This window comes from Rhodoferax sp., assembly GCF_034519335.1.
Classification (GTDB): Bacteria; Pseudomonadota; Gammaproteobacteria; order Burkholderiales; family Burkholderiaceae_C; genus Allorhodoferax.
The window spans coordinates 1-89,070 of sequence record NZ_JAXHOL010000020.1; the positions used below are offsets into that span (position 1 = coordinate 1).

General features: G+C 62.6%; 89 protein-coding genes and 1 pseudogene. 61 read left to right on the forward strand and 29 right to left on the reverse strand.

Annotated elements, in window-relative coordinates:
- The 24 genes and pseudogenes from U5O12_RS08190 to U5O12_RS08305 form a co-directional block, all read left to right on the forward strand.
- Positions 1-613 (forward strand): hypothetical protein (locus U5O12_RS08190; protein WP_322578156.1); only part of this gene is annotated, 613 nt, incomplete at its 5' end.
- A 214-nt stretch (positions 614-827) separates the two neighbouring features.
- Positions 828-2,654, forward strand: a complete 1,827-nt coding sequence (locus tag U5O12_RS08195; protein WP_322578157.1) for a hypothetical protein — start codon at positions 828-830, stop codon at positions 2,652-2,654.
- A 4-nt stretch (positions 2,655-2,658) separates the two neighbouring features.
- Entirely contained in the window at positions 2,659-2,892 is a 234-nt protein-coding gene (locus tag U5O12_RS08200) for a hypothetical protein (protein ID WP_322578158.1), read from the forward strand.
- Complete coding sequence (locus tag U5O12_RS08205) at positions 2,864-3,253, forward strand: hypothetical protein (protein WP_322578159.1); 390 nt, start codon at positions 2,864-2,866, stop codon at positions 3,251-3,253. The genes U5O12_RS08200 and U5O12_RS08205 overlap by 29 nt, the downstream gene beginning before the upstream one ends.
- A gap of 6 nt (positions 3,254-3,259) precedes the next feature.
- The gene (locus U5O12_RS08210) at positions 3,260-3,823 is read left to right on the forward strand and encodes a hypothetical protein (protein ID WP_322578160.1); all 564 of its coding nucleotides are present in this window, start codon (positions 3,260-3,262) and stop codon (positions 3,821-3,823) included.
- Positions 3,814-3,999: a hypothetical protein gene (locus tag U5O12_RS08215; RefSeq protein WP_322578161.1), complete on the forward strand. Its 186-nt coding sequence runs from the start codon at positions 3,814-3,816 to the stop codon at positions 3,997-3,999. Before U5O12_RS08210 ends, U5O12_RS08215 begins: the two co-directional genes overlap by 10 nt.
- 5 nt (positions 4,000-4,004) lie before the next feature.
- Positions 4,005-4,448: a portal protein gene (locus tag U5O12_RS08220; protein WP_322578162.1), complete on the forward strand. Its 444-nt coding sequence runs from the start codon at positions 4,005-4,007 to the stop codon at positions 4,446-4,448.
- The gene (locus U5O12_RS08225) at positions 4,388-5,671 is read left to right on the forward strand and encodes a portal protein (RefSeq protein WP_322578163.1); all 1,284 of its coding nucleotides are present in this window, start codon (positions 4,388-4,390) and stop codon (positions 5,669-5,671) included. Before U5O12_RS08220 ends, U5O12_RS08225 begins: the two co-directional genes overlap by 61 nt.
- A 234-nt stretch (positions 5,672-5,905) precedes the next feature.
- Positions 5,906-6,229, forward strand: coding sequence for a hypothetical protein (locus U5O12_RS08230; RefSeq protein WP_322578164.1), 324 nt, complete (start codon positions 5,906-5,908; stop codon positions 6,227-6,229).
- Complete coding sequence (locus U5O12_RS08235; RefSeq protein WP_322578165.1) at positions 6,216-7,187, forward strand: hypothetical protein; 972 nt, start codon at positions 6,216-6,218, stop codon at positions 7,185-7,187. Before U5O12_RS08230 ends, U5O12_RS08235 begins: the two co-directional genes overlap by 14 nt.
- A 281-nt stretch (positions 7,188-7,468) precedes the next feature.
- Positions 7,469-8,401 (forward strand): phage capsid protein, encoded by a 933-nt coding sequence (locus U5O12_RS08240; RefSeq protein ID WP_322578166.1) that lies wholly within the window; start codon positions 7,469-7,471, stop codon positions 8,399-8,401.
- A 71-nt stretch (positions 8,402-8,472) separates the two neighbouring features.
- The gene (locus U5O12_RS08245) at positions 8,473-8,919 is read left to right on the forward strand and encodes a hypothetical protein (RefSeq protein ID WP_322578167.1); all 447 of its coding nucleotides are present in this window, start codon (positions 8,473-8,475) and stop codon (positions 8,917-8,919) included.
- Positions 8,920-9,047: 128 nt separating this feature from the next.
- On the forward strand, positions 9,048-9,596 hold the full coding sequence (locus U5O12_RS08250; protein ID WP_322578168.1) for a hypothetical protein: 549 nt from the start codon (positions 9,048-9,050) through the stop codon (positions 9,594-9,596).
- A 12-nt stretch (positions 9,597-9,608) separates the two neighbouring features.
- Positions 9,609-10,013, forward strand: a complete 405-nt coding sequence (locus U5O12_RS08255; protein ID WP_322578169.1) for a hypothetical protein — start codon at positions 9,609-9,611, stop codon at positions 10,011-10,013.
- A 1,792-nt stretch (positions 10,014-11,805) separates the two neighbouring features.
- Positions 11,806-12,135, forward strand: a complete 330-nt coding sequence (locus U5O12_RS08260) for a hypothetical protein (protein ID WP_322578170.1) — start codon at positions 11,806-11,808, stop codon at positions 12,133-12,135.
- Positions 12,095-12,436 carry a hypothetical protein gene (locus tag U5O12_RS08265; RefSeq protein WP_322578171.1) on the forward strand — a complete coding sequence of 114 codons (342 nt, stop codon included), beginning with the start codon at positions 12,095-12,097 and terminating at the stop codon, positions 12,434-12,436. Before U5O12_RS08260 ends, U5O12_RS08265 begins: the two co-directional genes overlap by 41 nt.
- 154 nt (positions 12,437-12,590) lie before the next feature.
- Positions 12,591-13,496 (forward strand): hypothetical protein, encoded by a 906-nt coding sequence (locus tag U5O12_RS08270; protein WP_322578172.1) that lies wholly within the window; start codon positions 12,591-12,593, stop codon positions 13,494-13,496.
- Complete coding sequence (locus U5O12_RS08275) at positions 13,493-15,709, forward strand: hypothetical protein (protein ID WP_322578173.1); 2,217 nt, start codon at positions 13,493-13,495, stop codon at positions 15,707-15,709. The genes U5O12_RS08270 and U5O12_RS08275 overlap by 4 nt, the downstream gene beginning before the upstream one ends.
- Positions 15,709-16,251, forward strand: coding sequence for a hypothetical protein (locus U5O12_RS08280; protein ID WP_322578174.1), 543 nt, complete (start codon positions 15,709-15,711; stop codon positions 16,249-16,251). Before U5O12_RS08275 ends, U5O12_RS08280 begins: the two co-directional genes overlap by 1 nt.
- The gene (locus U5O12_RS08285; RefSeq protein WP_322578175.1) at positions 16,251-16,781 is read left to right on the forward strand and encodes a hypothetical protein; all 531 of its coding nucleotides are present in this window, start codon (positions 16,251-16,253) and stop codon (positions 16,779-16,781) included. The genes U5O12_RS08280 and U5O12_RS08285 overlap by 1 nt, the downstream gene beginning before the upstream one ends.
- 135 nt (positions 16,782-16,916) lie before the next feature.
- Positions 16,917-17,792 (forward strand): hypothetical protein, encoded by an 876-nt coding sequence (locus U5O12_RS08290; protein ID WP_322578176.1) that lies wholly within the window; start codon positions 16,917-16,919, stop codon positions 17,790-17,792.
- A 426-nt stretch (positions 17,793-18,218) separates the two neighbouring features.
- Positions 18,219-18,341 (forward strand): hypothetical protein, encoded by a 123-nt coding sequence (locus tag U5O12_RS08295; RefSeq protein ID WP_322578177.1) that lies wholly within the window; start codon positions 18,219-18,221, stop codon positions 18,339-18,341.
- Positions 18,342-19,253: 912 nt separating this feature from the next.
- Positions 19,254-19,691 carry a hypothetical protein gene (locus U5O12_RS08300; RefSeq protein WP_322578178.1) on the forward strand — a complete coding sequence of 146 codons (438 nt, stop codon included), beginning with the start codon at positions 19,254-19,256 and terminating at the stop codon, positions 19,689-19,691.
- Between the two features lie 486 nt (positions 19,692-20,177).
- Positions 20,178-20,618: pseudogene (locus U5O12_RS08305) on the forward strand (hypothetical protein); the annotation flags it as partial.
- A 671-nt stretch (positions 20,619-21,289) separates the two neighbouring features.
- Here U5O12_RS08305 and U5O12_RS08310 read toward each other — a convergent pair.
- The gene (locus tag U5O12_RS08310) at positions 21,290-22,504 is read right to left on the reverse strand and encodes a bifunctional transcriptional activator/DNA repair enzyme AdaA (protein ID WP_416221466.1); all 1,215 of its coding nucleotides are present in this window, start codon (positions 22,502-22,504) and stop codon (positions 21,290-21,292) included.
- Positions 22,505-22,609: 105 nt separating this feature from the next.
- On the opposite strand from U5O12_RS08310, the gene U5O12_RS08315 reads away from it, so the two are divergent.
- The 3 genes from U5O12_RS08315 to U5O12_RS08325 are packed head-to-tail and all read left to right on the forward strand — an operon-like array spanning position 22,610 to position 26,372.
- A complete protein-coding gene (locus tag U5O12_RS08315; protein WP_322578179.1) occupies positions 22,610-23,986 on the forward strand; it encodes a phosphomannomutase/phosphoglucomutase in 1,377 nt (458 codons plus the stop codon).
- Positions 23,983-25,056 (forward strand): lipopolysaccharide heptosyltransferase I, encoded by a 1,074-nt coding sequence (gene waaC, locus U5O12_RS08320; RefSeq protein WP_322578180.1) that lies wholly within the window; start codon positions 23,983-23,985, stop codon positions 25,054-25,056. Before U5O12_RS08315 ends, waaC begins: the two co-directional genes overlap by 4 nt.
- The gene (locus U5O12_RS08325; protein ID WP_322578181.1) at positions 25,053-26,372 is read left to right on the forward strand and encodes a 3-deoxy-D-manno-octulosonic acid transferase; all 1,320 of its coding nucleotides are present in this window, start codon (positions 25,053-25,055) and stop codon (positions 26,370-26,372) included. Before waaC ends, U5O12_RS08325 begins: the two co-directional genes overlap by 4 nt.
- A 39-nt stretch (positions 26,373-26,411) precedes the next feature.
- Here the strand turns inward: U5O12_RS08325 and U5O12_RS08330 are convergent, their stop codons facing one another.
- From U5O12_RS08330 to U5O12_RS08355, 6 genes are read right to left on the reverse strand one after another with little or no spacing between them, the layout of a single operon-like run.
- Positions 26,412-27,746, reverse strand: coding sequence for a TolC family outer membrane protein (locus tag U5O12_RS08330; protein WP_322578182.1), 1,335 nt, complete (start codon positions 27,744-27,746; stop codon positions 26,412-26,414).
- A 54-nt stretch (positions 27,747-27,800) separates the two neighbouring features.
- Positions 27,801-28,142: a rhodanese-like domain-containing protein gene (locus U5O12_RS08335; protein WP_322578183.1), complete on the reverse strand. Its 342-nt coding sequence runs from the start codon at positions 28,140-28,142 to the stop codon at positions 27,801-27,803.
- A gap of 17 nt (positions 28,143-28,159) precedes the next feature.
- Positions 28,160-28,813: a protein-L-isoaspartate O-methyltransferase gene (locus U5O12_RS08340; protein ID WP_322578184.1), complete on the reverse strand. Its 654-nt coding sequence runs from the start codon at positions 28,811-28,813 to the stop codon at positions 28,160-28,162.
- 43 nt (positions 28,814-28,856) lie between these two features.
- A complete protein-coding gene (locus U5O12_RS08345; protein WP_322578185.1) occupies positions 28,857-32,111 on the reverse strand; it encodes an efflux RND transporter permease subunit in 3,255 nt (1,084 codons plus the stop codon).
- On the reverse strand, positions 32,111-33,250 hold the full coding sequence (locus tag U5O12_RS08350) for an efflux RND transporter periplasmic adaptor subunit (protein ID WP_322578186.1): 1,140 nt from the start codon (positions 33,248-33,250) through the stop codon (positions 32,111-32,113). Before U5O12_RS08350 ends, U5O12_RS08345 begins: the two co-directional genes overlap by 1 nt.
- A 6-nt stretch (positions 33,251-33,256) precedes the next feature.
- Positions 33,257-33,940 (reverse strand): TetR/AcrR family transcriptional regulator, encoded by a 684-nt coding sequence (locus tag U5O12_RS08355; protein WP_322578187.1) that lies wholly within the window; start codon positions 33,938-33,940, stop codon positions 33,257-33,259.
- Between the two features lie 126 nt (positions 33,941-34,066).
- On the opposite strand from U5O12_RS08355, the gene msrA reads away from it, so the two are divergent.
- Positions 34,067-34,606 carry a peptide-methionine (S)-S-oxide reductase MsrA gene (gene msrA / locus U5O12_RS08360; protein ID WP_322578188.1) on the forward strand — a complete coding sequence of 180 codons (540 nt, stop codon included), beginning with the start codon at positions 34,067-34,069 and terminating at the stop codon, positions 34,604-34,606.
- Positions 34,607-34,623: 17 nt separating this feature from the next.
- Here the strand turns inward: msrA and U5O12_RS08365 are convergent, their stop codons facing one another.
- The 9 genes from U5O12_RS08365 to U5O12_RS08405 form a co-directional block, all read right to left on the reverse strand.
- Complete coding sequence (locus tag U5O12_RS08365) at positions 34,624-34,806, reverse strand: hypothetical protein (protein ID WP_322578189.1); 183 nt, start codon at positions 34,804-34,806, stop codon at positions 34,624-34,626.
- A 95-nt stretch (positions 34,807-34,901) separates the two neighbouring features.
- A complete protein-coding gene (locus tag U5O12_RS08370) occupies positions 34,902-36,335 on the reverse strand; it encodes an ABC transporter ATP-binding protein (RefSeq protein WP_322578190.1) in 1,434 nt (477 codons plus the stop codon).
- Entirely contained in the window at positions 36,332-37,159 is an 828-nt protein-coding gene (locus U5O12_RS08375) for an ABC transporter permease (RefSeq protein WP_322578191.1), read from the reverse strand. The genes U5O12_RS08370 and U5O12_RS08375 overlap by 4 nt, the downstream gene beginning before the upstream one ends.
- On the reverse strand, positions 37,156-38,136 hold the full coding sequence (locus tag U5O12_RS08380; protein ID WP_322578192.1) for an ABC transporter permease: 981 nt from the start codon (positions 38,134-38,136) through the stop codon (positions 37,156-37,158). The genes U5O12_RS08375 and U5O12_RS08380 overlap by 4 nt, the downstream gene beginning before the upstream one ends.
- Positions 38,137-38,138: 2 nt before the next feature.
- Entirely contained in the window at positions 38,139-39,695 is a 1,557-nt protein-coding gene (locus tag U5O12_RS08385) for an ABC transporter substrate-binding protein (protein ID WP_322578193.1), read from the reverse strand.
- Between the two features lie 82 nt (positions 39,696-39,777).
- Positions 39,778-40,719, reverse strand: a complete 942-nt coding sequence (locus U5O12_RS08390; protein WP_322578194.1) for a metal ABC transporter substrate-binding protein — start codon at positions 40,717-40,719, stop codon at positions 39,778-39,780.
- A gap of 35 nt (positions 40,720-40,754) precedes the next feature.
- Positions 40,755-41,645 carry a metal ABC transporter permease gene (locus U5O12_RS08395; RefSeq protein WP_322578195.1) on the reverse strand — a complete coding sequence of 297 codons (891 nt, stop codon included), beginning with the start codon at positions 41,643-41,645 and terminating at the stop codon, positions 40,755-40,757.
- Positions 41,646-41,653: 8 nt separating this feature from the next.
- On the reverse strand, positions 41,654-42,472 hold the full coding sequence (locus tag U5O12_RS08400; protein WP_322578196.1) for a metal ABC transporter ATP-binding protein: 819 nt from the start codon (positions 42,470-42,472) through the stop codon (positions 41,654-41,656).
- Positions 42,469-42,609, reverse strand: a complete 141-nt coding sequence (locus tag U5O12_RS08405; protein ID WP_322578197.1) for a hypothetical protein — start codon at positions 42,607-42,609, stop codon at positions 42,469-42,471. Before U5O12_RS08405 ends, U5O12_RS08400 begins: the two co-directional genes overlap by 4 nt.
- A 99-nt stretch (positions 42,610-42,708) precedes the next feature.
- Between U5O12_RS08405 and U5O12_RS08410 the strand changes: the two genes are divergently transcribed.
- From U5O12_RS08410 to U5O12_RS08435, 6 genes are all read left to right on the forward strand, one after another.
- Positions 42,709-43,236: a Fur family transcriptional regulator gene (locus tag U5O12_RS08410; protein ID WP_322578198.1), complete on the forward strand. Its 528-nt coding sequence runs from the start codon at positions 42,709-42,711 to the stop codon at positions 43,234-43,236.
- Positions 43,233-43,919 (forward strand): ABC transporter ATP-binding protein, encoded by a 687-nt coding sequence (locus U5O12_RS08415; protein ID WP_322578199.1) that lies wholly within the window; start codon positions 43,233-43,235, stop codon positions 43,917-43,919. The genes U5O12_RS08410 and U5O12_RS08415 overlap by 4 nt, the downstream gene beginning before the upstream one ends.
- Before the next feature lie 4 nt (positions 43,920-43,923).
- Positions 43,924-45,126, forward strand: a complete 1,203-nt coding sequence (locus U5O12_RS08420) for an ABC transporter permease (RefSeq protein ID WP_322578200.1) — start codon at positions 43,924-43,926, stop codon at positions 45,124-45,126.
- Positions 45,127-45,145: 19 nt separating this feature from the next.
- The gene (locus U5O12_RS08425; protein ID WP_322578201.1) at positions 45,146-45,388 is read left to right on the forward strand and encodes a hypothetical protein; all 243 of its coding nucleotides are present in this window, start codon (positions 45,146-45,148) and stop codon (positions 45,386-45,388) included.
- A gap of 66 nt (positions 45,389-45,454) precedes the next feature.
- Entirely contained in the window at positions 45,455-45,973 is a 519-nt protein-coding gene (locus tag U5O12_RS08430; RefSeq protein ID WP_322578202.1) for a DUF3299 domain-containing protein, read from the forward strand.
- A gap of 21 nt (positions 45,974-45,994) precedes the next feature.
- Positions 45,995-46,945 carry an AEC family transporter gene (locus U5O12_RS08435; RefSeq protein ID WP_322578241.1) on the forward strand — a complete coding sequence of 317 codons (951 nt, stop codon included), beginning with the start codon at positions 45,995-45,997 and terminating at the stop codon, positions 46,943-46,945.
- 455 nt (positions 46,946-47,400) lie between these two features.
- On the opposite strand, the gene pdxH is transcribed toward U5O12_RS08435, so the two are convergent.
- The gene (gene pdxH / locus U5O12_RS08440) at positions 47,401-48,039 is read right to left on the reverse strand and encodes a pyridoxamine 5'-phosphate oxidase (protein ID WP_322578203.1); all 639 of its coding nucleotides are present in this window, start codon (positions 48,037-48,039) and stop codon (positions 47,401-47,403) included.
- Positions 48,040-48,100: 61 nt separating this feature from the next.
- On the opposite strand from pdxH, the gene U5O12_RS08445 reads away from it, so the two are divergent.
- From U5O12_RS08445 to U5O12_RS08470, 6 genes are all read left to right on the forward strand, one after another.
- Positions 48,101-48,673 (forward strand): nucleotidyltransferase family protein, encoded by a 573-nt coding sequence (locus tag U5O12_RS08445; RefSeq protein ID WP_322578204.1) that lies wholly within the window; start codon positions 48,101-48,103, stop codon positions 48,671-48,673.
- Between the two features lie 86 nt (positions 48,674-48,759).
- On the forward strand, positions 48,760-50,628 hold the full coding sequence (edd, locus tag U5O12_RS08450; RefSeq protein WP_322578205.1) for a phosphogluconate dehydratase: 1,869 nt from the start codon (positions 48,760-48,762) through the stop codon (positions 50,626-50,628).
- A gap of 32 nt (positions 50,629-50,660) precedes the next feature.
- Positions 50,661-51,302, forward strand: coding sequence for a bifunctional 4-hydroxy-2-oxoglutarate aldolase/2-dehydro-3-deoxy-phosphogluconate aldolase (gene eda, locus U5O12_RS08455; RefSeq protein WP_322578206.1), 642 nt, complete (start codon positions 50,661-50,663; stop codon positions 51,300-51,302).
- A 235-nt stretch (positions 51,303-51,537) separates the two neighbouring features.
- On the forward strand, positions 51,538-51,963 hold the full coding sequence (locus tag U5O12_RS08460) for a hypothetical protein (protein ID WP_322578207.1): 426 nt from the start codon (positions 51,538-51,540) through the stop codon (positions 51,961-51,963).
- 103 nt (positions 51,964-52,066) lie between these two features.
- Positions 52,067-52,717, forward strand: a complete 651-nt coding sequence (locus U5O12_RS08465) for a dihydrofolate reductase family protein (protein ID WP_322578208.1) — start codon at positions 52,067-52,069, stop codon at positions 52,715-52,717.
- Positions 52,718-52,792: 75 nt separating this feature from the next.
- Complete coding sequence (locus U5O12_RS08470) at positions 52,793-53,227, forward strand: SRPBCC domain-containing protein (protein WP_322578209.1); 435 nt, start codon at positions 52,793-52,795, stop codon at positions 53,225-53,227.
- Between the two features lie 12 nt (positions 53,228-53,239).
- On the opposite strand, the gene U5O12_RS08475 is transcribed toward U5O12_RS08470, so the two are convergent.
- On the reverse strand, positions 53,240-53,866 hold the full coding sequence (locus tag U5O12_RS08475; RefSeq protein ID WP_322578210.1) for a LysE family translocator: 627 nt from the start codon (positions 53,864-53,866) through the stop codon (positions 53,240-53,242).
- 86 nt (positions 53,867-53,952) lie between these two features.
- On the opposite strand from U5O12_RS08475, the gene U5O12_RS08480 reads away from it, so the two are divergent.
- The 3 genes from U5O12_RS08480 (at position 53,953) to U5O12_RS08490 (ending at position 58,317) form a co-directional block, all read left to right on the forward strand.
- A complete protein-coding gene (locus U5O12_RS08480) occupies positions 53,953-54,915 on the forward strand; it encodes a YafY family protein (protein ID WP_322578211.1) in 963 nt (320 codons plus the stop codon).
- Between the two features lie 212 nt (positions 54,916-55,127).
- On the forward strand, positions 55,128-55,811 hold the full coding sequence (locus U5O12_RS08485) for a hypothetical protein (protein WP_322578212.1): 684 nt from the start codon (positions 55,128-55,130) through the stop codon (positions 55,809-55,811).
- 16 nt (positions 55,812-55,827) lie between these two features.
- Positions 55,828-58,317 carry a hypothetical protein gene (locus tag U5O12_RS08490; protein ID WP_322578213.1) on the forward strand — a complete coding sequence of 830 codons (2,490 nt, stop codon included), beginning with the start codon at positions 55,828-55,830 and terminating at the stop codon, positions 58,315-58,317.
- A 122-nt stretch (positions 58,318-58,439) separates the two neighbouring features.
- Here the strand turns inward: U5O12_RS08490 and gloA are convergent, their stop codons facing one another.
- Positions 58,440-58,853, reverse strand: a complete 414-nt coding sequence (gene gloA, locus U5O12_RS08495) for a lactoylglutathione lyase (protein WP_322578214.1) — start codon at positions 58,851-58,853, stop codon at positions 58,440-58,442.
- A gap of 26 nt (positions 58,854-58,879) precedes the next feature.
- Positions 58,880-59,434: a PaaI family thioesterase gene (locus tag U5O12_RS08500; RefSeq protein ID WP_322578215.1), complete on the reverse strand. Its 555-nt coding sequence runs from the start codon at positions 59,432-59,434 to the stop codon at positions 58,880-58,882.
- Positions 59,435-59,504: 70 nt separating this feature from the next.
- Between U5O12_RS08500 and U5O12_RS08505 the strand changes: the two genes are divergently transcribed.
- The 3 genes from U5O12_RS08505 (at position 59,505) to U5O12_RS08515 (ending at position 61,649) form a co-directional block, all read left to right on the forward strand.
- Positions 59,505-59,987, forward strand: coding sequence for a MarR family winged helix-turn-helix transcriptional regulator (locus tag U5O12_RS08505; RefSeq protein WP_322578216.1), 483 nt, complete (start codon positions 59,505-59,507; stop codon positions 59,985-59,987).
- Positions 59,977-61,206 carry an MFS transporter gene (locus tag U5O12_RS08510; RefSeq protein WP_416221467.1) on the forward strand — a complete coding sequence of 410 codons (1,230 nt, stop codon included), beginning with the start codon at positions 59,977-59,979 and terminating at the stop codon, positions 61,204-61,206. Before U5O12_RS08505 ends, U5O12_RS08510 begins: the two co-directional genes overlap by 11 nt.
- 62 nt (positions 61,207-61,268) lie before the next feature.
- On the forward strand, positions 61,269-61,649 hold the full coding sequence (locus tag U5O12_RS08515; RefSeq protein WP_322578218.1) for a hypothetical protein: 381 nt from the start codon (positions 61,269-61,271) through the stop codon (positions 61,647-61,649).
- Positions 61,650-61,655: 6 nt separating this feature from the next.
- On the opposite strand, the gene U5O12_RS08520 is transcribed toward U5O12_RS08515, so the two are convergent.
- A complete protein-coding gene (locus tag U5O12_RS08520; protein WP_322578242.1) occupies positions 61,656-62,342 on the reverse strand; it encodes a nucleoside-diphosphate sugar epimerase in 687 nt (228 codons plus the stop codon).
- Positions 62,239-63,999, reverse strand: a complete 1,761-nt coding sequence (locus tag U5O12_RS08525; protein ID WP_322578219.1) for a DEAD/DEAH box helicase — start codon at positions 63,997-63,999, stop codon at positions 62,239-62,241. Before U5O12_RS08525 ends, U5O12_RS08520 begins: the two co-directional genes overlap by 104 nt.
- A gap of 294 nt (positions 64,000-64,293) precedes the next feature.
- Here U5O12_RS08525 and U5O12_RS08530 point away from each other — a divergent pair, with 294 nt between their 5' ends.
- From U5O12_RS08530 to U5O12_RS08540, 3 genes are all read left to right on the forward strand, one after another.
- Positions 64,294-66,519, forward strand: coding sequence for a DUF1631 family protein (locus U5O12_RS08530; protein ID WP_322578220.1), 2,226 nt, complete (start codon positions 64,294-64,296; stop codon positions 66,517-66,519).
- 75 nt (positions 66,520-66,594) lie between these two features.
- Positions 66,595-68,256, forward strand: coding sequence for an energy-dependent translational throttle protein EttA (gene ettA / locus U5O12_RS08535; RefSeq protein WP_322578221.1), 1,662 nt, complete (start codon positions 66,595-66,597; stop codon positions 68,254-68,256).
- Between the two features lie 37 nt (positions 68,257-68,293).
- Positions 68,294-70,642: a DUF1631 family protein gene (locus tag U5O12_RS08540; protein WP_322578222.1), complete on the forward strand. Its 2,349-nt coding sequence runs from the start codon at positions 68,294-68,296 to the stop codon at positions 70,640-70,642.
- Here the strand turns inward: U5O12_RS08540 and U5O12_RS08545 are convergent.
- Entirely contained in the window at positions 70,632-71,981 is a 1,350-nt protein-coding gene (locus U5O12_RS08545) for a TAXI family TRAP transporter solute-binding subunit (protein ID WP_322578223.1), read from the reverse strand. The genes U5O12_RS08540 and U5O12_RS08545 overlap by 11 nt on opposite strands.
- A gap of 9 nt (positions 71,982-71,990) precedes the next feature.
- Positions 71,991-72,509: a flavin reductase family protein gene (locus tag U5O12_RS08550; RefSeq protein ID WP_322578224.1), complete on the reverse strand. Its 519-nt coding sequence runs from the start codon at positions 72,507-72,509 to the stop codon at positions 71,991-71,993.
- Positions 72,510-72,728: 219 nt separating this feature from the next.
- On the opposite strand from U5O12_RS08550, the gene U5O12_RS08555 reads away from it, so the two are divergent.
- From U5O12_RS08555 to U5O12_RS08565, 3 genes are read left to right on the forward strand one after another with little or no spacing between them, the layout of a single operon-like run.
- Positions 72,729-73,436 (forward strand): M14 family murein peptide amidase A, encoded by a 708-nt coding sequence (locus U5O12_RS08555; protein ID WP_322578225.1) that lies wholly within the window; start codon positions 72,729-72,731, stop codon positions 73,434-73,436.
- An 8-nt stretch (positions 73,437-73,444) separates the two neighbouring features.
- Positions 73,445-73,699 carry an NAD(P)-binding protein gene (locus tag U5O12_RS08560; RefSeq protein ID WP_322578226.1) on the forward strand — a complete coding sequence of 85 codons (255 nt, stop codon included), beginning with the start codon at positions 73,445-73,447 and terminating at the stop codon, positions 73,697-73,699.
- Positions 73,645-74,898: an NAD(P)/FAD-dependent oxidoreductase gene (locus U5O12_RS08565; RefSeq protein WP_322578227.1), complete on the forward strand. Its 1,254-nt coding sequence runs from the start codon at positions 73,645-73,647 to the stop codon at positions 74,896-74,898. The genes U5O12_RS08560 and U5O12_RS08565 overlap by 55 nt, the downstream gene beginning before the upstream one ends.
- A 3-nt stretch (positions 74,899-74,901) precedes the next feature.
- Here the strand turns inward: U5O12_RS08565 and U5O12_RS08570 are convergent, their stop codons facing one another.
- From U5O12_RS08570 to U5O12_RS08590, 5 genes are all read right to left on the reverse strand, one after another.
- Positions 74,902-75,183 carry a hypothetical protein gene (locus tag U5O12_RS08570; protein ID WP_322578228.1) on the reverse strand — a complete coding sequence of 94 codons (282 nt, stop codon included), beginning with the start codon at positions 75,181-75,183 and terminating at the stop codon, positions 74,902-74,904.
- 6 nt (positions 75,184-75,189) lie between these two features.
- Positions 75,190-75,933, reverse strand: a complete 744-nt coding sequence (locus tag U5O12_RS08575) for an amino acid ABC transporter ATP-binding protein (protein ID WP_322578229.1) — start codon at positions 75,931-75,933, stop codon at positions 75,190-75,192.
- 9 nt (positions 75,934-75,942) lie between these two features.
- Positions 75,943-77,046, reverse strand: a complete 1,104-nt coding sequence (locus tag U5O12_RS08580) for an amino acid ABC transporter permease (RefSeq protein WP_322578230.1) — start codon at positions 77,044-77,046, stop codon at positions 75,943-75,945.
- A gap of 9 nt (positions 77,047-77,055) precedes the next feature.
- A complete protein-coding gene (locus U5O12_RS08585) occupies positions 77,056-78,231 on the reverse strand; it encodes an ABC transporter permease subunit (protein ID WP_322578231.1) in 1,176 nt (391 codons plus the stop codon).
- Positions 78,232-78,347: 116 nt separating this feature from the next.
- Positions 78,348-79,382 (reverse strand): amino acid ABC transporter substrate-binding protein, encoded by a 1,035-nt coding sequence (locus U5O12_RS08590; RefSeq protein ID WP_094475815.1) that lies wholly within the window; start codon positions 79,380-79,382, stop codon positions 78,348-78,350.
- A 298-nt stretch (positions 79,383-79,680) separates the two neighbouring features.
- Here U5O12_RS08590 and U5O12_RS08595 point away from each other — a divergent pair, with 298 nt between their 5' ends.
- From U5O12_RS08595 to U5O12_RS08635, 9 genes are all read left to right on the forward strand, one after another.
- On the forward strand, positions 79,681-80,544 hold the full coding sequence (locus U5O12_RS08595) for an ion transporter (RefSeq protein WP_322578232.1): 864 nt from the start codon (positions 79,681-79,683) through the stop codon (positions 80,542-80,544).
- 24 nt (positions 80,545-80,568) lie between these two features.
- Positions 80,569-81,612 carry a methionine synthase gene (locus U5O12_RS08600; protein WP_322578233.1) on the forward strand — a complete coding sequence of 348 codons (1,044 nt, stop codon included), beginning with the start codon at positions 80,569-80,571 and terminating at the stop codon, positions 81,610-81,612.
- A complete protein-coding gene (locus U5O12_RS08605) occupies positions 81,609-82,811 on the forward strand; it encodes a serine hydrolase domain-containing protein (protein ID WP_322578234.1) in 1,203 nt (400 codons plus the stop codon). The genes U5O12_RS08600 and U5O12_RS08605 overlap by 4 nt, the downstream gene beginning before the upstream one ends.
- A gap of 150 nt (positions 82,812-82,961) precedes the next feature.
- Complete coding sequence (locus U5O12_RS08610) at positions 82,962-84,548, forward strand: class I SAM-dependent DNA methyltransferase (protein WP_322578235.1); 1,587 nt, start codon at positions 82,962-82,964, stop codon at positions 84,546-84,548.
- Between the two features lie 8 nt (positions 84,549-84,556).
- Complete coding sequence (locus U5O12_RS08615; protein WP_322578236.1) at positions 84,557-85,492, forward strand: restriction endonuclease subunit S; 936 nt, start codon at positions 84,557-84,559, stop codon at positions 85,490-85,492.
- 61 nt (positions 85,493-85,553) lie between these two features.
- A protein-coding gene (locus U5O12_RS08620) for an IS3 family transposase (RefSeq protein WP_322578237.1) occupies positions 85,554-86,758 on the forward strand; the annotation gives its coding sequence in 2 pieces (ribosomal slippage) (positions 85,554-85,809 and positions 85,809-86,758; 1,206 coding nt in all).
- Between the two features lie 57 nt (positions 86,759-86,815).
- Positions 86,816-87,073, forward strand: a complete 258-nt coding sequence (locus U5O12_RS08625) for a hypothetical protein (protein ID WP_322578238.1) — start codon at positions 86,816-86,818, stop codon at positions 87,071-87,073.
- A gap of 275 nt (positions 87,074-87,348) precedes the next feature.
- Positions 87,349-88,197 carry an ImmA/IrrE family metallo-endopeptidase gene (locus tag U5O12_RS08630; RefSeq protein WP_322578239.1) on the forward strand — a complete coding sequence of 283 codons (849 nt, stop codon included), beginning with the start codon at positions 87,349-87,351 and terminating at the stop codon, positions 88,195-88,197.
- A gap of 27 nt (positions 88,198-88,224) precedes the next feature.
- Positions 88,225-88,776, forward strand: a complete 552-nt coding sequence (locus U5O12_RS08635) for a hypothetical protein (protein WP_322578240.1) — start codon at positions 88,225-88,227, stop codon at positions 88,774-88,776.
- Positions 88,777-89,070: the final 294 nt, after the last annotated feature.

An 89,070-nucleotide genomic window follows, 5' to 3' on the forward strand; every position in this document is an offset into this window, starting at 1 on the left:
ATGCTGGCTGGACCGGCGTCCGGGCGGCTGGCCATGGCTGGCGTTGCTGGCCGAGCCTGCTTTGCCAGAGGCGGCGGGCGGGACGCGGGCTGTGCGCGGCGAAGGGCGCAAGGCCAGCCAGCTGCGCAAGTTCATCGCGGCCAAGGGGTTTCGCCAGCCCGAAGAGGTCATCGCGGAAATGGCGGGCCTCGATCGGCGCGATGCCCTGTTCGAGGGCGCATGGGCCGACACCGAGCGTGCCCTGGTGGCGGCGCAGGACGGGGCTACGGCCTACAAGGGCGCGCCGGTGGCCCCGTCGATGCGTGATCGGCTGGAAACCTTCAAGTTCTTCTACAGCATGCGCCTGCGCGCCGCCGAGGCGCTGCTGCCCTACGGTCTGGGCAAGGTCACGCCGGACGTGGCGCAGGCGGCAGCGGTGCAGATCGTCATGCCGGGCGGTCAGGGCGTGCAGCAGGCAAGCCCCAAGGGTCCGGATCAGGCGCGCGATGTGACGCCAAGCGCGCGTCGGATGGCCCCGCCACCGATGCCATGGCAAACCCAAGCAAATCAAGGGCTTAGCGATGGCGATGCCGCGCCGATTGCCGCCGACATTCGGACGGATGACGCAACATGATGATTTCATTGAACAATCACACCCCAAAACACCAGATGCAAAATCTAGGGCGCGTTCGGACGCCAGCCGCCACCGGCCCCGCGACCCCACCCCCCCTGTTTGCCCTGACAGGCCGATCCGCCCCGTTTGACCCACCGGGGGGGGCCCGCGCCCCACACTCTCTCCCTGGCTGTGTGAGGCCTGTTCACATTTCGGCCCAGACCGAGGTTGGCACATGACCGCGAAAATTTCAGCGCGCCAATGGGGTTGGGGGGGGCTGTGCCTGTCATCGCCTGAATTGGGGCGGGGCGCGTCGGGTGCCGTGGGTGCGGGGGATGACCCGCTGGCAGGCGTGATGGACATGGGGGCAGTGGACGCTGTCCGCAGTCTGCGCGGCAATTTCGCAGAAGGCAATATGCCATCGGTGGCCGATTTCGCCTTTCCGGGCCCGGTGGCCGAGGCCTATTTTTGGGACGACAGTTTTGTCGTTGGTATTCAGGGCCCTGTTGGCAGCGGCAAAACCACCACCAAAATGAAGCGCAAGCTGCGGCGCGCGATTATGATGCCACAATCTTACATTGATGAAGAGCGGCATTACAAAGTTTTATTTGTCCGCGAAAACTATCGCCAACTGTGGTCATCGGTTATCCCGTCATACCTGGAAACCTACCCGCGCAATCTGGGCGACTGGGTGGGTGGCCGAGGTGCGCCGGTGCAGCATACCATCAGATTTGAAGATGTTGAAAACGGCGGTTTTATAAACTGGACCGCCGAATTCATGGCCTTTGGCGACAACGTGGCTAATTCCATGCGCGGCACGCAGGTGACCGACCTGGACATCAGCGAGGCCGACACCAACCCCGTCGATACGCTGACCTTTGGTGCGGGCCGGATCATGCGTTACCCCGGACGGCAGCACTTTCAAACTTATCACCCGCGCTTTCTGTCCTATGGCCAGATCGATTGCGATTTCAACGCGCCCGATGAGGACAATTGGACGTTCAAGGTGTTTCATGATGCCGCCGGCCGCGCCGAGTTGCAGGAAACGCTGACCCGCACCCGCAATATGGGCCTTGCCGATCAGCACATGACCCCGGAAGAAATCGCCACCATGCCTCCGGTCAGTGTGAATTTCTACCGCCAGCCGGGTTATGGCGAGCCGGGCGTGGAAAACCTGCAGAACCTGCTGCCGGGCTTCTATGAACAGCAGATCGCCATCAACAAACTGTCAGGCAAGTCCGATGTGACCTCGCGAATGGTCTATAACCGGACCACGTATCTGCGGGCGGGTGATCCGGTGTTCGTGCGTGAATTCAATGCGCGCATCCACGTGGCGGCCGAGACGATTGCGCTGGAACCGGGTGTGCCCTTGCGCCTTGGGTTTGACCAGGGCTTCAAGGGCGCCGCGGTCATCGCGCAATTCGTGCCCCCGTTCCACTGGCGTTTTCTGGCCGAGCTGCATTTCCCCAATGAGCGCCTGATGGCCGTGACATTCGGACAGCGGCTGGCCGATCTGCTGGCCAGCACCCGGTTTGCCAATGCCCGGATCGAGGCCGCCTGGGGCGATATGGCGGGCGAGGCAGGTGCATCGGCGGGCGCAGATGAAAACGCGACCTGGAACAGGCTGGTGGGCCAGACCATCGGCGTGCGGGTGCGCCCGCAGCGCATCGGCACCAACCGGTTGCAGCCACGGCTTGAGGCGGTGCGCGCGGGCCTCGAATTCATGCACGCAGGCCAGCCGGGGCTGATCATCGACCCTGCATGCAAGTTCCTGCGCCGGGGTTTCGAGGCGCGGTATGTCTGGACGGATGAAATCGACAGCAGCGGCGACAAGCGCAAGGTGCCGGACAAGCGCCTGACCGAGGCCAACGTGATGGATGCGCTGCAATACCTGATGCTGTCCGAGGGCCTGCCATCGGGCCTGTCAAAATTCAGCTTTCCCGGCCTGCCGCGCAATGACGGCCGGGCCGATCAGAACGACGGGCGGCCCATGCGGGGCGGCCAGATGCCTGCCGGTGGGCTGATCACCGGTTACGACGTGATGAACCCCTATGGAGATTGAGATCATGAGCAAGGCCAAACCAGACGCCACGCCGGACGTGGATGAAGCGACGGCAGCACAGGCTGAGGCGGATGCCCCAGCTGAGGCGGATGCCCCAGCTGAGGCGGATGCCCCGCGGCGGATGCCCCAGCTGACGGCGGATGCCCCAGCGGCGGCGGATGCCCAAGCGGCGGCAGCACAGGCTGAGGCGGATGCCCCAGCGGCGGCGGATGCCCCAGCGGCGGCGGCAGCAGGCTGAGGCGGATGCCCCAGCGGCGGCGGATGCCCAAGCGGCGGCAGCACAGGCTGAGGCGGATGCCCCAGCGGCGGCGGATGCCCCAGCGGCGGCGGATGCCCAAGCGGCGGCAGATGCAGAACCGGTTGAGCGTGAAAAGCTGACCATGCTGGCCGGGCTGATCGCTGATCTGAACGTCACTGGCCACCGCCCGGCGCTGATTTCAGAATTGCAGGACAGCCATGGGCTGCAGCTGTATGCCGACGCGGCCACCGGCCTGTTTGTGGCCGATATGGCGGGGATCAAGATCGATCCGGCGGAAAGTCATGAGGTTGCGCTGGCCAACTGGGCCAATGCCGCCCGCCGCCTGTGCCATGAGGTTTGATCTGGCATGATCACGCTGCGCCCCTATGAGGACTATGCCGCATGGGCCGTCTTTCGCGCCCTCGATGTCCATGACCACATGGAAGCCGAGGCCGTGCGGGGCGCATCTGCAACGTCGCTTGCGCTGTTCGCCGATTGGCGGGTGGCCCAAGCCCACGGCCTTCTGTCGGTGGTTGCCCATGCCGGGCCTGCCCAGCGGCCCTTTGCGGTGGTGACCATGGGCCACACTGGCCAGAAGGGCGTGGCCGAGGCTGCCATGCTGGCCTGTGATCATGCGCGCCACGCCTGCGCGCTGGCCCGGCTGGCCATCATCATGCGGCGCGGCCTGCCCCGGTATGCGACCGACAGCGGGATCACCCGCATCGAGGCGCGCAGCTGGGCCGCACATCCGACCGCGGCGCGTCTGCTGACCGCCATCGGATTTACCCATGAATGCGACATGCCCGGCTTTGGGCGTGCCGGAGAGGCAATGTTTCGCCAGTTTGCCTGGAATGCCCCCGCCCCTACTGCCCACCCCACCCCCATCGCGGCTGCACACGCGACCCAACCCGGAGAAAGCCCATGTGCGTGAGAAAACCCAAAGCCCCGCGTCCCGTGCAGGTCGCGGCCTATGACAACCAGGAGGCCCTTGCGCAGGGCGACATCGAGGCCACCCTTCGCCGCCGCCGCCGGGGTGTCGCCGCCAACATCCTGACCGGTGCCACCGGCATTCCCAGCACCCCAACCATGGGGGGGCCGGCCCAATGACCGTGATGACATCGATGGACGCGCATGACACCCGCGCAGAGCAAGATCAGCGCCGCTGGGACGAGCTGAAAACCGACCGGGCCGAGCATGAACAGATGTGGGAAAACATCGCCCGCCTGTTTCGCCCGCAGCGGGGCGGGTTTGGTCTGTCAAACCCTGCTGACCGCCGCCATGAAAAGCCGCTGTCATCGGCCCCGATCCACGCGCAGAACAACTTTGCAGCGGGTCTGTATGACACATTGAGCAACCCGGCCAACCAATGGGGCGGGCTGGAAACCAACGACCCCGATGACCAGCAAAACCACGAGCACAAGCTGTGGCTGGATGACACCGCATCCCGCATTCTGGCCAGTTTCGCAGCCGTCAGTCAGGCACGTTTTACACATCAGTGCAGCAGATTTATGCCGATGTGGCCGCGTTCGGAAATGCCGCCCAGTATGACGAGGTGATCACCGCCGAACGCCGCATCCTGGATGTAACCGTGTCCCTGTCGGAAATCGTTTATGACATCGACGGTCATGGCCGGGTGTGCGACGTGGTGCGGCGGTTCATGCTGACGCCCCAGCAGGCGGTCGACATGTTCCAGGGCGCGTCATCGCTGCCGCCCAAGCTGGTGGACATGGCCGAAAAACAGGACCGCACCAAGTATGCGTTCTTTCACCGTGTCGGCAAAAACAGCATGTACAGCAAAGGCAAGCTTGGCCCGGCCGGAAAGGCGTGGTTTTCGCGCTATAGCTGCGAAATCGACTGCACCCTGATCCGGGTCAGCGGTTACGACGACATGCCGTTCTATGCCCCCCGCTGGGATGTGGATACCGGGCACATTTATGGCACCGGGCCTGCGTTCAACGCGCTGGCATCGGCCCGCGTGCACAACCGGATGACTGATGCCACGATCCGGGCGGCACAGCGCGCGGCCGACCCCACCATCCTTGCCCCCGACAAAGGCGACTGGCCGCTGAACGGGCTGATCCAGCCCGGCAAGGTGGTTTATGGCGCGATCAACCCGATGAACGGGCAGACCATGCTGCGCCCGCTGGATGTGACGGGCGGGTTCAACCTGACCTTGCAGGAACGCCAGAACGTGATGGAGGAAATCCGCGATGCGTTTCATTACAGCCTGATGTCACTGTCGGGCCGCACCGGCATGACCGCCACCGAAGTGATGGCCATCACCGAAGAACGCCAGCGCCTGTGGGCCCCGCATCAGGGCCGCCTGCAGGAGGAATATCTGGCGCCCAAGTTTGCCCGGCGGTTTCAGCTGCTGTTCAAGGCAGGCCAGTTGCGCCCGCCGCCCCCCGGCCTTGCGGGCAAGGAATTGCGGGTGACCTACCGATCGGCCGCCGCCGCCGCACAGCGTTCGACCGAGGGCAACGTGGCCCTGCGCATCTTGCAGGACATCGCGCCACTGGCCCAGATGTCACCCGAGGCGGCACAGCGGCTGGCCGACAGGCTTGATCCCGACGGCACGCTGGAAGTGCTGATGGACGCCCGCGGCGCACCGGCCCGGATGATGCGGTCGCGCGAAGATGCCGATGCGCGCGCGCAGGCGCGGGCCGAGGCGCAACAGCAGATACAGCAGATGCAGGCAATGCAGCAAGGTGCCGGTGTGATCAAGGATATGGCCGGGGCCGAGGCGGCGCTGGCCGGTGCGCAGGGAGGTGTGGCGTGAGCAAGGTTCGAACAACTGGCGCGGTTTTTGCTTGCCGAAGAAGCTGGGTTGCTGCAAAATCCAGACCAAAAGCGACTCCGCCGTGCCGGTGTTATGTTGAGTGGCGGCTTTCCACGGCTGGAAGCGGGTGTTTACGCAGCTTAAAAGCCTGCAAGGAAGCACATTGGAACTTTCCGTGAAAGCAATGGGTGATGCCCAGCGCCAGTCTGTTACTTGATGGATCGTCGCGGCATCATGATCTGGCACCCCCTGACTATCCTGCAGGCGATCTTCCCATCCGAGGCCCGGCGCGAGCTGGCGCGGGTGGCGGATCGTTGGCGCAAGGCTGCCAATACCACCCCGGCGCTGGCCGAAGATCTGATCCGGCTGGGCGAGGTGATCGCCCCGCAGCCCGCCCGCCTGAACGAGGGCTATCCGACGCCCGCCCTGCCTGATGCCATCCAGCTGGCCTATGCCGCCGGGCGGCGTGACATGGCGCTGCAACTGCTGGCCCTGATGAACCTGACCGCATCCCAAACCCATGCCCTGATGAAGGAACAAAGCTATGACGATGAGTGATATCCTGCGCGCCCGCCGCACCTTTGCTGCCGAAGTGGAAGGCGCGCCAGCGGCCGCACCTGCTGCCGAAGCTGCGCCCGTCGCGCCAGCGCCTGCGCCTGCTGCCCCGGCAGGCGATGCGCCTGCTGGCCCGAAGTGGTGGGAAACCGATACCTATGATGCGCCAAAGCGCGGCTATCTGACGGCCAAGGGGCTAACTCTTGATGATCCGCTGGCCACTATCCCGAAGCTGATTGATATTGCCGCCAATGCCGAAAAGCGCATCGGCAAAGGGCTTGACACGATCATCGACCGCCCGACCAAGGATCAGCCCTATGCCGAATGGGTCGCCGCCAACCGCGCCGCACTTGGCCTGCCCACAGACGAAAAGGGCTATACCGTCACCCCGCCGGAAAACTGGCCCAAGGACATGCCCTGGGATACCGGGCTGGAGGCCAGCGCCAAGGCCATTGCCGTCAAATACGGGATCCCGCCGGCTGCGCTGCAGGAACTGACCAACCTGCAGGCCGCCAGCGCGATGGCCATCAACGGCGAGGTGCAGGCGGCCCAAAGCAAGGCCAGCACCGAGCTGATGGCCGATCTGCAAAAGGACTGGGGGCTGCAGACCGACGCCAAAATCACGCTGGCCAAGCAGGCAGCACAAATGGTGGCCGAAAAGGCGGGCCTCGATATGACCGCGCTAGGCAACCTGTCCGAGGTGCTGATGGACAAGATCGGCGATGCCAACACCTTGCGGTTCATGGCGGCCATCGGTGGCATGATGTCGGATGATCCGGCCGTGGGGCTGGGAAAGCCGGGGTCCATGACCATGACCCCCGCCGAGGCGCGCCAGCAACTGGCCAGCATGCGCGCGCCGGAGGGCGAGTATTACAAGGCGACCGCCACCAACGACCGCGCCGCCATTGCACGCCTGCAACCAAGGCTGGATCACCTGACCCGCATTGCCGCTGGCGGCTGACCCACAGCCAAAACCACCTGTCAAGTGAAAAAATATGCCCTCCACCCCGTGTGGCGGGCATATTTTGTGCCTGACCCCCGGTTGACAGGCAAGGGAAGGTGTGTGCTTTCTGACCACTGACGGACAACCCGGTGCAGATCGGGTCCAGATGACAGCAGGAAAGCACTGCCGCCAAGACGGGCGCATGGCCGCGACGGCCAGACCGTCAGGACGGGTCCGCAAGGGCAACCCTTCCGAAAACGCACAAGCAATCGTGATTTTTCAGGAAAGGGAGAGGGCCAATGCCCTATGTCCAGAACGTCGAACAACTTAACAAAACGAACTATGCTGACAACGTCATCATGGTCGCGCAACAGATGAAAGACCCGCTGATTGGCGCGGTCACTGTCGTGCCCGTCAGTGGTGAAGCAGTGCGGGTGGCCGATCTGATCAACGCCAAAAGATATGGCCGTCAGTCGCTGCGCAGCCGTGTGAACGGCGAAAACCCGACTACCGCCACCGCCCGCTGGCTGGTAATGCCCGAGGAAGAGATTTTTTCGGCGCAATACATCGACAAAGCCGACAAGTGGAAAATGGCAAACGATCCCACGTCGAATTTCATGAAGGCCGATGTCGCGGCCGTGACGCGCGGTTACACCGATACGGTTATGGGGCTGCAGGAAACCGACACCGGCACCTATGAGGTTGCCTATGGTGGCCTTCTGGGTATCGCCCGTGAAGGCAAGTCACCCGGCGTGGGCACGCCGCTGCCTGCCGGTCAAATCCTTGCTGCTGCTGGCCTTGGCCTGACCCTCGACAAGCTGCGCACTGCCCGCAAGATGATGAAAATCGCCAACTTTGGCATCGATCAGGTCATGGACCCGCTGTATGGCGCGATCACCCCGGAACAAGAAGATAACCTGCTCGGCATCGCCGCGGCATCCGGTGCAAACCTGAACACGTTCGAGATCGAGCAGCTGAAGGAAGGCAAGCCGACGCGCCTGCTGGGCATCACCTGGATCGTGACCAACCGTCTGCCGAAAGCGGCCAATATCCGCACCTGCGTGTTGTGGTCCAAGGCCAACATCATCGTTGGCGAATGGGAACCGATAAACGGGCAGATGTGGCCTGACCCCCATGTCAACAACCTGCCCTATATCAAGACCTGCACCACGATCGATGCCGTGCGCGCACAGGACAAGGGTGTTGTCGCCATCCTGTGCCAGGAGCCCTGATCCCTGATCCTGCTGGTGCCACTGTCATAGTGGCCCCGGTTTTCCCCAACCATCATTGAGAGGAACAGGACATGCCTGTTGTCAACGTCAACTCTGATATCGCCGGCCCGAACACGGGCGTCGATCCGGCCAAACAGCGCGGTCGCCCCTTTGCCGCCACAGGTAGTGTGGCCAATGGCGCCACCGACAGCATCGGGTCGAAATATCTGATCTGCAGGGTGCCATCCGAGGCTATTCTGGACACGCGCACCTTTTTCAAGGTCGATACCTGGGGGTTCGCCAACATCCGCATCGGCACGTTCACCGATCCGGCCGCATTGGTCAGCCAGACCAGGGCGCTGGAAGCCGTCGCAACCCCCGTGGATGTCGGTGATGCCAAACACGGCATGCCGTTCTGGCAGGCCTGCGGCATGGCGGCCGATCCGGGCGGCGAAATCGCCGTCTACATGCACGGTCTTGTGGCAGACGCCACCGCCGCTGGCACCTGCCGGTTCGAAGTCCACTACCGCCACCGCTGACGCGCGCCGCGTTGCAAAGACAACAGCCGGGGCGGCGATACGCCCCGGCGTCCTTAGCGCCCCCAAGGTGACCGCCCATGCCATCCGTGATTTCAGCATCGACCGTGGTGGCACAGGCGTGGCGGTTCATGGAACTGTCCCCGATCAGCAGCTTTGACGATGACACCGAACAGGCCCGGTCCGCCGCCGAGCAATACCCGAATGCCCTAGCCCAGTGCCTTGCCCTGTCGGACTGGTCATTCGCATCGCAACTGGCGATGCTGCCTGCCGCCGCCTTGCCCGTAAACAACGTCACAGACCCCGACCTGCCCTATTTCTTTCAGGCCCCGTCCGACATGATCCGCATGCGCGAAGTAGGGGATGCCTGCACCGTCTGGCGGCTGGACCGTGACGGGCTGCGCACCGATAGCCCCGGGCCGATCCGCATCCGGTACACCGCAACCGTGACAAACGAGGCTATCCTGCCCGCCAGTTTCCAGACCGCCGTGGCGCTGAAGCTTGCGCTGCTTCTGGGCCCGCGCTGGCTGGGCACGCAGTCCAAGCTGGCGGACCTGTCCCGTCGGTTCGAGATGGAAATCGCCACCGCCAAAAAGAACGACGCCCGCAGCGCCAGTGCGGTCCGCTATGACGCCGGTGCCGGCGCGGGCGGCGACTGGTCAAACCACAGCACCTGGTAGGAACCTTGCCCCATGGCCAACGCAATTTACCCGAAATGGAAAGAGGCGATCATGCAGGCCGCCGCCAACAGCAGTCTTGGCGGCACGGTCAAAGCGGCGCTGGTCGATACTGGCACCTACACCTACAGCGCGGCGCATGAATTTCAGTCGTCATTGACGGGTGTCATTGGCACGCCGCAGACGCTGGCCAGCAAGACCTATGTGAATGGCACATTTGATGCCGCTGATGTCACAGTGCCAGCCGTCACCGGGTCCACCGCCGAGGCCATCGTGATCTACATCGATACCGGCACGCCCGCCACATCGCGCCTTGTCCTGTATCTGGATACCAGCGTGACCGGCCTGCCCGTGACGCCAAACGGCGGTGATATCAACATTGCCTGGAACGCCTCCGGCATCTTCCGGCTAGGGGCCTGATCTGTGGCCATTCAGGAAAAAACCCTGACTTTCGCCTTTGACATGCTGCCCACGCTGGCAGATGCGACGGTTGGGAACCCTGACCCAAAGGAACGACGATTTAAGTTCCCGAGGGCCAGCCGACCTTTTTGTCAGTCTTCGCGAGAGGTCGGCTTTTCAGGATCAGGTCACGGCCACAGGTGGCACGATTCAAGAGCATCGCGTCGGCCTGCGTCTGGGCGCGGCGGCGGCGGCGCCTGTCTGGATCATGTCGAGTGTAGACGTTCGCCATCGGCATGCCGCCGAAAACCTGCCGGGAGGTGATCGGCCCAGTCGATTTAACGGCGCGGAGCAGCGCCAACTGGACCGGGGCGAAGCATGACGTGCGATGGGGAGCGATGCGTTGACCAGACCACGGGCACGACGCGCTGGGCATAGTAGGCCAGAGCCATGATCCTGACCGTGACCTACACCCGCGACGACACCGCAGCAGCAACGCACGAGGCCGAGAACGGCCAAGATCGAACTGCAAGTCTGGTCCGCATCCGCTGCCCACAACCCGCCACCTGCTTGCCACCGATCAAATTCCGCAAACTGAGCTGGCGCGGGCGAGGCATGTTCCCCGAAAATGGCGTGGTCATCCGTGACTGGTTTTGGATGATCGAGGGCAATGAGAAGTGTGGCGGGGGGAAGTCGCCGACAGCGATACATGGCAGTCATCATGTAAGAGGGACGCGGCGAGCACCTTCACGACACGCAGGAAGCGGCGCTGGCGCACGGACGAGGTTCTGTCGGTTTATCTGAAAGCCTGCGTACGTGCCGGACCCGCGACGACTTACCTTAACCTGCAACTGTGGTCCAGTCACAGCGGCCGTTTCCAACCACGTCGTGGTGACGCTGTATGTGACCTATGAGTTCACCCTTTCGGACGCACGCGACCGCGGGTAACATTCCGTGCTGTTGCCTTTGAAATCGTGTCGCCCATGGGGCGCTGCCAACATAACTGCCAAAGCCAGCCGGATGGGGCGCGCCGCGCGGCTTATCTGCTGCAAGAACCCGGCACGATTGAATTGAAACTGTCGTCGGTGCGGCTGAACTGGTTTTCTAACGCCAGCGTCAGCGCGTTGAACCTGCGGGGTGGGCGCGCAGGCATATCGGACCCTATGCGCTGATCGCTGGTGTAGTTGGCGGCATGTTTTCGGTGCAGCAGAGGTTTGACGCCGCATCAAGAAACCCAGGCGCAGGGGGGTTGCGTTGGCGCGGGGCCGCATTGCGCTTGTGGTGGACGCGCATATACCACCCGCTTACAGCCTACGAAATAACTACCGTCGGCGGACCTATACTGCTGAACTACAGAAGTGACGTTCCCGCGCGCGGGGGTCGGCGCGGCGGCGCCACACGGTATTAAAACATACGCGGCCGTGGGACGCCCTTGCGCTGGTTACGTTGTCGAAACCCCGGTTTTGGCTTTTACGATCACGCCCGCAAACTACTGGCTGAGCGCAGCCGGGTTCTGCCTGACATCGTGGCAAACGATTGGTGCAAACGCCGTGAACTTTGCCATGCCTTTGCTGGCCGGGGAGGGGGCAGGTGCAGGGTATGCCGCTATCTATTACCCGATGCTTATCTTTGCGATTCGCCGAACTGGGATGCAGGTCAACTATGGACGGATGCCCGGGACGTATTCAAGCGGTGTCCTCAGGACGCGGACACCAGGCGGAGCCAAACCATTGTTAGGCAGCGCGTGTTTATCGGCTCTATTCGCCGGGAGCCGCACGATCCGGAATCTATGCGGCGGTCACGCTGCACAGCTATGACGTGGAGTGTGGCGGGGAACTTCACACTGAACAACGCAGCGCTGCCGACCGACCTAGAGCTGGTTCTTGCCTCAACTGGCGAGGTGATGCGGCGAGAAACCAAGGCGGCGGGCGTCGTCTCTTTCAATTTCACCGTCTATGACAGCACCGAACACTATTATGTGTCTGGCTATCAGGTTGGCACCCATGTCGGGCGATCTGCCGCCGGGGCTTGCCGCATGGGTTTCGATTTCGGGCTTCGCAATCCGGCCGGTGGGTTTGGTGTTTGCCCTTTCGTCGGGCGGTGTGGCGCAAACGATAACCCCGTCCCTGTTCACGGCTGCTGACGGGTTCTTTGCGCCGACCGTGACGCCCGCAGCCCGTGACGCTGGCCCTTCCGCGTGTTCACCCGCTGACGGGTTCTTTGCGCCGACCGTGACGCCCGCAGCCGTGACGCTGGCCCCGCCGCTGTTCACCGCTGCTGACGGGTTCTTTGCGCCGACCGTGACGCCCGCAGCCGTGACGCTGGCCCCGCCGCTGTTCACCGCTGCTGACGGGTTCTTTGCGCCGACCGTGACGCCCAGCAGCCGTGACGCGGTGGCCCCCCCGCCGGGAGCGCCGGCGGCGGGTTCTACGAGCCAACCGTGACGCCCGGCAGCCGTGACGCTGGCCCCGCCGCTTTATTCACCGCTGCTGACGGGTTCACACGCCGACCGTGACGCCCGCGGCCGTGACGCTGGCCCCGCCGCTGTTGACGGCTGCGCGAGCGGGTTCTTTGCGCCAACACGTTGACGCCACGGCCGTGACGCTGGCCCACCGCTGTTCACGGCTGCTGACGGGTCTTTGCGCCGACCGTGACGCAGCCCGCCGGCGCCCCTCAAAACTCGCCGTTGCCGCTGTTTACCGCCGCCGACGGGTTTCCTTTGCCCCCGACAGTCACAACCACCGCAGTTGCACGTTGGCCCCGCCGCTGTTGACGGCGGCCGACGGGTTCTTTGCCCCGAACGTGATTATCTTGCCCATCGTCCCCGCCGTTCCCGGCATCGACTGGGCCCCGCCGCTGGACCTTGCGACATCTGCCGTCATCGGTCAGGCCCTGCGGTTCATGCGCCTGCCCCCGGTCGCCCGGTTCGACCCTGCCGCCGAAGTGCTGACAGCACTTGCCGAAGCGCATGGCCGCGCAATGGATGAATGCCTTGAGGCCGCCGATTGGTCTTTTGCATCGGTGCTGGCATCGCTGCCCGGTGCCGCGCTGCCGCCGGGCGATATTGCCGATGACAGCATGCCGCACGGATACCAACTGCCCGGCGATCTGATCCAGCTGCGTCAGGTGATCCCGGCCAACGCTGTCTGGCGCATTGACCAAGGCCTGATGCGCGCGGATCAACCCGGCCCGATGGCCATCCGCTACACCGCCCGTGTCACCCTTGAGGCTGTTCTGCCCGCGCAATTCCAGCTTGCCGTGTCGCTGACCATCGCGGCCATGCTGGGCGCCCGCTGGGCCGGGGGCGTGGTTTCGGGCGATGACATGGCAGGGCAGGCGCATGAGGCGCTGAAACTGGCAATGCGCAATGATGCCCGGTCTGCCGCCCCGACGCGTGGCCTTGACACCGGGCGCGGCATGGACGCCGGGCACGATGCAGGCGGCGATCTGGGCTACGGTGATGCCGATGGCAACCCCGACTGGGGCTGGGCGGCCGTGGCATGACGCGCACATCCCCCCCACAAGTAGCGTTTTCCAGCGGCGAAATTGATCCGCTGCTGTATCGCCGGTTTGATTACGCCCGGTTTCAGACAGGGCTGGCCAAATGCAAGGGCTTTCTGCCGCTCGCCCAGGGCGCATTTACCCGCGCGCCCGGCACCTTGTACAAGGGCCGCACCCATGGCGATGGCGCTGGCATCCTTGTGCCGTTCACATTTGCGGTCAACGACGCCGTCACCCTCGAATTCACCGATCTGCGGATGCGTGTCTGGCGTTATGGCGCGCTCGTCATGGCCGGCGTGCTGCCGTATGAGCTGGTCACGCCTTACCCCGCCAGCGCCTTGCAAAGCCTGCAATGGGTGCAGTCTGCCGATGTGATCTATCTGACCGACGGCATACACCCGGTGCAGAAACTGTCGCGCTTTGCGCTGGACAACTGGACCATTGAAGATCTGTCACTGACCACCGGGCCATTCCGGGTGCAGAACCTGGACAACACCCTGACCGTGCAGGCCAGCGGTGAAACTGGCAGCATCACCCTGACAGCCAGCGCCGCCCTGTTCGCCGCGAACCATGTCGGCAGCCTGATGTTGTTGACGCCCACCGACAACACCACCGTGCCCCTGTGGACCAGCAACGAGCCTATTGCGGTGAACGCCCTGCGCCGCTTTGGCCGCAATGTGTATCGCCTGTCTGTCGGCACCAATGCCGGCGAAAACCCACCCATCCACGAGGAAGGCAAAACCCGCGTTGACAACAGCACGGAATGGGAATTCCTGACCGACGACACGGGCGTGGTGCAAATCGCCGCCTTCACCAGCGCCACGTCAGTCACGGCCACCGTGATCAAACGCCTGCCAAAAGGCGTGGTGGATAGCCCTACCTACCGTTGGTCCGAGGGCGCCTGGAATGCGCGCTATGGATACCCGGTCGCGGTCGAGGTTTATGATCAACGCCTGTGTCTGGCGGCGACCCTGACAGAACCCCGCACCGTGTGGTTTTCCACCGTAGGTGATTTTGCCGATTTCACCCCCGGTGTTGATGCCGACAGCGCATTTGCCTATTCCATCGCGGGCGATGCCACCGTGAACCGCATCCTGAACCTGAAACGCGGGCGCACCGGCCTGCATATCCTTGCCCTGGGCGAAGAATACAGCACGCGGTCCGAAAGCCGCGCGCAGGTAATTGGCCCCACCACAACCGTGTTCAGCACCAACAGCAGCTACGGGTCACACACCGCCCGCCCCATTGCACCGGATGGCAACCCGGTGTTCATCAGCCGTGACCGTCGCCGGGTCGTGATGATGAACTACAGCTTTGAGGCCGATGCCAACCGTCCCGTCATCCTGTCGCGCGCCAGCCAGCATCTGGGCAATGACGGGTTTGAACAGATCGTCTGGCAGTCATCGCCCGAACCGATGGCCTGGCTGCGCCTGACCTCGGGCGATCTGGCCGCCATGTCTTATGATGCGGCCGAGGAAATTCTGGGCTGGGCCACGGTGCCCGTCGCAGGTGGCGTGGTCGAAAGCCTTGCCATCACGCCCAATGCCACCGGCACCGAGGACGAGCTGACCCTGATCGTGCGCCGCACTGTTGATGGTGCAACCGTGCGCATGGTGGAAACGATGGCGTCGATCTACGGTGTGCTGAACGGCGGGCAATCTGTCAGTTCCGCCTGCCATCTTTATGCCAGCGCCGATCTGACCTTTGATCCGCCGCAAGCCATCCTGCCCGTGCCTCACCTGACAGGTGAGGCTGTGCAAGTCTGGACCGATGTTGGCGAATTCGGCCCTGTCACGGTGGATGATGATGGCAATGTCACCCTGCCCTTCGCCTGCGGCCATGCCTTTGTCGGGCTGTTTGACGCCACGCATTACGTCGAAACGCTGGATATTCAGGCCGCCGCTGCCGATGGCAACACCATGGGCCGCCCAAAACGTCTGCACGCCAAATTCGGCGTTGCCATGCACCGCACGGCGCAAGGATATATTCAGGTAGTCGAGCGTGATTTCGGCAACCGCGAACGGCTGGGCGACAGGCGCACGCTGGTGCAGCGGTCGGTGGCCGCGACCCTTGCCGATCAACCCGCATCCGGCGTGGCGCAGATCCCCGAACCATCAGGCTTTGCCGGAGAGCTGGCCTTGCGGTTCTACCCCTACAGCGGCGCACCGATGACGGTAACCGCAATCGTTCCCATTGTGCAGGAGGCTGGCCGCTAATGTGTTTTCCCGCAATCGCCGCTGCCGTCGGGCTGGGTGGTGCCACCGCAGCCGGGGCCACCGCCGCCGCCGGTGTCGCCAGCGCATCAACGCTATCCACCCTTGCGACCCTCGCCACCATCGGCGGCACGGTCATTCAGGGGATCAGCGGTCTGAACGCTGCCAACCAGACCCGTGCCGAAATCGCCGCGCAAGCCGAAACCGAACGGCAGTTGACCGCCACGCAGGATGCCCGCCAGCGCGCACAGACCATGCGCGTGATCCGGCAGCAATCGGCGGAACTGGCCGCGCGCGGCGTGTCGCTGGATAGCCCCACAGCCATTGCTCTGGGCCAGACTGCCGCCCAGGAACTGGCGTTTGACAGCCAGTCGATCCGCGCGGGCGGGGTGGCACGGCAACAGGAATTTTCATCGCAAGACCGGCTTGCGCGCGCCAACGGGGCCAACAGCATCTTGCGCGGCACGTTTGGCGCGGCGGGTCAGTTGCTGACGGCCGCCCCTGATCTGTGGCCCGGCTTTCTGCGGCAAGGGGGCGCTGCCTGATGCCGCTGACTGTTCCCCAAGGATCGACCATCGCAGGCCGCGCGGCCAATCTGACCCCGGCCCCTGTGTCCGAATTCGGCGATACCATCGCCGCCGTCGGCACTGCCGTCGCGCAGAAATACACCGCCATTCAGGCCCAGCAGCAAGAAGTGCAGACGCAACGCACGCGGCTGGACGCCACGCGCGAATTCGGCCAGGCGCGCCAGCAGTTTGACCAGATCACCGATCCCGCCCGGATCGAAGCCGAGTGGCCGGTGTTCGTGCAGGACATGACGGATCGTTATGTGAACGCCAAAGGCCCGGACGGCCAGCCCCTGTATACGCCCGAACAGCAGGCAGAGCTTGGCCTGACGTTTCAGGAACTCGGTGACCGCCACGGCCTTGCCCTTGGCCAGCGCGCCATTGATCTGACGCAATCGCAGCAGAATGCCGCCTGCGACCGAGGCGCGCACCGCAATCACCACCGAAGCCGCCACCGCAGACCCCGACACGCTGCAGGCTTTTCTGGAATTCGGCGACGAGGCGATTGACCGCCGTCTTGCCAGCGGCCTGATCATGCCCGCCGATGCGCCTAAGCAGAAAAAAAAGCCGCCCTGCGCCAAGAGGTCTACAACGCCCGCGCCATCCAGATCGCCGACAGTGACCCCGCCGGGTTTCTTGCCCAGTTGGACAGCGGCGAATTCAACGACCTTGGCCCTGAACGCGTCGCAAGCCTGCGCGTATCCACCCAAGCCGAACTTGACCGTCGCGCCGCCGCCGAGGTCAAGGCGGTGGAGGCCGCCACCACTGAACAGAACCGTGCCATTGGCGCGCGGCTGACGACGTTGACGACGCTGTTTGGCAAGGATGGCGTCACCGTAGCCGACCGCGATTTTCTTGACGATCCCGCCGTGCAGGCGCACCCGGACTATGCGGCCGCCGTGGCCGCGCGCGATCTGGCCGATGAAACCCCCGGCATCCGGCAGATGACGCCCGCACAACTGGACGCAGCCATCGCCGCCGAACGGGCTGCGCCGAAGTCCGAGACGTACCAGACCGAACGGCTGGAAGTGCTGACCACCTGGCGCGATGCCGCCGCCAAAGGCTGGACGACTGAACCCGTGGTTCAGGCGCGCACCGCTGGCCTGCCCGTGCCTGAAATTGACGTGGCCGACACCGCCAATCTGGCCACCGGCCTTGCCCAGCGGATGACCTATGCCACCGTCCTGCAGCGTGACGGATACATCACCGATCCGCGCGGGGCCGTGCTGGACGAGGCCGAACGCACCGCGCTGCGCGCTGTCACAGCGCCCGAGGCCGATGTTGCCCCCAAGATCGAACTGGCCCGCGCCATCGTGCAGGGCACACAAGGCAACCCCGAATTCCTGAACCGGATCATCGCGCGGTGGTTTCCGGTGTTCGCCGAGGCCACGCGCCTGATGACGGAAACCGGCCAGACTGGCGTCATCGAGGCGATGCTGCGCGGCCAGCGTAGTTCATTACTGGCCACGGGCAGCCGCAGGCGGCGAATAAGCAATGCGGACCAGATCGCAAAACCTTGATGAAATGACGGCGCGGTGTTTATGATGATGATTCGCAATCGAAGGCGCGCGATTTGAGTGCCACCGAAGCCCTGTATGCGGACGGTTCGCGCGCACAGATTGCGGCGGGTGCTGATACAAGCGTGTCATTTTCTGAGATGATTCAGGTATCCTGCGGCGATGCTTATAGCGCGCAGCTACTTCAACGGTGATCGGCGCAACGCCCGGTCTCGAACGGCGATCTTACCATCGGGGCGTGCAACTGCTTTCGTGACGCGATGGCGCCGGGGCCGTCTAGCTATGTTCTACTATCATCGGACGAGACGGCAGAATGGAAAACTTTGAAGATCAGCCGCCGGGCTGACCTCGTTTAATTCGACTACGGCGGGTTCGTCAAGGTCGATCCATTCCCTGGCGAGACGCCCGCGCCCAAGTACCTCGATGATCATGCGCGGCCTGCGCGCAGCGTCCGTGGATGGCCGGTTGCCTGCATTCACCGCCGCCGATGTGGAAAACGGTATCATTGAACTGCTGCAGATCGAAAAGGCGCCGGGGCGAAATGATCATTGACGGCTCGACTATTCGCGTAATGGGCAATTGGTGGTTTGGCATGAAGGTGAGCAAGGCGACGAATATTAAGCCCCGGGTTACCGGCTGCTCAACTGGGGGACAGCGGAATGACGATCGAGGAATTTAGCTTGCGACTAGATGGTGCAAAACCTCAGCCTTGACCACCGTCGCCCTGCAGGATGGTGATACGCCCTCTGCGCCGCCACCTGATGACCCAATCACAGCCACCATTGATTCAGGCCCTCGCCACATGGGTCCCGTGGCATCGCCGCCCGATGCAACACCCGCCGCCCAGCCGGCAGACCCATTCTCTGATGAAACCGTGCCACCCTTGCTTACTGGCCTGCCACCCCTGCCCACCAACGACGCAGGGTTCTGGGATATCTGGGGTGCCGCCCGGACGCGGCTCCACTATCACGGGCAATGATCAACGTGCGATATGCTAATGCGCGCGGCTCGATTCTCTGCGCTGGATATGCCCCGCCGCCTCGCCAAAAGACGCACAGACAGCCATTTCCACGATAACCGCGCGCTGTACTGGATTCGCAGTTCGGCCGCGTTTCAAACCTTGAGGCACTAGCAGAAGCGTCAGCTTGCCAGCGACATCAGCGGCGATGCCGCCAAGCTAAGACCGCGGGCCACAGACCCGACGCAGATGGGGCGATCTCGCCCTCTGACGCAGGAACTGCCTGGAGGCCCGCCTGTTGAATGACGACAAGGCAGCACTTGCCGATGCAGAGGCCACGCTGGCCGAACCGGGTGGTGGCATCGCCGCGTTTCTGGGCGAAACTGCGCCTCGGCGAATTCAGTCATACTCGCCATCGTCGCATCGATGCCCTCGGTGGCGGCGCAGCAAGGGCCACATATTCATTCTCGTCCGAAGCCCTCGCCGGGCGTGGGGTCAGCAGCGTCATGGCCCTGCCCGGCCAATACCGCGCCGCCGAACGGCTTGATCTGCCTGAACCCAATGCCGTGCAACAGGTGGCCACCGACACCGCCCTTGGCGGCGCGTTCGCAGGTGTGCTGGTGGGGGCAGCCAAGGCCATCGGCTGGGGTGCTAATTGGGCAAGTGCGCGCAACCAGACCGCCATCGTGGCCCGGCCCGAAGTAGAAGAAAGCCGAACTGGGGCTCGAAGTCGAGGTTGCTTCGCCGCCGAGGGCAGAGCTCGACCTGGAAACCGCACCGCGAACGAAGAAACCCTGCTGCACCCAACTGGCGGTTGTCGTCACATGATCAGACCATGCACGAACTGGGCGCAACGCCCCGTGCTGGCCGCCATGGCCGCGTCGATGTGTTCCTCCGGCCTTGTCAGCCCGGCCATCGATCAACACCCCCGGCCTGCGTTATAACGAGGATGCTGGCGCTCGGCCGAAATCGATCGGGCGAGGAAAGTGGTGGCGTAGCCACCGCACAAGCCCCTGGCCAACAGTTCGGCGCGCGGCCTCGGCCAGTTCATTTCCAGCATATAGCTGACCACCGCTGCGCCGCCACTCGCCCCGACATCTTTCGAAGGCCGGATTCTCAACAACGAAGTGCTGGCGCTTGCGCGGGACGATCTCGGCGATTGTTAATCGAGATGACGCGCGCGCTGCAGCGTGACAACCACGCGGCCCTTGCTGCCGCAGGGTTTGATCCCGGTCCTGGCGAGATGTATCTGGTCCACGGCGAGCCGGATCAGGCGGTGGCCGCTGGCCAGGATGCGCGCCGCCCCGAATACGCCGATATCTGGCATTCTGGGCGCGCGCGTCATTTCGGCCAATGCCGGCATCCGGTTCAACGGCAAGCGATTTGCCGATTTCACGGCGGGCGATCTGCGCGCATGGGCCAACAACAAGATGCGCCGCGCCTTTGACCCCGATGCCGCGCGTGACTTGCCCACATTCACCGAAGGCGGCACCAGCCGCAGCTATACCGGTTCGGGGCAGGTCACCACGGGCGACGGCCCGCCCATCGATGTTGATTATGAGGTGGTTGATTATGCAACGCTGATCCGGGCAGCGGGCGATCTGCAACCGCGTGACCGCAGCCGCGTGGCATCGGATGCGCAGATCGCCGATATGGCTGCGCGGCTGGACCCGGCGCTGCTGCTGCCTGCACCGCTGGCATCAAACGGCCCCCCCATCGTGGGCCCCGACAACATCATTGAAAGCGGCAATGGCCGGGCCATGGCCATCGCCCGCGCCTACGAACGGGTGCCGGACCGCGCGCAGGCCTATCGTGGTGCCATCGAGGCCGCAGGCTATGCCATCCCCGACGGTGTCACCCAGCCTGTGCTGATCGCGCGCCGGCGCAGCGCATTCACCCCCGATCAGCGCCGCCAGTTCGTGATCGATGCGCAGGACGGTGGCACGGCCCGTATGACGCCCACCGAAGTGGCCCGCAACACTGCGCGCAATCTTCAATCCCCCATTCTGGCACAGCTTGACCCCAGCCAGCCCATCACATCCGGGGCCAATGGCAACTTTGTGCGCGCGGCCCTTGCCACCCTGCCCCGCACCGAACGCAACGCAATGTTCGATGCCAGTGGTGCGCTCAACGCCTTTGGCCAGCGCCAGCTGCGCGAGGCCCTGTTTGCGCGCGCCTGGTCTGATCCCGACATGGTGGCACTGTATGCCGAGGGGGCCGCAAACGATCTGAAAACCCTGATCGAGGCGCTGGACACGGCCGCACCGGAATGGGCCGCACTGCGCGCTGACATCGAGGCGGGCCTTGTCGCGCCGGAAATGGATATCAGCGGCCATGTGATGGACGCCATGCGCCTGATTTCTGCCGCGCGTCAGGTGGCCGCGCGTGACAGGCTGCCCGTGACCAAGGCCCTGTCCGAAATCCTCGACGCGGTTGACATGATCGAAGGCCCGGTTGCGCCGCTGACCGCCGCAATGGTGCGCAAGTTCTGGCCGAACGGCCGCGCGGCCAACGCCGATGATGTGGCCGCCTTCCTGACCCGCTACGCCAGTGACGCGCGCAAGGCCGGGGCCAGTGGTGGCCTGTTTGATGCGCCCACCCCGCGCGATGTTCTGGTAGCCATCGACAAGCCCGCATTCGGCGATCTGCCGGATGACCTTGGCTTCGTGCGCGCGGCCTGCACGGTGATTTGCTGGCCCAGCACGGCGCGCACCGCCAGCTCAAAGCCGTCTACCGTGCCCGGCACACGCAGGCCTGCGCCATCGGGAAACGTGCCCTGCAGCACGGCGTGGATGGCGTGCGGATCGGCATCCAGGTCCAGCAGGTTGCGTACGCGGGCCATTACCAACGGCAGCGCGCTGGCCAACGATTCGCTCACGGTGATCAGCACTTCGTTGCGTTCGGGCAGCAGTTGCAGTTGCAGCCAGCCTTGCAGTGGTTGGCCCGCTCCATGCAGGGCCAACGTGCGCGCCAGGCGCGACTGGGCCACATCCACCACCTCCACACCGGCCAGGCTGCGTTGGGCAAAAAACTGCAGCATGGCGGCCCCGTCCAGCGGTGGCCGATAGGCCGCCTTGAGCTGCAGGCCGGTGCTTTGACTCGCGTGGCTGCCCGCCGCACTGCGCAGGGCGCGCGGCTGCAGCCGGTACTGCGCCACAAACACGGTGTTGAAGCGCCGCACGCTGGCAAAGCCGCTCAACGCGGCTACCTGAGCAATCGGGAGCTGGGTGTCGGTGAGCAGTTGTTTGGCCGTCAGCAGGCGCCGGGTTTGCAGGTACTGCAATGGCGAGACGCCCCACAGCGCTTCAAAAATGCGGCGCAGGTGGCGCTCGCTCACGCCCAGGCGCTCGGCCACCTGACCCATGCTGGGGGCACCATCGCTCCAGAGCTGGGGGGCGTCCAGCAACTGGGCCGCTTGGCGCGCCAGGATGGCGGAGGCGTCCTGGGTGGACCAGGCTTGTGCGCCCAGCGCCTGCAGGCCCGAGGGCGCCAGCTCGGGGCGGCAGCGCATGCAGGGCCGAAAGCCCGCAGCCTCAGCCTGCGAGGCCAGCGCAAAAAAACGGCAGTTCTCTTGTTTGGGTGTACGTACCTTGCAGACCGGGCGGCAGTAGATGCCGGTGCTGGTGACGCCAGTGAAGAAGCGCCCGTCAAACCGCGCATCGCGTGCCTTGAGGGCCAGGTACTGGCCAGCGTCGGCGTTGTGGGCGGAAGAGGGGCTGTGCATGGGCTGGATGATACGGAGCCAGGTGTGCGCCATGCGCCGTTTTCGGACATGTGGCTGTGGCGAAAACGGGGAGGCTGCCGCCTACAATGTGCCGCCACAGGCACGGGCATCCGCACCGGCCGATACAAGGATTTTTTAGTGCAGCTGGCACCCCGTATTTTCAAGGCCTATGACATCCGCGGCGTGGTGCCCCAGACCCTGAATGAAGAGTTTGCGCGCGGCTTGGGCCGCGCCTTTGGCACCGTGGCCATGGCCCGAGGTGAAACCACCGTGGCCGTGGGCCGCGATGGACGACTGAGCGGTCCCGCGCTGGCTGCGGCGCTGGTGCGTGGACTGCAGGAGGCTGGTGTGGTGGTCATTGACGTGGGCATGGTGACCACGCCCATGCTGTATTTCGCGGCGCACACCCTGTGCAGCAGTGGCATCCAGGTCACCGGCAGCCACAACCCGCGTGATGACAATGGTTTCAAGATGGTGCTGGCCGGGCAGGCCATTTATGGCGACGCGATCCAAACCCTGCGTCTGTGCATGGAACAAGAAACTTGGGTGCTGCAGCCCGGCGGCTCCTGCCGCAGCGTGGACTTGCTGGCCGATTACACGGCGCGCATGGTGGGTGATGTGTGTCTGGCGCGCCCCTTGAAAATTGTGGTGGACAGCGGCAACGGTGTGGCCGGGGCCTCGGCGCCAGATATCTTGCGTGCCCTGGGCTGCGAGGTGCAGGAGCTGTTCAGCACGGTGGATGGCAATTTTCCGAATCACCACCCCGACCCCAGCCAACCCGAAAACCTGCGTGACCTGGTTGCGGCCCTGCAGCAGGGGGATGCCGAGCTGGGCCTGGCCTTTGATGGTGACGGCGACCGGCTGGGCATCGTCACCCGCGATGGGCAGACCATCTACCCGGACCGCCAGATGGTGCTGTTTGCACGCGATGTGCTCAGCCGCGTGCCGGGTGGCACCGTCGTCTTTGATGTGAAATGCTCGCAGCAGCTGGCGCCCGCCATCACTGCGGCGGGTGGCCGGCCGCTGATGTGGAAGACCGGCCATTCGCTGATCAAGGCCAAGATGCGTGAGGTCGACGCGCCGCTGGGCGGAGAGATGAGTGGCCATATGTTCTTCAAGGATCGATGGTACGGGTTCGACGACGGCACCTATGCCGCAGCCCGCTTGCTGGAAATTGTGAGCCGTGCGCCCGATGCCAGTGCCCTCCTCAACGCACTGCCCACCAGCTACTCCACACCGGAATTGCATGTGGCGTGTGCGGAGGCACATGCCGTGGTGGAGCAACTCATGCATGAGATGCCGATGCCGGCTCACGCCGTGGTGAGCACGGTGGACGGTCTGCGCGTGGACTGGCCCGATGGCTTTGGCCTGGTGCGCGCCTCGAACACCACGCCGGTGTTGGTGTTGCGTTTTGAAGGGCAGACCGAGGCTGCGCTACAGCGCATCCAGGACGCCATGCTGGCCCTGCTGCGCGCCGTGTTGCCCGACGCCCAGATTCGAAAGGCTGTGCATTGAAGCCCGCTGCTCCTCAACGCATTTTGCTCGTCAAGCTCTCGTCGCTGGGCGATGTGGTGCATGCCATGCCGGCCGTGCAAGACCTGCGCCGTGCCTATCCGCAAGCGCAGATGGACTGGGTCGTGGAAGCGGCCTTTGCGCCGCTGGTGGCACGTTGCCAAGGTGTGCAGCGGGTGATTCCGTGTGAGCTGCGGCGCTGGCGCAAGGCGCCGTTTTCCGCCGCTACGCGCCACGCTTGGCGTGCGTTCAAAGCGCAGCTGCAGTCCCATACCTATGACGCCATCATCGACCTGCAGGGCCTGAGCAAGTCCGCGCTGGTGTCCTGGCTGGCGCGCACCACGCCCGGTGGCAAGCGTTACGGCCTGGCCAACCAGACCGACGGCTCGGGGTTTGAGGCTCCGGCGCGCTGGGTGGCTGATGTGGCCATCGAGATCGAACCGCATGTGCACGCCGTGCAGCGCTCGCGCATTTTGTGTGCCGCAGCGTTGGGCTACGACCTGCAGGGGCCGGCGCTGGCCGGCCTGCATGCCGGTAGCCTGGCGGCCGCAGCCCCCCCGCAAAACGCAGCCAGCGGCAATTCCTTTGCACCTAAAAAGCCATTGGTGGCGTTGGTACATGGCACCTCGCGCGCCGACAAGGAATGGCCACAGGCCGCCTGGGTGGCACTGGGCCAGCGCCTCAACCATGCAGGTTTTGCCGTTGCACTGGCGCATGGCAATACGAGCGAAAAAGCCACCAGCGAAGCCATCGCCGCGCAGCTGCAGGACGCCTGGGTCTGGCCCGCCATGGCACTGGATGCCATGACCGACACGCTGGCCCAATGCGCCGGTGTGGTGGGCGTGGACAGCGGCGTGAGCCACATGGCTGTGGCACTGGACCTGCCGCATGTGCAGATCTACAACTTTGACACCGCCTGGCGCACCGGCCCCGAGGTACTGGCCGGCACCGACGCGGCCACCGCACCGCGCCTGCCGCTGCGGCAAATCAGCGTGTTTGGCCAACCCCAGCCCACGGTGGACGCCGTGTGGGAGGCGTGGGAAAGCCTGGCCACTCCGGTGCTGTGCCGATGATGCGCGCCCTCTATTCGCTGGCCGTCTGGTTGGCGCAGCCCCTGGTGCGCCGCAAGCTGCGTCGTCGCGCTGCGGCTGAGCCTCTGTATGGTGAACACATCGCCGAGCGCTTTGGCCACTACGCCCACGGCGCCCCTGCGGCGGGCGAGGGGCCGCTGGTTTGGCTGCATGCGGTATCACTGGGCGAAACGCTGGCCGCCGCCACGCTGGTGGCAGCCCTGCGCCAGCAACTGCCTGGCATGCGCCTGTTGCTCACCCACGGCACGGCCACCGGCCGCGCGGCTGGCGTGCGCCTCTTGCAGCCCGGCGATGTGCAGGTGTGGCAGCCCTGGGACACGGTAGGTGCGGTGCGCCGCTTTCTGACCCACTTTCGTCCGCAACTGGGCCTGCTGATGGAAACCGAGCTGTGGCCCAATTTGGTGGCCGAGAGTGCGCGTGCGGGGGTGCCGTTGTGCCTGGTGAATGCGCGCTTGAGCGAGAAAAGCCTGCGCCAAGCCCAGCGCCTGGCCTGGCTGGCGCGGCCCGCCTACCAGGGCCTGAACGCAGTCTGGGCGCAGAGCGAGGCCGATGCCCAGCGCCTGCGCCAGCTGGGCGCGCCGGTGCGCGGGGTGATGGGCAACTTCAAATTCGACATGGCGCCCAATGCCACGCAGCTCGCGCAGGGCCGGGCTTGGCGCACGGCCAGCACCCGCCCGGTGCTGATGTTCGCCAGCGCGCGCGAGGGCGAAGAGGCCATGCTGGTCGAGGTTTTGAAGCGAAATAGGCCTCTAGGCCCCGTGGATATTGCGCAAGAAGCTCCTGAAATCATAGCAAATTCCGTGCAGTGGCTGGTCGTTCCACGCCACCCGCAGCGCTTTGACGAGGTGGCGGCGCTCTTCACCGTGGCGGGCTACACGGTGGCGCGCCGCAGCCAGTGGGGGGCCGACGGTCCGGTAGCGGCCGATGTGTGGCTGGGTGATTCGCTGGGCGAGATGGCGCTGTACTTTGGCCTGGCCCATGCGGCCCTGCTGGGGGGAAGCTTTGCGCCCTTGGGCGGGCAAAACCTGATTGAGGCTGCGGCCTGCGGGGTGCCGGTGTTCATGGGGCCCCACACCTACAACTTTGCCGAGGCGGCGCAGCTGTCGGCTGCTTCGGGTGCCGCAGTTTCATGCGCTGATCTGGTCACTGCGGTGGATCGTGCCACCACCATGTTGCACCAGCCGCAGGCGTTGGATGCTGCCCACCAAGCCGCTCTGGGTTTGGGGGCCGCCCACCGCGGTGCTGCGCAGCGTACGGCCCAGGCACTGGCCACGGTGCTGGCAGAAAAAAAGCCCTGACCTCGCAAGGTTCAGGGCCCGGGCGGGGGGGGGCGAAACTCAGTTCGCCAGCTGCCCGTTGATGGGATTCAAATCCTCTGCCATCAGCGTGCCATTGGCCTGCTTGAGCTTCAAGCCACCCAAGAGCACGTCATACCGTGCTTTGGCCAGCTTGGCCTTGGTGTCAAACAACTGGCTCTGGCTGTTGAGCACATCGATGTTGATGCGCACCCCCACCTGGTAACCCAGCTTGTTGGCTTCCAGCGCGCTTTGGCTCGATGCCTCTGCCGCTTCCAAGGCCTTGACCTGGCCTTGGCCGGAAAGTACCCCAAAGAACGCAGTGCGGGTGCCTTGGGCCACTGCACGTTTGGTGGCTTCCAGATCGGTACGGGCCTTGTCTTCCAGCGCCAGGGTTTCCTTGATGCGGTTTTGGGTCGAGAAACCGGCAAACAGCGGCAGGTTGAAGCTCACCCCAATGGTGGCTACGTTCACCCGGCTGTCGGCGGTTGCGGTGGAGGTGCCGTTGTTGTTGACGGCTGAGTAGCTGCCGGTCAGGTCCAGGGTGGGCTTGTGGCCGGCTTCGGCCTTGGCGGTTTCCAGCTTGGCCACTTCCAGTGCAATTTCTTGTTGCTGGATGCCAGGGTGGCGGGTGGCTGACTGCTGCACCCAGACTTCGGCATCGGCTGGCTCCAAGGGGGCCAGCACCACCGGGGCGGCCAAAGGCTTGGGGGCTGCATCACTCTTGCCCACCAGCTGGTTCAGGGCAATGGTCTTGACGCGCAGATCGTTCTCGGCAGCCAGCTCCTGGGCAATCACCAAGTCAAAGCGGGCTTGCGCCTCGCGGCTGTCGGTGATGGTGGAGGTACCCACCTCAAAGTTGCGCTTGGCCGAGGCCAGCTGTTCGGCCACGGCGGTCTTCTGGCTCTTCACAAACGCCAGGCTGTCGGTAGAGGCCAGCACATCAAAGTAGGCTTGGCTCACGCGCACGATCAAATCCTGCTCGGCCGCCTGCAGCTGGGCCTGTGCCAAAGCCACCTGCTTGTTGCCCTGCTCGTAGCTGGCCCAGTTGGCCGGGCGGTACAAAGGCTGGGAGGCGCTGATGGTGGCAGTCTGGGAGCCATATGAGCGCTCAGCCGAGGGCAAGACTTCCTGGTTGGAGCGGCTGGCACCCAAGGCAAAGTTGGCGGTAGGCAGGATGGCGGCCCGCGCTTGGGCAGACTTGGCCAGGGTTGCGTCGAACTGGCTCTTGGCGGACTGGTAGCTGGCGTCAAAGCCGCGTGCGGCGGTGTACAGGTCTACCAGGCTTTGGGCTTGGGCCAGGGGGGCGAATGTGGCAGCAGCCAATACGGCCAGGGGAAGTAGTTTGAAGCGCATGGGGTTTCGTAGACGTGGCATGGAGGAAGGCTTTCTGGGGCTCGGAAGGGATGGGGCCGTAGGGATGCGGGGCAATCAGTAACGCGCGATGCCGGGGTCGCGCTCCACCGACCAGGCATCGATGCCGCCGGCAATATTGGCGATCTGCGTGAAACCGCGGCTCTGCAAAAACATGGCGACCTGCATGCTGCGCGCGCCGTGGTGGCACAGGCAGGCGATGGGGCGTGTGGCATCCAGCTCGGCCAAGCGCACGGGGATGATCCCCATGGGGATGGCCAACACTTCCAGACCGTCTTCCTCAACCCGCGCCAGCGCCAGCTCGTGCGGCTCGCGCACGTCCAGCACCAGGGGCAAGCCGGGTGCGTTGGCAGACTGGAACCACTGTTCCAGTTGGCTGGGGCGGATTTGGTCGATCATGGTGTCTACGACGGGGGTTAGAACTGGAAGCGTGAAGGCTCTGCGAAATGCCGCAGGCGCGGCGCGTTGGCATCCCAGGGCTGGGTGGTGCGGAAGTCGGTGGCGCTGGTTCGGGTGACCAAGGTGGCACGCATCTGGGGCTCGTCGCCCACGATGGCAATCAGGCGGCCGCCCACGTTCAGGCGCTGCAGCAGGTCGTGTGGCACCTGGGTAACCGAGCCGCTGAGCACGATGGCGTCAAACGTGCCGTGGGAAGCGCTGAGCTTGGCTCCGTCGTCCTGGCGCACGGTCACATTGCGGATGCCGACTTTTTGCAGGTTGTTGCGGGCCATCTCCACCAGCTCGGGCAGCAGTTCCACGCTCAGCACCTGGGCGGCACGGTGCGACAGCAGCGCGGCCATGAAGCCGGAGCCTGCGCCAATTTCGAGCACCGACTCGTGGGGCTGCAGGGCCAGGTCTTGCAGCAGGCGCGCTTCCAGGCGCGGTGCCAGCATGCACTGGCCACCGAGCAGGGGGATTTCCAGATCGGCAAACGCCAGCGCCCGGTGTGCCAAAGGCACAAATTCTTCGCGTGGCACGGTGCTCAGCAGCTCCAGCACGCCGGTGTCCAGCACATTCCAGGGGCGGATCTGTTGCTCAATCATGTTGAATCGGGCTTGGGCGATGTTCATTGGGGTTTCTCCTTGGAAATCGGGTGGCATAGATGGACAAATTTTACCGGGCGAGGGTGGCCGGTCCGCCCCACTTCCGCTTGGCCCAGTTCGCCAGGTCGTCCATGTAGCAATACACCACCGGCACCACCACCAGGGTGAGCAGCGAGGACGTGATCACACCGCCAATCACTGCCTGCCCCATGGGGGCGCGCATTTCCGATCCTTCAGTCAGCGCAAAGGCCAGCGGCACCATGCCGAAGATCATGGCCAGCGTGGTCATCAAGATGGGGCGCAGCCGCACCTTGGCGGCCAGCAACAGGGCTTCGGAGCGCTCCAAGCCGGGGATATGGCTGCCGTCCGCATCCGTGCCGTCTTCGCGCGCACGGATGGCAAAGTCCACCAGCAGAATCGCGTTTTTGGTGACCAGCCCCATCAGCATCACCACGCCAATGATGGAAAACATGGACAGGGTGGAGCCAAAGGTCATCAGTGCCAACACCACCCCGATGAGGGTGAGCGGCAGTGCGGTCATCAGCGCCAGCGGCTGCAAAAAGCTCTTGAACTGGCTGGCCAGGATCATGTAGATGAACACAATTGCCAGCACCAGGGCCGAGATGGCGTAGCCAAAGGCCTCGGCCATGTCTTTGGTGGAGCCGCTGAACTTGTAGCTGTAGCCTGCGGGCATGGCGATGGTGTCCATCGCAGCCTTGATGTCGGCCGACACCTCGCCCGCCGAGCGACCCGAGACGTTGCCGCTGATCGACACCTCTCGGGTCAGGTCGCGCCGGTTGATCTGGTTGGCGCCGGTCGATTCCACCACCTCGGCCACCTGGTTCAGGCGCACGATGCGCGGGCTGCCATCGGCATTGCTGCCTACGGTAAACGGCAGTTGGCTCAGGTCGCTCGCGCTATTGCGCGCGGTGGGTGCCAGGCGTACGTTGACGTCGTAGGTCTGGTCATCTGGCGCGCGCCAGTTGCCCACCGTCTGACCGGCCACCAGGGTGCGCAGTGCGGTGCCAATCTGGTTGACAGACAGGCCGACGTCCGAGGCCACATCGCGCTTCACCTGCACGTCCAGCGTGGGCTTGTTGGGCTTGACGCTGGAGTCCAAATCCACCAGGCCGGGAATGTCACGGACCTTCTCCAGCGCCAGCGTGGTCAGGCGTTCGAGTTCCCCGGTGTCTGCCCCCTGGATGGAGAAGAGGATTTGTTTTTGCCCGCCCACTGCGTCCATCAGGCCCGCGTGGGTGACCGTGATGCCTGGCACCTGGCGCAGGCGTTCCCTCAGCTTGACCGACATGGCGTCCACACTGAGCTGGCGGTCCTTGCGGTCCACCAGGCGGATGTAGATGCTGGCGTAAATTTTGCCCTGCGCATTGCCGGTGTTGATGGTGGCCAGCGTGTAGCGCACCTCGGGGAACTCGCGGATGATGGCCTCGACCTGCTTGGCTTTGGCTTCGGTGACCTCAATCGAAGAACCCACCGGGGTGTTGAAGTTGACCGTGGTTTCCGAGAAGTCCGACTTCGGGACAAACTCAGTGCCCAAGAGCGGCACCATAAAAATGCTGCCCACAAAAATGCCCAGTGCCAGACCTACCGTGGCCAGCTTGTGCTGCAGCGACCAGCGCAGGATGCCTTGGTAACCGTCGGCCATGCTTTCTGTGGCGGTGTCGAACCAATGGGTGACGCGGCCAATGGTTTTGTCATACAGCGTGACTGGCGGGCCGTGTTTGCCATGGTTGTCGATGCTGGGGTCGTGCCAGACACTGGACAACATGGGGTCCAGCGTGAAGCTCACAAACATCGAGATCAGCACCGCGGCCACGATGGTGATGCCGAACTCGTGGAAAAACTTGCCAATGATGCCGCCCATAAAACCAATGGGCAGGAACACCGCCACGATGGACAGGGTCGTGGCCAGCACCGCCAGGCCAATCTCTTGTGTGCCGTCCAGTGAGGCCTGAAACGCGCCTTTGCCCATTTGCACGTGTCGCACGATGTTTTCGCGCACCACAATGGCATCGTCAATCAGCAGACCCACGCACAAACTCAGCGCCATCAGCGTGATCATGTTGATGGTGAAGCCAAACCAGTGCATGAACAAGAAGGTGCCGATCAGCGCGATGGGCAGGGTGAGCCCGGTGATGACGGTGGAGCGCCAGGAGTTCAGGAACAGGAACACGATCAGCACCGTGAGCACCGCACCTTCGATCAGCGTGCGCCGCACGTTGTCCACCGACACGCGGATCTGGCGCGAGCCATCGTTGATGGGTTCCAGCTTCACGCCAGGAGGCAACTGCTTCTGCATCTCGGCCAAGGTCTTGATCAGGCCATCGACCACGGCAATGGTGTTTTCGTCCTGCGATTTCTGCACCGTGAGCATCAGGGTGCGCTGGCCGTTGTAGAGCGCCAGGCTTTCTACTTCCTGTGCATCATCGGCCACCCGTGCTACTTGGTCCACGCGCACCGGGGCGCCGTTCTTGCGCGCCACGATGATCTTGCCGAAGTCTTCGGGGCGCTGCATGCGCGCCTCGATCTGGATCACACGCTCCTGTTCGGCCGAGCCGATGGCGCCTACGGGCAAGTCCTGGTTTTCGTTGCGTACCGCACTCACCACCTGGTCGGGCGTGATGCCAAACGACTCCAGCGCCTGCGGGTTCAGGTAGACATTGATCTCGCGCTTGGTGCCACCCACCACGGTCACCGAGCCCACGCCACGCACATTCTCCAAGCGTTTCTTGAAGGTTTGTTCGGCCCAGTTGGTGAGTTCCACCGCGCTGGGCACTTTGGCGTTGTGGGCCGCGCCGGACCGCTCCAAGCAAGCACGCGCCCCCTCGGGGGGCAGCGCAGCACACGCAGTGGCAAGCGTGGGGGCGTTATCCGGCAATACAGCCACTGACCAGATGGCACGCGCTGCCGGGTCAAAGCGCAGCACGCGCGGCTCTTTCACTTCGGCACGCAACAGCGGCTTGATAGAAGCCACCTTTTCGCGCACATCCTCGGCCGCCTTGCGGCCATCCACGTGCAGGCCGAATTCGATCACCACAACGCTCTGGCCTTCGTAGCTGCGCGAGGTCAGCGCGTTGATGCCGGCGATCGAGTTCACCCCCTCTTCGATTTTCTTGGAGACTTCACTCTCCACGATCTCTGGGGAGGCACCGGGGTAGTCGGCGATCACCACCACGACAGGGAAATCAATGTTTGGGAACTGGTCCACCTGCAGGCGTTGCAGCGAGAACAGGCCCAGCACCACCAGGGCCAGCATGACCATGGTGGCAAAGACCGGGTTTTGCAGGCTAACGCGGGTGAACCACATCAGTTGCCGCCTTTGGCCGCAGCTGCCTTGACGGCCGTACCCGCCCGCACAGGGCCGACGGTGCCGCTGAGCACCTGGGTGCCTTCGGGCACACCCTGAATGGCAGCAAAGGTTTTGCCCTCTGCCTCACCCCGCGCCACCACGTCCACCGTTTGGTGTTGCACCACGCCGGCTTGCACGGTTTGCACATAGGGTTGTGGTTTGTCGGTGCGTACCGCAGACAGGGGCAAGCCGAGCGCGCGTGTGCTGCCCAGGTTCAGCTGGCCTTGGGCAAACAGACCTTGGCGCAACGAGGCATGGGGTTCCAGCGCCAGGTAGGCCAGCACAGCGCGGCTGCCCGCCACGGCACTGGGGTTCACCCGGCTGACTTTGGCCGCGATGGTGGTCGCAGACCCTTCCACGGTGAGCTGGGCAGTCTGGCCCACCCGCACCTGCAGGGAGTCGGTCGCGCTCAGGCTCGCTTCCAGCTCCAGGCGGCTCAGGTCCACAATTTCGATGATGCGGGCATCCACCGCGACACGTTCACCGGGCTGGGCCAGCCGTTGCGCCACCTGGCCGCTGATGGGCGCGCGTAGCACCGTGTCGTCCAGTGCTTTGGCGGCTACATCCGCTCCCGCCTGTGCAGCCCGGTAGCTGGCCTCTGCTGCTGCCAAATTGGCCGCGGAAGATTCCAGGGCAGTCGTGGAGATAAAACCCTGTTCGACCAAGGAGCGGTTGTTGTCAAAGCTGCGTTTGGCAATGTCGACTTGCGCCCGTGCAGCTTCAGCCTGTTGCTGGGCCTGACGTACCCGGGCCTGGGATTCGGTGGAGTCCACGCGGGCAATCACCTGGCCGGCTTTCACCACGTCGCCTTCACGCACGGTCAGACCTTGCAGCTCCCCGGCCACCCGGGCTTTGACAAACGCCGAGTTCACCGCCTTGAGCGGCCCTGAAATGGCCAAACCTTGCGCCAGGTCCATGTTTTGCACCAGCACCACATCCTGGGGCCCCAGCTCGATGGCCACCTGCACTTTGCTGGCAGCTTGTTGGCTCGCCAGGGCTTCCTGTTGCGTTTTGCGTGCCGACAAGGCCCGCACGGACACACTGGCGACCAGTGCCAATGCCACTGCGCCCGCGGTCCATTTGATCCAGGGTTTCATGGGAGGTTAGCTCGCTTGCAAGGGGCTGGTGGAGGGGCGTACGGCCAAGCCGATCAGCATGTTGTCCACCTGGGTTTGGATGTAAGCCAAAGGGTCAAACACAACGTCGGGGGGCATACACGTGCCCAGCGACTGTTTGGAAATAGCCAGAAACAGGATGGGCGCCATGACCAGATAGGCGCCGTAGTTCAAATCCATCGGGCGGAATTCGCCGCTGTCGATGCCGCGTTGCAGCACCCGCTGGATCAGGGCATTGCCCGGCGCAATCACTTCCGCCTGGTAGAAGGCAGCCAGCTCGGGAAAATTGCCCGCCTCGCTCATCATGAGCTTGGAGATGCCGGCCGCTTGGGTGGACCCCACGCGCTCCCACCACACGGTGATGCAATAGCGCAGCAGCTCCGCGCTGCTGCCTTCGTAGGCGTCCAGCTCCTGGCTCCATTCGTCAAAACGGCCCGAGATGTTCTCACGCACCACGGCTTTGAAGAGTTCTTCCTTGCTGGAGAAATATAGGAACAAGGTACCTTTGGACACGCCTGCGCGTTTGGCTACCTCTTCGGCCCGGGTGGCGGCAAACCCCTTCTCCACAAACAGCTCCAGCGCCGCGGCCAGCAGTTCGCCGGGGCGCGCGTCTTTGCGGCGCTCACGTTTGGCGCGCACATTGCTGGCGAGGAGGTCGATGGGGCACTGCATAAATTACTGACTGATTGGTTATTAATGTAGCCGTGGGGCACGGCAGTGTCAATCGCTAAGGGCCTTTTGCGTAAGATGCGGGCGCTGGTTCCGACCAATGACTTTCCCCATCTTATGGAGTTCCCCATGTCCCTTTCCCTGCAAACCATAACCTTGGGCGGCGGTTGCTTTTGGTGCACCGAGGCGGTGTATGTCCAGGTGAAAGGTGTGGTGGACGTGGAGTCTGGCTACAGCAATGGCCAGGTGGTGCGGCCCAGCTACGAGGATGTATGCACCGGCACCACTGGCCACAACGAGGTGGTGACGCTCGTGTATGACCCTGCACAGATATCTACCCGCGAAGTGTTGGAAATCTTCTTTGTGATCCATGACCCAACCACGCTGAACCGTCAAGGTAACGACGTGGGCACCCAATACCGCAGCGGCATCTATGTCTCGACGCCTGAGCAAGAAGCCGTGGCCCGGGAAGTGATTGCCGAGATGGCGGCGAGTGGGGTCTACAGCCGACCCATCGTCACCAAAGTGCTACCGGTGGACAACTACTGGCCGGCCGAGGCCTACCACCAGGATTTTTTTGAACGCAACCCACACCAGGGCTACTGCATGGCCGTGGCCGCGCCCAAGGTGGCCAAATTCCGCAAAACCTTTGCGCGCTTGCAGAAATAGACCGGGGAAGAAACCCTTCAGCGCCGAATCGGCGAATCGCTGAAGATGCCCCAGTTGGATTTGGGCGCGGGCTTGGGCATTTCCTCTTGGTGTTTTTCAGCGTAGTTCAGGGCCAGGCCCACGCCGCCAATCAAGATCGCCAGGCCGACGACCAACTTCAATACGGTGACCCACAGCTTGGGTTCATCATCGCGTTTCATGCTTATTCTCCAGTTGCACGCTATTGTGCCTCTGTTGACTCCAACGCCCGTCGCAGCTGCGTTAGCAGCTACTGGATGTATAGCAAAAAAGACGGCTAATGCAAAGACATGGCAATGTGCCGCTGGCTGCTGGTACGTGCCAGATCGGCATCGTGGCTGACCAGCAGCACGCTGCAACCTGACTGTGCTGCACCTTCGCACAAGACCTGCATGGTGTTGCGCTGGGTGATGGGGTCCAGGCGGGAGGTCGGTTCGTCCGCAAAGATGAAGGCGGGCTGCAGCAGCATCAGGCGCAGCAGGGAAAAGCGCTGCAGCTCCCCGCCTGATACTGCCTGTGGCAGCCGGGCCAGCAAGCCAGCATCCAGTCCCAGTGCCTGCATCCAGCGGGTCTGGTCGGCAACGGGCAGGGCGTGCGGGCGATGGCGTTGGCGCACATCGTCCAGCGCTTGGCCCAGGGTGCGAAACGGCGAGAAGGCTGCCGGCGGGTCCTGGTAGAGCTTCTGGAACTTCCAGGCCGGCACCTCCGGGGGGCGTTGCACCTGTCCGGCATCGGCCTGCGCAATGCCCAGGAGTACATTGCCCAGCGTCGTTTTGCCGCAGCCGCTGGGGCCGCTGATGGCGACCACCTCGCCTGCGCGCAGCGTCAGGTCCAGCCGCTCAAACACGGTGCGGGCGCCAAAGCGCTTGCCCAAGCCCCGGGCTTGCAACAAGGGCGGGGCATCGGCGCGTGCTGGAAACGGGTAGGCGGGCCAATGCCGCGGCTGCGCAGCCACCAGCTCCCGGGTGTAGGCGTGTTGCGGGTCCTGCAGTACCTGCTGTGCCGGACCTTGCTCCACGATGCGCCCCTGGCGCAACACGGCAACCTGTCCGCCCAGCTGCAAGGCCAAGTCCAGATCGTGGGTGATGGTAAGCAGGGCTTGCCCCTCGGCCTGCGCCGCCATCAGCAGTTGTGCCACCTGCTGGCAAGCGCCGGGGTCCAGGCCCTTGGTGGGCTCGTCCGCAATCAAGAGCTGTGCTTGGGCGACGCTGGCACAGGCCACGCCCACCCTCTGAGCCATGCCACCCGATATCTGGTGCAGCCACTGCCGCGCGGCGTGGCCCAGGCCCAGCGTTTGCAGGCGCTGGCCTGCGGCTTCTTGTGCCTGCGGCCATGGCAGTTTGCGGGCATAGCGGGCGGCTTCGGCCACCTGGCTCTGCATGCGCATCAGCGGGCTCAGTGCCGACCAGGGTTCCTGCGGCAACATCATCACTGTGCGTCCCCACAGCGGTTGGGTCAGGGTGCGCTGGCCGTGGGTCGCCACACCTCCAATGCACACAGAGCCGCTGGCCTGCAAAGCCGCAGGCAAGGTTCCCATGATGGCTTGCGCCAACAGTGATTTGCCCGCACCGGATTCGCCCACCAGGGTGAGCCGCTCGCCGGCTTGCAGGGCAAAGCTGCAAGCCTCCAGCAGGGTGCCGCCCTGGGGGGTGTGGGGGCCGGGTTTCAGGTGAATACGCAGGTCGTCGACCTGCAGCACGGTGTCGCTCATGCGGGGTCTTTCTGGGGGGCGCCGGTGGCAGATTGCAGGGCGGCGACCACCAGCACCAGCAGCAGCACCGGGCCGGCCAGCAGCCACGGCGCTTCGTCGTAATAGGGCAGGGCTTCGGTCATCATCAGGCCCAGCTCGGCGGTGGGCGGGCGCAGGCCAACACCCACGAAACCCAGTGCGGCCACTGCCAGCACCGCGTTGGCCACGGCGTAGCTCCACAGGCGCAGCAGGTCAGCCAGCAGCGGTGGCAGCACATACCAACGCAGCAGGTAGGGGGCGCCAAAGCCCAGCAGGCGCCCGGCTTGTACTGCGTCGCCTGCCAGGGTCAGGCTGGCGCGGCTGCGCACCAAGCGGAAAAACTCCACCCAGGCGGTGAGCACCAGCCCGCTGTAGAGGGCCCACTTGTGGCCGGGTGCCAGTGCGGCTACCAGCAGCACCCACAGCAGGCCGGGAATGGCGGCTACACCATCGGCCCACAGGCGCAGCATGCGGTCTGCCCAGCCACGCTGCCATGCGGCCCACAGGCCCAGAAGCGAGCCCAGCGCGACGGCCAAAAGTGCAGAGCCCAGCGCCAGCCAAAAAGACACCCGCACCGCTTCGCCCAAACAGGCCAGCAGGTCGCGACCCAGATGGTCGGTGCCCAGCCAGTGGGCCCCACTGGGGGCGCTGAGCGTCTGGTCCAGGTTCTGGATGGCGGGGTCCTGGCCCAGCCAAGCGCTGCCCAGACCCAGTAGCAAGACTGCCACCAGCACTCCCAGCCCCCAGTGTTGGAGGACAGGACGTGATGGCACGTCAACGATCGCAGGTGGATGCATTGCGCTCATGCGGCGCTCCCGTTTGCGCGCGTTGTGGCGGGCGCACGCAGGCGTGGGTCCAGCCATTGCACAGCGGTATCCACGAGCCCGTTGAGCAGCACAAACAGCAACCCCATGGCCAGGGCCGTGCCCTGGATCATGGGCACATCGCGCGAGATCACGGCGTGCACCAGCGCGTGACCAATGCCGGGCCACGCCACTAGGCTCTCCACCACCACCACACCTTCGACCAGCAGCACCAGCTGCATGCCCGCATAGGCCAGCGTGCCCAGCGCCAGTGGCGCCAGTGCATGGCGCCATAGCGCGGCGTGCACTGGCATGCCCTTGGTCTGGGCGAATTCAAAGGCATCGGATGCCAGCACCTGCTGCAACTGCTGGCCCACCACCTGGGTGATGCCCGGCACCAGCGTGAGCGCCAGCGCCAAGGCAGGCAACACGAGATAGGAGGCATCGCCATGGCCCGCCACTGGCAGCCAGTCCAGGTGTACGCCCAAGGCCAACATCAACACCACGCCCAGCACAAAGGCCGGGCTCGCCCGCAGCACGGTGCACAGGGGCTGGATCCAGCGGGCACTCCAGTGCGCGCTGCGCAAGGCGGACCAGCCGCCCAGCAACAGGCCCAACACCATGGCCAGCAACCACGCCACCAGCGACAGTTGCAGGGTATGCCCCAGTTGGTGGGCGATTTCATCGGCGACCGGGTCGCCTGACACCATGGACGTGCCCAACCGAAATTGCAGCAGATCGCCCAGCCAGTGCAGCAGTTGCTGCCAGGCCGGCTGGTCCAGGCCCAGCTCTGCGCGCACGGCTTCTGCCGCAGCCGTGTCCACCATGTCGTAGCCGTAGCGGCCCGCAGCAATGCGGTAGGCCGCATCGCCAGGAAGCGCTCGCGTCATCACAAAACTCAGGGCCCCAACGGCCCCAGCCACCAAGGCGCCTTGGCCCAGCAAACGGATGCCCTGGCGGGCTGCCAATGTCCAGCCCATACTTATTGCGCCCAGGTGAATTGGCTGATGCGGTAGCTGCGCTCCAGCGGATCGATGGTGACCTTGCCCAGCCGCTTGCTGTTGGTGGCGGTGTGCTGGTACCAGGCCACCGGGATAACGGGAAGCTCAGCTTGCAGCACCGTGGCCAGCGCACCACGCATGCGCGAGCGGCGGGCCGGGTCGTTGGTGCTGCTCAGACTTTCCAAGGCGCTGGCCACTTGCGCGCTGTGCCAGCCCATGGCGCCCCAGTCGCCGCCTTGTGGGCCGAAGTCCTGCAGCAGGCTGCCGATCGGGTCGGGCACCAGGGCGTAGTTGCGCGCTACCAGCGCCAGCTCCAGCGTGCCATCCTGGTGGCCGGCGGGAATGTCACTGGCGTTGACGATGGACACTGCCACGTCCATGCCCACCTCGCGCAGCTGCGCTTGGATGGCGGTGGCCATGGGGGGCTGTTCGGGCCGGTCCGAGAAAGTGCGCAGCGTAAGCTTGAAGGGGCGTCCGTCCTTGCGCAACATGCCATCCGCACCGGCTTGCCAACCCGCCTCTTGCAAGAGCCGGCGGGCCTGGGCGATGTCGCGTGTGAGGGGCTGCAGGCCTGGCACATGCCATTCGGCCATGCTAGGGGTGAACTGCTGGGTGGCCGCGGCCCTGGGCTCGCGCAGGATGGCCTTGGCAATACCCGGGCGGTCCAGGGCCATGCTGATGGCCCGGCGCACCTTGACGTCTTGGAGCAGCGGGTGGGCGGCGTTGACCTTGAGGTAGAGCGTGCGTGGAATCGGCAGGGTGTGGAACTGCAACTTCGGGTTGCGCTTGAGCCGCTCAATGGCCACAGCGTCATGGGTAAATACCAAGTCAGCCTGGCCGCTTTCGGCCAGCATGCCGCGGGTCTCGCCCCGGCCGCTGGCCAGGTACTCCACGCGCTCCACGGCCGGGCGTGGGCCGCTCCAGCCTTCAAAGGTGGCCGTTTCCAGTTTTTGCGGCGCACTGATACGCACGATTTTGTAGGGACCGGAGCCCAGCACGGCCTGCACGCTGCCGTCAGGGCCAAAAGACGCGGGTGCCAGCACTTGTGTGCTGTTGTGGGCCAGGTAGGCCGGCAGCGCCGTGAAGACCTGCTTGAGGTCGATTTGCACCTCTCCCGTTGCTACGCTGATGCGCTGAATGGGCGTGTTTTTGAGGATGCCCGGCTGTGCCAGAGCGCGTGTCAGGCTGCGTACGACGGCGTCCGGGGTGACCGCGCTGCCATCATGGAAGGTGGCGCCAGGGCGTAGCGCAAAACGCCAGGTTTTCTGGTCGGGCGACACGCTCCAGCGTGCGGCCAGGCCGGGGCTGAGCTGGCCGCTGGCATCCACGTCGACCAGGGTTTCGGTGACTTCCAGGCGGGTGAAGAGGTAGCCGGTCTTGGACGGGTCCAGGCTGCCGATTTCCCAGGGGGCGGCAACTTTCAGCACGCGGGTGGGGCCACCCGGGCCTGTCTGGGCCATGGCGATGGGCAGTGTGGTGGTCGCCAGCGCCAGGAGCAGGGCGCGGCGCAAGGCGCTAGTTGGTGGGTGGAGCGGCATGGTATTGGGTTTTCTAGACGAAATATGGCCTTAGCCCCCGCAAAATATGCGCGGGCAGCTACTGAATTGATAGCGTTTTGGTTTAGTTCTGCGCCATGCCAGCCACCAGCTGCGTCACGTTGTGGCGCATCATTTGCAGGTAGGTGGCGCCAGGCTGGTCGGCGGTGGACAGGGCATCGGCGTACAGGCTGGCACCCAAGGTGGCACCGGCGTCTTTGCTGAGCTGGGCGATGAGCTTCGGCGAACTCATGTTTTCCACAAACACCGCGCGAATCTTTTCACGCTGGATTTGCTTGATGAGCTGGGCCACCTGCTTGGCGCTGGGTTCGGTCTCGGTGTTCACGCCTTGCGGGGCCAGAAACTTCACGCCGTACTGCGCCGCAAAGTAGCCGAACGCGTCGTGCGAGGTGATGACCTTGCGCTTGTCCGCCGCAATGGTGGCGATTTGCGCTTTGGCCCAGCTGTCCAGTGCCTGCAGCTCTTTCACATAGGCCTCGGCGTTGGCCTGGTAGGTGGCAGCACCTGCAGCGTCCACTTTGGCCAGGCCCGCTGCGATGTTGCGCACGTACAGCACTACGTTGTTGGGGTTTTGCCAGGCGTGGGGGTCGGTCTCTTCGTGGGCATGGCCGGCATGGCCTTTCTCTTCTTCCATGTGGCGGGCTTTCACGCCCTTGGCGGCGATGACGCTGTCGCCCTTGTAGCCCGATGACTTGAGCAGCTTGCCCGCCCAAGGCTCAAAGCCCAGGCCATTGATTACCACCAGCTTGGACGCCAGCAGGGTTTTGGCATCGGACGGCTTGGCCTCAAACACATGGGCATCTTCGTTGGGGCCGACCAGCGTGGTCACCGCCACCCGGTCACCGCCCACCACACGCACCAGGTCGCCCAGGATGCTGAAGCTGGCAGTTACCGGCAGTTTGTCGGCAGCGAAGGCGTGGCTGCCCAGCAAGGCCAGGGCGGCGGCGCTGGCGAGCAGAAAACGGCGGGGCAGGGTGCGGATGGAAAACGTGTCGAGTGTGGTCATGGTCGTTGGGGGAGGGAAGAAAAAAGAGAGGGAGGTCAGGCCACCCGGTGGGGACTAGCCCACCAGCGCGGTAGCCAGCCACCGGGCGCCAACAACAAGGAGGTGGCATACAGCCCCCCCGCGCAGGCAATGATGGTCGGGCCCGAGGGGGTGTCGAAGTGGTAGGACAGCAGCAGCCCGGCCACTCCTGCCAAGGCGGCTTGGGCACTGGCGTTGAGCAGTTGCGCAGGCAGGGTGTCATGCCACAGGCGTGCACTCACGGCGGGCAGCATCATCAGGCCCACGGCCATCAGCGTGCCTAGGGTCTGGAAGCCCGCCACCAGGTTGAGCACCACCAGCATCAGGAAGCCTTGCTGCCACACCCAAGGCGGCACGCCGTGGCGGTGGGCCGCCAGGTACACCGGGTCAAAGGTTTCCAGCACCAGGCCGCGGTACATCACCGCCAGCGCCAGCACACTGCAGGTGGCAACCCCGGCGACCAGCAGCAAACCGCTGCTATCCACGCCCAAGGCACTGCCAAACAGGATGTGCAGCAGATCGAGCTGGGTGCCGTGGCTGGCGATCAGCGTCACCCCCAGGGCCAGGGCCACCAGGTAGATGGCGGCCAAGCTGGCGTCTTCTTTCAGGGTGGTGAAGCGGGTCACCGCACCCGCAATGCCTGCGACCAGCATGCCCGCCAACACACCACCCAGGGCCATGGCCGTGAGCGACAGGCCGCTCACCATAAAGCCAATGGCCACGCCCGGCAGCACTGCGTGGCTGAGCGCGTCGCCCAACAGGCTCATGCGCCGCAAGGTCAAGAAAACGCCCAAGGGCGCTGCACTGAGCGACAGCGCCAGCGTGGCTACCAGCGCACGCCGCATGAAGGCGAATTCGGCAAACGGGGAGAAGAGGGCATCCCATACGGGGCCCAGAATCAAGTCCATGGCAGTCCTCAGGCGGTGGCTGCCAGGCGCTGGGCCAGCAGGGTGTCAAAGTCCTGGCCGTCGACTTGGCCGTCGATGTCGCAGATGGCGGCGGTCTCGTCCCAGGCTTCGGCCATGTTGCGAGCCCGGGCCAGGTTGGCACTGGTCAATACATCCGCTGTGGCGCCCCAGGCAATGCACTCGCGTGCCAGCAGCAAGGTCTGGGGGAAATAGTCTTTCACTTGCGCGTCGTCGTGCAGCACGGCAATCACCGTGCGGCCCTGGCGCTGCCACTGCTGCACCAGCGCCAGCAGGCCTGCCGTGGTCTTGCTGTCCACCGCGTTGAAGGGTTCGTCCAGCAGGATGATGTCGGCGTCTTGCACCAGCAGGCGGGCAAACAAGGCGCGCTGCAACTGCCCACTGGACAGCGTGCCCACCGGGCGGTGCTCAAAACCCTGCAGGCCCACCGCGTGCAGGGCCGCGTCCACCCGCGCCAGCTGGGGCGCACTGGCGCTGCCCCAGGCACCGGTCTGCGTCCACAAGCCCATCAGCACGCAGTCGCGCACGGCCAGTGGAAAGCTGCGGTCCAGCTCGCTGTGCTGGGGCAGATAAGCCAGACGCAGCCCCGGCGTGTGCTGGATGCTGGAGTGGCGGTCCAGCGGCACCAGGCCAGCCAGGCTTTTGAGCAGGGTGCTCTTGCCCGCGCCATTGGGCCCGATGACGGCGGTGAGCGAGCCGCGCGCAAAGTGGCCACTCACATGGTGCAGCGCCGGGTGGCGCCGGTAGCTGACCGTCAGGTTGTGCAGGGTGATGGCGGGGCCGTGCGCCAAGGGAGCTGAAAGGCTCATAGCGGCGCGGCTTCCAGGCTGGCCCACCACACACCCAGCCACAGCAGGGCCAGGGCGGGCAGGGTCCACAGCACACGGCGCCAGGCCGGCAGGGCCAACACGCTGGTGCGCAGGCGGCGGGGTTCGGAGGGTTTCACGAAAAGGCTCATAATGCAACTTAATTGCGATATAGTCTAACGCAATTCAGTTGCACTTTTTGTCTAATGCAACTGAATTGCATTTTTTGAGGTCCCTGTATGGCGTCTGCCCACCCACCTGCCCCCCCCGTCCTGGAGGGCGACAACCCCATCGACGCGCTGCTGTCCGCCCACGGCCTGCGCCGCACGGCGGCTGCGCGCCGCGTGCTGGGTTGGCTGCTGGCCCACCCCGATACCAGCTACACCCACGCGCAGTTGCAGGAGTCATTGGCGGGTGACCACGCCGAGCCGCTGGACCGCGTCACCCTGTACCGCCTGATTGACCGGCTCACGCAGGTGGGCTTGCTGCTGTGCCGGGTGGACAGCCAGCGCGTGCGCCGTTACCAGGCCATGCCGGCCAGCGTGCACGCCACGCCCCACTTTGAGTGCCAGACCTGCCACCGCGACAGCCCGCTGGCCGGCGCCCTGCACGCGGCAGACCTGGAAAAGGCGGCGCAAACCGCCATCGAATCCTTGCGCGCGCTGGGCTACCAGGACATGCACCTGGACTTCGCGGTGCGCGGCGTGTGTGTGGATTGCGCCACGGGTCACGCCAGCGCGGAACCTGCCGCCGGGCCCGCCGCATGATCCAGACGCGCGGCCTCGCCTACCGCTACCCCGGCGCCGATGCGGGTGATGTCCTGCAGTTCCCCGACGTGGAGGTGGCGCAGGGCACGGTGCTGCTGCTCAGCGGCCCGTCGGGCTGCGGCAAATCGACCTGGCTGGCCTTGGTGGCGGGCCTGGTCGCGCCCACGGCGGGCACGCTGGAGGTGGCTGGCCAGCGGCTGGATGCTCTGCAATCGGTAGCGGCTGACGCTTGGCGGGCAAGGGCTATCGGCTTTCTTCCTCAAAAATTGCACCTCAGCGCGGCGCTGACGGTGCAGCAGAACCTGGCCATGGCGCAGTGGGCGGCAGGCCAACCCGAAGACGCTTCTGCCATTGCCACCACCCTCGCCGCGCTGGGCGTGGCGGAGCTGGCGCGGCGCTTGCCTGCGCAGCTCTCGGGCGGGCAGGCGCAGCGGGTGGCGCTGGCGCGTGCTGTGCTGCAACAGCCGCGCGTGCTGCTAGCCGACGAGCCCACCGCCAGCCTGGACGATGAGGCTGCCGCTGACGCTATAGGCCTGCTGCTGGCCACGGCCCGCAGCCACGGCGCCACCTTGGTGATTGCTACGCACGATGCGCGGGTGGCGGCACTCATTCCTCCTCAAATGAATAGTCAAATCGGCTTCCAGCCCTTGCGTTTACTGCGCAAGAAGCTATCAAAAGCGTAGCGCCATGAATACCTTGTTGCTGGCTTGGCGCTACCTGTGGTCCCGTCCCTTGGGCGCGCTGCTCAATCTGCTCCTGCTGAGTCTGGGCTTGGCGTCCATCACCTTTTTGATTCTGGTGGGGACGCAACTCTCCCGCGCGTTTGACCGTGACCTGGCCGGTATCGACGTGGTCGTGGGCGCCAAGGGCAGCCCCATGCAGCTCATCCTCTCGGGCGTGCTGCACATCGATGTGCCGCCGGGCAATGTGCCCCTGAGCGCGGTGAAGGCGCTGGCCCAGAACCCCTTGGTTGCGCAGCTCATTCCCATCAGCTTGGGCGACAACTTTGCGGGCTACCGCATCGTGGGTACTTCGCATGCCTACCTGGACCACTACGCGGCCCAACTGGCCCAGGGGCAGGTGTGGGATGCCCCCATGCAGGTCGTGCTGGGCGCGACGGTCGCGCGCCAGTTGGGGGCCACCCTGGGCCAGACCTTTGTGGGCTCGCACGGGCTGGGCGCTGGTGGCCACCTGCATGGCGACAACCCTTACACCGTGGTGGGCATCCTGGCGCCTGGCGGCAGTGTGTTGGACCGCCTGATCCTCACCGACACGGCCTCGGTCTGGAAGGTACACGAGGACTACACCGCCGTGGACGAGGAAGACCGCAAGGTGATGGAGGACGAGCGCGAAATTACGATGGCGCTCGTCAAGTACAAGACCCCGATGGCGGCATTGAGCTTCCCGCGCTATGTGAATACCAGCACCGAGATGCAGGCCGCCGCGCCCGCGCTGGAAGTGACCCGCCTGCTGCACATGCTGGGCCTGGGCACCGATGTGCTGCGCGCCTTTGCGGGCGTGCTGCTTTTGACGGCAGGTTTGAGTGTGTTCATCGCGCTGTGGAGCGCGGTGCGCGAGCGCCGGGCGGACTTGGCGCTCCTGCGCATGCTGGGTGCGCCGCCGCGCAAGGTAGCCGCCCTGCTGCTGAGCGAGGCGCTCTGGCTGGGCCTGCTGGCCGCCGTGCTGGGCCTGCTGCTGGGGCAGGGCTTTGCTGCGCTGCTGGCCTGGCTGCTGGCGCTGGACAACTCGCTGCTGATCGGCGGCATGGTCTGGCCTTTGGCCCTGTGGGTGGTGCCCGCACTGGCGTTGGGCGTGTCCTTGCTGTCTGCCTTGTTACCCACCTTCGCGGCTTACCGCGTGAGCGTGCTCGACCTTCTGCAATCTCGTTGATCCACTCGAAAGGAAATTTATGAAAAAAGTACTCCTGGCCCTCGTATTCCTTGCGCAAGCAGCTACGCTTTCCATAGCAAAAGAAAGCGCTGAAGAAACCAAGCAAGACGTGGCCCGCCACCGCGCGATGGCCGCGGCCCACGAAGCCGCAGCCAAGTGCCGCGAGTCCGGCAAGGGTGAAGACGTGTGCAACAAGGAACTGCAAGCCGCCTGCAAAGGCCTGGCGATTGGCAAGTTCTGCGGCATGAAACACGAGCACTGAACGGCAATGTCCCCGTGGCCTGTGCGGCGCGCCTGTCGCTTTAAGATAACGCGGTTGGAGGTCCCCATGAAACCAGTCGCCCATGTTCTTTTCGCCGCCTTGGCCCTTGCCGTGGGCAGCGCCCAGGCCCAGCTCAGCTCCCCCATGGGTCCTGGGGGCGCAGTGCCTGCGGGCACGGGTGCCGGTGTGCACAGCCCCAACAGCCCTTTTGCGCCCATCAAGGAGCGGGCCGATGTGCTGCCCTGGTCGGTGCTCACCACCGTCAAGACCAAGACCGAAAAGAACCGCCTGTTGCCCGTCTTTCCGGCCGATGTACAGGCGCTCAACAAGAAAACCCAGCGCATTCAGGGCTTCATGATGCCGCTGGAGCCGGGTGAAAAACAAAAGCACTTTCTGCTCAGCTCGGTGCCGCTCACCTGCTCGTTTTGCGTGCCCGGCGGGCCCGAGAGCATGGTGGAGGTGAAGACCAAAACCCCGGTGAAGTATTCGCTGGAAGTGGTGGTGGTCGAAGGCCAGTTTGCCGTGCTCAACGACGACCCTTACGGTCTGTACTACCGCATCACCGACGCCGTGGCCGTCAAGTAAAGGGCGCGCGGTTTGTTGTCACTGGACCACCCGGTCGTCTCATCCCTGTTGCCGGTGGTTTTGCTGATTGTGGTGGGGCTCATCACGGGCAAGGCCAAGCTGATCCGCCAAGAGGCGGTGCGTGATTTGTCCAACCTCGTCTTTCTGGTGCTCACGCAGGCGCTACTGTTTCGCACCATGAGCAGCGTGCATGTGCAGGACCTGGACTTTGCCCCCGTATCGCTCTACTTTGCCGTGGCAGCGGCCCTGTTCACCGGCATGTTGCTGGTGCAGGGCGCCAGCAGCCGCGCGGCGGTCATTGCACTCTCAGGCACCTTCAGCAACACCGTGATGATCGGCATTCCGCTGGTGGGGCTGGCCTACGGCAAAGATGCGCTGGTGCTGCTGTTCACCCTCATCTCTTTGCATGCGCTGGTGTTGCTGACCTTTGCCACCGTGGTGTTGGAGCTGCTGAGCGCGCGCGAGCAGAGCGCGCAGGCCGATGCCCCGTCGCGCCACCCGCTCAAGTCCATAGGCCTGGCGGTGCGCAACGCGGTGGTGCACCCGGTGCCCATGCCTATCATTGCCGGGCTGCTGTACGCCCAAACCGGCTGGGGCCTGCCCGACGTGGTGGACCGTCCGCTGCAACTGCTGGGCAACGCCTTTGGCCCGGTGGCGCTGGTGTTGGTGGGGGTGACGCTCTCCAACGCCGCCATTGGCCGCAACCTCAAGGGGGCCTTGGCCATTTCTTCGGTCAAAACCTTGCTGCACCCAGCGCTGATGGCCTTGGTGGGGTATGCCTGTGGCCTGCGTGGCATGTCGCTCACGGTGTTGGTGGTGGCGGCGTCGTTGCCGATTGGGGCGAACGTGTTTTTGTTCTCGCAGCGGTACCAGAAGGCTGAGGATTTGGTGACGGCTAGCGTGGCTGTTTCTACCTTGGTTGCGTTGGTGAGTGTGACGTTGGTGATGACGGTGGTGCCTTTGATTGCCTAGCTTTCTTGGGTGCGTATTGGTTCGGCTACACCGCTTTTTTGGACACCCACTCCCCCAGCCCCTCGCCCCGTCGGCGAGGGGAGCCTTTGAACAGCCAATTTGAGGGCTTTGCGCCGGCTACGGTGCTACGCAAGTACCGCGGCCATTAGGTGGGTACGCCACGGCCAGTGCCAGCGGTTGTGGTGAACGAGTAAAAGTGCGCGCGGAGCCACTGGCGGGCGCAGCCGCCAGCCGTGCCGAACAGACATCTCCGAGGTATCCACAACCGCAGGCGCGGGCCGTGGAGTCAAGACACGCTGGCAACGTCACCCCCAGTAGCTACGCAGTCGGCGCGACACCACAAGATATGGCTGTTAAAAGGCTCCCCTCGCCGACGGGGCGAGGGGCTGGGGGAGTGGGTGTTAAAAAAAGCGGTCTAGGTGCTAGAAATCAGTCGCAAAAGGTCAACCGAAAACTCAGGGAGCGAGTCGGTCCCGCGTCCAAGCACCATCCGCATCCAAGGTGTAGCGCAACCGGTCATGCAGCCGGCTCCTGCGCCCCTGCCAAAACTGCCAGTGGTCCGGCTTCAGCCGGTAGCCCCCCCAGTGCGGTGGCCGCGGCGGCTGCAGCAAAAACTGCGCGGCGTACTTGGCGGCATTGGCTACCAGCACACCGCGCCCCGGAATCACCTCGCTCTGGGGGGAGGCCCACGCCCCAATGCGCGAATCCAGCGGGCGGCTGTGGAAGTAGGCGTCGCTCTCTTCATTGCTCACCTTTTCCACCACCCCCTCAATACGCACCACGCGCTCCAGCTCCACCCAGTGGAACTGCAGGGCTGCATAGGGGTTGCCCGCCAACTCGTGGCCTTTGCGGCTGGCGTAGTTGGTGTACCAGACGATGCCACGCGCGTCATAGCCCTTGATCAGCACCACGCGGGTGCTGGGGCGCAGGTCGCTGCCCACGGTGGCCAGCGTCATGGCGTTGGGCTCGGGCACCTCGCCGGCAATGGCTTCTTGGAGCCACTGGTCAAACTGTTGCAAGGGGTCGGCATGCGAGGCGGTTTCGTCCAGCTCTGCGCGTTCGTAGCTTTTGCGGAGGTCGGCAATAGATGTCATATGGCCAGTATAGGCAGCGGGCCATACCCGCTGCTTGCGGCAGGTCAGCTACCATGCAGCGATGTCGCCGCCCACCCCCCACATGCTGCCCGATGCAGACCACCTGCCCGTGGTGCTGGTGCTGGCCTCGGGCCGGGGCGAGCGTTTTTTGGCCTCGGGTGGGCGGACCCACAAGCTGCAGGCCGACCTGTGCGGCGCCACCGTCTTGCAGCGCACGCTGGACGCCGTGCAAGCCAGCGGCCTGCGCTGGCACCTGGAGGACGCAGGCCACCCCGGCATGGGTGACAGCATTGCCGCCGCCGTGCGAGCCACGCGCGATGCAGCGGGTGGCTGGATGGTGCTGCCAGCGGACCTGCCCTTGGTACAACCAGATACCTTGGTTACCATTGCCCGCGCGCCTATGGATGGGGATGTTCTGGTGCCGTGGTTCGAAGGGCAGCGCGGCCACCCAGTACGCTTTGTCGCCCGCTGTGGCGAGGCATTGGCAAGTTTGCAAGGAAATCAGGGTGCAGCGCCCGCGGTATCTGCGCACAAAGCTATCAAATTGGTAGTGAATGATGCAGGTTGCGTGCTGGACATTGACACTGTGGATGACCTGGAGCGGGCCCGCGCGGCGTGGCGGGGGACCCACTAGTTCGTACCCGCCTGGTAACTCCGCCTGCACACAAACGGGGCATTCGCAGTTACTATCAGAACCTGTAATTTAGTTACAAGAACACCATGCCAGACACCACCCCATCTCCCGCCGCTTTGCACCCCGTTGTCGAGGCCGTGACCCGCCGTATCGTCGAGCGCAGTGCCACCAGCCGTGCCGCCTACCTGGCCCAACTGGAGCTGGCCGCCGACCGCAAACCCGGCGCCGACCGCATGGGCTGCGCCAACGTGGCCCACGCCTTCGCCGCCATGCCCGACGACGACAAGACCCGCGTAACGGGGCTGGACAAATTCAAGATCGTGGAAGAGAAGGGCGCCAACATCGGCATCGTCAACGCCTATAACGACCTGCTCTCGGCCCACGCGCCGCTGCAACACTACCCCGACCTCATCAAGGTCGAAGCCCGCAAGCACGGCGCCACCGCCCAGGTGGCCGGTGGCGTGCCCGCCATGTGCGATGGCGTGACGCAGGGTACGCCCGGCATGGAACTGAGCCTGTTCAGCCGCGACGCGATTGCCATGGCCACTGCGGTGTCGCTGAGCCACGACGTGTTTGACTGCGCGCTGATGCTGGGCGTGTGCGACAAGATCGTGCCCGGCCTGCTGATTGGCGCGCTGCACTTTGGCCACCTGCCCACCGTATTTGTGCCCGCTGGCCCCATGACCTCGGGCCTGCCCAACAACGAAAAAGCCAAGGTGCGCGAGAAAGCCGCCCAGGGCCTGGTGGGCCGCCCCGAGCTGCTGGCCGCCGAAAGTGCTGCCTACCATGGCGAGGGCACTTGCACCTTTTACGGCACCGCCAACAGCAACCAGATGCTGCTCGAAGCCATGGGCCTGCATGTGCCCGGCACCGCCTTCATCAACCCCGGCGAGGGCGTGCGGCAAGAGCTCACGCGCGAAGCCGTGCGCACCGTGCTGGCCATCACCAAGGCCAAGCGTTTTGCGCCCATTGGCAAGGTGGTTGACGAGCGCTGCATCGTGAATGCCATGGTGGCTTTGCTGGCCACCGGCGGCTCCACCAACCACTTGATCCACTGGGTGGCCGTGGCCCGTGCCGCGGGCATCGTGATCGACTGGAACGACTTCTCGGCCCTGTCCGATGTGGTGCCGCTGCTGAGCCGCGTGTACCCCAATGGCAGCGCCGATGTGAACCAGTTCCAAGCCGCAGGCGGCCCGGGTTATGTGATTCGCGAACTGCTGGACGCTGGCTTCATGCACGCTGACGTGCTGACCGTGCGCAGCGCTGGCCTGCGTGAGTTCACGGCCATTCCTTCGGCCAAGGCCGATGGCAGCTTGCAGTGGCAAGACCCCGGCGTCAGCAAGGACGACAGCGTGGTGCGCCCCGCCAGCGCGCCCTTCAGCGCCAGCGGCGGCCTCAAGTTGCTCAAGGGCAACCTGGGCCGCAGCGTGATCAAGGTGTCCGCCGTCCCCGAAGACCGCCACATCATCGAAGCACCGTGCCGCGTGTTTGATTCTCAGGACGCGCTGCACAAGGCCTTCAGCGCCAACGAGCTGAATCAGGATGTGATTTGCGTGGTGCGCTGGCAAGGCCCGCAGGCCAACGGCATGCCCGAGCTGCACAAGCTCACGCCGCCGCTGGCCGTGTTGCAAGGCAAGGGCTTCCGCGTGGCGCTGGTGACCGATGGCCGCATGAGTGGCGCATCCGGCAAAGTGCCCGCCGCCATCCACGTGTCGCCCGAGGCCGCTGCCGGTGGCCCCCTGGCCAAGGTGCGCGACGGAGACATCATCCGCTTGGACGCTGCTGCCGAAACCCTGCAGGTGCTGGTGTCTGATGCCGAATGGGCAGCTCGCCCACTGGACACCATGCCCGAAGAATTGCGCGCTGCCAACGGCATCGGCATGGGTCGCGAACTGTTTGCCAACTTCCGCCGCAACGCACTGGCCGCCGAAGAGGGCGCCTGCACTTGGTTCTGAACCCCACACCTATACGTCGATCTGGAATTCATATGTCTCAAGCCCCCGCCTTTACCGCTCTGCAAGTCATGCAGGACGCGCCCGTTATCCCCGTGATCGTGTTGAACGATGTGGCCCACGCTGTGCCGATGGCCCGCGCCCTGGTGGCTGGTGGCGTGCGCATGCTGGAAGTGACGCTGCGCACCCCGCAGGCCCTGGCCTGCATGGAGGCCATTGCCCGTGATGTGCCCGAAGCCGTGGTCGGCGCCGGCACCGTGCGCAGCAAGGCCGATGCGCAAGCCGCCGCCAACGCCGGTGCCCGCTTTGCCGTGAGCCCCGGCTACACCAGCGCCGTGGGCCAAGCCTGCCGTGACCTGGGCCTGTCGCTCTTGCCCGGTGTGGCCACCGGCAGCGAAATCATGATGGCGCAAGAGGACGGCTTCACCCAGCTCAAGTTCTTCCCCGCCATGCAAGCCGGCGGCCCCGCCATGCTCAAGGCCTGGAGCGGGCCATTCTTTGATGTGAAGTTCTGCCCCACCGGCGGCGTGACCTTGCAAAACGCGCCCGAATTCTTGGCCCTGCCCAACGTGGTGTGCGTAGGCGGCTCCTGGATCGTGCCGGCCGACGCCATGGCCAAGGGCGAGTGGGACAAGATCACCCAGCTGGCGAAAGATACGCAGGCGCTGCGCAAGTAAGTTGCACAGGCGGATACAAGTAGAAAGAGGGCTGCGGCCCTCTTTCTGCTTGCGCGAAAAGCTATAAATTAAGTAGCAGCTTGTTAGTCTGGCAATGGGGCTATGGGCCGCATCCCGCGGCTACCCAAGATCTGCCGACGTTGCTCTTGTACACCAGCTTGTGATGTGCATACTCCGAGCCGAAAGTCTTAAAGTTTGGCGAGAATAGCTGCCAACCCGTCCTCGGAGAATTGCCATGAATCGCTCCCGCTTCGCAGTCATTTGTCTAATCGCATTGCAGCCCCTTGCCCTGATGGCTCAGAACAAGTGTGATGCCGAGGCTGATGCCGCGCAGAGCAAGATTATTCGGGAGTTTTCCGTCAACCCTCCATCCAAACACGACCAAGCGGCTTACCTTGCTTGGTCCCAGAACCTGAATGTCGCCCTCGCCACTGTTGGAAAACGACACGAAGAATGCATCCGCGCCAACAGGCCAGCAATTTCTCCTGCCGAAGCTGCCAAAACGGATGCTTGTTTGGCGGCGGTCCGTCGCCGCGGTGATGAATTGGCGAATCGTTACCGTGGGCGAACGCTTACCTTTCAGGAGCAAACCACCCAACGTGCGGAACAGCAAACATTGCAGGACGAGTACATGGCCTGCTCGAAGCGCGTGAACCAGTAATGGCTGCCAATCTGCGCGCCTGCTTGCATGGTGATGTCACTGGAGAGCCTGGACATTGCTCTCGAGCCGGATATCAGCTTTTAGCCTTACCCCGGGGGTCCCTATGTCCAAACTCCGCGTAGAAAGTTTCACCATCTCCTTGGACGGTTTTGGTGCAGGGTCTCATCAAGACCTGGCCAATCCGCTCGGTGTGGGTGGTACCGCGTTACATGGCTGGGCTATGTCTACCCGCACGTTTCAAACCAAGGTGTTTGGCAACAGTGACGGTGGCGCAACCGGCATTGACGATGACTTTGCTCAGCGGGGTTTCCAGAACATGGGCGCCTGGATTCTGGGGCGCAACATGTTTGGTCCGGTGCGCGGGCCTTGGCCCGATGAAAGCTGGCGCGGTTGGTGGGGCGACAACCCGGTCTACCATGTGCCGGTATTTGTGCTGACCCACCACGCGCGCCCGCCGCTGGTCATGGAGGGTGGGACTACTTTCTACTTCGTGACCGAAGGCCCAGAGCGTGCATTGCAGCGTGCGCGTGAGGCGGCAGGGGGCAAAGACGTGCGGGTGGGCGGAGGTGTGGCTACCATCCAGCAGTACTTGCGCCTGCGGCTGATCGATGAAATGCACATTGCCATCTCGCCCGTATTGCTGGGCGCGGGCGAGCGCTTGTTCGAGGGCATCAATCTGCCTGCGCTGGGCTATGCCTGCACCCAGCACGTCAGCACGCCGCGGGCCACCCATGTGGTGTTGACCCGGCAGTGATGTACATCGGAGCGGAAATCAGCAAGACCGACATCGCCAGGATAGATACCGCCCAACGCGGATAAAGGACATTCAATGGACTCCCTGCAACAGTGCTCAGATATCCGTAGCCACGACATCGCTGCGACACCTGCGCAGGTCTTTGCTGCGATGCGAGACCCCGTGCGCGTGGCGCGCTGGTGGGGACCGGATGGATTCACCAACACCATCCATACCTTCGACTTCCAGCCCGGTGGGCAGTGGCTGCTGACCATGCACGGCCCAGATGGCACAGACTACCCAAACGAGAGCTGCTTTACCCATCTGGTGCCGGATGCCTTGTTTGAGATAGAACATTTCAGCGGTCACCACTTCTTCCTCACCATCCGGCTCGAAGCGTCGGGCGACGGCACCCGGGTGCACTGGCAGCAGACCTTTGACACCGCGGAGCACTACGCGCAGCTGGCCCAGTTTGTGGCCGCAGCCAATGCACAGAATTTGCAGCGCTTGGCCGCCGAGGTGCTGCGCTAGCGGCTCCTGATTTCATAGCGTCCGCCACCCCATCCACAGAGTCGACCCTGCTGTCAGCATCAGCAGCAGACCCAGCCCGTGGCTGAATGCGGTCTGGCTGGTGGAACTGCTGCGCAGCCAGACGCGCAGCTGCGCCGCTGCCAGCACGACGCTGCCGTACACCGCGATCTGGACCACGGAAGTGATGCCACCCAGCGCGATGGACTGGGCGACGATGCCGCCCTGCTGGGGCCGGATGAACTGTGGAAACACGGCCAGCATGAAGAGGTAAGCCTTGGGGTTCATCAGGCACGTCAGTGTTGCACGTACAAAGGTCTGTTGCAGCGGGCGCGAGGGTTGGTCTTGCAATTCCGAGAGTGCGTGGGTGTTGCGCAGCAGGCCATAGCCCATCCAGGCCACATAGAGCGCGCCAGCCAGCAGCAGCACGTTGAAGGCCACAGGAACGTGCTGCAAAAGCAGGCCGATGCCCAAAGCGCTCATGGCCACATGGGCCATACCGCCCAGAACGATGCCCGCCACCGCTGCCGTACCGGAGCGTCGTCCGTCCATCAAGGTGCTGGCCAGTACAAAGGCCATGTCCATGCCCGGTAGCACGATGATGCCGAAAACCAGCACCGCATACAGCCACAAATGTTCCATCGTCCGCTCCTGTTGATTGAAGAAGTGGCTAGTGTGTGCATCAATAGCTGCCACCGGATGTCAGCTTTTATCGATACGATGCAGATATGCGTGCCAGCCGCCTGCTCACCATCCAGATGCTCCTGCAAACCCGCGGGCGCATGAGCGCGCAGGCGCTGGCTGAGGTGCTGGAGGTGTCGGTGCGCACGCTGTACCGCGATGTGGACCAGCTCACGGCGGCGGGCGTGCCCATCTATGCCGAGCAGGGCCGCAACGGCGGCTTTCAGCTGGTGGAGGGCTGGAAAACTACGCTGACGGGCTTTACCGCGTCGGAGTCGCAAGCCGTGTTCATGAGCGGATTGGCAGGCCCGGCCGCGGAGCTGGGCCTGGGCCAGCAGGTGGTGGATGCGCAACTCAAGCTCATGAGCGCATTGCCTGCGCACCAGCGCGACGATGCGCAGCGCGTGCAAGCCCGCTTTCACCTGGACCCGGCCGATTGGTACCGCGAGGCAGACCCGGTGCCACACCTGAGCACTGTGGCCGCGGCCGTGTGGCAAGACCGTCAGCTGCGCCTGCGTTACGACAGCTGGAAGGCCGAGGTGCAGCGCACAGTGCACCCACTGGGGCTGGTGCTAAAGGCGGGCGTTTGGTACTTGGTGGCCACATCAGAAGGCAAGCCGCGCACCTACCGCATCTCCAACATCTTGGACGCTGAGATGTTGGACAAAGCCAGTACGCGGCCCAAGCGCTTTGATTTGCCGGCCTACTGGGGCGAGTCGATACGCCGCTTTGAAGCCGATCTGTACACCGGCCATGCCGTGGTGCAGGCCACGCCCCAGGGCGTGAAGCAGTTGCGCCAGCTCAGCAGCGCGGTGGCCAAGGCGATTGCCAGGGTGCCGCAGCCTATGGCGGGCGATACGGTACGCCTCAAGATTCCTATCGAAACGCTGGAGCAGGCCAGCTACCAGCTGCTGCGCATGGCGCCCGATGTGGAAGTGCTGTCACCGGCCGCGCTGCGCACGGCCATCGTGCGCCGGCTGCAGGCCATTCAGGCCTGCTATGGGTCATAAATCTGAGAAAAATTGGCCCCTAGCCCCCGTCAATATTGCGCAAGCAGCTACTGTTTTAATAGTGTTGTCTTCTGCTGCGACGGGAAGGCGCGTACCCGCTTCAGGTATAAAACCAGGAGCTAAAGACCTTGTAGTGGTCAGCATGCGGTGAGCCAATCTCGTGCGGCTGCTTCCCTTCGTGTGTGTTTTGCGTGCTGTAAAAGGGCTGGTGTATGAGTATTTCCCAATTGAATGCGGCGGAGGGCCCGCCAGATTCGGCGGTGCAAAACCGCCTGACGGCGGCCGGGCTGGTGTTGGCAACCTTGTTTTTCTCGGGTTCGTTTGCGCTGCAGTTGCACGCCCAGTCCAAAACATCCCGCTCCTTTGCCGAAACTTTTGGCTACTTGGAGGTGACTCTGGTGGTGGGGGCCCTGATGGCCATCGTGTCTATCACGGCACTGTTGGCCTGCCAGCAGTGCCTGGCCACCGACCGCGCCTGGTACAAGTCCAAGCGCGTATGGTTCACCGTGGCAACGGTGGCGCAGTATTTGTCCATTTCCCAGGCCATGAGCGCCGGGCTCACCGAGCTGGTGTTTGGTGTCAAGCACACCTTTGAGGCGACGTTCCTGGCGCAAATGTTGGCCGTGGCGGCCTCGATTTTGTGGGTGCTTTTGCTGTGGGTGGCACCTGCGCATGCCTTGCGCAGCTGGTGGCCCCATCTTTGGCGGGGCGAGCGTGTGGTGGTCATTGCCAGCTACCTGGTGTTGCTGGCGTTTGTGCTGCTGAGCAACGCGATGATTTATGTGATTCAAGACGGCGCGCCGAGCACGTTAGGGTCTGTACTGTGGGCTGTGGTGCGGCAGTTGCTGCAACCCATGATGTGGCTGAATCCGTGGACTCAGCCTGCCCTGACTTGATGATGAAAAGAGCGAAATGAAAAACGTAAAACGCATGCTGCAGTCCGCGGCTTGGACCGGGCTGGCCTGCATATTGGTGGCTTGTGGCAACGGGGGGAAGGGTGTTCCGCCCGAAGAAAAACGCGTGGTCATTGGCACTGCCGCCCATATCAAGGCCAAGCGGGAAAGTACCCACCGTTTGGGCAAGCCACTGCCCTTTGGCGTAACCCATCAACGGTTCAAAGATGGCAAGTTATTGGCAGATGATGCGCCGCACCCTTACATACTTTCCAGCGGTAGCCTGCTGGTAGATCCCCGAAAAAATGCCTTGATTCAGGTGGCGTACCACGAGGATGCCAAGGGGACGCTGTCCGAAGCGGTACCCAGCAGTTTCATGATCAGCGACCCATCCATCGTGTCGGCAGTAGTTACGCACCCGAGTACTAATGCGGCTATGGTCACCTTGACGGGAAAGAAGGGCAACAGTTTTATCACTGCACTGGATGCGCGTGGTGACGCCATCTCCAAGTTTATGGTGCTGTCGGCGGAGCCTCAAGAGGATGTATTGGTCGTGAGTGATCCGGATATACATCCGATGCTATGCAAGGGATTGGCTATGGGGGACAACCCCCTGTCCTGTTACACCGCGACGGCCACCACTTTTGATCGCGGCTACGTGGGCGATCAATTCTTCATGGATGACTATTTGAAGAGTGGCCGTGCCTCCAGGAAATTCATCCTGTTTGATGATGCTTCGCTCGCGAAATTAAAGGCCCTCAATACCAATGGATCCGATAGCTTTGACAAAAGGGCCATCTATTTCGAAAAAATAGACACGTTGTTTGTCATGAATGACGGTATTTCAAAAATAAGCAGCATGCGGGTGAATGGCAATAGTTCGGAAGGTGTGCTGCCCAATCGCAATGCACTTGAAATTCACCATGTGGCTACGCAGGAGGAATTCAATACGTATATTGATTTTGGCGGGAAGTTGTCATCCAGCCCGATCCGGGATTTTGAGCAAGGGGACAAGCTGGTGCACGAAATCACCCCCGGGTCCAATTCTAAATTGGAATTGGTGGGTGTTCAGTACAGCGATGGCAGTGAACAGGCAGTGTCTTTGGATACGGTGACCTACCTGACGAATGCAGTCCACCAACCCGTGAAGAAGCATATCTATGCACTTAAGTCTGCGCTTGAAGGCCGCCAAGGCTTGGGCTCCGGCGTTCAATGCCATGTGGCCGCAGAATTCGGGTTGAATCCAAAAATCTCGCTCAACTCATTCAAATCTACGGCTACTGTTGGTATCGGGGGGGACTTTAAGTGGAATGGTGGCAAGGCTGAATTCGGGGTTCATCTCAAGCCTGCCGTGGAGGTAGGTGGGCAAATTGCAATTCAAATGTCACAAGGCCTTGCATTTGAATGTTCATTTGAGATCAAAGAGTTTCCTGTCACGGAAATTGGTATTCCCTTATTTGGCAATGCAAAGATCATTATTCCTATCGAAGCAAAAACAAGAATTGCAGTGGGCTCGACGGCCAAAGGCGACGCGATATTGGTGACGCCCAAGTTCACTCTCGGCAAGGCGGGTGACTATTTTGAGCCCGGTGAGACTGGTTTTACTTATTCACCCAATACCGGCATCAATTCCCAGTATTCAATGGAAGCCACGCTCGCCAAAAGGCACCTGGGCTTGGCCCAGGGTACCAATCTCCAGTCTTCCCAGTTGAGCGGCAAAAGCTCTATCAATATGGTGCACTTGGCGGGTGTAAGTGCTGGGCTGGCGATGCGTGCAGAGGTGAAGGCTTGGATATTTGGCGGAGCAGAGGTGGGAGCTGATTTGGCGGAGGCCATTATTGGCTTTAAAACGGACGCAGGATATGACATTGATGCCGATACTGAAACCTATAGCAGCGCTGTACTGGAAGCCAAGTCGGGGATTGGACTGTTTTTGGAGTCCCACCCTTCAATTACCGTCAAGACCAAGTTCTTCACGCTTAGCTTCAACTTGATCGATTTCGGAAGCCAGGATATTTTCTTCTGGCCCATGAAGTATGCAGAGCCTGCCGAGGAAGCATTTGAGCCTGCTGAATCCAAGTCAAAAATAACATTCTCGCAATGCATTTCAGAAAGTTATGGAAAGTCTGTCTCGACAAACTGCGATACACCCAGTCCCCACAGCGATACGCGGGAGTATGTGTACAGCAGCCAGCAGATTTCGTTCGATCTCCTGCCTTATCTGCCAGGGAGAACTTCTGCCCAAGTATCCGAATATGTGTATGACTATATTTATTTGGACAAGGGCACTGGCAAGCCTGTGAAGGTTTCCATCCCCTCCAAGACGGAAGGGGGGGGCAAGGACGCGGAGGTCAAAATCAACAAATACGGCGTGACCAATATCGTGGCGGAGTCGATACGGAGCACTGTGGTCGAGATCGGGCCAGATGGGCGCCGTCAAAGCCCCACCTGCTGGATCTGGTTCAAGGGCGAGGAGCAGTACCGTGAACTACTCCGGTCATGCCTATAAGTTCCTGCCCAATGCCCTAGCCCTCATTCCGGGACGGAACAGGGGTTAGGTGTTTACGAGAAATTCGCCTTTAGGTCTCGTGGATATTGCACAAAAAGCTATTGATTTGATAGCGTTAAGGCTTAGCGCAAACCACCGCCAGTGGCCTCTTTGGGGCGCTGGATCAGCTCAATCTTGTAGCCATCCGGGTCCGTCACAAAGGCAATCACCGTGCTGCCTCCCTTGACCGGGCCGGCCTCGCGCGTTACGTTGCCACCGGCGGCCTTGATCTTTTCGCAGGCCGCGTAGGCATCGGGCACGCCCAGGGCGATATGGCCGTAGGCTGTGCCGATCTCGTAGCTCTCCACGCCCCAGTTGTAGGTCAGTTCGATCTCGGCCTGGCCGGGGTTTCCACCGTCAAAGCCGAGGAAGGCGAGGCTGTATTTGTATTCCGGGTTTTCGGATTGGCGCAGTAGCTGCATGCCCAGCACCTGGGTGTAGAAATCGATGGAGCGTTGAAGGTTGCCAACGCGCAGCATGGTGTGGAGAAATTGCATGCTTGGCATTGTGCCGCAGCCCGGTTTTACCCGGGCAGCTTGAGGTCAAACACCAGGCAGGTGGTCGTGGCGTGGGCGTAGAGCGTGCCGTCTGGGCCGTACAGGCGCGCCTCCGCCGTGGCCAGCTGGCGCCCGCAGTGGATGACCTTGCCTTCGGCGCGGATGCGCTGCACCGTGGGGCCAATAGCCTTGACCAGGTTCACGCCCAGCTCGGCGGTGGTGTAGCCGCGGCCCGGCAGCATCATGGTGTGCACGGCACAACCCAGGGCCGAATCGAGCAGCGTGGCGTACCAGCCACCGTGGATGGTGCCCATGGGGTTCAAGTGGGCAGGGCCGGGTGTGCCTTGGAACAGAGCGCGGCCTTCAGACACGTCGATCAGGGTGAAGTCCAGCGTCTTGGCGATGGCAGCGTAGGGCAGCTCGCCACGCAGCATGGCTTGCATCTGCTCCAGACCATTCAGGGTTGCAATTTGGTCCGGACGGGCCACGCCGGGGCCGGGGCCCGCATTCAGGCGTGCGACAACGGTGGCCTCTTCGGCCAACCAGGCATCCAGGGAGGAGGGGGTAGTTGTGGTGTTCATGGCATCTCTTTAACAGGGTTTCTGAATTCATATTGTTGCATATACAACTGATGTAGCTACAATCATTGGCATGAAAACCCTTGTCGCCCCTGCCGCCGCAGCAAACATCCTCAAACCCCAGGGCTGTACCAACCTCAAGCTGCGCCAGCTCACGCGCCGCGTCACACAGTACTACGACGCGGAGGTGGGCAAGACGGGGCTCAAGATCACCCAGTACTCCCTGTTGTCGCATGTGGTGAAGCTGGGGCCCTTGCGCGCAGTGGACTTGGCCGCCGTTATGCGCGTAAGCACCTCCACCTTGTCGCGCAACCTGCTGCCGCTGGTGGCCAACGGCTGGATCGAGGTGAACGCGGGTGACGATGCACGCAGCCGTCTCATCCACGCCACCGAGGCCGGCCAAGCCAAACGGACTGAGGCCCAGCGCAAATGGCGTGTGGCCCAAGAAGGCATCAACGCCACGCTCGGCCTTGAGCGTGTGATGGCGCTGCATGCGCTGATCGACGAATCCCTGGAATTGTTATCCCCCTTGGAATCTGGAGACGATGATGTCTGATGCCCCAACAAAGACCTCCACCCCCCGCAGCTTTGCGGTGTGGGTGATCCTGCTGGCCGCAGCCGGCACCTTCGCCCTGACCATGGGTACGCGCCAGACCATGGGGCTGTTTCTGAGTTCGCTCAATACGGCGACGGGTCTGGGCGTGGGCAGCATCAGCCTTGCGTTCGCCTTTGGGCAGCTGTGGTGGGGGCTCACCCAGCCCTTTGCTGGCGCCTTTGCCGACCGCGTGGGCGCCGGGCGCGTGCTGGTGTTGGGCGTCTTGCTGGTTGCGTTGGGCACCTTCATCACGCCGTTCATGACGACCACAGCCGGGCTGATCTTCGCCATCGGTGTTTTGGCGGCGGGCGGCGCCGGCATGGCGGGTCCTGCCGTGCTGATAGCGGCCACCGCGCGATTGCTGCCGGCCAACAAGCGGGGGATGGCCACGGGCATCGTCAATGCGGGGGGCTCTTTCGGTCAGTTCATCATGGCGCCCATTGCCGGCGCGCTGATGGTCAGTGTGGGCTGGGGCAATGCCCTGCAGGTAATGGCCGGTCTCGTCTTGCTGGCCTTGCCTGCTGCCTTCTTCCTAAAGGGCAACAACGTGCAAGTGGCGGCGCCCGGCGCCAAGACCATGGGTACCGGCGAAGCGGTGCGCCTGGCCTTGCGCACGCCCAGTTTTCTGCTGCTGGCTGCGGGCTACATGGTTTGTGGCTTCCACGTGGCATTCCTGGCCACGCACTTGCCGGGCGTGGTCGCGTCCTGTGGTCTGCCCACGCAGTGGAGCGCGTGGGCGCTGGGCATCTTGGGGCTGTTCAATATCGTAGGCAGCATTGCCATGGGCTGGGCCGTGGGCCGCTGGCGCATGAAATCGTTGCTCTCGCTGGTCTACAGCGTGCGCGCCATCGCCGTGCTGGTGTTCCTGCTGGCACCCAAAACGGGGCCTGTGGTGCTGGTGTTTGCCGCGGTGATGGGCGTGAGCTTTCTGTCTACGGTGCCACCCACGGCGGGGCTGGTGGCCAAGTTCTTTGGCACTACGCACATGGCTACGCTGTTTGGCCTGGTGATGCTGACGCACCAGCTGGGCGGATTCCTCGGTGCCTATTTGGGCGGCAAGATTTTTGATGCGACTGGCAGCTACAACTGGGTCTGGTACATCGACATCGTGCTGGCCGTGGGCGCCGCGCTGGTACACCTGCCTATCAAAGAGGCCAAGCTGGTGCGCCAAACCGCCTGAGAAGGGCAAGGCCTTGGGGAATAATGGCCTGCATTGTTTCCCAACCAAGGCACACACGCACCATGGCCACTTTCACCAAAGTCATTCTGTTCACCGACACCGACGGTTTCGCCAAATTCCGCGAGGAGGCCATCCCGCTGGACGGTGGCACCCCGCAGTCCCAGCTGTCTGAAGTGTTTGCCTCGGGGGGCTACCAGTTGCGTACCAGCCCGGTGGGGTTTCGCAGCCAGTACCACTGCTCGGGACACACGCAGTGGTGCTTCATTCTGCAGGGGCAGATGGAGATTGGGGTGCACGGCGAATCGCGCATCTTCAAGGCGGGTGAGCACTTCTACTCGGCGGATCTGCTGCCTGAAGGCGCGACGTTCGATCCGGCCATCCACGGCCACTGGAGCCAGCAGGTCGGTGACCAGCCGCTGGTCACCTTGTTTGTGCGCGGCTAATCGCGCCTAGCCCCGGCTGGCTGCGCCTTGCAGCTGGCCGGAAACGATGCGTCGCACACCAGGCTGCCCGGCCTTGACGGCCTGAATCAGACCGGCGGCGACATCCTTTACCTGGATGGAGCGGTAGTTGGCGGGGATCAGGGGGCTAAGCCAACGCGAGACCTTGAGCGTCCAGACCTCGCCATTGCGCACCGGTTGGTCCAGCGCAGCGCGGTTGCCCGCCAGCATGGACGGCTGCGCGATGGACACACTGGCGTAGCCGATGGATGCGACCGCAGCCTCCATCTCGCCCTTGGTCCGGTTGTAGAAGATGCCGGATTCGGGGTCTGCACCCATGGCGCTCACAACTCCTAATTTTGTAGCGCCTCGCGCATATTGCATGCGAGCTAGAGCCACAACCGCCTCATAATCCACGGCACGAAAGGCCGCCTGGCTGCCTGCCACCTTGATGGTAGTGCCCAGACAAATAAAAACATCGTCGGCCCGCGGCAGCTCAGGGAGCGCCGCGAAATCGACGATGTGTTGGGTCAGCTTGGGGTGGGTGAGAGGCAGCGTACGCCGCCCCACACTGTGTATCGCGCTGTAGGTCTTATCGGCTAGAAGAGCCGCCAGAACCTCGCGGCCCACGAGACCCGTTGCCCCCGCCACCAAAGCCACCCGAGCGGCCACCGCCGCCGTAGCCGCCACCACCACCGTATCCGCCTCCGCCATTGCCGCCTCCGTTGCGGTTCCCACCGCCGTAGCTGCGGCGAGCGCCGCGTTCGGCCATCATATCGACGCTGGTGCGCATCGGGTCAGGCTGACCGGCCGGTGCGCGGGGCGCACGGGGTTCGTTGGCAAAGCCCGCAGGCTGGCCCATGCCGGGACCACGGCCACGGCCTTGGCCCTGTGGGGGGCGTGCACCTTGCGAGCGCGGGGGCTGGAATTCGCCGCTGCGGTCGTTGTCGCGTGGAGCGCCGCCACCATTGCGGCTTCCTCCACCGTTGGCGCGTTGGCCCTGGCCGCCACGGCTACCGCCGTTACCGCCACCATTGCCACCGCCAGAGCGTGCGCCACCCTGGCCGGCTTTGCTGTCACGCACGCGTTGCAGCATTTCAGTGCGGGCTGCCTTGGCGGCTGCCTGCATCACGTCGCGGCTTGGGGGCTTGCCCGCGCCACCCCAAATGGTCTGGCGGCCCATGGCAATCGGTTCGCCTTTTTCACCGGGTTCGGGGCCAAAGCCGTCGATCACCTTGACGTCGATCTTTTGCTTGGTGAAGCGCTCGATGTCCTGCATGAAGCCCTCTTCGTCCAGGCACACCAGGTTCACGGCGGCGCCATCGGCACCGGCGCGGCCGGTACGGCCAATGCGGTGCACATAGTCTTCGCTGACGTTCGGGATTTCGTAGTTCACCACGTGCGGCAGATCGTCAATATCAATTCCGCGAGCAGCAATATCAGTGGCCACCAGGGCGCGCACATCGCCGCTCTTGAAGCCGGATAGCGCCTGGGTACGGGCGGCCTGGCTCTTGTTGCCGTGCAGCGCCATGGCGGTGATGCCGTTCTTTTCCAGGAACTCGGCCACGTTGTTGGCGCCGAATTTGGTGCGCGTGAACACCAGCACCTGGCTCCAGTTTTGCTCGTTGATGATGTGGGCGAGCAAGGCTTTCTTCTTGCCGCGGCCCACGGGGTGGATCACCTGTGTGATGCGCTGCACGGTGGTGTTGCGCGGCGTCACTTGCACGCTTTGCGGATTCTTGAGCAGACCGTTGGCCAGCTCGCGGATTTCGTCGCTGAAGGTGGCGGAGAACAGCAGGCTTTGCTTTTCCTTGGGCACGAGGGCCAGCACCTTCTTCACGTCGTGGATGAAGCCCATGTCCAGCATGCGGTCAGCTTCGTCCAGCACCAGCATTTGCACTTGGCCGAGGTCCAGCATGCCTTGTTGGGCCAGGTCCAGCAGACGGCCAGGAGTGGCCACCAGAATGTCCACGCCTTTTTTGACCTTGGATATTTGCGGGTTCATGCCCACGCCGCCAAAGATGACGGTGGAAGACAGTTGCAGGTACTTGCCGTACTGGCGCACCGACTCTTCCACCTGGGCAGCGAGTTCGCGGGTAGGGGTCAGCACCAGGGCACGGATGCCGGTACCGCCAAATTTGTTTTGGGCGCTGCGGCTCATCGAGAGGCGGTGCAGCAGGGGCAGGGTAAAGGCTGCGGTCTTGCCGGTCCCTGTCTGGGCGCCGCCTAGCAGGTCATGGCCTTCCAGCACCAGGGGAATCGCCTGTGCCTGGATCGCGGTGGGGGTTTCGTAACCCTGCTCGCGCACGGCCTTGACAATGGCGGGTGCCAGTTTCAGATCTTCAAAGTTCATTGGATAGATGCGTCCGTCCGGGACGCTTGGGAATCGGCCGTTCTGCAGGCATAAAGTCCGGCAGTCAGTCAAAGGCAGATGGATTCAAAAGTGGGACGCCCAGTGGTGTGGCAGTCCCCAGCAAGGTGCTGGTATTACGGGCAACTGAAGCGCCGCAATGGGCCATATTGTCGCATGCCTTGCACTTGGGCTGAAACGCGGTGTTGCAAGGACCTCAAAAACACGTGCGTGACGCCGTAACAATCTGTCATCTCACTGGTGCAAATGGCCGTGGTTATGGAGAATGGGCACACGATGAAGAAATACCTGTTGCGACGCCTCGGTGTGGCCCACGATCCGGGAGCGACCAAGCCCTCGCTGCAGGCTTGTATCGAAATCGTGCTGGAGCAAAGCGATGCGGTGGTCGATGACATCGTCGCCGGATTGCAACTGGCAACGTCCGAAGCCAACAACAAAGGCCTGCACGCCCGCCAAAACCCGCAGCGTCGCGCCGTGGTCGAGGCCTTGGCGTTAGAAAAAAAGACGTTTCAGCAAACTTTCGCCAGCGCCTTGCGCTCAGCCGTGTACGGCGGGGCCGCACAACGCAAGACTGCCCCAGCCCGCGTTCGCTTTGATGACTTCCAGTTTTTGGAAGAAGAGCAGATCGATGCCAACATCGAGCTGGCGATGTCTGAGCAAGAAGTCCTCATGTCTGTGGACACGGTGCTACCGGCCTTGAATGGGCTGGTCAGCAGTCTTTTGGGGTGGAGCAGCGTGCAAGCCCATCTGAACCCGCTCAAACCGGAGAATTTTGTCTATGCGTTGCGCGAGTCTTTGGCCCAATGTATTCCAGCGGATGAGGCTCGCGCTGGTGTTATGGGGCTGGCCGCCAGCTTGTTGGGCGCGGCGTTAGCCCAGCTCTACCGAGAAATGGTGGACTGGCTTCGTTCCCAGGGTGTGGAACCGGTGGTGCCCCTGACCGGTGGCTCTGGCCCATTCGGCGTGCCAGTGAAAGGAGCAGAAAATTCGGTCACCCGCACCTTGTTGACGCTCGACAAATTGCGTCGCCTGCTGTCCGGTGAGTTAGACCCGTGTGGGGCCGCCGGCAGTGCCAAAGATTTCACCCACACCGTGCCAGCCTCGTTTGAAGCGCTGGAGGATATGAAGCTTGTCGAGCCCATGATGAAGCGGCTGGCCGAGCGCGCCCGTCTGGCCGATCCGTCTGGCCTGCCTGGGGCACCCGCGGCGGCAGCCAAAGCTGTCTCCAAAGAGGCTGTGCGCAGCAAGGCTCTGGGCCAACAGCTCGGGGAAGAAGTCGTGCGCCTGATGCTGGACAACCTGACGCAAGACCGGCGTATGTTGCCGGGTATTCGACACAACCTCAAAGCCATGGAGCCCGTGTTGCTGCGCCTCTCACACACGGACCCACGTTTCTTCAGCGAAAAAAAACATCCGGCCCGCCATTTCCTGGACAAGATCACCAGCCGGAGCTTGGCCTTCACCTCGGCGGACGAGCCCGGGTTTGCGCGTTTCCAAAAGAACTTGGACAACGCAGTGAGTGTGTTGTCGGGCGGGGAGGGTGATGCCAATGCCTTCGCCCGCTTGCTGCGCAAGCTCGAAGAGGGCTGGGCACAGGACGAGCAGCAGCACCGCCAACGTACAGAAGAAGCCGCCCGCAGCCTGTTGCACGCAGAGCAGCGCAATATGCTGGCCCAACGCCTCTCAGACGACTTCATGGAGCGGGTGGGCAGCAAGCGCGTGCCTGAGCTGGTGGTGAGTTTTCTGCGTGGCCCCTGGGCGCAGGTGGTCGCAGAGTCCCAGTTGCGCTGCGCGGATGGGTCGCAGGATGCAGACGGTTACCTGTCCTTGGTGGACGACCTGATTTGGAGCGTGCAGCTACGCCTGACCAGCCGCAACCGGGCCCGGCTGGTAGACATGGTTCCCCAAATGTTGGTCAAGCTGCGCCAAGGTTTGCAGCGGATTGATTACCCGGAAGACCGTATTCCGCCATTTTTTGACGGCCTGATCAGTATCCACGAGCAGGCGTTCGAGGCCAGCCGTGTAGCCGCCACTGAGGGAGCCGCCCCGCCGCCCTTGGTGCCCAAAGTGGATGTCACACAGAGCGTCTTGCCGGCTGACCAGGAGTTCTGGATGGCCGATGACGAGGCGCTGGATTCGGGCTTCATGCATGACGATGCCCTGCCATTACCGCCCATGCCCAAGGTGCAGCAGGCGACTGATCCCGCCTTGCACCATGACTGGACTGCCGAGAACCTGGGGACGGGGGCCTGGGTGGACCTGGCACAAGGTGGCGTCTGGGTGCGCGCCCAACTGACCTGGGCGAGCCCACACCGTACCCTGTTCATGTTCACATCCTCGGGCGGACTAGCCCATTCCATGTCCCGCCGCACCATGGATCGGCTACGGGAAACGGGCCTGATTCATTTGGTGTCCGATGGGCATGTGATGGACAACGCCCTGGATGCCGTGGCCCAGGCTGCTCTGCGCAACGACCTGGAAAAGGGCACCGGCGTCGCCTGAAACTGCTTACTTTGGCAGGGTTTGGGGTGAGGCAGTCGATAATGTAGGTTTATCGCTGAAAACAATCGAATCGCAATGGCCCAATACGTTTTTTCCATGAACCGCGTCGGCAAGATCGTGCCGCCCAAGCGCCACATTCTTAAAGACATTTCTTTGAGCTTCTTCCCGGGCGCCAAAATTGGTGTGCTCGGCACCAACGGCTCGGGCAAGTCCACCTTGCTCAAGATCATGGCGGGTATCGACAAGGAAATCGAAGGCGAAGCCATCCCCATGGCGGGCCTGAATATCGGTTACCTGCCCCAAGAGCCCCAGCTTGACCCTACACAGACGGTGCGGGAAAGCGTGGAAGCTGGCATGGGCAAGGTGTTTGCCGCCAAAGCCCGCCTCGAAGAGGTCTACACCGCTTATGGTGCCGAAGACGCAGACTTTGACGCGCTGGCCGCCGAGCAGGCCGAGCTGGAAGCCATCATTGCCACGGCTGGTACGGATTCCGAGCATCAGCTCGAAATCGCCGCTGACGCGCTGCGCCTACCACCCTGGGACGCCAATATTGGTGTGTTGTCCGGTGGTGAGAAGCGCCGCGTAGCGCTGTGCCGCCTGCTGCTGAGCAAACCCGACATGCTGCTGCTTGACGAACCGACCAACCACTTGGACGCCGAATCGGTGGACTGGCTGGAGCAGTTCCTGCAACGCTATTCCGGCACCGTGGTGGCTATCACCCACGATCGCTACTTCCTAGACAACGCGGCCGAGTGGATTCTGGAACTGGACCGTGGCTCCGGCATTCCCTACAAAGGCAATTACTCTGATTGGCTGACGCAAAAGGGCGTCCGTCTGGAAGCCGAGCAAAAGGGTGAAGAAGCCCGCGCCAAGGCCCTGAAGAAGGAATTGGAATGGTCGCGCCAGAACCCCAAGGCACGCCAGGCCAAGAGTAAGGCCCGTCTGGCCCGCTTTGAGGAATTGAGCGACTTCGAATACCAGAAGCGCAACGAAACCAACGAAATCTTCATCCCAGTGGCAGACCGCCTGGGCAGCCAAGTGATCGAGTTCAAGAACGTCACCAAGTCCTTTGGCGACCGCGTGCTCATCGACAACCTGAGCTTCAACATCCCGGCCGGCGCCATCGTCGGCATCATCGGCCCCAACGGTGCCGGTAAGTCCACGCTCTTCAAGCTCATCGCCGGCCGCGAGAAACCCGATTCGGGTGAAGTCGTTATTGGCTCCACCGTGAAGATGGCGTTTGTCGACCAGCACCGTGATGACCTGTCCAACGACAAAACCGTGTGGGAAGACGTGTCCGGTGGACTCGACATCCTGAACGTCGGCAAGTTCCAGATGGCCAGCCGTGCCTACTGCGGCCGCTTCAACTTCAACGGTGCTGATCAGCAGAAGAAAGTTGGCATGCTCTCCGGTGGTGAGCGCGGGCGTCTGCATTTGGCCAAGACCCTGATTGCTGGCGGCAACGTGTTGATGCTCGATGAACCATCGAACGACTTGGACGTGGAAACCCTGCGTGCGCTGGAAGATGCACTGCTGGAATTCGCCGGCACCATGCTGGTGATCTCCCACGATCGCTGGTTCTTGGACCGTATCGCCACCCACATCCTGGCCGCCGAAGGCGACAGCCAGTGGACCTTCTTTGACGGTAACTACCAAGAGTACGAAGCCGACAAGAAGAAACGTTTGGGCGAAGAGGGCGCCAAGCCCAAACGTGTCCGTTACAAAGCATTGAAGTAAACGACGGTTGTCCGCCGTCCAACCAGAGCCCTCTGCCATGACCGTGCCTTCTCCCCAATACGCTGCGCTGTACCAAGCCACCATTGAGGAGGCCGCATCTGGCGGTGCAGCCATCATGGGAAAACTGGTGGCGGCGGTTCGTAAATCGGTGCAGGGGCGGCTTGCAACCGCGCGGGACTACCGCGAACGCGAGGTTCACGAGGAATCTCTGAAGCTGCTGCATGCACAGGAACCGGAGTTGCGCTTGCAGTATCCACAAGCACTGTTGGCGGCATTCAGTGGCCCTGTGCTGTCTACCAAAGCTACGGTGCTGAGCATGGCGGACGTGCAGTTCGACCAGCTTGAGTTGATGGACGAAGTGCAGGTGCAGGAAAGTGTGACCATGGCACGCGCACAGCAGATGGCCATGCTGGCCGCAGAAGCCAGCTTGGCCGAACTCAACACCCTGATTTGCGCCACCCTCGGGCTGGCTACGGTACGGCCTGAACGCAACCCCTTGCGCCCTGATGTCTACTTGCAGGCGCTCAAGCTGGTGGTCGAGCGCGCTCCCGTACCCGCCTCCATGCGACTCGACTGGCTCACCACCATGGGCGTGGCTCTGGGCGCCGAGTTGCGCGAGTTGTACACGCGCTTGGCGGCGCGCATGCGGGCCGAAGGCGTAGTGGCAGCAGGCTACGCGGTAGTGCCCGCTCCGGGAACTGCCACTGTGGGCGCCAACAGGAGTGCGGCTGGCGGGTCTGGTGGCCTGCCGGGTAGTTCGGAGCGCGAAGCCCAGATTGCGGCAGACGTGCGCGCTCGCCGTCCTGCAGATCCGGCGCTGCTGACCTTGGACCGTCTGCGCAAATTGCTGTCCGGTGAGCTCGATGCCCAAGGCACACCTCACCGTGTGGCTGCATTTGCGCAACAGTTTTCACGTCAGTTTGAGGGTGAGGCTTTGCTGAATGCTTCCCCTCCCGAGGGGGACTATGCCGCCACAGTGCCGGCCGCCTTCGAGGCGCTGACGGAAATGAAGCAGGTGGACCGTGTAGTGCAGCGGCTGGAGCAACGCCGTAGCGCACCAGTGCGCATGGCCCAGGCTGGGGCGGTGCAGCTGGCCTGCGAGGCGATTCGCCGCAGTGCGACTGGTGTCGCCCAGGCCCTGAGCCTGGAAGTGGTGAACCTCATGGTAGACAACATTGCGCGTGACCCACGCCTGTTGGTGTCTGTACAGGAACTTGTACGCAGCCTGGAGCCTGCGTTGATGCGTTTGGCCTTGGTGGATCCTCGCGTGTTCACCGATAAAGAGCATGCCGCCCGCAGCTTGGTGCAGGAAATCACCCACCGAAGTTTGGCATTTGCCAGCGAACAGACCACCGGTTTTGTCGGGTTTTACCAAGAGGTTCGCGAAGCTGTATCTCCGCTGACTGACGTAGAGGTGCAGGGCCCCGAGCCATTTGAAATCGTGTTGGCGCAGTTGCGTGCTTCCTGGGATGAGGCTGCCAAGGCACAAGAAGCCTCGCGGGCGCAGGCCGTGCAAGCTTTGCAAACGGCCGAACAGCGTAATTTGCTGGCGGAAAAAATTGCACGTGAAATCGATTCACACCCCGATGCCGCCAAAGTTCCCGAGGTGGTGATTGCCTTTCTGTGTGGCCCCTGGGCGCAGGTGGTTGCCCATGCGCGCCTGCAAGGTGGCGCTGGCTCCAGTGCGGCAGACAAATACCAAGCCCTGATCTCGGCCATGTTATGGAGCGCTCATCCAGACCTGGCGCGTACGAATGTAACCAAACTGACCCGTTTGGTTCCATTGCTGATCAGCACCTTGCGTGATGGGCTCGACAGCATTCGTTACCCTGCCACCAAGACCAGCGTTTTTCTGGAAGCTCTGATGGGACTGCACCAGCAGGTGTTCCGCTCGGCAAGCAAGCCAGAGGCTGCAGCGGTGCCGATGCCAGCGCCCGTGCACGCCCACAAAACACGTCCAGTGGAGGACGGAGATCCATGGGTCGCACCCGAAGAGGCACGTGAGTCCAACTTTATTGAGCTGCCAGAAGTCCCGGATGCGGCACCTGCTGAGACAGCGCAAGTGGTGGACGCACAGGCCGTGCAGTCGGCAGGCCCTTTGGCGGCAACTGCCCCGGCTGGCGGGGCGCTGCCTTTGGGCTCATGGGTGGAGTTGATGACCAATGGCGAGTGGGTGCGCACCCAGCTCACTTGGGCCAGTCCGCATGGCACCTTGTTCCTGTTCACCAGTGTGTACGGCACTACGCAGTCCATGACGCGCCGAACCCATGACAAGCTCGTCGCCGCTGGACAGCTGCGCGTGATCTCCGGCCAGCCCGTGGTGGATGGCGCGCTGGATGCCGTGGCTCAGCAGGCCATGCGAAACAGCGTGGACTCTACGCTTTAAGCAGGCGCTCGCGCACCAGGCCGATGTGGTTGCGCAGTGTGTAGAGCTCGTCGGTGTACGAGAGTGGCACGATGATTTTTTCTACCTTGCTTTCCAGGGCATTGAGCTCGGACAGGAGTTCGCTCGCACTTGCGGGGGACTCTTCGAGCCGCTCCTCTATTTCCCGCAGCTGACCATACCAGCGGAACACGCGGGAGCGTACCCGGAAGGCATACAGCGGAGGCGCAATCTTTCCCAATGGCAAGAGCACCGCAATGATCAAGCCCAAGGCCAGCCACATCCGTTCGATCAGGTTGGCCAGGGTAAACGGGATGTAGCGCTGTAGGGAAGGCACACCCGTGCGCATGGTGCGTTCGGCTTCGGGTGCTAGTGGGTACTCGGCATTGCCTGCATTGGGGAACTCGCGCGCCCGGTTGAACCAGCCGGCCTGGCCATGGATTTGCATGGCGGCTTGGGACATCAACTGCCGCAACGCGGGGTGCACATCTTCGCGTGCCAGCATGCTGGTGGTGGTGGCAATCAAATGCACGTCCTGCGTTGGCAGCTTGCGGGCCAGATCCACAATGCCGTTGGGAAGCGTGGCGGGTGTGACAAAAGGCAAGCGCCTAGCGTACGCTTCGTTTTGGTGGAAGTCCATCAACCGGATGCCGGGTGTTTGCAGCAACATCTGCACGATGGGTGCCTCCGGCGCAGAGGCAAATACGACGGCGTCGAGCTGGCCTTGCAGCAGTTTCACGGTGGCAGGTGTTTGGTCCAGTTGCGAGAGGGTGATGCTCTTGGGGCCGACACGATTCATGTCCAGCAGGGTTTGCATCAGGGTCGGTACCCCGCTGCCAGAGGCACCTACGTTCACCCGCATGTGCGCGAGTTGCGTGATCGAGTTGAGCTGTCCGCTGGGTGATATGGCCTGCGCAGAGGCACTGCGGTAGAACAACCAGATGGGTTCCACGAACAGATTGCCCAGTGTCAACAGGGACTCCTCCTCCGCATCCTCCCCTGGTGCCTGGGTGGATGCAGTGCCGCCTTGCACAAATCCTGCATCGGCCTGCCCACTGCGCAGCAGTTCCAGGTTGGCTGATGAACCATCGGTGGGGAGCAAGATCACTTCAATGCCGCTGGCCTGTAACGCTTTGGCATACCGCTGTCCAAACTCTGCATAAGCACTTTGTGCTGGGCCCGTAGCAAGCGTGATGGTTTTCGGCGGCATGGGGTCCAGCCACCAATAGGCCAGCCACACCAAGCCCGCGGCAGCAATGACGAAGGGGCTGGCAGATGCCAGCAGGTCACGCAGTGACAACAGCACGTAGCGCACAGATTTGGGCAGTTGGGGTAGCTTCATGGCAGTGGACTAGAGCGGGTGCTCGGTATAAAACCGGCCGCCATGGAACAACAGCGGTGACGCGCCAAGCCGGTGCGCGCAGCGTTCCACTTCGCCCACAAAAATGACATGGTCACCTTCTTCATAGCGGCTGCGGTTAAAGCACTCGAACGTGGCGGCAGCACCTTCCAACAATGGGGCGCCACTCGCACCCAGAGCGAAGGCGACACCCTGATAGCGGTCCACATCTTTGGCGGCAAACTGGCGTGCCAAATCTTGTTGGTCTGCACTCAGGATGTTGATGGCGTAATGCGAGCCCGCACTGAACGCAGCCATGGAGCCCGCACTGCGCGCCAGACTCCACAGTACCAAGGGCGGTGCCAGTGACACAGAGTTAAAGGAGTTGGCGGTCAAGCCCACCAATTCGCCTTCGGGCGTGCGGGCGGTGACAATGGTGACACCCGTCGCAAACATGCCCAAAGCCTGGCGAAACTGCGGAGGTGAAAAATCGGGAGGCCGCGCTTGCGGTGACGTGGTTTGGGAACGCATCCCCGCAATTTAACTGGTTTTGGCTGCGGTATCGGTCTGCAAGCCGTCAATTGCCTTGGCCGGCTGGCATCCTACAATGCTGCCATGCGCTTTCAAACCTGTGCCTCCATGATATTTGCTATGTTTTCCATAGCTGCTCACGCAAATATTACAAGGGCTTGCGTCGACTATGCCTCCAAGATCCCGAGTGTGACGCCGGCCTTGTGTGAGGCTTCGGGTATGCGTGACATGCAAGGGCGCTCGGTCAGGGGACGCACCTTGTGGGGAACAGATATCCAACCCCCTGATGCCAACTTCCGTGTCTTGGTGGTAGGCGGTATCCATGGCGATGAAATGTCCTCCAGCTCACTGGTGTTCCACTGGATCAGCCTCGCGCAGACCCCACCATCGGACATGTCCATGTCCATCCATTGGCGTTTCATTCCCTCCTTGAATCCGGATGGGTTGTTCGCCAAACCCTCCCGTCGTACCAATGCCAGCGGCGTGGACCTGAATCGCAACTTCCCCACGCCCAACTGGGCGCGCGACGCGCGTGTTTACTGGGAGTCGCGCACCAAACGTGATCCCCGTCGCTGGCCTGGCAACAAACCCTTGTCGGAGCCCGAGTCCCGCTTTATGTTGGAGCAGATGGACAGCTTCAAGCCAAACCTGATCGTGAGCGTGCATGCGCCGTACGGCGTGCTGGATTTTGATGGCCCTTCAGTTCCCCCCAGCAAGCTGGGGCGTTTGTACCTGGACCAAGTGGGAATCTTCCCCGGCTCCTTGGGCAATTACGGAGGTATCCACAAACGGGTCCCTGTCGTCACTATTGAGCTGCCCAGCGCCTCGCGCATGACACAGGATGCCGAGACGCGGCAGATGTGGATGGACTTGCTGCGCTGGACCTCCGAGCGCCTGGGGCCCGCCCAGGTAGCCAAAACGCCCTGAACGCTGCCATGCTGGACGTCCTCATCATTGGCGCAGGTTTGGGCGGTCTGGCGGCGGCGATTCGCCTGCGCTCCAGTGGGGTGCAGTCTTTGCAGATACTGGAGCGCGCGCAGGAGGTAGGTGGCACGTGGCGCGACAACGTGTATCCGGGCTGCGCGTGTGATGTGCCCTCGCACATGTACTCGTTCTCTTTCGAGCCCAACACCGAGTGGACGCGGCGTACCCGCAGCAGGCCGAAATACAAAACTACATCCTGCGCGTAACGGACAAGTACCAGCTCCGGCCCTTGATCCGCTTCGGTACGGAGGTCACGGCTTTGCAATGGTTGGCGGAGTCACGCTGCTGGCGGGTAGAGGTTGCCGGTGGCGAGCCCTTGCAAGCACGCCATGTTGTGCTAGCCACGGGCCCCCTGAACAAGCCGTTGGTGCCCGATATTCCAGGTGTTCAAGACTTTGCTGGCGTGGCTTTTCACTCAAACCAATGGCGCCATGACGTGGACTTGCAGGGGCAGCGTGTAGCCGTGGTGGGTACGGGGGCCAGCGCGGTGCAATTTGTGCCCGAGATTGCCCAGCAAGCCAGCCAAGTGCACGTGTTCCAAAGGACCGCCGCCTGGGTGCTCCCGCGTTGGGACCAGCCCTATGGTGTGCTGAGGCGCTGGGCCTACCGCTGGGTACCCGGCCTCCAGCGGTTGAGCCGTTGGCGGGTCTATTGGTTCAACGAAATGGTGGGCATGGGGTTTATGGGCTCCCTGCGCATGCAGGCGCTGCTGCGCAAATTGGCACTGCACCATCTGGCGCGCCAGGTCCCGTCGCCGGCCATGCAAGCTGCACTGACCCCAAATTTCAATCCCGGCTGCAAACGCTTGTTGATATCCAACACCTGGTTCCCGACCCTGCAGCAGCCGCATGTTCAGCTGCATACCCAGGCGGTGGTGCGCGTAACACCGCAGGGGCTGGTGGGGGCTGACGGCACGCTCACGCCTTGCGATGTGATCGTGTGGGGTACTGGTTTCAAGGCCACGGAATTTGTGGCACCTATGCAGGTGTTTGGAGAGGCACAGGAAGGTGTGGTGCCAGAGTTAAGTGCCCAGTGGCGCACGGCACCGGCCGCTACCAAACTGGGCATCACGGTGGCGGGCTTTCCCAATTTGTACCTGCTGGTGGGGCCCAATACCGGTCTGGGGCACAACTCGCTGATTTTTATGATCGAGTGCCAGATGGATTACATCGTGCAGGCTCTGCAGCACCTGCGTCGCTCCGGGCAGCAGGTACTGTGCCTGCGTGCTGCAGTGGCGGATGCCGACTACTGCGAATTACAGGACAAGATGAAGGGCACCGTGTGGGCCTCAGGCTGCCACAGCTGGTACCAGAACGCGCGAGGACACATTGACACCTTGTGGCCGGGCTACACGTGGCAGTACTGGCTCCAAACTCGCCGTTTCAAGGCCGAGGATTACCTCTGAGGCCTAAGCGGCGGACTTGAGCTGCCCCTGTGCCTTGTCCAGCCAGACCTGCAGGTTGTCCAGCAACCCCTGCTGGCTGAACGAACAGCTCTCTTCGCTGAACAAAGCGCTGGACTCGAGCCGGTCCAGCAATTGCAGCAACACCTCTCGGTAACGCGGCCCAAGGGTTTCCAGCAAAACCTCTTGGGAGCGCGCCAACTCTGACAGCCCATGCGCTGCCAGCCCGCCGGAGCGTAGCTGGGTCAGGCCGTCCTGCAAGGTTTGCCATTGCGCAAGCGCAGACATGGGGAGTTAGTGGCCCAAGATCTTGGAGAGGAAGTCGCGGCTGCGCTCGTTCTGCGGATTGTTGAAGAACTCGTGTGGCGTGTTCTGCTCCACGATCTGGCCTTGGTCCATGAAGATGACGCGGTCTGCCACGGCCTTGGCAAAGCCCATTTCGTGGGTTACGCAGATCATGGTGATGCCCTGGCTGGCCATCTCAATCATCACGTCCAGCACTTCCTTGATCATTTCAGGGTCGAGGGCTGAAGTTGGCTCGTCGAACAGCATGATCTTGGGCTTCAGGCACAAGGCGCGGGCAATCGCCACGCGCTGCTGCTGGCCCCCGGAAAGTTGCAGCGGGTACTTGTTGGCTTGATTGGCGATGCGAACACGTTCCAACTGGACCATGGCCTTCTCTTCGGCCTCTTTCTTTGGCATTTTGCCGACCCACATGGGGGACAGCGTCAAGTTCTCCAGCACCGTGAGGTGCGGAAACAGGTTGAACTGCTGGAAAACCATGCCGACTTTTTTGCGCACGTCGTCGATGGCTTTCACGTCGTCGGTCAGCTCTACGCCATCCACGATGAGGTTGCCCTGTTGGTGTTCTTCCAAGCGGTTGATGCAGCGAATCATGGTGGACTTGCCGGAGCCCGATGGGCCGCAGACCACAATGCGCTCGCCTTTGGTAACGGTCAGGTCAATGTCGCGCAGTACGTGGAAATTGTTGCCGTACCACTTGTTGACTTTGTTGAAGGTGATGATGGGTTCAGACATATTCGTTCCTTAGCGGAGTTTGCTTTTGTTGACTTGCTTTTCGATCCACAGGCTGTAACGCGACATGGAGAAGCAAAACACAAAATAGATGAGTGCGATGAAGATGTAGCCTTCAATCTTGAAGGGGCGCCAGTCGGAGTCCGAGTTCAGGGCCAAGCTCATGGCACCGGTCAGCTCATACAAGCTCACGATGGTGACCAGCGAGGTGTCCTTGAAGGTGGAGATGAAGTTATTCATGATGCCGGGCACGACCATGGCCAGTGCTTGTGGCAACACAATCTTGCGCTGGGTCTGCCAGTAGCTCAGGCCCAAAGTCGCAGCGGCTTCAATCTGGCCCTTGGGCACTGCTTGCAGGCCACCACGAATCACTTCTGCCATGTAGGCGGCAGCAAACAGGGTGATACCCGCCAGCACACGCACCAGCACGTCAATATTGAACCCTTGGGGCATCAGCAGCGGAAACATGAACGATGCCATGAACAGCACCGAGATCAACGGCACACCCCGGATCAGCTCCACATAAATGGTGCAAAAAGTCTTGATGGCGGGCAGCTTGGAGCGGCGCCCCAAGGCAATCAGCAAGGCCAGGGGGAATGCCATAGCCATGGACAGCGAAGACAGCAGCAAGGTCAATGGCAGGCCACCCCAGCGGTCGGTCTCGACCACGGACAGCCCGAATTTGCCGCCGTACATCACAACAAAGAAAAAGCCCAGCACCAGCACCCAGGCCAAGCCCAACCATGCCTTCCAGAACATGCGCATGCAGCTGGCGACCAGCAAGGCACACAACAACACGGTGGAGACCAGCGGACGCCACTGCTCTTCAAAAGGATAGCGGCCGAAGATGATGATGCGGAATTTCTCCGTCACCACACCCCAGCAGGCACCTGCACGGTCTGCATGGCAAGCCTCGGAGTTGGCGGCCCATTTGGCATCCACCAAGGCCCAGCCGAACAAGGGCGGCACGATATACAACAGGATGGCACCCACAATCAGCGTACTGATGGTGGTTTGCCAGCTGCCGAACAGATTGGTACGAATCCAGGCCACAGCGCCTTCCGTTTTCACGGGGGCGGGGCGCGCAGCGATAGGTTCAAAAGTAGTTGCGCTCATGGTCGGTCTTTAACGTTCTTTGATGGCAGAGCGGGTGTTGTACCAATTCATGGTGATGGACGTGAACAGCGATGTGCTCAGGTACACCAGCATGATGATGGCAATACATTCCACGGCGCGGCCGGTCTGGTTGATGGCCGTGTTGGCAATCGACACCACATCGGGGTAACCAATGGCCACAGCCAAAGACGAGTTTTTCGTCAGGTTCAGATACTGGTTGGTCACGGGCGGGATGATCACGCGCAGCGCTTGCGGCAGCATCACCAGACGCATGGTCTGGCCCCGGCTCAAACCCAGGGCCGCTGCTGCTTCAGACTGGCCCAGTGCCACGGATTGGATACCGCCACGCACCACCTCGGAGACGAAGGCCGCGGTGTAAATGGTCAGCCCCAGCAGCACCGACAGGTACTCGGGGGTCAATGCGCCACCGTTCTCGATGGCAAATTCGCCTTGTACAGGCATGTTCAGCGCAGTAGGCGCGCCACCCAGCAGCCAGCCCAGCACACCCATGCCAATCACAATGCCCAAGGGTGCAAGCACCATGCTGCGGGCTTTGCCGGTTTGTTCAAACGCCTTTTGGGCATACACCCGGTAGGCCCACGCAGCGACAACCCCCGCCAGCAGGCCCCAGGCGCCCCACACATGTCCGGACGCCCATTCTGGAATGGGGAAGTTGATGCCACCCTTGCTCAAGAAGAAGGGGCCCAACACCCAAGGCTCATTGGACGCAGGCAGCACCTCGGTAAACATCAGGTACCACATCAGCAACTGCAGCAGCACCGGAATGTTGCGGAAGAACTCCACATACGCCGCGCAAATCCCGCGGATCAGGGCGTTGCGTGAGAAACGGCCCACACCGATCAAGGTACCCAAAATCGTGGTGAGGATGATGCCAACCACCGCAACGCGCAGGGTGTTGACGAATCCAACGAGGTAGGCCCGCCAGTACGACTCACCCGAGTCAAAGGCAAAAAGACTCTCGCCAATATCAAACCCAGCGGGGTTGGACAAAAAGTCAAAACCACTCTGGATGCCGCGCAACTTCATGTTGGTGGTGGTGTTGTGGGCGAGGTAGAGCACCGTTACCAGCACCACGATGATGGCGATGGCCTGGTACAGCAGCCCGCGGAAAGCCTGGCTGCGCCAGGACCACGACTTTTTAGGAGGAGAGGAGGGTGTGGACATATCAGCCCTTGGGTTCACTTGAAAAACGCGCATTAACTGAAAAGGGCAGCGCATGATGTGTGCGGCTGCCCTTTTGTGGTGCGCAACGCCGGGTTACAGCGCCGCGCTAACCGCTATTAACGGACTGGGGGAGCGTATTGCACGCCGCCCTTGTTCCACAGGTTGTTCAAACCACGTGGCAGTTGCAGGGCAGACTTGGGGCCCACATTGCGTTCGAAGATTTCGCCGTAGTTACCGGTAGTCTTCACAGCACGTGCCAACCATTCCTTGTCCAGACCCAACAACTTGCCGGTGTCTTCCTTGGAGCCCAGCAAGCGGCCAATCACGGGGTCTTGGCTGCTGGTCTTCAGGTCGTCCACGTTGGCTGCGGTAACGCCAGCTTCTTCAGCTTCCAGCAAACCGTACACAGTCCACTTCACAATGGCGGTCCACTCGTCATCGCCACGGCGCACCATGGGGCCCAGGGGCTCCTTGGAGATCAGCTCTGGCAGGATCATGTGGTCAGCAGGGTTCTTGGCAACCTTGTTACGGGTAGAAGCCAGGCCGGAAGCATCGGTGGTGTACGCCACGCAACGGCCGGAGAAGTAAGCACCTTCAGCGGCTTCGAGCTTTTCAAACACGATGGGCTTGATGTTCAGACCATTGGCCTTGGAGTAATCGGTCAGGTTCTTTTCGGTGGTGGTGCCGGATTGCACACACACGGTCTGGCCTTTGAGCTGCTTGGCGCTCTTGAGCTTGCTCTTCACGGGGACCATGAAGCCTTGGCCGTCGTAGTACGTCACGGCGGTTTGGGACAGGCCCAAGGATGCATCACGGGTCAGGGTGAAGGTGGTGTTGCGGGACAGGATGTCCACTTCGCCAGACTGCAGAGCGGTGAAGCGGGCCTGTGCGTTCAGGGGAACGTACTTGACCTTTTCACCATCGCCGAGCACTGCGGCGGCCACAGCGCGGCACACATCCACGTCCAAACCTGTCCACTTGCCGTTGGAATCAGCTGCACTGAAACCGGCCAGACCTGTGTTCACACCGCACACCACTTGACCACGCGCTTTGACAGCGTCGAGGGTTTTGCCAGCAAATGCAGGAGCGGCCCATACGGCGCCCAACGCGGCGACCACAGTAGCCAGGGTTTTCAGTTTGTTGATGCTCATAAATAGTTTCTCCAAATAAATGAATCAGCAGGGTGCACCACATTGGTGTCTGCCACCCGATTCTGACGCTGAACTGTAGCGCCGGCGGGCTGACGCCCTCATACGGGTTTACCATCGAGATGGATGCAAAAAAGTCATAACCTGATTCTTTGGCACCCAAGCTCCCAGTGCCAGATAGTTAGCAGAAACCATGCCACGAACGCCCGTTTCCGGAGCGTGGCCATGGTTCTTTCGCATAAGGTTATGCGCTTTGTGATGCGGCTGTGGTGCGCGCGCCGCACAGGGCAGAATCCAGCCCATGCGCACCTCTGAAGATCTCTCCTTGGGCAAACCCCTGCAAGGCTGGCGCCTGCGGCTCTACACCATCATTTTTGAGGCAGACACCCGTGCCGGCCGCTTGTTTGACCAATGGCTCATAGCGGTCATCCTTATCAGTGTTGCGGTGGTGGTGGTCAGCAGCGTCCAAGGGGTCGATACGCGTTACCACGGGTGGCTCAACGCCCTGGAGTGGCTGTTTACGGTGGCATTTACGCTCGAATACCTGGCGCGTCTGGCCTGCGTGCGCCACCCCATGCGTTATGCGCTGAGCTTTTATGGCGTGATTGACTTGCTGGCTTTGCTGCCCACCTATGTGGCCCTGCTGGTGCCCGAGGTGCACGCCCTGATTGATGTGCGTATCTTGCGCCTGCTGCGGGTGTTCCGCGTATTCAAGCTCACCGCCTATGTGTCCGAATACCAGTCGCTGGGGCGTGCCTTGGCTGCGAGTCGGCGCAAGATCATGGTGTTTCTCTCGGCCGTGCTGATGATTGTGCTGGTCATGGGCACGCTGATGTATGTGGTGGAGGGCCCGGCCAACGGCTTCACCAGCATTCCCACCGCGGTGTACTGGGCGGTCACCACCATGACCACCGTGGGTTTTGGCGACATTACCCCCAAGACCGACCTGGGCCGCTTCATTGCCTCTTGCATGATGTTGCTGGGTTGGGGCACCTTGGCCGTGCCCACCGGCATCGTCACCGCCGAGATGACGGCCCGCCGCGCCGCTGAGCCGACCACCACCCGCACCTGCCACGAATGCCTGACCGAGGGCCACCTGCCCGAGGCCCGCTACTGCCTGCACTGCGGCGCCCACTTGCCCGCCTACCTGCGCGAAAACCCCTGACCCCCATAACCACAAGGAGACACCATGTTCGAAACCGCTATCGCCGGCAGCCTGCCCAAACCCGCTTGGCTCTCGGAGACCGAAAAACTCTGGCCCCAGTGGAAGCTGGCCGGCCCCGAACTGCAACAAGCCAAGGCCGACGCCACGCTCTTGTGGATCAAGGCCCAGGAAGACGCCGGGCTCGACGTGGTAGGCGACGGCGAGCAAAGCCGCCAGCACTTTGTGCACGGCTTTCTGGAGCAGGTGGACGGCATCGACTTTGAAAACAAGGTCACCATGGGCATTCGCAACAACCGCTACGACGCCCAGGTGCCCCAGGTGATTGCCGCGCTGCGGCTCAAGGGCCGCGTGCATGCCTTCGAGGCCCAACTGGCCCGCGCCCACACCAAGAAGAAGCTCAAGTTCACCTTGCCCGGCCCGCTGACGATTGTGGACACCGTGGCCGACCGCTTCTATGGCGACAAAAAGAAGATGGCCTTCGCCTTTGCCGAGCTGCTGAACCAGGAAGCCCTGGCGCTGCAGGCCGATGGCGTGGACATCATCCAGTTCGACGAGCCGGGCTTCAACGTCTACATGCAAGACGCGGTGGACTGGGGCGTGCAGGCGCTGGAGATTGCCGCGCGTGGCCTGACCTGCACCACCGCCGTGCACATCTGTTACGGCTACGGCATCAAGGCCAATAACGACTGGAAAGAAACCCTGGGCCAGGAGTGGCGCCAGTACGCGCAGGTGTTTCCTGCGCTGGCGGCCAGCAGCATCCAACAGGTGAGCCTGGAGTGTTACCAGTCGCATGTGCCGCCCGACCTGATGGCACTGCTGAAGGACAAAGACGTGATGGTGGGCGTGATCGACGTGGCCAGCGATGTGATTGAAACGCCCGAGCAGGTGGCCGATACCATTGGCGTGGCGCTGCAGTACGTGCCAAGCAACCGCATCTTCCCTTGCACCAACTGCGGCCTGGCCCCCATGAGCCGCGAAGTGGCCACCAAAAAGCTGGAAGCCCTGGCCCAAGGCGCTGCCTTGGCGCGCCAGCGTTATGGCCAGACCGCTGGCAGCGCGCCAGCATGACCCCGCGCACCTTGCCCGAGGGGCGCCCGCTGGACTTGGGCTTCGTGCCCGATGCCACCAAAGCCATCATCGGCGTGCTGCAGGCCGAGGTGGCCCGCCAGCGCCTGCCCGGCGGTGTGGCGCTGGTGGCGCGCGCGGGCCAGGTGCTGCTGCACAGCGCCTTTGGCCAACAAGACCCGCAGCGCGGCGTGCCCATGGCGCGCGACTCCATTTTCCGCATCTACTCCATGACCAAGCCCATGGTCTCGGTGGCGGTGCTGCAGCTCATGGAGCGCGGCAAACTCTTGCTCAGCGACCCGGTGTCCAAACACCTGCCCGAGTTTGCTGGCGTGCCTGTGGCGCACGATGTGTTTGGCACCATGGCGCTGCAGCCGCCACTGCGCGAACCCACCGTGCATGACCTGCTGCGCCACACCTCGGGCCTGACCTACGAAATCCTGGGCAACGACCCCATCCAGCTGCAGTACGCCAAGGCCCGCCTGGGCATGCGTGACATGCCCAACCGCGCCTTTGCGCAAACGCTGGCGCGCATACCTTACCGTTTCGAGCCCGGCACCGTGTGGGAATACAGCCGTGCCACCGACCTGCTGGGCGCGCTGGTGGAGGCGGTCAGCGGCCAAACGCTCGGCGAGTTTTTGTACGACAACATCATCAGCCCGCTGGGCATGGTGGACACCGGTTTTGCCGTGCCCCCCGAGCACCACCACCGCATTGCCGAGCCGTTTGAGAAAGACCCCGATGGCGCCATCCCCATGCGCCTGCTGGACCCGCGCAAGCCCCCCGTCATGGAGGCCGGTGGCGCCGGTTTGGTGTCCACCGCGGCCGACTACGCGCTCTTTTTGCAGGCCCTGCTGGATGGTGGCACCCTGGGCAACGCCCGCTTGCTCAGCCCCGCCACCGTGCGCAGCATGACGGCCGACCACCTGGGCGATATCGCCCCCTACCGCGCAGGCCGCTCTGGCGAGCTGCCGCCGCCCGGGCATGGCTTTGGCCTGGGCTTTGCGGTGCGGCTGCAAGACGGCATCTCGCCCGTCAGCGGCAGCAAGGGTCTGTACTACTGGGGCGGTATTGCGGGCACCACGTTTTTTGTGGACCCCGCCAAAGACTTCTTCGCCATCCTCATGGTCCAGGCGCCCAACCAGCGCGACTACTACCGCCCGCTGTTCCGCAACTTGGTCTACGCCGCGCTGAACGACTGAGCACCTTGGCAGGCCCAGGGTAGGGCGGTTTTGTGCCAAATATGCCTCTAGAGCCCATGGAATAAGCGCGAGCAGCTCCTGAATTGATAGCGTGGAGTTGGGCTATGCTCAGTCGGACTTTTCCATCGGCCTCCCCACCCTGAATACCCCATGCTCACCGGCGACCTCAAAAGCAAAATCGACCAGATCTGGAACGCCTTCTGGTCCGGCGGCATCGCCAACCCCATCGAAGTCATCGAGCAGATCACCTACCTGCTCTTTCTGCGCCGCCTGGACGACCTGCACACCCTGGAAGAAAACAAGGCTACCCGCCTGAAGAAGCCCATGGAGCGCCGCATCTTTCCCGAGGGCAACGACCCTCGTGGCCGCGCCTTTGACACCCTGCGCTGGAGCCGCTTCAAAAACGAAGCGCCCAGCGAGATGTTTGTCATCGTAGGCGAACACGTCTTCCCCTTCTTGCGCACCCTGGGCTCGATTGAGACCACCTACGCCCACCACATGAAGGACGCCCGCTTCACCATCCCCACGCCTGCGCTGCTGGCCAAGGTGGTGGACTTGCTGGACGCCGTGCCCATGGAAGACCGCGACACCAAGGGCGACCTCTACGAATACATGCTGGGCAAAATCGCCAGCGCCGGGCAAAACGGCCAGTTCCGCACGCCGCGCCACATCATCCAGCTGATGGTGGAGATGACCGCCCCCACACCCACCGACACCATTTGCGACCCAGCAAGCGGCACCTGCGGCTTTTTGGTAGCGGCGGGCGAATACCTGCGCGAGCAACACGCCACGCTGTTCCACGACGCCAAGCTCAACAAGCACTTCAACCATGGCCTCTTCCATGGCTACGACTTTGACAACACTATGCTGCGCATCGGCAGCATGAACATGATGCTGCACGGCGTGGACAACCCCGCCATCACCTACCGCGACTCACTGGGCCAGGAGCACGGCGCCGAAGAAGGCCGCTACAGCCTGGTGCTGGCCAACCCGCCCTTTGCCGGCAGCCTGGACTATGAAAACGTCGCCAAGGATTTGCTGCAAACCGTCAAGACCAAGAAGACCGAGCTGCTGTTTCTGGCCCTGTTCTTGCGCCTGCTCAAGCCCGGTGGCCGCGCCGCGGTCATCGTGCCCGATGGCGTGTTATTTGGCAGCAGCACCGCGCACAAAACGCTGCGCAAAATGCTGGTGGAAGACCAAAAGCTCGACGGCATCGTCAGCCTGCCCGGCGGCGTGTTCAAGCCCTACGCGGGCGTGAGCACCGCCATTTTGTTCTTCACCAAGACGAATAGCGGCGGCACCGACAACGTCTGGTTCTACGACATGTTGGCCGACGGCTACAGCCTCGACGACAAACGCCAGCCGCTCTTGCCTGAAGACAAATTAGGCCTCCAGCCCGCACGGGATGTGCGCAACCAGCTATCAAAAGAAGAGCATGCCAAAAACAACCTGCCCGATGTGCTGGCCCGCTGGCGCACTCTCCACCCCTCCTCCGTTCGGGCTGAGCCTGTCGAAGCCCAGTCTCCCGAGCTAACCCGCCCTCGCACCGAGCAAAGCTTCTGCGTGCCCAAGGCCGACATCGCCGCCAACGGCTACGACCTGAGCATCAACCGCTACAAGGAAGTGGTGCATGCGCAAGTGCAGCACCGTGCGCCATCAGACATCTTGGCGGAGCTTGCCAAGCTGGAGGATGAGATTGCTGCGGGGATGAAGGCGTTGGAGGGGATGTTGAAGTGAGCTCCCCGATGGCCACAGTTGGCGCGGTACTTCAGTCCATTGTTTCGGGCAAGAGTATTCAAACGATGGAGCGCCCGGCGCAAGCCGGCGAGTTCGGCATTCTCAAAGTGAGTGCGGTAACTTGGGGCGAATTCCGGCCCCATCAAAACAAGGCAATGCCTGCAGATTACGACCCGGGAGATTGCCCACGCCCGATGGATGGTGACATATTGATTTCTCGTGCAAATACGCGCGAGCTGGTTGGTGCGCCTGTTTTGGTTCGCGGTGATCACCCGCAACTTCTGCTCTCGGACAAGCTGTTAAAGCTCATTCCCGACAGTGCTCTTGTTGACCGCGAATATCTTGTTCGTGCCTTGCGTTTTCCTGCAGCTACTGCGCACTTTTTCAAATGCGCTGGTGGTTCAAGCGGGTCAATGACGAACATTACTCAGGGCGATATTCGTTCTGCGCCTATACCGCTCCCACCGCTGGAACAACAACGCCGCATCGCCGCCATCCTGGACCAGGCCGAAACTCTCCGAACCCAACGCCGCCAAGCCCTGGCCCACCTCGACACCCTCACCCAGTCCCTATTTCTCGATATGTTTGGCGACGATGCGCAGGGTGCGCCTAGGTTTCCCGTTGCCGTGCTGGTTGATGTGCTTGAAACGCCGCTGCAAAACGGTGCCTACTACCCGAAAGAGGAATACACCGAAGAGGGCGGCGTTGAGATGGTCCACATGAGCGATGCGTTCCAAGGCATCGTCCAGCGTGGCGGCCTAAAACGCGTGAATTGCTCAGGTGCGGATTTGAAGAAGTATTCCCTCGGTATGGAGGACATATTGCTGGCACGACGTTCGCTCACTTATGAAGGCGCTGCAAAACCATGCCTTATTCCGCCAGCGACTGAGCCGTTGTTGTTTGAGTCTTCGTTCATTCGAGTCACACCTGACAGAGCAAAGTGACCTTGCCCCCGAAAAACGTACTTCTTAGCTGATGGATAAAAATCAGTTCAAGGAGAACGAAATGGGTGAAACGAAACGACGGGCCAAGTACACGCTGGAATACAAGATGGAGGCGGTGCGGCTGGTCAAAGGTGGTCAGGCGGTATCCGTCACTGCCAAGATTCTGGGCATTCCCAAAGCAAGCCTGGACAACTGGGTCAGGCTCAGCACCAAAGGTCAGCTCAAGGGCGCTGGCGACAAACCAGTGAGTCCAGAGCAAATGGAACTGGCCCGACTGCGTGCCGAACTGGCTCGGGTCAAGATGGAGCGCGACATCCTAAAAAAAGCGACGGCGTACTTTGCAAGGGAATCTCTGTGAAGTACGCCTGGATTGCCAGCTTCAAGACTCGCTGGCCTATCACGCTGGTTTGCGACGTACTGGGCGTCAGCGCCAGTGGCTACTTTGAAAATGTGCGGCGCAAGATGCTGGACAAGCCCGCCAAGCCCGCCAAGCCCGGCGCGTCGGGCCGCATGAGCGACGAGCGCCTGCTGGTTGAAATCCGTGCCATTCATGCAGAGGTCAGAAAGGAATACGGTTGGCCAAAAATGTGGAAGGAACTGGTGGCACGCGGTCACCGCGTGGGCAAGGAACGGGTACGCCGACTAATGCAGAAGCATGGCATCCGTGCGCGATGCAAGCGTAAATTTGTTGTCACCACTGACAGCAAGCATCACTTGCCTATCGCCCCAGATTTGTTGCAGCGCAACTTCACCCCGAGCGCTCCCAATCAGGTCTGGACGGGTGACATCACCTACATCGCCACTGACGAAGGCTGGTTGTACTTGGCCGCCGTCATAGACCTGTTCAGCCGCCAAGTGGTGGGTTGGAGCATGCAGCCGCACATGCAAAGCAGCCTGGTGACAGACGCTTTGAAAATGGCGTGGTTTAGACGGAACCCCGCACCGGGCCTTATCTTTCATTCCGACCGAGGCAGCCAATACTGTGGCCATGAGTTTCAGGACACGCTCAAGGGCTACAAGATGAACAGCTCCATGAGCCGCAAGGGAAACTGCTGGGACAACGCGCCTACTGAGAGTCTGTGGGGACGATTGAAAGTGGGACGACTGTATGGTCAGAAATTCGCTACGCGCCGAGAGGCCATGGACGAGGTGATTGACTGGTTGACGTTCTACAACCACCGACGACTTCATTCCACATTGGGCTACGTCAGCCCGATGCAGTTTGAGAAAAGCTGGGACGCGGCACAGCTATTGAAGGCCGCATAATTCGATGGCTAAGCGGTACGTCAAACAGGGGCAGGTTCAAAGCTCTTACCGCTGTACATGTTTCACTACCTGAACAACGAGACCATTCGCGACAAGCGGGTGCGGCCATTCGTAACGCAGTCAACGATTTCCGGTATCAACCAATCGAATCTGGAGCGAGTGCCAGTCGTAGTCCCCCCGCTCCCCCTCCAACAAACCTTCGCCACCCGCATCCAAGCCATCGAAGCCCTCAAAGCCACCCACCGCGCCGCCCTGGCCCAGCTAGACGCCCTGTTCGCCTCGCTGCAGCAGCGGGCGTTTGCGGGGGAGTTGTAGTTTTGCTACTAAAAGAGGAGCTGCTTGCGCTTTATCCATGAGGGCTATAGGAGAATTTGAGCCTTAAGTTAAAATCTAAGCCTGCATTCAGACAGAGCCAGCCGCGGGATGCGGCGAAGGAGATTCCCGTGGCCACCACCCCTAACAACCCCATTCACAGTCTTTTGACCCGACTCGGTTCGGCGGGCGTGCCTGCGGGGTTTGCGCGCATGGCCTTGCCTGCCTGGTGGGACGATGAGATTGCCAAAACCAAGTCCGGACTGCAGCAAGCGCAGATGTATTTCGCCCGGGCTTTTCATATTGATTTGGTGAGCCTTGCCCAATCGACCGGCCCGGTGCAGTTTCAAGAAACCCAGCGTAAATTCAAGCTAAGCCGCAATGTGGCGGAGAGCGATGTGTCCGTTAGCGCGCACTTTGCGACTGCCATGGCTAATCTGGCCTTGGTGGGCGCTGGTGCACAGCAATCGGTGGTGCCAAAAGACCCGGTGGCACTGCGCGCTTCGATTTTGCAGAAGCACAGTTGTGTGAGTCTGCCTGCTCTGCTGGCTTGGTGCGCTGAGGCCCATATTCCCGTGTTGCATATTCACCAGCTGCCTGGCAAGAAGATGACCGGCTTGGTGGTGCGAGAGGATGGTCGTTTTGCTATTGTCCTGAGCAAAAAGGGAACCCCTGCACACTTGCTGTTTCACCTTGCGCACGAACTAGGTCACATTGCCAATGGACATTTGCAAGGCAATGGTTTCGTGGCGGATGAAAAAATCGGTGGCACAGATGCGGGTGATGCGGATGAGAAAGAAGCTGATGCTTACGCCATTCGACTTCTAAACGGCCGAGAAGTTAGCTATGGCCCGGGCGCCAGCTCGGTCATTCGTAATGGGGCCGCTCTATACAAGGCGGCCCTGGCAAAGGCGACTCAAGAGCGCATTGATGTGGGTCACATCATTCTGAATTACGGTAATGCACAGAAAAACCATGCGCTGGCTAATGTGGCGCTCAAATCTATTCCCGGCGAGTCGGATGGCATCAAAGTAGTGAATAGCGCTTTCTTCCAAACACTGGATGCTGGCAAGCTTTCTGACGACCAGTTTGAACTACTGAAAACGGCTACTGGCTACAGCGCATAACTGCGTTTCCCAATGACGCCGGCACCTATGCGCAAAGTTGTCTTGGCGGACAACGACATCATTCACAAGCTGGCATGTTGTGGCCTGCTGCAAGAGCTTTTGCAGTGGCTCGGGGTTCCGCCGGCGGAGGTTTGGGTGTTGCCTTCCATGCGCTTTATGTTGCGCAAGAAGCTGAAGGCAGATGCTGCAGCTTTGGCAGATTTGGAGCAATTTCTCTTGCAAGTGTCTGACCTGCCTGCAGCAGACATCAACATGCTGGCGCTTTTCCCCCTAGAGATGGATGTGGGCGAACGGCAAATGTTGGCCATTCTGGTGAACACGCCAGAGGTAGAACACATGGTGACAGGTGATAAACGCGCACTCCGTTTGATTGGCGGCATGTGTGCCAACGATCCTGCGCTGAATCAGCGATTGAATCAGGCGCGCGTGGACTGCCTAGAGTCCATCATGCTGGCGTTTATCGAGCAATTGGGATTTGAGGCGGTCAATGCCAAAGTGCTGGGTGGGCTCAAATCCGATACCGTGTTGCAGGCGGATTTCGGAGCCAGAAGCTGGAAACCCACTGCCGGGAGTCACTAACCCACTACCTGATGGACGTTCGTCGCGAAGCATCTTTTTTACCTGGCACTTTGGGGTTTGGCGAAGTGGGCAAAGCTTGAATATGGTCTTAACTTTGCGCTTTAGCGAGCGTGTTGATTTTCAAAAAATCAATAGAAACAACGACTTATAAAACATTGAATTGCAGTTGATGCTGGGAAAGCAGTGCTTTAGCCCCGGTTTCGCCACCCGCATCCAAGCCGTCGAGTCCCTCAAAGCCACCCGCGCCCCTGGCCCAGGTAGATGCCCTGAACGCCCAAGCAGCAATACGTAACT

What these genes read in the sequence shown, in the direction of transcription:
- U5O12_RS08195 (WP_322578157.1), top strand. Translation starts at nt 828, where the DNA reads ATGACCGCGAAAATTTCAGCGCGCCAATGGGGTTGGGGGGGGCTGTGC.
- U5O12_RS08200 (WP_322578158.1), top strand. Translation starts at nt 2,659, where the DNA reads ATGAGCAAGGCCAAACCAGACGCCACGCCGGACGTGGATGAAGCGACG.
- U5O12_RS08205 (WP_322578159.1), top strand. Translation starts at nt 2,864, where the DNA reads ATGCCCCAGCGGCGGCGGCAGCAGGCTGAGGCGGATGCCCCAGCGGCG.
- U5O12_RS08210 (WP_322578160.1), top strand. Translation starts at nt 3,260, where the DNA reads ATGATCACGCTGCGCCCCTATGAGGACTATGCCGCATGGGCCGTCTTT.
- U5O12_RS08215 (WP_322578161.1), top strand. Translation starts at nt 3,814, where the DNA reads ATGTGCGTGAGAAAACCCAAAGCCCCGCGTCCCGTGCAGGTCGCGGCC.
- U5O12_RS08220 (WP_322578162.1), top strand. Translation starts at nt 4,005, where the DNA reads ATGACATCGATGGACGCGCATGACACCCGCGCAGAGCAAGATCAGCGC.
- U5O12_RS08230 (WP_322578164.1), top strand. Translation starts at nt 5,906, where the DNA reads ATGATCTGGCACCCCCTGACTATCCTGCAGGCGATCTTCCCATCCGAG.
- U5O12_RS08235 (WP_322578165.1), top strand. Translation starts at nt 6,216, where the DNA reads ATGACGATGAGTGATATCCTGCGCGCCCGCCGCACCTTTGCTGCCGAA.
- U5O12_RS08240 (WP_322578166.1), top strand. Translation starts at nt 7,469, where the DNA reads ATGCCCTATGTCCAGAACGTCGAACAACTTAACAAAACGAACTATGCT.
- U5O12_RS08245 (WP_322578167.1), top strand. Translation starts at nt 8,473, where the DNA reads ATGCCTGTTGTCAACGTCAACTCTGATATCGCCGGCCCGAACACGGGC.
- U5O12_RS08250 (WP_322578168.1), top strand. Translation starts at nt 9,048, where the DNA reads ATGGAACTGTCCCCGATCAGCAGCTTTGACGATGACACCGAACAGGCC.
- U5O12_RS08255 (WP_322578169.1), top strand. Translation starts at nt 9,609, where the DNA reads ATGGCCAACGCAATTTACCCGAAATGGAAAGAGGCGATCATGCAGGCC.
- U5O12_RS08260 (WP_322578170.1), top strand. Translation starts at nt 11,806, where the DNA reads ATGACGTGGAGTGTGGCGGGGAACTTCACACTGAACAACGCAGCGCTG.
- U5O12_RS08275 (WP_322578173.1), top strand. Translation starts at nt 13,493, where the DNA reads ATGACGCGCACATCCCCCCCACAAGTAGCGTTTTCCAGCGGCGAAATT.
- U5O12_RS08280 (WP_322578174.1), top strand. Translation starts at nt 15,709, where the DNA reads ATGTGTTTTCCCGCAATCGCCGCTGCCGTCGGGCTGGGTGGTGCCACC.
- U5O12_RS08285 (WP_322578175.1), top strand. Translation starts at nt 16,251, where the DNA reads ATGCCGCTGACTGTTCCCCAAGGATCGACCATCGCAGGCCGCGCGGCC.
- U5O12_RS08295 (WP_322578177.1), top strand. Translation starts at nt 18,219, where the DNA reads ATGCGCGGCCTGCGCGCAGCGTCCGTGGATGGCCGGTTGCCTGCATTC.
- U5O12_RS08300 (WP_322578178.1), top strand. Translation starts at nt 19,254, where the DNA reads ATGGCCCTGCCCGGCCAATACCGCGCCGCCGAACGGCTTGATCTGCCT.
- U5O12_RS08310 (WP_416221466.1), bottom strand. Translation starts at nt 22,504, where the DNA reads ATGGCGCACACCTGGCTCCGTATCATCCAGCCCATGCACAGCCCCTCT.
- U5O12_RS08325 (WP_322578181.1), top strand. Translation starts at nt 25,053, where the DNA reads ATGATGCGCGCCCTCTATTCGCTGGCCGTCTGGTTGGCGCAGCCCCTG.
- U5O12_RS08330 (WP_322578182.1), bottom strand. Translation starts at nt 27,746, where the DNA reads ATGCCACGTCTACGAAACCCCATGCGCTTCAAACTACTTCCCCTGGCC.
- U5O12_RS08335 (WP_322578183.1), bottom strand. Translation starts at nt 28,142, where the DNA reads ATGATCGACCAAATCCGCCCCAGCCAACTGGAACAGTGGTTCCAGTCT.
- U5O12_RS08340 (WP_322578184.1), bottom strand. Translation starts at nt 28,813, where the DNA reads ATGAACATCGCCCAAGCCCGATTCAACATGATTGAGCAACAGATCCGC.
- U5O12_RS08345 (WP_322578185.1), bottom strand. Translation starts at nt 32,111, where the DNA reads ATGTGGTTCACCCGCGTTAGCCTGCAAAACCCGGTCTTTGCCACCATG.
- U5O12_RS08350 (WP_322578186.1), bottom strand. Translation starts at nt 33,250, where the DNA reads ATGAAACCCTGGATCAAATGGACCGCGGGCGCAGTGGCATTGGCACTG.
- U5O12_RS08355 (WP_322578187.1), bottom strand. Translation starts at nt 33,940, where the DNA reads ATGCAGTGCCCCATCGACCTCCTCGCCAGCAATGTGCGCGCCAAACGT.
- msrA (WP_322578188.1), top strand. Translation starts at nt 34,067, where the DNA reads ATGTCCCTTTCCCTGCAAACCATAACCTTGGGCGGCGGTTGCTTTTGG.
- U5O12_RS08365 (WP_322578189.1), bottom strand. Translation starts at nt 34,806, where the DNA reads ATGAAACGCGATGATGAACCCAAGCTGTGGGTCACCGTATTGAAGTTG.
- U5O12_RS08370 (WP_322578190.1), bottom strand. Translation starts at nt 36,335, where the DNA reads ATGAGCGACACCGTGCTGCAGGTCGACGACCTGCGTATTCACCTGAAA.
- U5O12_RS08375 (WP_322578191.1), bottom strand. Translation starts at nt 37,159, where the DNA reads ATGAGCGCAATGCATCCACCTGCGATCGTTGACGTGCCATCACGTCCT.
- U5O12_RS08380 (WP_322578192.1), bottom strand. Translation starts at nt 38,136, where the DNA reads ATGGGCTGGACATTGGCAGCCCGCCAGGGCATCCGTTTGCTGGGCCAA.
- U5O12_RS08385 (WP_322578193.1), bottom strand. Translation starts at nt 39,695, where the DNA reads ATGCCGCTCCACCCACCAACTAGCGCCTTGCGCCGCGCCCTGCTCCTG.
- U5O12_RS08390 (WP_322578194.1), bottom strand. Translation starts at nt 40,719, where the DNA reads ATGACCACACTCGACACGTTTTCCATCCGCACCCTGCCCCGCCGTTTT.
- U5O12_RS08395 (WP_322578195.1), bottom strand. Translation starts at nt 41,645, where the DNA reads ATGGACTTGATTCTGGGCCCCGTATGGGATGCCCTCTTCTCCCCGTTT.
- U5O12_RS08400 (WP_322578196.1), bottom strand. Translation starts at nt 42,472, where the DNA reads ATGAGCCTTTCAGCTCCCTTGGCGCACGGCCCCGCCATCACCCTGCAC.
- U5O12_RS08410 (WP_322578198.1), top strand. Translation starts at nt 42,709, where the DNA reads ATGGCGTCTGCCCACCCACCTGCCCCCCCCGTCCTGGAGGGCGACAAC.
- U5O12_RS08415 (WP_322578199.1), top strand. Translation starts at nt 43,233, where the DNA reads ATGATCCAGACGCGCGGCCTCGCCTACCGCTACCCCGGCGCCGATGCG.
- U5O12_RS08420 (WP_322578200.1), top strand. Translation starts at nt 43,924, where the DNA reads ATGAATACCTTGTTGCTGGCTTGGCGCTACCTGTGGTCCCGTCCCTTG.
- U5O12_RS08425 (WP_322578201.1), top strand. Translation starts at nt 45,146, where the DNA reads ATGAAAAAAGTACTCCTGGCCCTCGTATTCCTTGCGCAAGCAGCTACG.
- U5O12_RS08430 (WP_322578202.1), top strand. Translation starts at nt 45,455, where the DNA reads ATGAAACCAGTCGCCCATGTTCTTTTCGCCGCCTTGGCCCTTGCCGTG.
- pdxH (WP_322578203.1), bottom strand. Translation starts at nt 48,039, where the DNA reads ATGACATCTATTGCCGACCTCCGCAAAAGCTACGAACGCGCAGAGCTG.
- U5O12_RS08445 (WP_322578204.1), top strand. Translation starts at nt 48,101, where the DNA reads ATGTCGCCGCCCACCCCCCACATGCTGCCCGATGCAGACCACCTGCCC.
- edd (WP_322578205.1), top strand. Translation starts at nt 48,760, where the DNA reads ATGCCAGACACCACCCCATCTCCCGCCGCTTTGCACCCCGTTGTCGAG.
- eda (WP_322578206.1), top strand. Translation starts at nt 50,661, where the DNA reads ATGTCTCAAGCCCCCGCCTTTACCGCTCTGCAAGTCATGCAGGACGCG.
- U5O12_RS08460 (WP_322578207.1), top strand. Translation starts at nt 51,538, where the DNA reads ATGAATCGCTCCCGCTTCGCAGTCATTTGTCTAATCGCATTGCAGCCC.
- U5O12_RS08465 (WP_322578208.1), top strand. Translation starts at nt 52,067, where the DNA reads ATGTCCAAACTCCGCGTAGAAAGTTTCACCATCTCCTTGGACGGTTTT.
- U5O12_RS08470 (WP_322578209.1), top strand. Translation starts at nt 52,793, where the DNA reads ATGGACTCCCTGCAACAGTGCTCAGATATCCGTAGCCACGACATCGCT.
- U5O12_RS08475 (WP_322578210.1), bottom strand. Translation starts at nt 53,866, where the DNA reads ATGGAACATTTGTGGCTGTATGCGGTGCTGGTTTTCGGCATCATCGTG.
- U5O12_RS08480 (WP_322578211.1), top strand. Translation starts at nt 53,953, where the DNA reads ATGCGTGCCAGCCGCCTGCTCACCATCCAGATGCTCCTGCAAACCCGC.
- U5O12_RS08485 (WP_322578212.1), top strand. Translation starts at nt 55,128, where the DNA reads ATGAGTATTTCCCAATTGAATGCGGCGGAGGGCCCGCCAGATTCGGCG.
- U5O12_RS08490 (WP_322578213.1), top strand. Translation starts at nt 55,828, where the DNA reads ATGAAAAACGTAAAACGCATGCTGCAGTCCGCGGCTTGGACCGGGCTG.
- gloA (WP_322578214.1), bottom strand. Translation starts at nt 58,853, where the DNA reads ATGCAATTTCTCCACACCATGCTGCGCGTTGGCAACCTTCAACGCTCC.
- U5O12_RS08500 (WP_322578215.1), bottom strand. Translation starts at nt 59,434, where the DNA reads ATGAACACCACAACTACCCCCTCCTCCCTGGATGCCTGGTTGGCCGAA.
- U5O12_RS08505 (WP_322578216.1), top strand. Translation starts at nt 59,505, where the DNA reads ATGAAAACCCTTGTCGCCCCTGCCGCCGCAGCAAACATCCTCAAACCC.
- U5O12_RS08510 (WP_416221467.1), top strand. Translation starts at nt 59,977, where the DNA reads ATGATGTCTGATGCCCCAACAAAGACCTCCACCCCCCGCAGCTTTGCG.
- U5O12_RS08515 (WP_322578218.1), top strand. Translation starts at nt 61,269, where the DNA reads ATGGCCACTTTCACCAAAGTCATTCTGTTCACCGACACCGACGGTTTC.
- U5O12_RS08525 (WP_322578219.1), bottom strand. Translation starts at nt 63,999, where the DNA reads ATGAACTTTGAAGATCTGAAACTGGCACCCGCCATTGTCAAGGCCGTG.
- U5O12_RS08530 (WP_322578220.1), top strand. Translation starts at nt 64,294, where the DNA reads ATGAAGAAATACCTGTTGCGACGCCTCGGTGTGGCCCACGATCCGGGA.
- ettA (WP_322578221.1), top strand. Translation starts at nt 66,595, where the DNA reads ATGGCCCAATACGTTTTTTCCATGAACCGCGTCGGCAAGATCGTGCCG.
- U5O12_RS08540 (WP_322578222.1), top strand. Translation starts at nt 68,294, where the DNA reads ATGACCGTGCCTTCTCCCCAATACGCTGCGCTGTACCAAGCCACCATT.
- U5O12_RS08545 (WP_322578223.1), bottom strand. Translation starts at nt 71,981, where the DNA reads ATGAAGCTACCCCAACTGCCCAAATCTGTGCGCTACGTGCTGTTGTCA.
- U5O12_RS08550 (WP_322578224.1), bottom strand. Translation starts at nt 72,509, where the DNA reads ATGCGTTCCCAAACCACGTCACCGCAAGCGCGGCCTCCCGATTTTTCA.
- U5O12_RS08555 (WP_322578225.1), top strand. Translation starts at nt 72,729, where the DNA reads ATGCGTGACATGCAAGGGCGCTCGGTCAGGGGACGCACCTTGTGGGGA.
- U5O12_RS08560 (WP_322578226.1), top strand. Translation starts at nt 73,445, where the DNA reads ATGCTGGACGTCCTCATCATTGGCGCAGGTTTGGGCGGTCTGGCGGCG.
- U5O12_RS08570 (WP_322578228.1), bottom strand. Translation starts at nt 75,183, where the DNA reads ATGTCTGCGCTTGCGCAATGGCAAACCTTGCAGGACGGCCTGACCCAG.
- U5O12_RS08575 (WP_322578229.1), bottom strand. Translation starts at nt 75,933, where the DNA reads ATGTCTGAACCCATCATCACCTTCAACAAAGTCAACAAGTGGTACGGC.
- U5O12_RS08580 (WP_322578230.1), bottom strand. Translation starts at nt 77,046, where the DNA reads ATGAGCGCAACTACTTTTGAACCTATCGCTGCGCGCCCCGCCCCCGTG.
- U5O12_RS08585 (WP_322578231.1), bottom strand. Translation starts at nt 78,231, where the DNA reads ATGTCCACACCCTCCTCTCCTCCTAAAAAGTCGTGGTCCTGGCGCAGC.
- U5O12_RS08590 (WP_094475815.1), bottom strand. Translation starts at nt 79,382, where the DNA reads ATGAGCATCAACAAACTGAAAACCCTGGCTACTGTGGTCGCCGCGTTG.
- U5O12_RS08595 (WP_322578232.1), top strand. Translation starts at nt 79,681, where the DNA reads ATGCGCACCTCTGAAGATCTCTCCTTGGGCAAACCCCTGCAAGGCTGG.
- U5O12_RS08600 (WP_322578233.1), top strand. Translation starts at nt 80,569, where the DNA reads ATGTTCGAAACCGCTATCGCCGGCAGCCTGCCCAAACCCGCTTGGCTC.
- U5O12_RS08605 (WP_322578234.1), top strand. Translation starts at nt 81,609, where the DNA reads ATGACCCCGCGCACCTTGCCCGAGGGGCGCCCGCTGGACTTGGGCTTC.
- U5O12_RS08610 (WP_322578235.1), top strand. Translation starts at nt 82,962, where the DNA reads ATGCTCACCGGCGACCTCAAAAGCAAAATCGACCAGATCTGGAACGCC.
- U5O12_RS08615 (WP_322578236.1), top strand. Translation starts at nt 84,557, where the DNA reads ATGGCCACAGTTGGCGCGGTACTTCAGTCCATTGTTTCGGGCAAGAGT.
- U5O12_RS08625 (WP_322578238.1), top strand. Translation starts at nt 86,816, where the DNA reads ATGTTTCACTACCTGAACAACGAGACCATTCGCGACAAGCGGGTGCGG.
- U5O12_RS08630 (WP_322578239.1), top strand. Translation starts at nt 87,349, where the DNA reads ATGTATTTCGCCCGGGCTTTTCATATTGATTTGGTGAGCCTTGCCCAA.
- U5O12_RS08635 (WP_322578240.1), top strand. Translation starts at nt 88,225, where the DNA reads ATGCGCAAAGTTGTCTTGGCGGACAACGACATCATTCACAAGCTGGCA.